This window comes from Variovorax sp. GW821-FHT10D07 (assembly GCF_059415325.1).
The window spans coordinates 1-109251 of sequence record NZ_JBWKMZ010000019.1; the positions used below are offsets into that span (position 1 = coordinate 1).

114 protein-coding genes and 1 tRNA gene (1 of these 115 only partly in view) are annotated in these 109251 nt (G+C 69.8%); 61 read left to right on the top strand and 54 right to left on the bottom strand.

The features are described 5' to 3' along the window. Together AC07PU_RS36590 and pyrF are read left to right on the top strand one after the other, a co-directional pair. On the top strand, positions 1-584 hold a 584-nt coding region (locus AC07PU_RS36590), incomplete at its 5' end, for a uracil-DNA glycosylase family protein (RefSeq protein WP_495322950.1). Between the two features lie 33 nt (positions 585-617). Beyond that, positions 618-1442 (top strand): orotidine-5'-phosphate decarboxylase, encoded by an 825-nt coding sequence (gene pyrF / locus AC07PU_RS36595; protein WP_093351223.1) that lies wholly within the window; start codon positions 618-620, stop codon positions 1440-1442. Positions 1443-1458: 16 nt separating this feature from the next. Here the strand turns inward: pyrF and AC07PU_RS36600 are convergent, their stop codons facing one another. Next, entirely contained in the window at positions 1459-2193 is a 735-nt protein-coding gene (locus AC07PU_RS36600; RefSeq protein WP_057596203.1) for a helix-turn-helix domain-containing protein, read from the bottom strand. 157 nt (positions 2194-2350) lie between these two features. Between AC07PU_RS36600 and AC07PU_RS36605 the strand changes: the two genes are divergently transcribed. The 7 genes from AC07PU_RS36605 (at position 2351) to AC07PU_RS36635 (ending at position 8852) form a co-directional block, all read left to right on the top strand. Beyond that, positions 2351-3208 (top strand): hypothetical protein, encoded by an 858-nt coding sequence (locus AC07PU_RS36605; protein ID WP_296788675.1) that lies wholly within the window; start codon positions 2351-2353, stop codon positions 3206-3208. Between the two features lie 71 nt (positions 3209-3279). Continuing rightward, complete coding sequence (locus AC07PU_RS36610; RefSeq protein ID WP_495322951.1) at positions 3280-5241, top strand: MFS transporter; 1962 nt, start codon at positions 3280-3282, stop codon at positions 5239-5241. A gap of 184 nt (positions 5242-5425) precedes the next feature. Further along, positions 5426-5926 carry a YiaA/YiaB family inner membrane protein gene (locus AC07PU_RS36615; RefSeq protein WP_495322952.1) on the top strand — a complete coding sequence of 167 codons (501 nt, stop codon included), beginning with the start codon at positions 5426-5428 and terminating at the stop codon, positions 5924-5926. Positions 5927-5957: 31 nt separating this feature from the next. Then, complete coding sequence (locus AC07PU_RS36620) at positions 5958-6437, top strand: hypothetical protein (protein ID WP_495322953.1); 480 nt, start codon at positions 5958-5960, stop codon at positions 6435-6437. A gap of 17 nt (positions 6438-6454) precedes the next feature. After that, positions 6455-7231 (top strand): DUF2145 domain-containing protein, encoded by a 777-nt coding sequence (locus tag AC07PU_RS36625; protein WP_495323026.1) that lies wholly within the window; start codon positions 6455-6457, stop codon positions 7229-7231. A 37-nt stretch (positions 7232-7268) separates the two neighbouring features. Beyond that, positions 7269-8360: a serine endopeptidase gene (locus tag AC07PU_RS36630; protein ID WP_495322954.1), complete on the top strand. Its 1092-nt coding sequence runs from the start codon at positions 7269-7271 to the stop codon at positions 8358-8360. A gap of 99 nt (positions 8361-8459) precedes the next feature. Next, positions 8460-8852 (top strand): DUF3597 domain-containing protein, encoded by a 393-nt coding sequence (locus AC07PU_RS36635; RefSeq protein WP_093351205.1) that lies wholly within the window; start codon positions 8460-8462, stop codon positions 8850-8852. Between the two features lie 71 nt (positions 8853-8923). Here the strand turns inward: AC07PU_RS36635 and AC07PU_RS36640 are convergent, their stop codons facing one another. Genes AC07PU_RS36640 through queA form a run of 3 tightly spaced genes read right to left on the bottom strand, consistent with a single transcriptional unit; the run spans position 8924 to position 11989 of the window. Further along, entirely contained in the window at positions 8924-9700 is a 777-nt protein-coding gene (locus AC07PU_RS36640; RefSeq protein ID WP_495322955.1) for an SDR family NAD(P)-dependent oxidoreductase, read from the bottom strand. A 59-nt stretch (positions 9701-9759) separates the two neighbouring features. After that, positions 9760-10932: a tRNA guanosine(34) transglycosylase Tgt gene (gene tgt, locus AC07PU_RS36645; RefSeq protein WP_495322957.1), complete on the bottom strand. Its 1173-nt coding sequence runs from the start codon at positions 10930-10932 to the stop codon at positions 9760-9762. A gap of 4 nt (positions 10933-10936) precedes the next feature. Continuing rightward, on the bottom strand, positions 10937-11989 hold the full coding sequence (gene queA, locus AC07PU_RS36650; protein ID WP_495322958.1) for a tRNA preQ1(34) S-adenosylmethionine ribosyltransferase-isomerase QueA: 1053 nt from the start codon (positions 11987-11989) through the stop codon (positions 10937-10939). Between the two features lie 140 nt (positions 11990-12129). Here queA and AC07PU_RS36655 point away from each other — a divergent pair, with 140 nt between their 5' ends. The 3 genes from AC07PU_RS36655 to recG are packed head-to-tail and all read left to right on the top strand — an operon-like array spanning position 12130 to position 16456. Then, positions 12130-12801, top strand: coding sequence for a DUF4166 domain-containing protein (locus AC07PU_RS36655; protein WP_495322960.1), 672 nt, complete (start codon positions 12130-12132; stop codon positions 12799-12801). After that, positions 12798-14288, top strand: coding sequence for a TIGR01777 family oxidoreductase (locus tag AC07PU_RS36660; RefSeq protein ID WP_495322961.1), 1491 nt, complete (start codon positions 12798-12800; stop codon positions 14286-14288). The genes AC07PU_RS36655 and AC07PU_RS36660 overlap by 4 nt, the downstream gene beginning before the upstream one ends. An 11-nt stretch (positions 14289-14299) precedes the next feature. Then, the gene (recG, locus tag AC07PU_RS36665; protein ID WP_495322962.1) at positions 14300-16456 is read left to right on the top strand and encodes an ATP-dependent DNA helicase RecG; all 2157 of its coding nucleotides are present in this window, start codon (positions 14300-14302) and stop codon (positions 16454-16456) included. Between the two features lie 25 nt (positions 16457-16481). Here recG and AC07PU_RS36670 read toward each other — a convergent pair whose 3' ends face one another. Beyond that, positions 16482-17111 (bottom strand): LysE family translocator, encoded by a 630-nt coding sequence (locus AC07PU_RS36670; protein ID WP_208509744.1) that lies wholly within the window; start codon positions 17109-17111, stop codon positions 16482-16484. Between the two features lie 61 nt (positions 17112-17172). Then, entirely contained in the window at positions 17173-18129 is a 957-nt protein-coding gene (locus AC07PU_RS36675) for an AraC-like ligand-binding domain-containing protein (RefSeq protein WP_208509743.1), read from the bottom strand. Positions 18130-18398: 269 nt separating this feature from the next. Here AC07PU_RS36675 and AC07PU_RS36680 point away from each other — a divergent pair, with 269 nt between their 5' ends. Genes AC07PU_RS36680 through AC07PU_RS36705 form a run of 6 tightly spaced genes read left to right on the top strand, consistent with a single transcriptional unit; the run spans position 18399 to position 24296 of the window. After that, positions 18399-19532 (top strand): amino acid ABC transporter substrate-binding protein, encoded by a 1134-nt coding sequence (locus tag AC07PU_RS36680; protein ID WP_495323027.1) that lies wholly within the window; start codon positions 18399-18401, stop codon positions 19530-19532. 4 nt (positions 19533-19536) lie between these two features. Beyond that, a complete protein-coding gene (locus AC07PU_RS36685; RefSeq protein ID WP_431510739.1) occupies positions 19537-20412 on the top strand; it encodes a branched-chain amino acid ABC transporter permease in 876 nt (291 codons plus the stop codon). Further along, positions 20409-21341 (top strand): branched-chain amino acid ABC transporter permease, encoded by a 933-nt coding sequence (locus AC07PU_RS36690; protein ID WP_208509741.1) that lies wholly within the window; start codon positions 20409-20411, stop codon positions 21339-21341. Before AC07PU_RS36685 ends, AC07PU_RS36690 begins: the two co-directional genes overlap by 4 nt. Next, a complete protein-coding gene (locus tag AC07PU_RS36695) occupies positions 21334-22092 on the top strand; it encodes an ABC transporter ATP-binding protein (RefSeq protein ID WP_495322963.1) in 759 nt (252 codons plus the stop codon). The genes AC07PU_RS36690 and AC07PU_RS36695 overlap by 8 nt, the downstream gene beginning before the upstream one ends. Continuing rightward, entirely contained in the window at positions 22089-22814 is a 726-nt protein-coding gene (locus tag AC07PU_RS36700; protein ID WP_495322964.1) for an ABC transporter ATP-binding protein, read from the top strand. Before AC07PU_RS36695 ends, AC07PU_RS36700 begins: the two co-directional genes overlap by 4 nt. Before the next feature lie 30 nt (positions 22815-22844). Beyond that, entirely contained in the window at positions 22845-24296 is a 1452-nt protein-coding gene (locus AC07PU_RS36705; RefSeq protein WP_495322965.1) for an aldehyde dehydrogenase, read from the top strand. Between the two features lie 15 nt (positions 24297-24311). Here the strand turns inward: AC07PU_RS36705 and AC07PU_RS36710 are convergent, their stop codons facing one another. From AC07PU_RS36710 to AC07PU_RS36720, 3 genes are all read right to left on the bottom strand, one after another. After that, entirely contained in the window at positions 24312-26099 is a 1788-nt protein-coding gene (locus tag AC07PU_RS36710; protein ID WP_495322966.1) for a cytochrome c biogenesis protein DipZ, read from the bottom strand. Between the two features lie 113 nt (positions 26100-26212). After that, entirely contained in the window at positions 26213-27586 is a 1374-nt protein-coding gene (locus AC07PU_RS36715; RefSeq protein WP_495322968.1) for an ATP-binding protein, read from the bottom strand. A gap of 56 nt (positions 27587-27642) precedes the next feature. After that, a complete protein-coding gene (locus AC07PU_RS36720; protein WP_261212908.1) occupies positions 27643-28062 on the bottom strand; it encodes an organic hydroperoxide resistance protein in 420 nt (139 codons plus the stop codon). A 266-nt stretch (positions 28063-28328) separates the two neighbouring features. Between AC07PU_RS36720 and AC07PU_RS36725 the strand changes: the two genes are divergently transcribed. After that, positions 28329-29069 (top strand): response regulator, encoded by a 741-nt coding sequence (locus tag AC07PU_RS36725; RefSeq protein WP_057597879.1) that lies wholly within the window; start codon positions 28329-28331, stop codon positions 29067-29069. Here the strand turns inward: AC07PU_RS36725 and AC07PU_RS36730 are convergent. The 4 genes from AC07PU_RS36730 to AC07PU_RS36745 form a co-directional block, all read right to left on the bottom strand. Continuing rightward, complete coding sequence (locus AC07PU_RS36730) at positions 29066-29194, bottom strand: hypothetical protein (protein ID WP_495322969.1); 129 nt, start codon at positions 29192-29194, stop codon at positions 29066-29068. The genes AC07PU_RS36725 and AC07PU_RS36730 overlap by 4 nt on opposite strands. A gap of 1 nt (position 29195) precedes the next feature. Further along, a complete protein-coding gene (locus AC07PU_RS36735; RefSeq protein ID WP_398498430.1) occupies positions 29196-29753 on the bottom strand; it encodes a thioredoxin family protein in 558 nt (185 codons plus the stop codon). A gap of 135 nt (positions 29754-29888) precedes the next feature. Then, positions 29889-30869, bottom strand: coding sequence for a tripartite tricarboxylate transporter substrate binding protein (locus AC07PU_RS36740; protein ID WP_057597877.1), 981 nt, complete (start codon positions 30867-30869; stop codon positions 29889-29891). Between the two features lie 25 nt (positions 30870-30894). Continuing rightward, a complete protein-coding gene (locus AC07PU_RS36745; protein ID WP_495322970.1) occupies positions 30895-31962 on the bottom strand; it encodes a GntG family PLP-dependent aldolase in 1068 nt (355 codons plus the stop codon). A 70-nt stretch (positions 31963-32032) separates the two neighbouring features. On the opposite strand from AC07PU_RS36745, the gene AC07PU_RS36750 reads away from it, so the two are divergent. Continuing rightward, complete coding sequence (locus AC07PU_RS36750) at positions 32033-32965, top strand: LysR substrate-binding domain-containing protein (RefSeq protein WP_261212917.1); 933 nt, start codon at positions 32033-32035, stop codon at positions 32963-32965. A 9-nt stretch (positions 32966-32974) separates the two neighbouring features. Here the strand turns inward: AC07PU_RS36750 and AC07PU_RS36755 are convergent, their stop codons facing one another. Further along, positions 32975-33919: a GlxA family transcriptional regulator gene (locus AC07PU_RS36755; protein ID WP_495322971.1), complete on the bottom strand. Its 945-nt coding sequence runs from the start codon at positions 33917-33919 to the stop codon at positions 32975-32977. Between the two features lie 190 nt (positions 33920-34109). On the opposite strand from AC07PU_RS36755, the gene AC07PU_RS36760 reads away from it, so the two are divergent. The 6 genes from AC07PU_RS36760 (at position 34110) to AC07PU_RS36785 (ending at position 38559) form a co-directional block, all read left to right on the top strand. Further along, the gene (locus tag AC07PU_RS36760) at positions 34110-34913 is read left to right on the top strand and encodes an SDR family NAD(P)-dependent oxidoreductase (RefSeq protein ID WP_495322972.1); all 804 of its coding nucleotides are present in this window, start codon (positions 34110-34112) and stop codon (positions 34911-34913) included. Between the two features lie 30 nt (positions 34914-34943). Continuing rightward, complete coding sequence (locus AC07PU_RS36765) at positions 34944-35339, top strand: tautomerase family protein (protein ID WP_057593136.1); 396 nt, start codon at positions 34944-34946, stop codon at positions 35337-35339. Positions 35340-35413: 74 nt separating this feature from the next. Next, positions 35414-36379 (top strand): LysR substrate-binding domain-containing protein, encoded by a 966-nt coding sequence (locus AC07PU_RS36770; protein ID WP_057593137.1) that lies wholly within the window; start codon positions 35414-35416, stop codon positions 36377-36379. 157 nt (positions 36380-36536) lie between these two features. Further along, entirely contained in the window at positions 36537-37118 is a 582-nt protein-coding gene (locus tag AC07PU_RS36775; protein WP_281080955.1) for a Dps family protein, read from the top strand. After that, complete coding sequence (ubiA, locus tag AC07PU_RS36780) at positions 37115-38014, top strand: 4-hydroxybenzoate octaprenyltransferase (protein ID WP_495322974.1); 900 nt, start codon at positions 37115-37117, stop codon at positions 38012-38014. Before AC07PU_RS36775 ends, ubiA begins: the two co-directional genes overlap by 4 nt. Before the next feature lie 29 nt (positions 38015-38043). After that, positions 38044-38559, top strand: a complete 516-nt coding sequence (locus AC07PU_RS36785; RefSeq protein ID WP_495322975.1) for a MaoC/PaaZ C-terminal domain-containing protein — start codon at positions 38044-38046, stop codon at positions 38557-38559. 6 nt (positions 38560-38565) lie between these two features. Here AC07PU_RS36785 and proC read toward each other — a convergent pair whose 3' ends face one another. Beyond that, positions 38566-39423 carry a pyrroline-5-carboxylate reductase gene (proC, locus tag AC07PU_RS36790; RefSeq protein ID WP_495322976.1) on the bottom strand — a complete coding sequence of 286 codons (858 nt, stop codon included), beginning with the start codon at positions 39421-39423 and terminating at the stop codon, positions 38566-38568. Further along, positions 39420-40613: an esterase-like activity of phytase family protein gene (locus AC07PU_RS36795; protein ID WP_495322977.1), complete on the bottom strand. Its 1194-nt coding sequence runs from the start codon at positions 40611-40613 to the stop codon at positions 39420-39422. Before AC07PU_RS36795 ends, proC begins: the two co-directional genes overlap by 4 nt. 225 nt (positions 40614-40838) lie before the next feature. Here AC07PU_RS36795 and rplN point away from each other — a divergent pair, with 225 nt between their 5' ends. The 18 genes from rplN to AC07PU_RS36885 all read left to right on the top strand — a co-directional run bounded on the left by rplN (position 40839) and on the right by AC07PU_RS36885 (position 49765). Further along, on the top strand, positions 40839-41207 hold the full coding sequence (gene rplN / locus AC07PU_RS36800; protein WP_093351140.1) for a 50S ribosomal protein L14: 369 nt from the start codon (positions 40839-40841) through the stop codon (positions 41205-41207). A 13-nt stretch (positions 41208-41220) separates the two neighbouring features. Further along, positions 41221-41553 carry a 50S ribosomal protein L24 gene (gene rplX / locus AC07PU_RS36805; protein WP_057593144.1) on the top strand — a complete coding sequence of 111 codons (333 nt, stop codon included), beginning with the start codon at positions 41221-41223 and terminating at the stop codon, positions 41551-41553. A gap of 11 nt (positions 41554-41564) precedes the next feature. Further along, complete coding sequence (gene rplE, locus AC07PU_RS36810) at positions 41565-42104, top strand: 50S ribosomal protein L5 (protein WP_093351137.1); 540 nt, start codon at positions 41565-41567, stop codon at positions 42102-42104. Positions 42105-42112: 8 nt separating this feature from the next. Continuing rightward, the gene (gene rpsN, locus AC07PU_RS36815; RefSeq protein WP_057593146.1) at positions 42113-42418 is read left to right on the top strand and encodes a 30S ribosomal protein S14; all 306 of its coding nucleotides are present in this window, start codon (positions 42113-42115) and stop codon (positions 42416-42418) included. Between the two features lie 20 nt (positions 42419-42438). Then, complete coding sequence (rpsH, locus tag AC07PU_RS36820; protein WP_093351135.1) at positions 42439-42834, top strand: 30S ribosomal protein S8; 396 nt, start codon at positions 42439-42441, stop codon at positions 42832-42834. A 25-nt stretch (positions 42835-42859) separates the two neighbouring features. Then, entirely contained in the window at positions 42860-43393 is a 534-nt protein-coding gene (rplF, locus tag AC07PU_RS36825; RefSeq protein ID WP_093351132.1) for a 50S ribosomal protein L6, read from the top strand. 14 nt (positions 43394-43407) lie between these two features. Then, positions 43408-43773, top strand: coding sequence for a 50S ribosomal protein L18 (rplR, locus tag AC07PU_RS36830; RefSeq protein WP_057593190.1), 366 nt, complete (start codon positions 43408-43410; stop codon positions 43771-43773). Positions 43774-43791: 18 nt separating this feature from the next. Next, a complete protein-coding gene (gene rpsE, locus AC07PU_RS36835; protein ID WP_093351130.1) occupies positions 43792-44310 on the top strand; it encodes a 30S ribosomal protein S5 in 519 nt (172 codons plus the stop codon). Between the two features lie 35 nt (positions 44311-44345). Then, positions 44346-44531, top strand: a complete 186-nt coding sequence (gene rpmD / locus AC07PU_RS36840) for a 50S ribosomal protein L30 (protein WP_009124818.1) — start codon at positions 44346-44348, stop codon at positions 44529-44531. 11 nt (positions 44532-44542) lie between these two features. Beyond that, a complete protein-coding gene (gene rplO, locus AC07PU_RS36845) occupies positions 44543-44974 on the top strand; it encodes a 50S ribosomal protein L15 (protein WP_093351127.1) in 432 nt (143 codons plus the stop codon). Between the two features lie 32 nt (positions 44975-45006). Further along, a complete protein-coding gene (gene secY, locus AC07PU_RS36850) occupies positions 45007-46320 on the top strand; it encodes a preprotein translocase subunit SecY (protein ID WP_057593152.1) in 1314 nt (437 codons plus the stop codon). A gap of 49 nt (positions 46321-46369) precedes the next feature. Then, a complete protein-coding gene (rpmJ, locus tag AC07PU_RS36855; RefSeq protein WP_038201958.1) occupies positions 46370-46483 on the top strand; it encodes a 50S ribosomal protein L36 in 114 nt (37 codons plus the stop codon). 23 nt (positions 46484-46506) lie between these two features. Continuing rightward, positions 46507-46872 (top strand): 30S ribosomal protein S13, encoded by a 366-nt coding sequence (gene rpsM / locus AC07PU_RS36860; protein ID WP_013544105.1) that lies wholly within the window; start codon positions 46507-46509, stop codon positions 46870-46872. A 13-nt stretch (positions 46873-46885) separates the two neighbouring features. After that, positions 46886-47290, top strand: a complete 405-nt coding sequence (gene rpsK / locus AC07PU_RS36865) for a 30S ribosomal protein S11 (RefSeq protein WP_009124825.1) — start codon at positions 46886-46888, stop codon at positions 47288-47290. 130 nt (positions 47291-47420) lie between these two features. Then, entirely contained in the window at positions 47421-48044 is a 624-nt protein-coding gene (rpsD, locus tag AC07PU_RS36870) for a 30S ribosomal protein S4 (protein WP_057593153.1), read from the top strand. A 145-nt stretch (positions 48045-48189) separates the two neighbouring features. Further along, positions 48190-49179, top strand: coding sequence for a DNA-directed RNA polymerase subunit alpha (locus tag AC07PU_RS36875; RefSeq protein ID WP_009124827.1), 990 nt, complete (start codon positions 48190-48192; stop codon positions 49177-49179). A gap of 86 nt (positions 49180-49265) precedes the next feature. Further along, the gene (rplQ, locus tag AC07PU_RS36880) at positions 49266-49667 is read left to right on the top strand and encodes a 50S ribosomal protein L17 (protein WP_093351125.1); all 402 of its coding nucleotides are present in this window, start codon (positions 49266-49268) and stop codon (positions 49665-49667) included. Between the two features lie 21 nt (positions 49668-49688). Then, positions 49689-49765, top strand: a tRNA-Met gene (locus tag AC07PU_RS36885). A 903-nt stretch (positions 49766-50668) separates the two neighbouring features. Here the strand turns inward: AC07PU_RS36885 and AC07PU_RS36890 are convergent. The 7 genes from AC07PU_RS36890 to AC07PU_RS36920 all read right to left on the bottom strand — a co-directional run bounded on the left by AC07PU_RS36890 (position 50669) and on the right by AC07PU_RS36920 (position 60109). After that, positions 50669-52600, bottom strand: coding sequence for a putative phage tail protein (locus AC07PU_RS36890; RefSeq protein ID WP_495322979.1), 1932 nt, complete (start codon positions 52598-52600; stop codon positions 50669-50671). Between the two features lie 577 nt (positions 52601-53177). Next, positions 53178-53576 carry a RidA family protein gene (locus AC07PU_RS36895; protein ID WP_093351655.1) on the bottom strand — a complete coding sequence of 133 codons (399 nt, stop codon included), beginning with the start codon at positions 53574-53576 and terminating at the stop codon, positions 53178-53180. Next, complete coding sequence (locus AC07PU_RS36900) at positions 53570-55222, bottom strand: AMP-binding protein (protein ID WP_495322980.1); 1653 nt, start codon at positions 55220-55222, stop codon at positions 53570-53572. The genes AC07PU_RS36895 and AC07PU_RS36900 overlap by 7 nt, the downstream gene beginning before the upstream one ends. After that, positions 55219-56409: an acyl-CoA dehydrogenase family protein gene (locus AC07PU_RS36905; RefSeq protein WP_495322981.1), complete on the bottom strand. Its 1191-nt coding sequence runs from the start codon at positions 56407-56409 to the stop codon at positions 55219-55221. The genes AC07PU_RS36900 and AC07PU_RS36905 overlap by 4 nt, the downstream gene beginning before the upstream one ends. 4 nt (positions 56410-56413) lie before the next feature. Next, a complete protein-coding gene (locus AC07PU_RS36910; protein WP_057593158.1) occupies positions 56414-57268 on the bottom strand; it encodes an enoyl-CoA hydratase family protein in 855 nt (284 codons plus the stop codon). Continuing rightward, positions 57265-57744, bottom strand: a complete 480-nt coding sequence (locus AC07PU_RS36915; RefSeq protein WP_093351117.1) for a MarR family winged helix-turn-helix transcriptional regulator — start codon at positions 57742-57744, stop codon at positions 57265-57267. Before AC07PU_RS36915 ends, AC07PU_RS36910 begins: the two co-directional genes overlap by 4 nt. A 16-nt stretch (positions 57745-57760) precedes the next feature. Continuing rightward, positions 57761-60109: a bifunctional salicylyl-CoA 5-hydroxylase/oxidoreductase gene (locus tag AC07PU_RS36920; RefSeq protein ID WP_495322983.1), complete on the bottom strand. Its 2349-nt coding sequence runs from the start codon at positions 60107-60109 to the stop codon at positions 57761-57763. Between the two features lie 187 nt (positions 60110-60296). Between AC07PU_RS36920 and AC07PU_RS36925 the strand changes: the two genes are divergently transcribed. Both AC07PU_RS36925 and AC07PU_RS36930 read left to right on the top strand, forming a co-directional pair. After that, complete coding sequence (locus AC07PU_RS36925) at positions 60297-61568, top strand: class I SAM-dependent methyltransferase (RefSeq protein ID WP_296780377.1); 1272 nt, start codon at positions 60297-60299, stop codon at positions 61566-61568. 13 nt (positions 61569-61581) lie between these two features. Then, positions 61582-61905, top strand: coding sequence for a DUF1840 domain-containing protein (locus AC07PU_RS36930; protein WP_057593162.1), 324 nt, complete (start codon positions 61582-61584; stop codon positions 61903-61905). Between the two features lie 91 nt (positions 61906-61996). On the opposite strand, the gene AC07PU_RS36935 is transcribed toward AC07PU_RS36930, so the two are convergent. Then, positions 61997-63019 (bottom strand): Bug family tripartite tricarboxylate transporter substrate binding protein, encoded by a 1023-nt coding sequence (locus AC07PU_RS36935; RefSeq protein WP_296796410.1) that lies wholly within the window; start codon positions 63017-63019, stop codon positions 61997-61999. 123 nt (positions 63020-63142) lie between these two features. Continuing rightward, positions 63143-64081 carry a LysR family transcriptional regulator gene (locus AC07PU_RS36940; protein ID WP_495322984.1) on the bottom strand — a complete coding sequence of 313 codons (939 nt, stop codon included), beginning with the start codon at positions 64079-64081 and terminating at the stop codon, positions 63143-63145. Between the two features lie 112 nt (positions 64082-64193). Between AC07PU_RS36940 and AC07PU_RS36945 the strand changes: the two genes are divergently transcribed. Further along, positions 64194-64961 carry an SDR family oxidoreductase gene (locus AC07PU_RS36945; protein ID WP_495322985.1) on the top strand — a complete coding sequence of 256 codons (768 nt, stop codon included), beginning with the start codon at positions 64194-64196 and terminating at the stop codon, positions 64959-64961. A 9-nt stretch (positions 64962-64970) separates the two neighbouring features. Here the strand turns inward: AC07PU_RS36945 and AC07PU_RS36950 are convergent, their stop codons facing one another. The 4 genes from AC07PU_RS36950 to AC07PU_RS36965 all read right to left on the bottom strand — a co-directional run bounded on the left by AC07PU_RS36950 (position 64971) and on the right by AC07PU_RS36965 (position 68202). Then, positions 64971-65393, bottom strand: coding sequence for a MarR family winged helix-turn-helix transcriptional regulator (locus AC07PU_RS36950; RefSeq protein WP_495322986.1), 423 nt, complete (start codon positions 65391-65393; stop codon positions 64971-64973). 18 nt (positions 65394-65411) lie between these two features. Next, the gene (locus tag AC07PU_RS36955; protein ID WP_495322987.1) at positions 65412-66392 is read right to left on the bottom strand and encodes an alpha-ketoacid dehydrogenase subunit beta; all 981 of its coding nucleotides are present in this window, start codon (positions 66390-66392) and stop codon (positions 65412-65414) included. Then, positions 66383-67405 carry a thiamine pyrophosphate-dependent dehydrogenase E1 component subunit alpha gene (locus AC07PU_RS36960; protein ID WP_395349720.1) on the bottom strand — a complete coding sequence of 341 codons (1023 nt, stop codon included), beginning with the start codon at positions 67403-67405 and terminating at the stop codon, positions 66383-66385. The genes AC07PU_RS36955 and AC07PU_RS36960 overlap by 10 nt, the downstream gene beginning before the upstream one ends. Before the next feature lie 101 nt (positions 67406-67506). Beyond that, on the bottom strand, positions 67507-68202 hold the full coding sequence (locus AC07PU_RS36965; protein ID WP_495322988.1) for a GntR family transcriptional regulator: 696 nt from the start codon (positions 68200-68202) through the stop codon (positions 67507-67509). A 179-nt stretch (positions 68203-68381) separates the two neighbouring features. On the opposite strand from AC07PU_RS36965, the gene AC07PU_RS36970 reads away from it, so the two are divergent. Genes AC07PU_RS36970 through AC07PU_RS36980 form a run of 3 tightly spaced genes read left to right on the top strand, consistent with a single transcriptional unit; the run spans position 68382 to position 71303 of the window. After that, positions 68382-69185 (top strand): maleate cis-trans isomerase family protein, encoded by an 804-nt coding sequence (locus tag AC07PU_RS36970; RefSeq protein ID WP_093351091.1) that lies wholly within the window; start codon positions 68382-68384, stop codon positions 69183-69185. Between the two features lie 31 nt (positions 69186-69216). Continuing rightward, positions 69217-70203, top strand: coding sequence for a tripartite tricarboxylate transporter substrate binding protein (locus AC07PU_RS36975; RefSeq protein ID WP_495322989.1), 987 nt, complete (start codon positions 69217-69219; stop codon positions 70201-70203). A 5-nt stretch (positions 70204-70208) separates the two neighbouring features. Beyond that, complete coding sequence (locus AC07PU_RS36980; protein ID WP_495322990.1) at positions 70209-71303, top strand: TRAP transporter substrate-binding protein; 1095 nt, start codon at positions 70209-70211, stop codon at positions 71301-71303. A gap of 9 nt (positions 71304-71312) precedes the next feature. Here AC07PU_RS36980 and AC07PU_RS36985 read toward each other — a convergent pair whose 3' ends face one another. Both AC07PU_RS36985 and AC07PU_RS36990 read right to left on the bottom strand, forming a co-directional pair. Further along, positions 71313-72473 carry a branched-chain amino acid ABC transporter substrate-binding protein gene (locus AC07PU_RS36985; RefSeq protein ID WP_495322991.1) on the bottom strand — a complete coding sequence of 387 codons (1161 nt, stop codon included), beginning with the start codon at positions 72471-72473 and terminating at the stop codon, positions 71313-71315. Continuing rightward, entirely contained in the window at positions 72470-73378 is a 909-nt protein-coding gene (locus AC07PU_RS36990; protein WP_495322992.1) for a LysR family transcriptional regulator, read from the bottom strand. Before AC07PU_RS36990 ends, AC07PU_RS36985 begins: the two co-directional genes overlap by 4 nt. 105 nt (positions 73379-73483) lie before the next feature. Between AC07PU_RS36990 and ggt the strand changes: the two genes are divergently transcribed. Next, positions 73484-75286: a gamma-glutamyltransferase gene (gene ggt / locus AC07PU_RS36995; protein ID WP_495322993.1), complete on the top strand. Its 1803-nt coding sequence runs from the start codon at positions 73484-73486 to the stop codon at positions 75284-75286. 74 nt (positions 75287-75360) lie between these two features. On the opposite strand, the gene fahA is transcribed toward ggt, so the two are convergent. Genes fahA through AC07PU_RS37025 form a run of 6 tightly spaced genes read right to left on the bottom strand, consistent with a single transcriptional unit; the run spans position 75361 to position 81879 of the window. Beyond that, the gene (gene fahA / locus AC07PU_RS37000; protein ID WP_495322994.1) at positions 75361-76629 is read right to left on the bottom strand and encodes a fumarylacetoacetase; all 1269 of its coding nucleotides are present in this window, start codon (positions 76627-76629) and stop codon (positions 75361-75363) included. A 28-nt stretch (positions 76630-76657) separates the two neighbouring features. Further along, entirely contained in the window at positions 76658-77632 is a 975-nt protein-coding gene (locus tag AC07PU_RS37005; RefSeq protein WP_495322995.1) for a Bug family tripartite tricarboxylate transporter substrate binding protein, read from the bottom strand. Further along, positions 77629-78939: a homogentisate 1,2-dioxygenase gene (gene hmgA, locus AC07PU_RS37010; protein WP_495322996.1), complete on the bottom strand. Its 1311-nt coding sequence runs from the start codon at positions 78937-78939 to the stop codon at positions 77629-77631. The genes AC07PU_RS37005 and hmgA overlap by 4 nt, the downstream gene beginning before the upstream one ends. 21 nt (positions 78940-78960) lie before the next feature. Continuing rightward, positions 78961-79158 carry a DUF2783 domain-containing protein gene (locus tag AC07PU_RS37015; RefSeq protein ID WP_057593179.1) on the bottom strand — a complete coding sequence of 66 codons (198 nt, stop codon included), beginning with the start codon at positions 79156-79158 and terminating at the stop codon, positions 78961-78963. Positions 79159-79183: 25 nt separating this feature from the next. Beyond that, positions 79184-80860, bottom strand: coding sequence for an FAD-dependent oxidoreductase (locus AC07PU_RS37020; RefSeq protein ID WP_495322997.1), 1677 nt, complete (start codon positions 80858-80860; stop codon positions 79184-79186). 59 nt (positions 80861-80919) lie between these two features. Next, the gene (locus tag AC07PU_RS37025) at positions 80920-81879 is read right to left on the bottom strand and encodes an MBL fold metallo-hydrolase (protein ID WP_057593181.1); all 960 of its coding nucleotides are present in this window, start codon (positions 81877-81879) and stop codon (positions 80920-80922) included. A gap of 132 nt (positions 81880-82011) precedes the next feature. Between AC07PU_RS37025 and AC07PU_RS37030 the strand changes: the two genes are divergently transcribed. Genes AC07PU_RS37030 through AC07PU_RS37040 form a run of 3 tightly spaced genes read left to right on the top strand, consistent with a single transcriptional unit; the run spans position 82012 to position 85405 of the window. After that, on the top strand, positions 82012-82845 hold the full coding sequence (locus tag AC07PU_RS37030) for an IclR family transcriptional regulator (protein WP_208507465.1): 834 nt from the start codon (positions 82012-82014) through the stop codon (positions 82843-82845). After that, positions 82842-84380 carry a serine hydrolase domain-containing protein gene (locus tag AC07PU_RS37035; protein ID WP_495322999.1) on the top strand — a complete coding sequence of 513 codons (1539 nt, stop codon included), beginning with the start codon at positions 82842-82844 and terminating at the stop codon, positions 84378-84380. The genes AC07PU_RS37030 and AC07PU_RS37035 overlap by 4 nt, the downstream gene beginning before the upstream one ends. Next, a complete protein-coding gene (locus AC07PU_RS37040; protein ID WP_495323000.1) occupies positions 84377-85405 on the top strand; it encodes an alginate O-acetyltransferase AlgX-related protein in 1029 nt (342 codons plus the stop codon). The genes AC07PU_RS37035 and AC07PU_RS37040 overlap by 4 nt, the downstream gene beginning before the upstream one ends. A 14-nt stretch (positions 85406-85419) precedes the next feature. Here the strand turns inward: AC07PU_RS37040 and AC07PU_RS37045 are convergent, their stop codons facing one another. The 6 genes from AC07PU_RS37045 to AC07PU_RS37070 form a co-directional block, all read right to left on the bottom strand. Next, complete coding sequence (locus tag AC07PU_RS37045) at positions 85420-85641, bottom strand: hypothetical protein (RefSeq protein WP_057593185.1); 222 nt, start codon at positions 85639-85641, stop codon at positions 85420-85422. Between the two features lie 56 nt (positions 85642-85697). Continuing rightward, positions 85698-86360, bottom strand: a complete 663-nt coding sequence (locus AC07PU_RS37050; RefSeq protein ID WP_495323001.1) for an ABC-type transport auxiliary lipoprotein family protein — start codon at positions 86358-86360, stop codon at positions 85698-85700. Positions 86361-86395: 35 nt separating this feature from the next. Then, positions 86396-87367: an MlaD family protein gene (locus AC07PU_RS37055; protein ID WP_495323002.1), complete on the bottom strand. Its 972-nt coding sequence runs from the start codon at positions 87365-87367 to the stop codon at positions 86396-86398. A gap of 3 nt (positions 87368-87370) precedes the next feature. After that, positions 87371-88225: an ABC transporter ATP-binding protein gene (locus AC07PU_RS37060; protein ID WP_296780437.1), complete on the bottom strand. Its 855-nt coding sequence runs from the start codon at positions 88223-88225 to the stop codon at positions 87371-87373. Beyond that, a complete protein-coding gene (locus AC07PU_RS37065) occupies positions 88222-89394 on the bottom strand; it encodes an MlaE family ABC transporter permease (protein ID WP_093351054.1) in 1173 nt (390 codons plus the stop codon). Before AC07PU_RS37065 ends, AC07PU_RS37060 begins: the two co-directional genes overlap by 4 nt. A 211-nt stretch (positions 89395-89605) precedes the next feature. Continuing rightward, positions 89606-90511, bottom strand: a complete 906-nt coding sequence (locus AC07PU_RS37070; protein ID WP_495323003.1) for a LysR family transcriptional regulator — start codon at positions 90509-90511, stop codon at positions 89606-89608. 129 nt (positions 90512-90640) lie between these two features. Here AC07PU_RS37070 and AC07PU_RS37075 point away from each other — a divergent pair, with 129 nt between their 5' ends. Then, positions 90641-92272: a GMC family oxidoreductase gene (locus AC07PU_RS37075; RefSeq protein WP_495323004.1), complete on the top strand. Its 1632-nt coding sequence runs from the start codon at positions 90641-90643 to the stop codon at positions 92270-92272. A gap of 7 nt (positions 92273-92279) precedes the next feature. On the opposite strand, the gene tetR is transcribed toward AC07PU_RS37075, so the two are convergent. Beyond that, on the bottom strand, positions 92280-92936 hold the full coding sequence (tetR, locus tag AC07PU_RS37080) for a tetracycline resistance transcriptional repressor TetR (RefSeq protein ID WP_495323005.1): 657 nt from the start codon (positions 92934-92936) through the stop codon (positions 92280-92282). A 92-nt stretch (positions 92937-93028) separates the two neighbouring features. Between tetR and tet the strand changes: the two genes are divergently transcribed. After that, positions 93029-94231 (top strand): Tet(A)/Tet(B)/Tet(C) family tetracycline efflux MFS transporter, encoded by a 1203-nt coding sequence (gene tet / locus AC07PU_RS37085; protein ID WP_495323006.1) that lies wholly within the window; start codon positions 93029-93031, stop codon positions 94229-94231. A gap of 18 nt (positions 94232-94249) precedes the next feature. On the opposite strand, the gene AC07PU_RS37090 is transcribed toward tet, so the two are convergent. The 7 genes from AC07PU_RS37090 to AC07PU_RS37120 form a co-directional block, all read right to left on the bottom strand. Further along, complete coding sequence (locus tag AC07PU_RS37090; protein WP_495323007.1) at positions 94250-95314, bottom strand: ABC transporter substrate-binding protein; 1065 nt, start codon at positions 95312-95314, stop codon at positions 94250-94252. Between the two features lie 64 nt (positions 95315-95378). Further along, positions 95379-96560: an NAD(P)/FAD-dependent oxidoreductase gene (locus tag AC07PU_RS37095; RefSeq protein WP_495323008.1), complete on the bottom strand. Its 1182-nt coding sequence runs from the start codon at positions 96558-96560 to the stop codon at positions 95379-95381. Beyond that, entirely contained in the window at positions 96557-97966 is a 1410-nt protein-coding gene (locus tag AC07PU_RS37100; RefSeq protein ID WP_495323009.1) for an FAD/NAD(P)-dependent oxidoreductase, read from the bottom strand. Before AC07PU_RS37100 ends, AC07PU_RS37095 begins: the two co-directional genes overlap by 4 nt. Further along, entirely contained in the window at positions 97963-98259 is a 297-nt protein-coding gene (locus tag AC07PU_RS37105; protein ID WP_495323010.1) for a (2Fe-2S)-binding protein, read from the bottom strand. The genes AC07PU_RS37100 and AC07PU_RS37105 overlap by 4 nt, the downstream gene beginning before the upstream one ends. Further along, complete coding sequence (locus AC07PU_RS37110) at positions 98260-99054, bottom strand: ABC transporter permease (protein ID WP_093351031.1); 795 nt, start codon at positions 99052-99054, stop codon at positions 98260-98262. A gap of 4 nt (positions 99055-99058) precedes the next feature. Next, positions 99059-99919: an ABC transporter permease gene (locus AC07PU_RS37115; protein WP_495323011.1), complete on the bottom strand. Its 861-nt coding sequence runs from the start codon at positions 99917-99919 to the stop codon at positions 99059-99061. After that, a complete protein-coding gene (locus AC07PU_RS37120; protein WP_495323012.1) occupies positions 99916-100986 on the bottom strand; it encodes an ABC transporter ATP-binding protein in 1071 nt (356 codons plus the stop codon). The genes AC07PU_RS37115 and AC07PU_RS37120 overlap by 4 nt, the downstream gene beginning before the upstream one ends. 206 nt (positions 100987-101192) lie before the next feature. On the opposite strand from AC07PU_RS37120, the gene AC07PU_RS37125 reads away from it, so the two are divergent. Continuing rightward, positions 101193-102029, top strand: coding sequence for an IclR family transcriptional regulator (locus AC07PU_RS37125; RefSeq protein ID WP_203203229.1), 837 nt, complete (start codon positions 101193-101195; stop codon positions 102027-102029). Here AC07PU_RS37125 and AC07PU_RS37130 read toward each other — a convergent pair. Beyond that, the gene (locus AC07PU_RS37130) at positions 102019-102522 is read right to left on the bottom strand and encodes a hypothetical protein (RefSeq protein WP_057597265.1); all 504 of its coding nucleotides are present in this window, start codon (positions 102520-102522) and stop codon (positions 102019-102021) included. The genes AC07PU_RS37125 and AC07PU_RS37130 overlap by 11 nt on opposite strands. Positions 102523-102782: 260 nt before the next feature. Here AC07PU_RS37130 and amaB point away from each other — a divergent pair, with 260 nt between their 5' ends. The 4 genes from amaB (at position 102783) to AC07PU_RS37150 (ending at position 108298) form a co-directional block, all read left to right on the top strand. Then, a complete protein-coding gene (gene amaB, locus AC07PU_RS37135) occupies positions 102783-104324 on the top strand; it encodes an L-piperidine-6-carboxylate dehydrogenase (RefSeq protein ID WP_398496700.1) in 1542 nt (513 codons plus the stop codon). Positions 104325-104428: 104 nt separating this feature from the next. Next, entirely contained in the window at positions 104429-105340 is a 912-nt protein-coding gene (locus AC07PU_RS37140) for an amino acid ABC transporter substrate-binding protein (protein WP_495323013.1), read from the top strand. After that, positions 105337-106578: a pyridoxal phosphate-dependent aminotransferase gene (locus tag AC07PU_RS37145; RefSeq protein ID WP_495323014.1), complete on the top strand. Its 1242-nt coding sequence runs from the start codon at positions 105337-105339 to the stop codon at positions 106576-106578. Before AC07PU_RS37140 ends, AC07PU_RS37145 begins: the two co-directional genes overlap by 4 nt. Before the next feature lie 40 nt (positions 106579-106618). After that, a complete protein-coding gene (locus AC07PU_RS37150) occupies positions 106619-108298 on the top strand; it encodes a thiamine pyrophosphate-binding protein (protein WP_495323015.1) in 1680 nt (559 codons plus the stop codon). Here the strand turns inward: AC07PU_RS37150 and AC07PU_RS37155 are convergent. Then, complete coding sequence (locus tag AC07PU_RS37155; protein WP_057597260.1) at positions 108295-108609, bottom strand: hypothetical protein; 315 nt, start codon at positions 108607-108609, stop codon at positions 108295-108297. The genes AC07PU_RS37150 and AC07PU_RS37155 overlap by 4 nt on opposite strands. Before the next feature lie 6 nt (positions 108610-108615). Further along, positions 108616-109251 carry the 3' portion of an ammonium transporter gene (locus tag AC07PU_RS37160; protein ID WP_057597259.1) on the bottom strand. 600 nt of this gene lie beyond the right edge of the window, so 636 of the gene's 1236 nt are visible here — the last part of the coding sequence; its start codon lies beyond the right edge, outside the window; its stop codon occupies positions 108616-108618.

Consider the following 109251-nt stretch of genomic DNA (forward strand, 5'->3'; position numbering starts at 1 on the left):
GCATGCTCATGACGATCGCATCCTCGCGGCCGCGCCCGGCGCCGGTCCCGGCCGGCCACGGCGCGGCCGTGCTGGTCGAGGCCCCGTGCCGCCTCTATGCCGACGCCGCCGAGGGCGTTGCGCCGCAGGGCGGCTGGCTGGTGCTGGCCGACATGCCGCCCGAGGTCGACGGCCGCCACGGCGAGCCCTTCGCGGGCGATGCCGGCCGGCTGCTCGACAACATGCTGCGCGCGCTCAAGCTGCACGAGGGCGGCGTGCCGGTGCACCTGATGCGCCTGCACCGCGGCGTGGCCTCGGGCCAGCCCGGCGGCCCGCGCCCGCTCGACGAAGCCTTCGCCGAACACGCCGCGGCGCTCGCGCCCCGGCTGGTGCTGGCCATGGGCCCGCTGGCCGCGCAGGGCCTGATGCAGAGCGGCGAGCCGCTGGGCAAGCTGCGCGGGCGGGTCGGCCAGGCGGCGCAGCTCGAGGGCGTGCCGGTGGTCGCCACCTACCACCCGGCCTACCTGCTGCGCAATCCGGTCGACAAGGGCCGCGCCTGGGCCGACCTGTGCCTGGCGGCCGCGCAGCAGCCCGAGGCGGGCTGAGCCGGGCCGGGGGCCCCCTTTAAAATCGCCCCCATGACTTTCCTCGACAAGCTTGCCGCCGCGCAGCAAACAAACGGTTCGTTGCTCTGCGTGGGGCTCGATCCGGAGCCGGCGAAGTTCCCGGGGCAGTTCAAGGGCGACGCGCGCCGCATCTACGACTTCTGCGCCCGCATCGTCGACGCCACGGCCGACCTCGCCATCGCCTTCAAGCCGCAGATCGCCTACTTCGCGGCCCACCGCGCCGAGGACCAGCTCGAGCAGCTCATGGAGCACATGCGCCGCAACGCGCCCCAGGTGCCCACCATCCTCGACGCCAAGCGCGGCGACATCGGCTCCACGGCCGAGCAGTACGCGATCGAGGCCTTCGAGCGCTACGGCGCCGACGCGGTCACGCTCTCGCCCTTCATGGGTTTCGACTCGGTCGAGCCCTACCTGCGCCACCACGGCAAGGGCGCCTTCCTGCTGTGCCGCACCAGCAACCCCGGCGGTTCCGACCTGCAGGGCCAGCGGCTGGCGAGCGTCGAGGGCCAGCCCTTCCTCTACGAGCACGTGGCGCGACTGGCGCAGGGCCCGTGGAACCTCAACGGCCAGCTCGGCCTCGTGGTCGGCGCCACCTACCCGGCCGAGATCGAGCGCGTGCGCGCACTGGCGCCGACGGTGCCGCTGCTGATCCCGGGCGTCGGCGCCCAGGGCGGCGACGCGGTCGCCACCGTGCGCGCCGGCTGGCGCGCCGACGCGCCGATCGTCGTGAACTCCTCGCGCGCGATCATCTATGCCTCGTCGGGCGACGATTTCGCCGAGGCCGCGCGCGCCGCGGCGCGGACCACGCGCGACACGCTCGAAGCCGCCAAGGCCTGACCCCGGCGGCCCGGGCTCAGGCCCGCCGCAGCCGCGTGAACAGCTCGAACTCCCAGTTGCGCATCCCCAGCAGCAGCGTGTAGCCCTCGCGGTCCTTGGGCGACAGCTTCTGGTCGGTCTGGTGCTGCTGCGCGAAGTCCTGCGCCACGCGCTGCAGCCGCTCGAGGAAGGCCGGCGCCAGCGAACGGCTGATCGAGCCGTGCACCAGCAGCAGGCCCTCGGCCGGGCCGTCGAAGCCGCCGCGGTAGTAGTCGAGCACCACGTTCTCGCGGAAGAACTCCATCACCGGCCCGTGCGGGCGCCAGCGGAAGGTCTTGGCGAGCTTCAGGCGGTACCGGTTCAGCGGCCGCAGCTCGATGATCCCGATCCGGTCGAGCTGGGCCAGGAAGCCGATGCACTCGGCCTCGCTGATCCGGTAGGCCGTCACGATCTGCTCCAGCGTCCACTGGCTCAGCACGCTGATCGCCACCAGCAGCAGCTTCTTGTCCTTGACCACGGCCTTCTCCTGCTCGTGCGTCAGTTCCTTGAGCAGCGGCTGGGCGTCGGCCACGCGCCGCGCCAGCTCGGCGAAATCGATCTTCAGCGCGCGGCAGATGGCGTCCACGCGCGACAGCGGCATGTCGCTCTTGGCCAGCATCCGCTTGACGCTGGACTCGGCCATGTCGAGCGAGCGCGCCAGGTCGGCGTAGGTCATGCGGGCGCTCTTGAGTTCGTTCTTGAGGGCTTGGACGAGATCGACGGTGGTGCTCATGAAGGTGGCAGGGTTCCGGTTGGGTATCGGTTGGAGATACCGATGGGTGTGAAATAGTGCCTCGTATCGATTCTCGATGCCTGGGGAGAGGCTGGCAACTAAATTCCGCCCGCCAACCGATCGGCCATCCCGCCATCACCCAACTTCGAGAACAGACATGCTCCTCCACTCCCTGACACGCCGCGAACGTGGCCTGGCCTTCTTCCTGGGCCTGCTGCTCCTGATCGGCATCGTCGGCCCGGTGCTGCCGGCCGCCGAGGTCGCGATCGCCCTGGTGTTCGCCGACACCCGCGCCTGGCACGGCCTGCCCAACGCCATGGACGTGCTGAGCAACCTGCCCTTCCTGCTCATGGGCTGCTGGGGCCTGTACTGGCTCAACCGCATCGACCGCGCGCACCACGAGGCGCTGTCCGGCTTCCCGCTCGCGCCGCCGGCCAGCGATCCGCCTGACAACACGCTCGACTGCGCCTGGCTGTTCTTCGCCGGCCTGATCGCCACCGCCGCCGGCTCGGCCTTCTATCACCTGGCGCCCGACGCGCCGCGGCTGGCCGCCGACCGTGCCGGCATGGCGGTCGCCTTCGCCGGCCTGATCGGGATGGCGGTCTGCGAGCGCGTGAGCCAGCGCGCCGGCTGGCCGGCCGCCTGGTTCGTGCTCACCACCGGCCTGCTGTCGGCCGAGATCGCGCAGGAGACCGGCAACGTGCTGCCCTGGGCGCTGGTGCAGTTCGGCGGCATGGCGCTGGTGCTCACGCTGGCGCTGTCGCGGCCGATCTCCGGCGCCGTCGGCCTGCGCCTGGGCTGGGTGATCGCGGCCTATGTGCTGGCCAAGGTTTTCGAGCTGGCCGACCAGCCGATCTACGAGGCCACGCAGGGCGTGATCTCGGGCCACACGCTCAAGCACCTGTGCGCCGCCCTGGCCGCGCTGCCGGTGCTCACCGCGCTCCAGCGGCTCGACCGCGGCTGGCGCGCCGCGGCCCTGCGGCACAATCCCGGCGCGGCCGCCCTGACGGCCTGACGACAGCCCCCGGCCCCGCGAGCGTTCCCCGCCGGGGGCCGCGCGGAGCCGCCAAGAGGAGAAGCTTCCGAATGACAACGCCCGCCGCTGCCGCGCCCTCGTCCCCCGCCGACTCGCACGAAGCGAACGCGCACGCCAACCAGTTCGCGCTGCTCGGCCAGCGGCGCTTCGCGCCCTTCTTCTGGACCCAGTTCGCGGGCGCGGCGAACGACAATCTGTTCAAGTTCGCCTTCACCGTGATGGTGACCTACCAGCTGCAGCTGAGCTGGATGCAGCCCTCGATGGCGGGGCTGGTGATCGGCGCGCTGTTCATCCTGCCGTTCCTGCTGTTCTCGGCCACCGCGGGCCAGCTCACCGACAAGTTCGACAAGACGAAGATGATCCGCTTCGTCAAGAACCTCGAGATCGTGATCATGCTGATCGCGGCCTGGGGCTTCGTGCGCGCCGACGCGGTGATCCTGCTGGGCTGCGTGTTCCTCATGGGCCTGCACTCCACCCTGTTCGGCCCGGTCAAGTTCGCCTACCTGCCGCAGGTGCTCGACGCGCGCGAGCTCACGGGCGGCAACGGCATGGTCGAGATGGGCACCTTCGTCGCGATCCTGCTGGGCCAGGTGGCCGGCGGCCTGCTGGTGGCCGTGCCGCAGATCGGCCACCTGAGCGTGGCGATCGCCTGCGTGGCGGTGGCCCTGATCGGACGCGCCGTGGCGCAGGCGATCCCGCCGGCGCCGGCCACCGACCCGGGCCTGGTCGTCAACTGGAACCCGGTCAGCGAGACCTGGCGCAACCTCCAGCTGGCGCACGAGAACATCGTGGTGTTCCGCTCGCTGCTGGGCATCTCGTGGATGTGGTTCTTCGGCGCCGTGTTCCTGAGCCAGTTCCCGAGCTTCGCCAAGGAGGTGCTGCACGGCAACGAGCAGGTCGCCTCGCTGCTGCTGGTGGTGTTCTCGATCGGCATCGGCGTCGGCTCGCTGCTGTGCGAGACGCTGAGCCGGCGCCAGGTCGAGATCGGGCTGGTGCCGCTGGGCGCCATCGGCATGAGCGTGTTCGCGATCGACCTGTACTTCGCCGCGCGCGGCCTGCCCGCGGTGCCCGAGATGGGGCTCGGCGCCTTCCTGCGCCAGAGCGCGCACTGGCGCGTGATGGCCGATCTGGCGCTGCTGTCGCTGTTCGCGGGCCTCTACAGCGTGCCGATGTACGCGCTGATCCAGCTGCGCAGCCAGCCCACGCACCGCGCGCGCATCATCGCGGCCAACAACATCCTCAACGCCCTCTTCATGATCGGCAGCTCGGTCATCGCCGGCGCGCTGCTGGGCGCGGGCTTCACCATCCCGCAGATCTTCCTGTTCACCGGCATCGCCAACGCGGTGGTGGCCTTCTACATCTTCATGCTGGTGCCCGAGTACCTGCTGCGCTTCGTGGCCTGGGTGCTGTCGCGCTTCGTCTACCGCTTCGACATCAAGGGCGACGAGCACATCCCCGTCGAGGGCCCGGCCGTGCTGGTGTGCAACCACGTGAGCTTCATCGACGCGGTGCTGCTGATGGCCGCGAGCCCGCGGCCGATCCGCTTCATCATGGACCACCGCATCTTCAAGGTGCCGGTGCTCGGCTGGCTGTTCAAGCTCGCCAAGGCGATCCCGATTGCGCCGCAGAAGGAGGACCCGGCGGCCTACGAGGCGGCCTTCGCCAAGGCGCTCGGCGTGCTGCGCGAGGGCGACCTGCTGGCCATCTTCCCCGAGGGCGCGATCACGCGCGACGGCGCGTTGCAGCCCTTCAAGGGCGGCGTGATGAAGATCGTGGACAGCGCGCGCGCCGAGGGCCTCGAGCCGCCCGTGATCCCGATGGCGCTGACCAACCTCTGGGGCTCGTTCTTCAGCCGCATCGAGCTGCGCGGCGGCGAACCGGTGGCGATGGTCAAGCCCTTCCGCCGCGGCTTCTTCAGCCGCGTGGGCCTCAACGTCGGCGCCGCGGTGGCGCCGGCCGAGGTGCGGCCCGAGCTGCTGCAGCAGCGCGTGGGCGGGCTGCTCAATCCCTGAGGCCGGGCTGCACGCACGGACCAGGCCGCCTTCGGGCGGCTTTTTCTTTGGGGGCGGGATCCCCCGAAAAGTATCCGTTGGAGATACCGCCGGAGCCGAAACGCTGAACCGGTCGAATCATTCGAGTCCCACGGCGCGGGGGCGGACCATCATCCGCCCACCTTCACTACGCCGCGAGGCACTCATGCAAACCCATATAGCCAACACCATCACCAACGCCCCGGTCCAGCGCGACACGCGGGCCTGGCAGTTCCAGGTCTGGGCGTCCTTCGGGATCGCCGTCTTCCTCTGCGCGACCGGCCTGAGCTGGCTGCCGGGCGAGGCACTGGACCGGGCCTTCATGGTGATGGGCTATGTGTTCTGCCTGAGCACCGCCTTCGTGCTCTCGAAGTTCGTGCGCGACAACCAGCATGCCGCCGGCCGCGACCTGCCGATGTGGAAGCTGGTCGTCTGGGGCAGTTTCTTCGTCGCGATGCTGCTGACCGGCTGGGGCCTGCTGCGCATGGAGGTCAACGACACCTACAAGGCCTTCCTCGGCGTGAGCTGGCTGTTCCTGATCAGCTCGGCCTTCACGCTGGCCAAGACCCTGCGCGACCGCCACGAGGCCGACCTCGCCGAAGCCCGCCTGCAAGGCCGCCACGCCGCCCGCGTCGAAGCCGCCCAGGCCCCGGTCGCCGCCGAGTGACCGCCCGCACCCCCACGCAAGGAGCCCGATCATGAACACCGCTTTCGCCCGCAAGTCCCTGGCCACCGTCCTCGTGGCCGCCTGCACCGCCTTCGCCGCGCTCGCGGCACCCGTGGCCCGCGCCCAGAGCGATGCCTCCATCGCGCTGTCGATGCTGCCCGTGGCCTCGGTGCTGGTCGGCGCCTCCGCGGTCGGTGCCGCCGGCGCCTCGGCCGCCAAGGCCAGCGAAGTGCCGGCCGCGCTCTCGGTCGGCGGCTCGATCCTGACCGTGGTCGCCGTCGAGGCCTCGGCCGACGGCACGGTCTACGTGCTCGAACGCGCCACCGACGGCGCGCGTGCCAGCGTCAAGGTGGCGGGCCGCGTGGCGCAGGGCGCCTCGACCGCGGTCGGCACCGCCATCGTCGTCAGCGTGATCGGCACCGGCGTCGTGCTCTCGGCCGCGGGCGAGGTGCTGGCCTTCGTGCCCAACGCCATCGGCCGCGCGCTGCTGGCCAACGAGAGGCTGTCGTGAAACGCGCCGCCGTCGTCATGGCGCTGGCCCTGCTGACCGCGGCGGCCCTGCCGCTGCAGGCGCAGGCCGGCCGCTCGTGCGAGCAGGTCAAGCCCGGCGCCGCGCTGATCGCCAAGGGCATGGAGCTGGCCGAGCGCACCTCGCAGCAGCTCGATGCCAGCGGCGCGCGCGTCGTCGTGCTGGCGCGCGCCGGCCAGGACCTCAGCAAGTACGGCCTGCGCTACTCGCACTTCGGCCTCGCCTACAAGACCGACGCCGGCCCGTGGCGCGTGGTGCACAAGCTCAACCAGTGCGGCACCGCGGTGGCGGCCGTCTACCGCCAGGGGCTCGGCGAGTTCTTCCTCGACGACCTCTGGCGCTACGAGGCCGCCTGGGTCGTGCCCACGCCGCAGGTGCAGGCGCAGCTGCTGGCCGCGCTCAAGGAGCCGACGCCGCGCCTGGTGCGGCTGCATGCCGCGCCCTACAGCATCGTCAGCTACGCCTGGGGCCAGAAGTACCAGCAGTCGAACCAGTGGGCGCTCGAGACGCTGGCCGCCGCGATGGAGCCCGCCACCATCGCCAACCGCTCGCAGGCGCAGGCCTGGCTGCAGTTCAAGGGCTACGAGCCCACCACGCTGAAGCTCGGTCCGCTGACCCGCCTGGGCGGGCGCATCGGCTCGGCCAACATCGCCTTCGACGACCATCCCAACGACAAGCGCTTCTCGGACCGCATCGAGACCGTGACCGTCGATTCGGTGTTCGAATGGCTGCAGCGCGCGGGCCTGGGCGCGGCGCCGGTGGCGCTCAAGCTGTGAGCGCGGCCCGCACGAGAAGAATGGAAGGAACGACGACATGAGCAAATCCCTGCGCCTCTCCGAGAAATGGTTCCGCCGCGGCCTCTGGCTGGTGGCGCTGGTGTTCGCGGGCTTCCTGATCGGGCTGGGCAGCACCATCGTGGGCGACCTGCCGCAGGTCGAGCGCGTGCGCACCATCGAGGACTTCATCGACCACCGCGCGGCCGATCCGCTGCGCGCCACCGTCAAGGCCTCGGAGGCGGCCGAGCTGCAGGCCTCGCGCGACCTCGACCAGATCCGGCTGCAGCTGCAGGCCGCGCAGCAGGCCGGCGCCAATGCGCGCGAGACCTTCGGCAACTGGATCGCCACGCGCCGCGCCACCGCGCAGCCCGACCAGGACCCCGAGCTGATCGCGCGCACCAAGGCGCTCGATGCCATCAAGCAGAAGGAGGAGGCGGTGCAGCGCCAGGTCAACGCGCAGCAGCAGCGCATGCTCGACGCGCGCCAGGCCGAGCAGCGCGCGCGCACCACGCTGGCCGAGCTGGAGCGCGACGCGCAGGTCAAGCTCGACGCCGAGTACCGCCGCATCGAGCTGCGCGTGTTCGCCTACCGGCTCGCGCTCACGCTGCCGCTCCTGGTAGTCGCGGGCTGGCTGTTCGTGAAGAAGCGCAAGAGCACCTGGTGGCCCTTCGTCTGGGGCTTCATCCTGTTCGCGCTGTTCGCCTTCTTCGTCGAACTCGTGCCCTACCTGCCGAGCTACGGCGGCTACGTGCGCTACGTGGTGGGCATCGTGCTCACGGTGCTGGTGGGGCGCTACGCGATCGTCGCGCTCAACAACTACCTCGCGCGCCAGAAGCTGGCCGAGCAGCAGCCCGACCAGGTGCGGCGCGAGGAGCTGAGCTACGACACCGCGCTGGCGCGGCTCGACAAGGGCGTGTGCCCCGGCTGCGAACGGCCGGTGGACCTGAAGAACACGGCGATCGATTTCTGCCCGCACTGCGGCATCGGCCTGCACGACCACTGCGAGGTCTGCGAGACGCGCAAGAGTGCCTTCTCGCGCTTCTGCCATGCCTGCGGTGCCTCGGCCACATCGTCGGAGGCGGACGCGAAATCTTTCACGCCCCGGATCCCGCCGCAACCCGCGACCTGAGGAGGGCGGTCACGCGCTCGTGCTACAACCGCCCGCTGCGCCGCGTTCGCGGCCGCAGCCCCGGTCCGTTCCATGCCTCACCTCGAAGGAGTACGCGCAATGAGCATCTTCGGCAGCATCCTTTCCAAGATCTTCCCGTCCGCGCAGGCCGCGCAACCGCCGGCCGCAGCACCCGCTGCCCCCGCTGCGCCGGCCCCCGCGGGCGCACCGGCCGCCGCCGCACCGCCGCCGGCCATCACGGTGGTCGACGTCGAGGCCCTGCTCGACGGCATGCCGGGCGCGAAGCAGCTCAACTGGCGCACCTCCATCGTCGACCTGATGAAGCTGCTGGGCCTGGACAGCAGCCTCGACGCGCGCAAGCAGCTCGCGGCCGAACTGAGCTACGGCGCCGACACCAGCGACAGCGCCAAGATGAACATCTGGCTGCACCGCCAGGTCATGACCAAGCTGGCCGCCAACGGCGGCAAGGTGCCGGCGGAACTGCGCGACTGATCCGCGCTGTTTCCACCATGCAAACAGCCCGGCATTGCCGGGCTGTTTGCTTTGGAGGCGCGAAGAAGGCTTCAGGTCCAGCCCGCGTCCACCACGTAGTCCTGCGCCGTGCACATGCGCGAATCGTCGGCACCCAGGAACAGCGCCATCGCCGCGATGTCCTCGCCCATCACGCGGCCCGGCAGGCACTGGGCCGCGTCGATCTCCGCGCCCGACTCGGGCTTGACCCACAGCCGCAGCTGCCGCTCGGTCATCACCCAGCCCGGCACGATCGTGTTGACGCGGATGTTCTGCTTGCCCAGGTCGCGCGCCAGCGAGCGCGTGAGGCCGCGTACGGCCGCCTTGCAGGCCTGGTAGACCGGGTAGCCGCGGCCTTTCATCATCCAGCTGACCGAGCCGAAGTTGACGATCGAGCCGCCGCCCAGCGCGCGCATGTCGGGCGCCACCGCCTGCGCGGCGAAGAACTGGTGCTTGAGGTTCACGGCCACCAGCCGGTCGAAGTCCTCGTCGGTGACGTCGGCCATCTCGTGGCGGCGGTCGTTGGCTGCGTTGTTGAGCAGCACGCCCACCGGCCCGAAGTGCGAGCGCACCGCGTCGATGGTGGCGCCCAGCGCGGCCGTGTCGGTCACGTCGCAGGGCAGGAACAGCGCGGGATGCCCGCCGCGCAGCTGGCCCGCGAGCGCCTGGCCCGCGGCGGTGTCGAGGTCGCAGAAGCCGACCTTCGCGCCCTGCGCATGGAAGGCCCGCACCAGCGCTTCGCCGATGCCGCTCGCGCCGCCCGAGATGAAGACGGTGCGCTCGGCGAGCGAGGGATAGCGCGCGGTGTAGGGCGAGGGTGCGGTGTTCATGGGCGTGGAAGACGACAGCCTGGAAGCCCGCGAGGTTAGCGCGGAACGCCCGTCGCGTCTCAGACGCCGCGCGCGCGCTCCGACTTGAAGCGCGCCCGGAATTCCGTGAACGTGCCCGCGTCGAGCGCCTCGCGGATCTCGCGCATCAGGTTCAGGTAGTAGTGCAGGTTGTGGATGGTCGTGAGCATCGGCCCGAGCATCTCGCCGCAGCGGTCGAGGTGATGCAGGTAGGCGCGGCTGAAGCCCTCGCGCCCGCCGTCGTTCCAGCTCACGCCCGAAGTACCCGCGCAGGCATGGCAGGTGCAGCTCGGGTCGATCGGCTGCGGGTCGCTCTTGTGGCGCGCGTTGCGCATCTTGAGGTCGCCGAAGCGCGTGAACAGCGTGCCGTTGCGCGCATTGCGCGTGGGCATCACGCAGTCGAACATGTCGACGCCGTCGGCCACGCCCTGCACCAGGTCCTCGGGCGTGCCCACGCCCATCAGGTAGCGCGGCTTGTTCGCCGGCAGCCGGTGCGGCGTGTGGCCCATGATGTGCAGCATCTCTTCCTTGGGCTCGCCCACGCTCACGCCGCCGATGGCGTAGCCCGGGAAGTCCAGCTCGACCAGCGCCGCCAGCGACTCCTCGCGCAGGTTCTCGAACATGCCGCCCTGCACGATGCCGAACAGCGCGTTCGGATTTGACAGGCGCTCGAATTCCGTCTGGCAGCGCTTCGCCCAGCGCAGGCTCAGTTCCATCGAGATGCGCGCCTCGGCCTCGGTCGTGATGTGGCCCTTGGTGTCGTAGGGCGTGCACTCGTCGAACTGCATCACGATGTCGCTGTTGAGGATGGTCTGGATCTGCATCGAGACCTCGGGCGTGAGGAACAGCTTGTCGCCGTTGACCGGCGACGCGAACTTCACGCCCTCCTCGCTGATCTTGCGCATCGCGCCCAGCGACCAGACCTGGAAGCCGCCCGAGTCGGTGAGGATCGGCTTGTTCCACTTCTCGAACTGGTGCAGCCCGCCGAAGCTCTGCATCACGTCCAGGCCCGGGCGCATCCACAGGTGGAAGGTGTTGCCCAGGATGATCTGCGCGCCCATCTCCTCGAGGCTGCGCGGCATCACGCCCTTGACGGTGCCGTAGGTGCCCACGGGCATGAAGATCGGCGTCTGCACCACGCCGTGGTTGAGCGTGAGCGTGGCGCGGCGCGCGTGGCTGTCGGGGTCGGTCTTGAGGAGTTCGAAGTTCAGCATGGGGTCAGTCCTCTGTTCTCGGTTGGCGCGCGAGCAGCATCGCATCGCCATAGCTGAAGAAGCGATAGCGCTGCGCGATGGCGTGCGCATAGAGCGCCATCACGCGCTCGTAGCCCGCGAGGGCCGAGACCAGCATCATCAGCGTGCTCTTGGGCAGGTGGAAGTTGGTGACCAGCAGGTCGACGTGCGCGAAGGCGAAGCCCGGCGTGATGAAGATGCGGGTGTCGCCCGCGGCCTCGCCGCTCCTGGCCCACGACTCGAGCGTGCGCACGGTGGTCGTGCCCACGGCCACGATGCGGCCGCCGCGCGCCTTGCACTCGGCGATGGCACGCTGCGTGGCCTCGGGCACCTCGTAGCGCTCGGCGTGCATGGTGTGCTCGGCGATGTTCTCGGTCTTCACCGGCTGGAAGGTGCCGGCGCCCACGTGCAGCGTGACGTTGGCGCGCTGCACGCCGCGCGCCTCGAGCGCGGCCAGCAGGCCCTCGTCGAAGTGCAGCGCGGCGGTGGGCGCGGCCACGGCGCCGGGCACGCGCGCGAACACGGTCTGGTAGCGGCGCTCGTCCTCGGCCGAGTCGTCGTGCGTGATGTAGGGCGGCAGCGGCACGTGGCCGCAGCGCTCCATCAGCAGGTAGGGGTTCTCGCCGCTGTCGCTCTCGAAGGCGAAGCGGAACAGGGCGCCGTCCTCCTCGGGCCAGCGGCCGAGCAGGGTGGCGCGGAAGCCGCCGACCATCTGCAGCGTGGTGCCCACGGGCGGCTTCTTGCTGACCTTCATGTGGGCCACCACCTCCTGCCCCTGCAGCACGCGCTCGACCAGCAGCTCGAGCTTGCCGCCGGTCGGCTTCTCGCCGAACAGGCGCGCCTTGACGACGCGGGTGTCGTTGAAGACCAGCAGGTCGCCCTCGCGCAGCAGCGAGGGCAGGTCCCGGAAGATGCGGTCGGCCGGGGCGGGGCCGGTGCCGTCGAGCAGGCGGGAGGCGGTGCGTTCGGTGGCCGGGTGTTGCGCTACCAGCTCGGGCGGCAGGGCGAAATCGAAATCGGAGAGCGTGAAGGCGCGCATGATGCTTGAGGGCCGGACGGGCCCGTTCCAAGAGGGGGCCGCGAGGGGCCGTTCGGAGAGCGAGGCGGCGATTGTCCCATGGCGCGAAAACCGGGCGCCGCTGCGGGGTCGGGCCAGAGCCGGCGAGGCAAAATCGCCGCATGGTCGATACACATGCAGCGCGCGTTTCGCAGGAGGCCGGGTCCGCGCCCGGACCCTCCGAGGGCGAGCTCTTCAAGAAGATCCTCGGCGCCGCCTGGCAGGGCCTGCATGCCGACATCCGCCGCCGCTTCGACAAGAACCCCTCGCCCGGCAAGGCGCTGCACTACAGCGGCCGGCTCAGTGAGCTGCGCTGCTCGCGCTTCGGTCGGCTGCTGGGCCACCTCACGCAGCCGCTGATCCAGGGCGCGCTGATCCCCTACAGCGACGCCGACTTCCCGGTCGAGATCCAGGTCTACGCGAAGCCCGGCGACCCCGCGATCTACAAGCAACGCATCTACCGGCTGCACGGGCGCCGGCCGATCCAGTTCACCAGCTTCATGCGCGAGAGCGAGCGCGGCGAGGTGCTCGAGTACGTCGGCATGGGACTGGGCATGAAGCTGGTGCTCAGCGTGGAGAACGGCAGCCTGCATTTCCGCAGCGACGGCTACTTCTGGGACCTGTTCGGCTGGCGCATCCCGCTGCCGGGCCTGCTCACGCCGGGCAAGACCTTCCTCTGGCACCACAACGAGACGCCCGAGCGCTTCAACATCCGCATCGAGATCCGCCACCCGCTGATGGGCACCACCTTCACCCAGGTCGGCGTGTTCGAGGAAGTGTCCGCCCCCGCATGATCGACACGCACCTGCTGGCGCTGCAGCTGATGGCGGCCCAGGGCGCGCTCGGCGCCTTCGACACGCTCTACCACCACGAGGGCACCGAGGCGCTGCCGCGGCGCGCCTCGGCCGGGCGCGAACTCGCGATCCACGCCACGCGCTCGTCGATCTATTGCCTGCTGTTCATCGGCCTCTCGTCCTGGGCCTGGCATGGCGCCTGGGCCTGGGTGCTGCTCGCCGTGTTCGGCGTCGAGATCGTGCTCACGCTGTGGGACTTCGTGGTCGAGGACCGCAGCCGCCTGCTGCCGCCCACCGAGCGCGTCACGCACACGGTGCTGGCGATCAACGCGGGCGCCTTCATCGCGCTGCTGGCGCTGGCGGCCGTCGGCTGGGCCGCCGAGCCGACCGCGCTGGCCTGGCAGCCGCAGGGCTGGCTCGGCGCCTTCCTCGCGCTGTGCGGCGTGGGGGTGGGCGTGTCGGGGTTGCGCGATGCCTTCGCGGCGCGCGCGCTGCTGCGGCGCCGGCGCCAGGCGCGGGTGCGCGAGACCGAGGCGCCGGTGCGCTTCGGCGCGCGGCCGCGGCGCGTGCTGGTCACGGGCGGCACCGGCTTCATCGGCCAGATCCTCGTGCGCCAGCTGCTGGCCGACGGCCATGCGGTCACGGTGTGGACGCGCGACGCGCGCGCGGCGGCCTGGAACTTCGGCGGCGCGGTGCGCTGCGTGCAATCGCTGGCCGAGCTGCCCGCGGTCGAGGAGATCGAGGTGGTCGTCAACCTCGCGGGCGCGCGCATCCTCGGCGCGCGCTGGAGCGAGCGGCGCCAGCGCCAGCTGCTGGCCAGCCGCGAGGGCCTGACGCGGCAACTGGTCGAATGGATGGCCGCGCGCCCGCGCAAGCCCTGGCTGCTGCTCTCGGGCTCGGCCATCGGCTACTACGGCGTGCAGCCGCAGGGCGATGCCACCGCGCTCGACGAGGAGGCGCTGCCGCAGGACATCTTCATGTCGCGCCTGTGCCAGCGCTGGGAACATGCGGCGCAGGCCGCGGTCGCGCTGGGCGTGCAGGTGGCCTGCATGCGCTTCGGCTTCGTGCTGGGCCACCAGGGCTCGCTGCCGCAGTTGCTGCTGCCGGTGCGGCTCGGTGTCGGCGGGCGGCTGGGCAGCGGGCGGCAGTGGCTGTCGTGGGTGCATGTGCACGACCTGGTGCGCGCGCTCGCGCATGCCTGGAGCCGGATCGAACGCGAAGGTGGCACGCCGGCCGCGCAGGCCTTCAACGTGACCGCGCCGCGGGCGCTGAGCCAGCACGACTTCACGCGCGTCGCGGCCAGCGTGCTGCATCGCCCCTGCTGGATGCCCACGCCCGCGGCACCCGTGAAGCTGCTGCTCGGCGAGCAGGTCGACCTGCTGCTCGAAGGCCAGCGCGTGGTGCCCGCGCGGCTGCTGCGCGGCGGCTTCCAGTTCATGTTCCCCGATGCGCGCGGCGCCTTGACGGACCTTTGCCGTCCACGCTAGAAGACCTGTCCGTGCCCGCCAAGAAGAAAGCCTCCACACCCGCTGCCGCGCCGAACGCACCGGGCGCCGCCACGCCTGCACCCGCTGCTCCCGCCGGCCCACCGGGCAGCGGCCTCAGCGTCGTGCAGCGCGCGCTGCGCAAGCTCGGCCTGGTGCGCGACATCGACTTCGCGCTCTACCTGCCGATGCGCTACGAGGACGAGACCCGCGTGGTGCGACTGGCCGACACGCGCGACGGCGACACCGCGCAGATCGAGGGCGTGGTGACCGAGGCCGAGGTGGCCTACCGGCCGCGGCGCCAGCTCATCGTGACCATCGACGACGGCGGCGAGACCTGCCAGCTGCGCTTCTTCAACTTCTATCCCTCGCAGCAGAAGCAGCTCGCGGTGGGCGCGCGGGTGCGCGTGCGCGGCGAGGTGCGCGGCGGCTTCGTCGGGCGGCAGATGATGCATCCCACGGTCAAGGCCGCGGGCACCGCGCTGCCCGAGGCGCTCACGCCGGTCTACCCGACCGTGGCCGGCCTCGCGCAGCCGGTGCTGCGGCGCGAGGTGCGCTCGGGCCTCGCGCGCGCGGTGCTCGACGAGACCATCCCGGTGCAGATCGGCCTGCGCGGCGCCTGGGACCTGCGCGCCTCGCTGAGCTTCCTGCACTACCCGACGCCCGACGTGGCGATGGCCACGCTCGAGGACCACAGCCACCCGGCCTGGCAGCGCATCAAGGCCGAGGAGCTGCTGGCGCAGCAGCTGTCGCAGATGCAGGCGCGCATGGAGCGCGCGGCGCAGCGCGCGCCGATGCTCGACATGGCGGCCGCGCCCGTCGGCGGCAAGGGCTCGCTGCACGACGCGCTGCTGGCCGTGCTGCCCTTCGGCCTGACCGGCGCGCAGGCGCGCGTGGGCGAGGAGATCGCGCGCGACCTCGGGCGCGAGCTGCCGATGCACCGGCTGCTGCAGGGCGACGTGGGCTCGGGCAAGACGGTGGTGGCCGCGCTCGCGGCGGCGCGCTGCATCGACGCGGGCTTCCAGTGCGCGCTGATGGCGCCGACCGAGATCCTCGCGGCCCAGCATTTCGGCAAGCTGGTCGGCTGGCTCGATCCGCTGCTGGCCGAGCGCGGCCTGCGCGTGGCCTGGCTCACCGGCAGCCAGAAGAAGAAGGAGCGCGACGCCATGGGCGCGGCGGTCGAGAGCGGCGAGGCCGCGCTGGTGATCGGCACCCATGCCGTGATCTCCGAGAAGGTGCGCTTCCACAACCTCGCGCTGGCGATCATCGACGAGCAGCACCGCTTCGGCGTGGCGCAGCGGCTGGCGCTGCGCGGCAAGGCGCGCGACGAGCTCGAACCGCACCTGCTGATGATGAGCGCCACGCCGATCCCGCGCACGCTGGCGATGAGCTACTACGCCGACCTCGACGTCTCCACGCTCGACGAGCTGCCGCCGGGCCGCACGCCCATCGTCACCCGGCTGGTGGCAGAGCACCGGCGCGACGAGGTGATCGCGCGCATCCAGTCGCAGATCGAGCAGGGCCGGCAGGTCTACTGGGTCTGCCCGCTGATCGAGGAGAGCGAGGCGGTCGACCTGCGCAACGCCACCGCCACGCGCGACGAGCTGGCCGACCTGCTCGGGCCGCAGGTCAACGTCGGCCTGCTGCATTCGCGCATGCCCACGGCCGAGAAGCAGGCGGTGATGGCGGCCTTCACCGCCAACCAGATGCACGTGCTGGTGAGCACCACGGTGATCGAGGTCGGCGTGGACGTGCCCAATGCCTCGCTGATGGTGATCGAGCATGCCGAGCGCTTCGGCCTGTCGCAGCTGCACCAGCTGCGCGGCCGCGTGGGCCGCGGCGCGGCGGCCTCGGCCTGCGTGCTGCTCTATGCGCCCGGCGACAGCGGCCGCGTCGGCGAGGCGGCGCGCGCGCGGCTGCGCGCGATGGCCGAGACCAGCGACGGCTTCGAGATCGCGCGCCGCGACCTCGAGATCCGCGGGCCCGGCGAGTTCCTCGGCGCACGCCAGTCGGGCGCGCCGCTGCTGCGCTTCGCCGACCTCACGACCGACACGCTGCTGCTCGACTGGGCACGCGAACTCGCGCCGCGCATGCTCGAGCAGCATCCCGAGCTGGCGCGGCGGCACATCGACCGCTGGCTCGGCACCAAGGCCGAGTACCTGAAGGCTTGAAGCTGGAAAAGAGGGCGGGCGTCGATCAGCTCGGCCGCCGCGTCAGCGCCAGCAGACAGCCGAAGCCGATCATCATGCTGCCGCTCACGCGGTTGAACCAGCGCATCGCGCGGCTGCCGCCGGCCAGCCGGCGCATGCGCGCGCCGAGCAGCGCATAGAGCGCGATCGCCACCACCTCGAAGACCAGGAAGGTCAGGCCCAGCAGCAGGTAGCTCGAGGCATAGGCGCCCGGCACCACGAACTGCGGGAAGAAGGCGGTGAACACCAGGATCGCCTTCGGGTTGCCCGCGGCGACGGTGAACTCCTGCCGCACCAGCACGCGCATCGGCGGCGGGCCCGCGAGCTCGCGCGCCTGCTGCGCCAGTTCGGGCGCGGGCGCGCGCAGCAGCCGGATGCCGATCCACACGAGGTAGGCGGCGCCGATCCACTTGACGATGTCGAAGGCCAGTTCGGACGCGACCAGCACCGCGCCCATGCCCAGGCCGGCGATCGCGATCATCAGCGCGAAGGCGACCAGGCGGCCGGCCGCGGCGGTCACGGCCTGCGCGATGCCGTAGCGCGCGCCGTTGCTCACCGAGAGCAGGTTGTTGGGGCCGAACGCCATGTTGATGGCGAAGCAGGCCGGCAGGAACAGCAGGTAGGCGGACAGGGTCATGGCGTCTGCGGGGGGGGACAGGGGAGGCGACCATTATCCGCAGCGCCGCGGACCCCCGGCTTCAGCCGAGCGCCTGGCGCCGGAAATCGCTCGGGCTCAGGCCCGTGTGGGCGCGGAACACACGGCTGAAGTGCGAGAGGTTCACGAAGCCGGCCGCGAGCGCAATGGCGGTCACGGGCTCGGCCGCGCGCGCCGGGTCGCGCAGCGCGCGGATGCTGGCGGCCAGCCGCTGCTGCTGGATGTGGCCCGCGAGCGTGTCCTCGCCATCGGCGAAGGCGCCGTGCAGCAGCCGCTTGCTGCAGCGCAGCGCCTGCGCGATGCCCTCGACCGACAGGGCCGGGTCGTGCAGGTTCTGCGCCACGTGGTGGCGGATGCGGTCGGCCAGCGCCTCGCGCTGGGTCTGCTGCGTGTGCTGGCCGGCCAGCTCCATCAGCGACAGCCGCACCAGCTGGATCAGCAGCTCGCCCGCGCCGCGCGCGGCCGCCTCGCTCATCGAGGGCAGCTCCTGGTAGGTGCTGCGCATGGTCTCGAGCGCCACGCGCGAGATGCCGCTGGTGCCGCCGACGCGCCGTGCCACCAGCTGCGCGAGCGGCAGCGAGGGCAGGGCCAGCTGTTCCTTGGGCAGCATCACGATCAGGTGGTCGCTGCGCTCGGGGTTGGCCACCGTGTAGTCGAGCGTGGTGTCGTAGAGCGTCCAGCCGCCCGAGCGCACCGCCGCCGCGCGGCCCTTCTGCACCACCTCGGCCGAGCCCTGCCAGGGCGCCACGATCTTCAGGTAGGCCGCGTCGCTCAGGCGCGCCATCTGCGCGGTGCGCAGCACCCGGTGGCGGTTGGCCTCCAGGCGCGTGAGGATCACGTCGCCCGCGCGCGAGGCCGCCAGGTGGCCGTCGAACGGCACCTCGTCGCCGTAGAGGTCGGAGCCCAAGCCGCCGAAGTGGCGGTACACCCACTCGCACCACGCCGGGCCGCGCTCGCGCGGCGGCACTTCGTCGGTCGACAGCAGTTGCGATGCGGTCATGGCGCGGCGGGAGGCATTGGGGGGTGGATGGGGCGCCCATTGTGGGCCGCGCGGGCGCCGCCTCGCCTTGCGGGTTAACCACTAGCCGGCTGCACGCTGGGACAAGCGCTTTGTGCACCGCCGGCACAGCGAGCGCGCGGGGCCGTTCCTACGATGCCGGCAGGGCCCGCACCGGGCGCCGCACGACCCGAACATCGAAGGAGACCGCCGTGTTCCACACCCCTCGCCGCCGCTGGATCCAGGGCGCCGCCGCGCTCGGCGCCGCTGCCATGGCGCCGCGCCTGTTCGCCCAGCAGGGCGTGCCGGTGCGCATCGGCTATGCCATCGCCCGCACCGGTCCCTGGGCCGCGGGCGCGCAGGTGAGCCAGGAGCCCAACTACCTGCTGTGGGCCGAGCAGGTCAACGCGGCCGGCGGCCTCGCGCTGAAGGGCGGCGCCAGGCGTCCGATCGAGCTGATCGGCTACGACGATCGCAGCGAGACCGAGACCTGCGTGCGCACCTTCGAGAAGCTCATGGGCAGCGACAAGGTCGACCTGGTGCTGCCGCCCTGGGGCTCGGGCGCCAACTTCGCGGTCGCGCCGCTGGCCAACCGCCTCGGCTATCCGCTGCTCGCGCCCACCGCGCTGTCGCGCAAGCTCATCGACATGCGGCTGCCCTACTTCTTCTCGCTGCTGCAGCAGCCCGACAAGATGATGGGCGCGCTGGTCGACCTGCTGGTGGCCCAGGGCGCGAAGACCGTGGCCATCGTCTACATGGACGACCTGTTCGGCCTCGAGAACTTCGCGGCGCTCAACAACGCGCTCAAGAAGACGCAGATCCAGGTGGTGGAGCGCAAGAGCTATCCGCTCGGCGTGAAGGACCTGGCGCCGGTGCTGCGCGGCATCAAGGACCTGAATCCCGATGCCTTCATCGGCATCACCTACCCGCCCGACACCATCCTCGCGAGCCGCCAGGCGCGCGAGGTGGGCTTCAATCCGAAGTTCTTCTATGCCTCGGTCGGCACCGCCTTCCAGCTCTACAAGAACGTGATGGCCGCCAACACCGAGGGCGTGATCGGCATGGGCTCGTGGAACGGCAAGACCAGCCCCGGCGCCAAGGCCTACTTCGACGCCCACACGAAGAAGTTCGGCAAGGAGCCCGACCGCTGGGCCAGCGGCCATGCCTGGGCCGGCCTCGAGATCCTGCAGCAGGCGGTGGCCAGCGTGGGGCTGGACCGCAAGGCGCTGCGCGAGCACATCGCGAAGACCGAGTTCAGGACCATCCTCGGGCCGATCCGCTTCGAGGGCAGCGAGAACGCCTCGGTGCCCGGCACCGTCGCGCAATGGCAGGGCGGCGAGTTCGAGGTCGTGTGGCCGAAGGACCGCGCCACCGCGCAGCTGGCGCCCAAGCCGGCCTGGAAGTAGCCGCATGTCTTTCGGAGGATGGGCCGAGCTGCTGGCCGGCGGATTGATCTCGGGCGGCATCTACGCGCTGGTGGCCATCGGCCTGAACCTGCAGTACGGGCTGATGCGCATCATGAACATCTCGCACGGCGAGTTTCTGATGCTCGGCGCCTTCCTGACCTGGTGGGCCCACACCGCGCTGGGCATCTCGCCGCTGCTGTTCGTTCCGGTGGCCTTCGCGCTGCTGATGGCGCTGGGCATGGCGGTGCACTGGCTGTGCTTTCGCCAGGTGGCGGCGCGCGCGCCCAGCGTCGAGGTGTTCGAGGCGCGCAGCCTGATGGTGGGCTTCGGCCTGATGTTCCTGGTGCAGAACACCGCGCTGCTGGTGTGGGGCGGCGACCTGCGCGGCTACGACTACCTGGCCGAGCCGGTGCAGCTCGGCGCGATGCGCTTCACGGCCAACAAGCTGGTGCTGTTCGGCGTCGCGCTTGCGCTGAGCCTGGTGCTGGTGGCGCTGCTCAAGCGCACCCTGCTGGGCAAGGCGGTGCGCGCGCTGATGCAGTCGCCCACCGGCGCGCAACTGGTCGGCATCAACACCCGGCGGCTGCACCCGCTGATGTTCGGCATCGGCCTGGGCCTCTCGGGCGTGGCCGGCGCGCTGCTGTCGATGACCTACGAGATCTCGCCCTCGATGGGCGAGCCCTACACCGTGACCGCGCTGATCGTCATCACGCTCGGCGGCTTCGGCAGCATCGCCGGCAGCCTGGTCGGCGGCCTGCTGCTCGGCGTGGTCGAGGCGCTGGGCATGTACTTCACCAGCCCCTCGCTCAAGATGCTGCTGTCGTACGCCGTGTTCATCGGCGTGCTGATCTGGCGGCCCAACGGATTGTTCTCGCGATGAGTTCCCTGTCCTCTTCTTCCGCGCGGCCTTGGCTGCTGCTCGGCGCGGCCGCCGCGCTCGCCGCCTGCGTGCCCTGGGTCGCCAGCGAGTTCCTGAGCTCGGTGGCGCTGGGCTGCCTGATGTACATCGCGCTGGCCACGAGCTGGTCGCTGTTCTGCGGCGCCACGCGTTACCTGTCGCTCGCCACCTCGGCCTTCTTCGGCCTCGGCGCCTATGCCAGCGCCGTGCTGCTCGACGTGCTGCCCTGGCCGCTGGTGATCCTCGGCGGTGCCGCCATCGCGAGCGCGGTCGCGCTGCTGATGGGCGCGGCCGTGCTGCACCTGCGCGGCACCTACTTCGCGGTGCTGACCTTCGGCATGACCGAGCTGATCCGGCATGCGCTGACCTTCGTCGAGAAGCAGGTCTCGGGCACGGTGGGCCGGGTGCTGACCGAGGTGCCGTCCAACGAGACCGTCTACCTCACGGTGCTCGCGATCGCCGTGCTGGCGATCGCCACCGCGATGGCCGTGAAGCGCAGCCGCTTCGGCCTCGCGCTCGCGGGCATCGGTGCCGACGAGCAGCGCGCCCAGACCCTGGGCGTGGACACGCGGCGCGTGAAGATCGCCGGCTTCGCGCTCACCGCGGCCTTCGCGGGCGCGGTCGGCGCGGCGATGGCGGTGCGCTGGACCTACATCGAACCGGCCGCCGTCTTCAGCCCCTTCATCGGCTTCCAGACCGTGCTGATCGCGATGATCGGCGGCGCCGCCAGCATCGGCGGGCCGGTGCTCGCGGCCGTGGTGTTCAGCGTGCTGTCCGAGACCCTGCGGCTGCAACTGCCCTATGGCTACATGATGGTGCTCGGGCTGCTGCTGATCCTGTGCGTGATGTACCTGCCCGAGGGGCTGGCGTCGCTGTGGCGGCGCAAGGCGAAGGGGGCGCGCCATGTCTGAGGCCGCGCGGCCCCTGCTGCTCGAGGCGCGCGAGGTCAGCGTGCGCTTCGGCGGCCTCACCGCCGTCGACGCGGTCAGCGTCGCGCTGCATGCCGGCGAGCTGGTCGGCATCATCGGCCCCAACGGCGCGGGCAAGACCACCTTCTTCAACGCCATCTCGGGCGTGGTGATGCCCACCGGCGGGCAGCTGCTGGTGGAGGGCGGCATCGACCTCACGCGCCGCGGCCCGCACCGCTTCGCCGCGCACGGCATCGCGCGCACCTTCCAGACGCCGCGCGTGATGGCCGGCATGAGCCTCGAAGACAACGTGCGCTTCGGCATGCAGTTCGCGGGCCGCCACCGCGCGCCGCAGCCGGGCCTCGCGAGCGTGGGGGAGATCCTCGACATGCTGGGCCTGGGCGCGCTCGCCGAGCGCTTCGCGGCCGAGGTCACGCCCTCGCAGCAGCGGCTGCTCGAGATCGGCATGGCGCTCGGCACGCGGCCGCACGTGCTGCTGCTCGACGAGGTCGCGGCCGGGCTCACCGAGGCCGAGGTCGAGGCCATGGCGCAGCGCATCCGCCGGCTGCGCGACGCGCACGGCCTCACCGTGGTGTGGATCGAGCATGCGGTGACCACCTTGCTGAAGTACGTCGAGCGCGTGCTGGTGCTGCACCAGGGCCGCAAGATCGCCGACGGCACGCCCGCCGAGGTGGTGCGCAACGCGGAGGTGATCGAGGCCTACCTGGGCGACGAGATGGAGGCCACGGCATGAGCGTTGCATCGAACGAAGGCAGCCGCCTCGCCGTGCGCGGCCTGCGCGCCGGCTACCACGGCTTCGAGGTGGTGCAGGGGCTCGATCTCGAGGCCCAGCCCGGCGTGACCGTGGTGCTGGGCCCCAACGGCGCCGGCAAGACCACGCTGCTGAAGGCGCTGGCCGGCCTGCTGCCGCGCCGCGGCGAGGCGCTGCTCGACGGCGTGGCGCTGCCCGCGGGCGATGCCACCGCCTGCGTGCGTCGCGGCATGGCGCTGGTGGCCGAGGGCCGCCAGCTGTTCGCGCAGATGACCGTGACCGAGAACCTCGAGCTCGGCGGCTGGCTGGTGCCCGCCGCGCTGCGCGCCGAGCGGCTGGCGCGCGCCTTCGACGACTTCCCGCGGCTGCGCGAACGCGCGGAGCAGCTGGCCGGCACCATGAGCGGCGGCGAGCAGCAGATGGTGGCGGTGGCGCGCGCCATGATGAGCGGGCCGCGCCTGCTGATGCTCGACGAGCCCTCGCTGGGCCTCGCGCCGCGCATGGTCGACGAACTGCTGGCCATCGTGCGCCGCATCGCGGACCAGGGCGTGACCGTGCTGATGGTCGAGCAGAACGTGCGCAAGGCACTGCAGGCCGCCGACCGCGGCTACGTGCTCGAGCGCGGCCGCATCGTGGCCGCGGGCGAGGCCCGCGCGCTGCTCGATTCCGACGCGGTGCGCCAGGCCTACCTCGGCGTCGCCTGAACCTTCTTTCTTCCAGCCAAGGACTTCCCCATGACCGACATCCTCATGCGCATCGGCGGCGAACGCCGTCCGGCCGAAGGCGGCGCCGTCTTCGAGCGCCGCAACCCGCTCGATGGCGCCGTCGCCACGCGCGCCCCCGCCGCCACCGCGCGCGATGCCGTCGCCGCGGTCGAGGCCGCGCAACAGGCGTTCGGCGCCTGGTCGCAGACCGGCCCCGGCGAGCGGCGCGCGCTGCTGCTGAAGGCCGCGCAGGCGATCGAGGCGCGCCACGACGACTTCGTGCAGGCGATGGCGCGCGAGACCGGCGCCTCGGCGCTGTGGGCCGGCTTCAACGTGCACCTCGCGGCCGGGCTGCTGACCGAGGCGGCCGCGCTCACCACCCAGATCGGCGGCGAGGTGATTCCCTCCGACGTGCCCGGCAGCCTCGCGATGGGCGTGCGCCAGGCGGCCGGCGTGGTGCTCGGCATCGCGCCGTGGAACGCGCCCGTGATCCTCGGCGTGCGCGCGCTCGCCACGCCGCTGGCCTGCGGCAACACGGTGGTGTTCAAGGGCTCGGAGCTGTGCCCGCAGACCCATGCGCTGATCGTCGATGCGCTGCACGATGCCGGCCTGCCGCCGGGCACGGTGAACTTCGTGACCAACGCGCCGGCCGACGCGGCCGAGGTGGTCGACGCGATCGTCGCGCACCCGGCGGTGCGGCGCGTCAACTTCACCGGCTCCACGCGCGTGGGCCGGCTGATCGCGCAGACCTGCGCGCGCCACCTCAAGCCCGCCGTGCTCGAGCTCGGCGGCAAGGCGCCCTTCGTGGTGCTCGACGATGCCGACATCGACGCCGCGGTCGATGCCGCCGTGTTCGGCGCCTTCGCCAACTCGGGCCAGATCTGCATGTCGACCGAGCGCATCGTGCTCGACGAGCGCATCGCCGACGAGTTCGTTTCCAGGTTCGCGGCGCGCGCGAAGAGCCTGCCGCTGGGCGACCCGCGCGAGGGCCCGGTGGTGCTGGGCTCGGTGGTCGACATGGCGACCGTGGAGCGCTGCAACGCGCTGATCGACGATGCGCTGGCCCAGGGCGCGGTGCTGGTGTGCGGCGGCCGCGCCGAAAACACGCTGATGCCGGCCACCGTGCTCGACCGCGTGACGCCCGCGATGCGCGTCTACGGCGAGGAGACCTTCGGTCCGCTCAAGGCCATCGTGCGCGTGGCCGATACCGAGGCCGCGATCGCCACCGCCAACGACAACGCCTTCGGCCTCTCGTCGGCCGTGTTCGGCCGCGACATCGCGCGCGCCTGGAACGTGGCGCGCCGCATCGAGGCCGGCATCTGCCACGTCAACGGGCCCACGGTGCACGACGAGGCGCAGATGCCCTTCGGCGGCGTGAAGGCCTCGGGCTACGGCCGCTTCGGCGGCAAGGCCGGCGTGGAGGCCTTCACCGAGCTGCGCTGGCTCACGGTGCAGACCACGCCGCGGCACTACCCGTTCTGAGGCACCGCCCCGGCTTCAGCCGAAGGTGAAGACATAGGCCTGCGCGCCGGGATCGAGGAACTCGATCTCGAACAGCCGCTCGCGCGCGCCCTGCTGCTGGCGCACCAGCTGGTAGAGCCGCTGCGCGTCGACCGTGCCCACGCCTTGCGCATCGGTGTCGAAGCCGTGGTCGGCCAGCGGCGGCTGACCGTCGATGCGCACGCGGAAGCGCACCGGCTTGCCGTCGGCCGCGGGGCCGAGCACCAGGTGCAGGTCGCGCGCCTGGAAGCGATAGGCGATGCGTCCGCCCGGGCGCGCGAGCACCGCGCGCTCGGCATCGACCGCCCAGTCGCCCGCCAGCGCCCACTGGTTGATGCGCAGCGCGCTGGGCGCCTGGTAGGCATGGGTGCGGCCCGCGACCAGCCCGCCCGGCGAGGCGAAGCCCTCGGCGCGTTCCTGGCCGATGTAGGTCTCGCCCGAGCGCACGGGCTCGGTGCCGGGCGCGGCCTGCGTGCCCAGGCCCTGCGGCGCCACCAGCCCCGTGGCCACGCGCGACGGCCCGGCCTCGGCCAGCAGCTGCTGGATCACCTGCTCGGACTTCGCATACTGGCCCTCGCCGAACAGCTGGTGGCGGATGCGCCCCTGCGCGTCGACGAAGTAGAAGGCCGGCCAGGCCTGGTTGCCGAAGGCGCGCCAGATCGCGTAGTCGCTGTCGACCGCGACCGGGAAGCCGATCTCGAGGTCCTTCACCGCGCGGCGCACGTTGGCCGGGCGCTTCTCGAAGGCGAACTCGGGCGTGTGCACGCCCACCACCACGAGGCCTGCGTCCTTGTACTTCTCGGCCCAGGCGCGCAGGTAGGGCAGGGTGCGCAGGCAGTTGATGCAGGAGTAGGTCCAGAAGTCGACCAGCACCACCTTGCCGCGCAGCGCCTCGGGCGTGAGCGGCGGCGAGTTGATCCATTCGGTGGCGCCGGCCAGCGCGGGGAACGGGCCCTGGTCGCGCAGGGGGCGCGGCGTTAAGGCGGGTGCGGGTGCTTCGGCGCTGACCCGCATCAGGCCGCCGCGGTCTTCGCGCGCGGACTGCGGCACGGCTTGCGTCATGGCAGGCCTCGGCGGCCCGAGGCGATCGAGCAGCGCCTGTTCGAGCGCGTTGGTGCCGCCGCCCGAGAGCTGGCTCAGCAGGCCGGTGTCCAGCCCGAGCGCGATCGCGCCCACGCCCGCGAGCACCGCGGCGCCGGCCGCGCGACGCAGCCATTCGCCGGTGCGCAGCGAGGCCTTCATGCGCGCGAACACGCGGTGGCCGAACAGCAGCGCGCCCGCCAGCGAGGTGCAGGCGCCGGCCGCGTAGGCCAAGAGCAGCAGCGAGGTGCCGACGCTGGCGCCGTTGAGCGCGGCGCCGGTCAGGATCAGGCCCAGGATCGGCCCCGCGCAGGGTGCCCACAGCAGGCCCGTGCCCACGCCCAGCAACAGCGGCGAGAACACCGAGCCACCGGTGGGCGCATCGGCCAGCCGCAAGCCGAGCGCCACCAGCGGTCGGCTCAGCCGGTCGGCCAGCGCGGGCAGCAGCAGCGTGAGGCCGAACAGCGCGAGCAGCGCGATCGCCGCGTAGCGCCCCCACTCGTTGAGCGCCACCACCCAGCCGCCGCCCACGGCCGCGAGGGTGGCGACGGCCGCGAAGGCCAGCGCCATGCCCGCGAGCATCGGCAGGCCGTGCGAGCGGAACGGGCGGTCGGCGCGCGCGAACACGAAGGGCAGCACCGGCAGGATGCAGGGGCTCAGGATGGTGAGCACCCCGCCGAGGTAGGCAACGATGAGAACGAGCATGGTGGCGCTCCTGGTTGGGTCGTGGATGAATCGATGGGAAGGGGCGTGCGCATCCCGCGCGGCCTCGCGTCGCGCGGCCGCCGTCGGATGTCGCCGTGGTGGGTTGTGTGCGCTCAGTCGCCCGGCGCGGGGCGCGTGCCCAGCAGCAGGCTGGCCTCGAGCCCGCCCTCGGGCCGGTTGGCCAGCCGCAGCTGCGCGCCCATCGCGGTCGCGAGCTGCTGCGCGATCGCCAGGCCCAGGCCGGTGCCGCCGGTGTCGCGGTTGCGCGAGCTCTCGACGCGGTAGAAGGGCTTGAGCACCGCGTCGAGCTCGTCGGCCGGTATGCCCGGGCCGTTGTCGACCACCGCGATGCGCAGCTGGCCGCCCGCGGCCTCGGGCTGCACGCGCACGCTGACCTCGGTGCCGAACTTGAGCGCGTTGTCGATCAGGTTGGCGAGGATGCGGCGCAGCGCGTTGGGCCGGGTCACGATCGGCGTGCCGGCGCGGCCCTCGAGCCGCACCGGCTGGCCGGCGTCCTCGTAGTCGGCCAGCATGCTCTGGACCAGCGCGTCGGCATCCACGCGCAGCGGCGGCTCGGTCGCGCCGTGCAGCGTGCGCGCATAGGTCACGCCCTCGCGCACCAGCGACTTCATCGCGTCGAGGTCCTGGCGGAACTTGTCGCGGTCGGGCGTGGCGTCCATCAGCTCGGTGCGCAGCCGCATGCGTGTGATCGGCGTCTGCAGGTCGTGCGAGATCGCGGCCAGGATCTCGACGCGCTCCGACATGTAGCCCGAGATGCGCTGCTGCATCGCATTGAAGGCGCGCGCGGCATGGGCCACCTCGCTCGGGCCGTGCTCGTCGAGCGGCCGGCCCTTGAGGTCGGGCCCGAGCTCGTCGGCCGCGCTCGCCAGCTGCGCCAGCGGCCGCGTGACCAGCCGCACCGCGGCCCAGGCGCACAGCGCCAGCACCAGCAGCTGGATCGCCATGCCCCACATCAGCCAGGGCGACATCGGCATGTCGACCCGGCGCGCATGCACGATCAGCGCCGAGCCGTCGTGCAGCCGCACCTGGATCTCCAGGCCGCCGACGGGGTTGCCCACCTCGCCGATCTTCACGATCTCGAACGGGCGCATGGCCTCCATGATGGCCTCGCCGAACTGGCGCAGCGAGGCCGAGGCCGGCGCGTTGCCACCGGCCTCGCCGCCGAGCGTGAAGTGGTAGTTGCGCCGCTCCAGCCGCGCCAGCCAGTCCGCGCGCTCGCCGGCCGGCAGGCGGTCGAGCAGTGCCACCGAGCTCGCGATGTCGCGCTCGATGCCGATCATCATCAGCTCGCGCATCGCGAGGCCGCGCTCGTAGTTGATCGCGCCGAAGGTCAGGGCCTGCGCGATCGCGAGGCCGACCACGATGATCAGCGTGACGCGCGCGAACAGCGAGCGCGGGACCAGCCGGCGCAGCCCGCGGCGGACGGGTGCGGCCTGGCTGGCGGCGGGGCTGGCGGGGGTGGACATGGACGCCTTTATAGACGGGTGGACGAAGGCGCCGGCGTCGGCCGGCGCGCCGCGGCTCAGACCAGGCGCAGCGTCACGTCGATGTTGCCGCGCGTGGCCTTCGAGTACGGGCAGGTCTGGTGCGCCGCATCGACCAGGCCCTGGGCCACCTCGCGGTCCAGGCCCGGGATGCTCACGTCGAGCCGGGCCTGCAGGAAGTAGCCGCCCGTGCCGCTGCCGAGGTCGACCTCGGCGTTCACGCTCAGGTCGGCCGGCAGCGCGATCTTCTGCTTGGCGGCCGCCAGGCCCATCGCGCCGATGAAGCAGGCCGACCAGCCGGCCGCGAACAGCTGCTCGGGGTTGGTGCCCTGGCCGGCGGAGCCGGGCGAGGACAGCTGGATGTCGAGCCGGCCGTCGCTGCTGCGCGCGCTGCCGTCGCGGCCGCCGGAGGTGGTGTGGGTCTTGCCGGTGTAGAGGACCTTGTCGATCTGGCTCATGGTGGTTCCTTGGATGGATGAAGAAGGGGTTGTTCGTCGAACGGAACGGATTCTTGGGCCGCGACCACCCCCGCGGCGCGCCTTGCGTATGCCTGTGTATCCGCGCGAAAAACGCACACAGTACGTTTCACGTCCCCGGGCGCGGCCAGCCGCGAGTGCAACGGCATGTGGCGCTTCGCCGCGCCGGATACTTGGGCATACAAAAGCCGCTCTCGCGCGCCGGCCGGCGGCTACATTGCGCTGCACGACAACCCAGAGACCGCGCCATGAACACCAGGCCCTCCGACCACATCCTCATCGTCGACGACGACCGGGAGATCCGCGAACTGCTGAGCACCTACCTGGTGAAGAACGGCCTGCGCGTGGTGGCGGTGCCGACCGGGCGCCACATGCGCGCGGCGCTCGAGGACTCGGGGCCCTTCGACCTGATCATCCTCGACCTGATGCTGCCGGGCGAGGACGGCCTGACGCTGTGCCGCGACCTGCGCACCGGCAAGTACAAGGCCACGCCGATCCTGATGCTGACCGCGCGCAGCGAGGAGGCCGACCGCATCCTGGGCCTGGAGATGGGCGCCGACGACTACCTGGCCAAGCCCTTCTCGGCGCGCGAGCTGCTCGCGCGCATCCGCTCGGTGATGCGTCGCACCCGCATGCTGCCGCCCAACATGGGCTCGGCCGAGGCCGCGCGCAAGCTGGTGTTCGGCGAATGGCAGGTCGACACCGTGGAGCGCCACCTGCTCGACGAGAGCGGCACCATGGTCGCGCTCAGCGGCGCCGAGTACCGGCTGCTGCGCGTGTTCCTCGACCATCCGCAGAAGGTGCTGAGCCGCGACCAGCTGCTGAGCCTGACCCAGGGCCGCGAGGCCGAGCTGTTCGAGCGCTCGATCGACCTGCTGGTGAGCCGGCTGCGCCAGCGCCTGCGCGACGATGCGCGCGAGCCGCGCTACCTGAAGACGGTGCGCAGCGAGGGCTATGTGCTGGCCGCGGCGGTCGAGGCGCGCGACTAGGCGCCTTTTCGCTTCGACGGACCCGTCGCCGAGCGGGTCGCGATGCATTGGCAGTTCGTCGGCTGGCGGACTTCGTGCGCGAAGCCGCCCGCGAGGAACAGCAGGGCGAACCAGAGCTTCTTCATCTCAGGACGCCGGTGCGGGTTCGGCCAGCAGCGCCTGGATCTTCTTCTCGGTGGTGCCGTAGCTGCCCTCGCCGAAGTGCGAATAGACGATGCGGCCCTGCTTGTCGATCAGGTAGACGGCCGGCCAGTACTGGTTGCGGAAGGCCTTCCAGGTGCCATAGCTGTTGTCCTGCGCGACCGCGTGGCGGATCTGCAGGCGCTGGATCGCGTCCTTCACGTTCTGCGTCGACTTCTCGTAGGCGAACTCGGGCGTGTGCACGCCGACCACGACCAGCCCCTGGTCCTTGTACTTCGCGTCCCAGTCCTTGACGTAGGGCAGGTGGTTCAGGCAGTTGATGCAGGTGTAGGTCCAGAAGTCGACCAGCACCACCTTGCCGCGCAGCGCCGCCATGTCCAGCGGCGGCGAGTTGAGCCAGGTGTCGATGTGGGTGAAGGCCGGCGCGGGCGCGGCCTGCGCGGCGGGAATGTCGCCGCCGCCGGGCGGCGCGGCGAGGGTGACGAAAGCCACCGAGGCGGCGATGGCGGCGGCGATGGCGAGCGGTGCGGCGGGGAGGCGCATGGCGGTTCCTTCGGGAGAGAAAGAGGCGGTGGAAGAATCGATGCGGCGATTCTTCGATGCCCGCCGCCGCTGCCGCGCGCGCTGCGTATGCCTGTGTATCCGCGGGACGCGGACCGCACAGTACGTTGCATGCGCCTAGCTGTTGAGCGTGAACCCCGTCTGCTTCACCACCGCCTGCCAGCGCGCGATCTCGTCGTTCAGGTGCTTCGCGAAGGCCTGGCTGCCGCGCGGCATCGGGTCGATGAAGGCATCGGCCAGCCGGGCCTTGACCTCGGGCAGGTCGAGCACCTTGGCGAGCGCTGCGTTCAGGCGCTGCTGCACGTCGGCGGGCGTCTTCGCGGGCACCATGAGGCCGTACCAGACGCTGCCGACGATGCCGGGCGCGCTCTCGGCGAAGGTCTGCACCTGCGGCAGCTTGGGATCGCGCGCCGTGCTCGCGATGGCGAGCACCTTGAGCCGCTTCGCCTCGATGTGCGGCATGCAGGCCGGCACCGAGTTGATCACCATCGGCACCTGGCCGCCGATGGCATCGGTCAGCGCGAGCGCGCCGCCCTTGTAGGGCACGTGCACCAGCTCCATCCCGGTCTTGAGCTTGAGCAGCTCGTAGAGCAGGTGCGGCGCCGAGCCCTGGCCCGGCGTGCCGACGCCGTACTGGCGCACCTGCTCGCGCGGCAGCGCCAGCAGCTCCTTGAGCGAGTTGGCGGGGAACGACGGATGTGCCACCAGCAGTTGCGGCGAGGAGCCGATCAGCGTGAGCGGCGCGAAGTCCTTGATCGAATCGAAGGGCAGCCGCGGCTGCACCGCCGCGTTGGTGGCGTGCGCGGCATCGGCGATCAGCAGCGTGTAGCCGTCGGCCGCGCTCTTGGCCACGGCGTCGGTGCCGATCATGGCGGAGGCGCCGGCCTTGTTGTCGACGATGACGTTCCAGCCGCTGGACTCGGTCAGCTTCTGCGCCACCAGGCGCCCGACCACGTCGGAGCCGCCACCGGGCGCATAGGGCACGACCAAGCGGATCGGGCGGCTCGGGTAGTCATTGGCGAAGGCGGGGCGGCCGAGCGACAGGGCCGCGGCCGAGAGGGAGGTGGCGACGAAGTCGCGGCGGGACAGGGTGGGCATGGTGGATCTCCTGGAAGGGGGCGGCTCAGCGGAGCAGGGTGTCGGCGGTGCGGCGGAAGCCGGCGATGGCGGCGTCGACGGCGGCGGTGTCGATGTGGCGGTGCGTCACGAGGCGCAGCCGGTGGCCGCCCCAGGCGCGCACCAGCACGCCGTGCTCGCGCAGCGCGCGGGTCCATGCCGCGCTGTCGGGGCCGTGCGCGGGCAGGTCGGCGAGCACGATGTTGGTGGCGGGCGTGTTGGTGCGCAGCGCGCCGGGCCGGACTGCGCCCAGGCCCTCGGCCAGCCGCCGCGCCTGGCGATGGTCGTCGGCGAGCCGGCCCGCCATGGTCTCGATCGCCTCGAGCCCGGCCGCCGCGACCACGCCGACCTGGCGCTGCGTGCCGCCGAGCATCTTGCGCAGCCGCCGCGCGCGCTCGATCGTCGCCGTGGTGCCGACCAGCACCGCGCCGGCCGGTGCGCTCAGGCCCTTCGAGAGGCAGACGGACACGCTGTCGGCGAAGCGCGCGATGGCGGCGGGCGCCACCTCGAGCGCGACCGCCGCGTTGAACAGCCGCGCGCCGTCGAGGTGCACGCGCGCGCCCGCGCCCCGCGCGGCCTCCAGCACCGCGCGCATGTGCGCGAGCGGCGGCACGGCGCCGCCCGCGTTCGCGTGCGAGGTCTCCATGCCGACGAGTTCGGTGCGCAGGCCGCCGGGGCGGCGCAGCGTGCGCTCGAGGTCGTCGAGGTCCATCGCGCCGGCCGTGCCCGCGATGCCGAGGTAGGCCAGGCCCGCGAGCGTGGCGCCGCCGCGCTCGGTCAGGAACATGTGGGCCGTGGCCTCGAGCAGCACCTGGCCCTGGCGCTCGGTCTGCGCGAGCACGGCCAGCAGGTTGCCCATGGTGGCCGTGGGCACGTAGAGGCCGGCCTCCTTGTCGAGCGTGCGCGCCACCAGCGCCTCGAGTTCGCGCGCGGTCGGGTCGCCGTCGAGGCCGTCGTCGCCCAGCGGCGCGCTGCGCATGCGCTCGTACATCGCGGGCGTGGGCCGCGTGACGGTGTCGCTGCGCAGGTCCACGCCGGGAGGATCGGAGGGTGCGGTCGCGTCGGTGCCAGTCATGGCGGCGAGTATTCGCGTGCCGCCCGGATACGCAAAATTCCTTGTAGAGGGTGCGTCATACAATTTTGATATGACGACCCGTCGCATGACGCTCAAGCACATCGAGGCCTTCCGCATCGTCATGCAGACGGGCTCGATGACCGAGGCCGCGCGCCGGCTCCACACCTCGCAGCCCCAGGTCAGCCGGCTGGTGTCGCAGCTCGAGGCCATCGTCGGCTTCCTGCTGTTCGAGCGCCGCGGCACGCGTCTCCTGCCCTCGCTCGACGGCAAGCGTTTCTTCCAGGACGTGGAGAAGGCCTTCGTCGGGCTCGAGGGCCTGGAGGGCGCGGCCTCGAACATCCGCTCCTTCGGCGGCGACCGGCTCGCGGTGGCCGCCATGCCGCGGATCGCGGGCGGGCTGCTGAGCAAGGCCGTCGCGCAGTTCAAGGCCGAGCATCCCGAGACCCTGCTCACCATCCACTCGGGCGCCGCCGCCACCGTCAACACCTGGGTCAGCTCGGGCCTGTGCGAGCTCGGGCTGGCCATCCTCTACGGCGACGACGTGCCGGGGATGCAGGTTCAGACCCTGCTGACCATGGACTGCGTGGCTGTGCTGCCGATCGGGCATCGGCTCGCGAAGCGCAAGCAGGTCGCGGCGGCCGACCTCGAGGGCGAGGCCTTCGTCTCGTTCCCGCTCGGCAGCGCGCCGCGCGAACGCATCGACCGCGTGCTGGCGGCCGCCGGCGCCCGCACGCGCACGGTGCTGGAGTCGGACCTCGGTGCCTCGGTCTGCGCGCTGGTCGCCGCGGGCCTGGGCGTCAGCGTGCTCAATCCGCTGGCGGCGCTCGAGGAGCGGCGCAACCTCGAACTCGCGGTGCGCGCTTTCGTGCCCGCGATCCCGGTGCGGCTCGCGCTGCTGCTGCCGCCCGATGCGCCGGATTCGCGGCTGGTGAGCGCCTTCGCGGACCAGGTGCGCGCGGTGATCGCGTCGGACCTCGAGGTGATCCGCCCGTACCGGCGCTGAGCCCGCTGGCTACACCAGCTCGGCGTTGGCCGAGATGCGCTGGATCGCCTGCGGCGGCTGCCCGAAGGCACGCAGGAACGCCTGCCGCATGCGCTCGCGGTCGCCGAACCCGGTTTCGCGCGCGATCACCTCGATGGGGTGGCGGCTGGTTTCCATCATCAGGCGCGCGGCCTCCACGCGCAGCCGCTCGACCGCCTTGGCCGGCGGCTGGCCGGTCTCCTCGCGGAACACGCGGCTGAACTGGCGCGGGCTCAGGTGCGCCGCGTTGGCCAGCACCTCCACCGACAGGTCGGCGGCGAGGTTCTCCCTGGCGTAGGCCAGGGCCGTCTGCACGCGGTCGGACCTGGCGTCGAGCTCGAGCAGGGTCGAGAACTGCGACTGGCCGCCGCCCCGGCGCTGGTAGATGACCAGCTTGCGCGCGATCGTCAGCGCCAGCTTGCGCCCGAGGTCCTTCTCGATCACCGCGAGCGCGAGGTCGAGGCCCGCGCTCATGCCGGCCGAGGTCCAGACCGGCCCGTCGATGACGAAGATCCGGTCTTCCTCCATCTGCACGCGCGGATAGCGCTCCCTGAAGGCGCGCGCATGCAGCCAGTGGGTGGTCGCCTTGCGGCCGTCGAGCAGCCCGGCCTCGGCCAGCACGAAGGCGCCGGTGCAGATCGAGGCCATGCGTCGCGAGCGCGCGGCAGAGGTTCGGACGCGCTCGATCAGGCTGCGCGGCGGCAGGCGGCATTCGTTGTCGCCCGCCACGATCAGGGTGTCGAACGTGCGCTCGCCCCAGGCCTCGGTCTGCACCGCGAAGCCCTGCGACGAGGCCACCGCGCCGCCGGGTTCGGACACCACGGCGAAGTCATAGGCGGCCGAGCCGTGCATCAGGTTGGCGTATTCGAAGGCCGTGGCCACCGCCAGGGCCAGGGACTGGAAGCCGGGGTAGACGAGCAATCCGACGCTGTGCATTTCGCGCTCCTCGAGTGACCTGAAAACTTGCATGTCGTGCAAGCGCGCCATTCTGCGGCGCTTTGCGCGGTGCCGCCGGGTCGTGTCCTAAAACATTGCATCTACGACATTGAGGAAATGCGGCGTCATTTTTACGATGACCCTCAGGCGCCGGCAGCCCGTCGGCCCGTTCTCTTCCAAGGTGAATTTCATGACCTCTTCCACGACCTCCCCAGGCACCGCGCTCATCACGGGCGCTTCCACCGGCATCGGCGCCATCTACGCCGACCGCCTGGCCCGGCGCGGCCACGACCTGATCCTGGTGGCCCGCAACGGCGAGCGGCTGCGAACGCTGGCCGACGAGCTACGTGCCGCCACCGGACGCCGGATCACGACCCTCGTCGCCGACCTGACCGACGCGGCGGCGCGCTCGCGCGTCGAAGAGGTGCTGCGCACCGACGAGTCCCTCACGATGCTGGTCAACAACGCCGGCATCGGCTCGGTCGCGTCCATCCTCGCGGACGATGCCGACTCCATGGAGCACATGATCGCGCTCAACGTCACGGCGCTCACGCGCCTGAGCTACGCCGTGGCGCCCGCGTTCGTGCGACGCAAGGCCGGCACGATCGTCAACATCGCCTCGGTGGTCGGCGTCGCGGTCGAGATGCTCAACGGCGTCTACAGCGCGTCGAAGTCCTATGTGATCGGCTTCGGCCACACGCTGCAGCGCGACCTGGGCGACAAGGGCGTGCGCATCCAGACCGTGATGCCGGGCGCCACGGCCACCGAGTTCTGGGACGTCGCGGGCTATGCGCCGCAGAAGGAATCGGCCAGCACCATGTCGGCCGCGGACCTGGTGGACGCCGCGCTGGCGGGCCTCGACGCGGGCGAGCGCGTGACCATCCCGGGCCTGCACGAGGGCGAGCGGTGGACGCAGTGGGAGGCCGATCGCCGCGCGCTGGCGCCGAAGTTCGCCAATGCCGTGCCGGCCGCGCGCTATGGTCTGGCGCGCTGAGTCCTCTTCTCTTCTTTTCAGGAGCCCCGCATGCCGTACCTCCAGCTGGACGTCAACGACCACTACCCGAGCGAGCTCAAGCAGCGCCTGGCCGAGCGCATGAGCCGCACCTACGCCGAGATGATGTCGGTGGACATCCGCCGCATCAGCGTCGCGGTGCGCGAGCTCGGCGAGGGCGGGCTCTGGCGCATTCCCGACCCGGAGGGCCCGCCGGTGCCGGTGTCGCTGATGATGCTGGACATCCGCCAGGGCCGGCCGCCCGAGCTGCGCATGGCGCTCGCCAAGGCGCTGTGCGCCCACTGCATCGAGCTGCTGGGCCTGCGCGAGGACCGGCTCAACGTCGAGTTCACCCAGCACACGGGCGACGAGATGTACCACCCCACGCTCGGCGGCTACAGCCCGGACTGGACGCCCGGGGAGTCCTGACGCGTGCCGCTCCGGCGGCGCCCGACCCCTGACCGCGAGCGGTCACGGTGCCTTGCGCATAATTGACGCAAGCTATGACCCTCACCGAACTCAAATACATCGTTGCCGTGGCCAGGGAGCGCCACTTCGGCAAGGCGGCCGAAGCCTGCTACGTGTCCCAGCCCACGCTCTCGGTGGCCATCAAGAAGCTCGAGGACGAACTCGAAGTCAAGCTCTTCGAGCGCAGCGCCGGCGAAGTCACGGTCACGCCGCTCGGCGAGCAGATCGTGCAGCAGGCCCAGAGCGTGCTCGACCAGGCGGCCAGCATCAAGGAGATCGCCAAGCGCGGCAAGGACCCGCTGGCCGGGCCGCTGAACCTCGGCGTGATCTACACCATCGGGCCCTACCTGCTGCCCGACCTCGTGCGCCAGGTCATCTCGCGCACGCCGCAGATGCCGCTGGTGCTGCAGGAGAACTTCACCGTCAAGCTGCTCGAGATGCTGCGCGCCGGCGAGATCGACTGCGCGATCATGGCCGAGCCCTTTCCCGACACCGGCCTCGCGATGGCGCCGCTGTACGACGAGCCCTTCGTGGCGGCGCTGCCGGTCAAGCACAAGTTCGCCGACCGCGAATCGATCACCTCCGAAGAGCTGCAGAGCGAGACCATGCTGCTGCTGGGCACGGGGCACTGCTTTCGCGACCACGTGCTCGAGGTCTGCCCCGAGTTCGCGCGCTTCTCGAGCAATGCCGAGGGCATTCGCAAGAGCTTCGAGGGCTCGTCGCTCGAGACCATCAAGCACATGGTGGCCTCGGGCATGGGCGTGACGCTGGTGCCGCGGCTGTCGGTGCCGGCCGAGGCGCTCAAGCCCAGGGGCAAGGGCCGCAAGGAATCGGAGCAGATGGTGCGCTACCTGCCGGTGCGCGATGCGCAGGACCGCGATCCGCCCACGCGCCGCGTGGTGCTCGCATGGCGGCGCACCTTCACGCGCTACGAGGCGATCGCTGCGCTGCGCAATGCGATCTATGCCTGCGAACTGCCGGGCGTGAAGCGGCTTTCCTGAGCCGATGCGGCGCGGGAGCGGGCGAATTCGCGACCTCGGCCTACGCCGCCGCAAGCCTGGAATCTCGAACGCTGCGATAGAGTGACGCTGTTGCGAAGCCGCGCGCCGGCTTCGAGAATTCCGGTGTCACTCCCAACTTGAAGAAAGATCTTTTGCCATGGCCAAAGCTCCCAAGAAAACCAAGCCCTCTCCCGCTTCCTCCGCCGGCAAGGTGCCCAAGAAGGGCGGCACGGTGGTTGCGCAGGAGTCCGGCAGCCGCAATGCGCCGATCATCAACATCGGCATCGAGCGCCAGGACCGCGCGGCCATCGCCGAAGGCCTGAGCCGCGTGCTCGCCGACACCTACACGCTCTACCTCACCACGCACAACTTCCACTGGAACGTGACGGGTCCGCACTTCAACTCGCTGCACGCGATGTTCATGGCGCAGTACACCGAGCTGTGGAACTCGACCGACGTGATCGCCGAGCGCATCCGCGCGCTGGGCCACTACGCGCCGGGCTCGTACGCCGAGTTCAGCAAGATCGCCACCGTGCCCGACGTGCCGCAGGACCCGCCCAAGGCGATGGAGATGGTGCGCATCCTCGTGAAGGGCCACGAGACCGTGTCGCGCATCGCGCGCGAATTCATCCCCGTGGCCGAGGAAGCCGGCGACGATCCGACGGCCGACATGCTGACCGCGCGCTGCACGGTGCATGACCAGACCGCCTGGATGCTGCGTTCGCTGCTCGAGGATTGACCTCCCATCCCGCCCCCCACGGCCTCACGCCCGCGTCACGCCGCGGGCGTTTTGCCGTGTACCTCGACCTGATCCGCTGGAACCGTCCCGCGGGCTGGCTGCTGCTGCTGTGGCCCAGCCTCGGCGCGCTCTGGTTCGCGGCCGACGGCTGGCCGGGCTGGCACCTGGTCGCGGTGTTCGTGCTCGGCACGATCCTGATGCGCAGCGCGGGCTGCTGCATCAACGACGTGGCCGACCGCGACTTCGACCGCCACGTGAAGCGCACCGCGCAGCGGCCCGTGACCAGCGGCGAGATCTCGGTGCGCGAGGCGCTGCTGTTCGGCGCCGTGCTCGCGCTGGTGGCCTTCGGGCTGGTGCTCACGACCAATCGGGTCACGGTGTACTGGTCGTTCGCCGCGCTCGCGGTCACGCTGGTCTATCCCTATGCGAAGCGCTTCGTGTCGATCCCGCAGGCGGTGCTCGGCATCGCGTTCAGCTTCGGCATTCCGATGGCCTTCGCGGCCGTGCAGGCGACCGTGCCGGCCTTCGCATGGTGGCTGCTGGCGGGCAACCTGTTCTGGGTGCTGGCCTACGACACCGAGTACGCGATGGTCGACCGCGACGACGACCTCAAGATCGGCATGAAGACCTCGGCCATCACCTTCGGCCGCTTCGACGTGGCGGCGGTGATGGCGAGCTATGCGGTCTTTCTCGCCGTGTGGACCTGGGCCGGCGCGAGCCGCGGGCTCGGCGCCGTGTTCTACCTCGCGATCGCGATCGCGGCGGGGCAGGCGGCCTGGCACTGGCGGTTGATCCGCGAGCGCACGCGCGAAGGCTGCTTCCAGGCCTTCCGGCTCAACCACTGGCTGGGCTTCGCGGTCTTCGCCGGCGTGGTGGCCGGCTACGGCCTGCGCTGATCCACGGCCGGCAACGGAAACGAGACCGAATGCAGCCCACGCCCGACGCCGAGGCCACGCTGGAGAATCTGCGCGGCCGGATCGGCCGCGAGGCCCATTCGGAATGGCACCGCATCACGCAGGACATGGTGGCGCGCTATGCCGAGCTCTCGGGCGACGGCGAGGGCGAATGGATCCATCTCGACCCGCAGCGCGCGGCGCGCGAAGCCGGCTACGGCGGCGCCATCGTGCAGGGCTTCTTCCAGGTCTCGCACCTGATCAAGCTCAGCGGCGAGGCGATGCGCAGCCTGCTGCCCTTCGACACCAACCATGCACTGAACTACGGCTTCGACCGCCTGCGCTTCGTGCGGCCGATGCCGGTGGGCGCGCGCTTCCGGGCGCGCGTGCGCATCGCGGAGGTCACGCCCAAGCCCGGCGACAGCTTCCTGCTGAAGGAAGCGCTGCAGCTCGAGCTGGAGGACGGCACCGTCACGCTGGCGGCCGACTGGCTGTTCTTCCTCGGCCCGCGCGCGCTGGCGGGCACCTTCGACGCGCCGCCGGCCTGAGGGCCCTCAGCCGCGGCCGAATTCCTCGCCGAGCTCGGCCGCGCGCTTCTGCGCCGCGCGGATCGCGGTCTTGAACTGCCCCTTGACGTCGGCCTGCTGCAGCGCGCTGATCGCCGCGTAGGTGGTGCCGCCCTTGGAGGTCACGCGCTCGCGCAGCACCGCAGGCGGCTCGTGCGCGCTGTCGGCCAGCGCCGAGGCGCCGGTGAAGGTGCCGATCGCCAGGCGCTGCGCCTGGTCGGGCGCGAGGCCCATCTCGATGCCGGCCTCGGTCATGGCCTCGATGAAATAGAACACGTAGGCCGGGCCCGAGCCCGACATCGCGGTCACGGCGTCGAGCGCGGGCTCCTCGTCGACCCAGATCAGCTCGCCGGTGGGCGTCAGCAGCTGGCCGACCAGCGCGCGGTCGGCGCCGTCGGCGCCGGCGCGCGCGAACAGGCCCGTCATGCCCTGGCCGACCAGCGCCGGCGTGTTCGGCATGGCCCGCACCACGCGCTCGGTGGCCAGCCAGCGGGCGACGCTGTCGGACGGGATGCCCGCGGCCACGCTCAGGTGCAGGGCGTTCCCGGCGAAGGGGCGCACCGGGCGCGTGGCCTCGGCGAAGGTCTGGGGCTTGACCGCCCAGACCACCACCGCGCAGCGCGACAGCGCCGCGCCGGCCTCCGGCTGGGCCGCGATGCCGAAGGTGTTGGCCAGCCTGGCGCGCGCCTCCTCGAAGGGCTCGACCACCTCGAAGGAGGTGGCGGGCGTGCCTTGCTGGATCAGCCCGCCGATGATGGCGCTGGCCATGTTGCCGCCACCGATGAAGGCGATGGGCGGCAGCGGCGCGGGGGCGTTGCGGGGCAGGAAGGTGGCGGCGATGGTCATGGTCGGTCGAGGAATTCGAAGGCGGCGAACTGCGTGATCTGCAGCGGGTTGAAATTGTCGTCGCTGACGATCATCAGCGTCCGCCCGCCACCGGGCAGCGGCGGGCCCCAGCACATGCCCTCGCTGTTGTCGAGGCGCGAGAGGCCGTTGCCGGGCCCGAGCCGGGAGAAATCGGCGACCAGGGTCTTGGCGACCGGCCGGTGGTTGCCAGGGGCCAGCGCCTCCAGGCCCAGCACGTCGCTGCCGCCGCGGGTGTCTATTTCATAGAGGCGCAGCGAATTCCCGGTGCCCGCGGCGTAGGCGCGCTCGAGCACCAGCATGCGGTGCGCATCGATCATCAGCACCTCGCTCACGCCGTTGTCGGCATAGGTGCCCGGCAGCAGCGGACGCAGGGGGATGGCGTCGGGCACATAGGCGATCTGGCCGGTCGCCCGGCCGCTGGCCAGGTCGATGCGCGTGAAGCGGCAGGGGCCGCCGGCGGCGTCGACCGTGGGCACGGGGCCGTCCTGGATCAGCGCGTTCTCCATCGCCAGCCAGGCCGTGCGGCCGTCGGGCGTCAGCGCGAGGCCCTCGAAGGCGAGGTTGTCGCGCGCGCCGCGGCGCTGGGCCGGATCGGGCTGGAACATGGCGGGCAGCGCGAATTCGCGCAGGAAACGGCCGTCGCGCGCCGATTCGTAGAGCGCGGGGCCGAAGCCGCGCGCCAGGTCGCCCTCGCTGCTCCACAGCAGGGTGCCGGTGTCGGGGCGCAGGCGCAGCGATTCGGGGTCGGGCACCGGCAGGCCGGCGATGGCCTGCCGGCGCGAAGGCCAGGGGCCGCCGCCCGGGCGTTGCAGTTCGACGACACCGGTGGCTTCGGGCGCCGCGCTCCAGGGCGCGGGCCAGCGCGCCATATAGAAGCGAACGGGCGCCAGGTCCGACCGGTCGTCGCTCAGGAGCAGGTACTCACCTGCGCGGGCGTCGAAGTCGATGCCCGAGAGCCCGCCCGCCGGCGTGCCGCCGATGGAGAGCCGGTGCGGCCAGCGCGCTTCCGCGAGGCGGCGCAGCCGGACGGGCGCCGGGGCATCGGGCGCGGCCGCCGGGGCGCCGCAGCCGGCGACGCCCAGCGCCAGGGCGCCGGCGGCCCCCGCGAGGCCGCCCAGCACGAGACGGCGGGTGGTCGAGAACGAGGGGGTGGGGGCAGGAGGGCGCACGGGGCCAGAGTCTAGTGTCTTGGCGGGCGGCGCAAAGAAGGCAGTTGACATCGAAGCAGGCGGGTGCCACAATCGCGGGCTTCGCTTCAAAAAGGCGAAGATTTCAGCCCAAACGGGAAGCGCTTCGAGTGGTTCGAGGCGCGGACGGCGGGCCCAAGACTGACCGATGCGAGACACGCGAATCCCTCCGGGCCGCGCATTGGTACAAGTTGGGAATATCAAGAAATGATCCAAACTGAATCCCGGCTCGAAGTGGCCGACAACACAGGCGCGAAGTCCGTCCTGTGTATCAAGGTGCTCGGTGGCTCCAAGCGGCGTTATGCCAGCGTGGGCGACGTCATCAAGGTCAGCATCAAGGAAGCCGCTCCGCGTGGTCGCGTCAAGAAGGGCGAGATCTACAGCGCAGTGGTCGTGCGCACCGCCAAGGGCATCCGTCGCAGCGACGGCTCGCTCGTCAAGTTCGACGGCAATGCCGCCGTGCTGCTCAACGCCAAGCTGGAGCCGATCGGCACCCGCATCTTCGGACCGGTGACGCGCGAACTGCGCACCGAGAAGTTCATGAAGATTGTGTCGCTGGCACCCGAAGTTCTCTAAGGACAACAACGCCATGAACAAGATTCGCAAAGGCGACCAGGTCATCGTGTTGGCCGGCCGCGACAAGGGCAAGCGCGGCGTCGTGACGCTGCGCAAGGACGACTCGCACGTGCTCGTCGAAGGCATCAACCTCGTCAAGAAGCACACCAAGCCGAACCCGCTCAAGGGCACGACCGGTGGCATCGTCGAGAAGGCCATGCCGATTCACCAATCCAACGTGGCGATCTTCAATGCCGCGACCGGCAAGGCCGATCGCGTGGGCATCAAGGTGAGCCAGGATGCCGAAGGCAAGCGCGTCGCAGTGCGTGTCTTCAAGTCCAGCGGCGAAGAAATCAAGATCGCCTAAGAGGTACTCAGATGGCACGTCTCCAACAACACTATCGCGAAAAGATCGCCAAGGACCTGACCGAGAAGTTCGGTTATGTCTCGCCGATGCAGGTCCCGCGCCTCACCAAGATCACGCTCAACATGGGCGTGGGTGAAGCTGTCGCCGACAAGAAGGTCCTCGACAACGCCGTCGCCGACCTGACCAAGATCGCCGGCCAGAAGCCCGTGGTCACCAAGTCGAAGAAGGCCATCGCCGGTTTCAAGATCCGCGAGAACCAACCCATCGGCTGCATGGTCACGCTGCGCGGCGTCCAGATGTACGAATTCCTGGACCGCTTCGTGACGGTGGCTCTGCCCCGCGTTCGCGACTTCCGTGGTATCTCGGGTCGTGCCTTCGACGGTCGCGGCAACTACAACATCGGTGTGAAAGAGCAGATCATTTTCCCCGAGATCGAGTACGACAAGGTCGACGCCCTGCGTGGTCTGAACATCAGCATCACGACGACGGCCAAGACCGATGAAGAAGCCAAGGCGCTGCTCGCCGGCTTCCGTTTCCCGTTCAAGAACTGAGGTGATTCGTGGCTAAAGCATCTTTGATCCAGCGCGAACTCAAGCGCGACAAGCTGGTTGCCAAGTTCGCCGCCAAGCACGCCGAACTGAAGGCCGCCTCGAACGACCTCAAGAAGACCGAAGAAGAGCGCGCAGCCGCCCGCCTGGCACTGCAAAAGCTCCCGCGCAACGCGAACCCCACGCGTCAACGCAACCGTTGCGAAATCACCGGTCGTCCGCGCGGCACCTTCCGTCAATTCGGTCTGGCCCGCGCCAAGATCCGCGAACTGGCCTTCAACGGTGACATCCCCGGTGTCATCAAGGCCAGCTGGTAAGCCAGGCAGGAGCAAACAACATGAGCATGAGTGATCCCATTGCCGACCTGCTGACGCGTATCCGCAACGCGCAGATGGTGGCGAAGCCCACTGTGTCGGTCCCGTCTTCCAAGGTGAAGATCGCGATCGCGCAGGTCCTGAAGGACGAGGGCTACATCGACGGCTTCCAGGTCAAGACCGAAGCCGGCAAGAGCGAACTCGAGATTTCGCTGAAGTACTACGCTGGTCGCCCGGTCATCGAGCGCATCGAGCGCGTGAGCCGCCCCGGCCTGCGCGTCTACAAGTCCAGCACTGCCATTCCGCAAGTCCAGAACGGCCTCGGCGTTGCGATCGTCACGACCCCCCAGGGCGTGATGACCGACCGCAAGGCACGCGCCTCCGGTGTCGGTGGCGAAGTGCTGTGCTACGTCGCCTGACCGAGACATCGAGGAGAACACTGAAATGTCCCGAGTAGGAAAATCGCCGGTCGCCATCCCCCAAGGCGTGGATGTGTCGATCAAGGAAGACCAGATCAGCGTCAAGGGCACGGGCGGTTCGCTCAGCCTCGCGCGCAACGCACTGGTCAACGTCGTCAGCAAGGACGGCAAGCTGAGCTTCGAGCCGGCCAACGATTCGCGTGAAGCCAACGCGATGAGCGGCACGATTCGTCAGCTCGTGAACAACATGGTGGTCGGCGTGACCAAGGGCTTCGAGAAGAAGCTCAACCTGGTTGGCGTGGGCTACAAGGCCGCCGCCCAGGGTTCCAAGTTGAACCTGCAAGTCGGTTACTCGCACCCGGTCAACATCGACATGCCGCAAGGCATCACGGTGGCCACCGCGACCCCGACCGAAATCGTGATCAAGGGTGCCGACCGCCAGCGCGTCGGCCAAGTGGCCGCTGAGATCCGTGCCGTTCGTCCGCCCGAGCCCTACAAGGGCAAGGGTATCCGTTATGCGGACGAGAAGATCGTGATCAAAGAGACCAAGAAGAAGTAAGGGGCAGCAAAATGATGTTGACCAAAAAAGCACAGCGTCTCCGCCGTTCGCGCCAGACCCGCATCCGCATCGCGACGCAGGGTGTGGCTCGCCTCACGGTGAACCGTACCAACCTGCACATCTACGCGACCGTCATCTCCGGCGACGGCTCGAAGGTGCTGGCCACGGCCTCCACCGCCGAAGCCGAAGTGCGCACCGCGCTCGGCGGCTCGGGCAAGGGTGGCAACACCGCTGCAGCCACCGCCATCGGCAAGCGCATCGCCGAAAAGGCGAAGGCCGCCGGCGTCGAGAAGGTTGCCTTCGACCGCGCAGGTTTTGCGTACCACGGCCGCGTCAAGGCGCTGGCCGATGCCGCCCGCGAAGCCGGCCTGCAGTTCTAACCGGACACGAGATTCAAAATGGCAAAGATTCAGGCAAGAACGCAGAACGAAGGCCCCGAGGACGGTCTGCGCGAGAAGATGATCGCGATCAACCGCGTCACCAAGGTGGTGAAGGGCGGTCGTATCCTCGGTTTCGCAGCACTCACCGTGGTCGGTGACGGCGATGGCCGCGTCGGCATGGGCAAGGGCAAGTCGAAGGAAGTGCCCGCTGCCGTGCAGAAGGCGATGGAAGAAGCCCGTCGCAATCTGTTCAAGGCTCCGATCAAGAACGGCACGCTGCACCACCAGGTGCAGGGCCACCACGGCGCCTCCACGGTCGTGATGTACCCGGCCCCCAAGGGTACCGGCATCATCGCCGGCGGCCCGATGCGCGCCGTGTTCGAAGTCTTGGGCATCACCGACATCGTGGCCAAGAGCCATGGTTCGTCGAATCCCTACAACATGGTTCGCGCCACGCTCGACGGGTTGAAGAATTCGACGACCGCGTCCGCAGTGGCTGCCAAGCGTGGCCTGACCGTCGAAGAAATCTTCGCCTGAGCGCGAGCTCTTGCAAGGCTGAAGGAAGCATTCAAATGACGACGCAACAACAAACCCTGAAGGTGCAATTGGTCAAGAGCCCGATCGGCACCAAGGAATCGCACCGTGCCACCGTTCGTGGCCTGGGCCTGCGCAAGCTCAACAGCGTGAGCGAACTGCAGGACACCCCCGCGGTGCGCGGCATGATCAACAAGATCAGTTATCTGGTCAAAGTTCTGTAAGAGAGACTGATATGGAACTCAATGGCATCAAGCCGGCGGATGGCGCCAAGCACGCCAAGCGCCGCGTTGGCCGCGGTATCGGCTCCGGCATCGGCAAGACCGCGGGTCGCGGTCACAAGGGCCAGAAGTCGCGCGCAGGCGGTTTCCACAAGGTCGGCTTCGAAGGCGGTCAAATGCCGCTGCAGCGTCGCCTGCCGAAGCGTGGCTTCAAGTCGCAGACGCTCAAGTTCAACGCCGAAGTCACGCTAGCTGCTCTCGAGCAGCTCGGCCTGGCCGAAGTCGATGTGCTCGCCCTGAAGCAAGCCGGCCTCGTGGGCCAGCTCGCCAAGGTGGTGAAGATCATCAAGACCGGCGAACTCACCAAGGCCGTCAAGCTGACGGGCGTCGGTGCCACCGCTGGTGCCAAGGCCGCGATCGAAGCGGCCGGCGGCAGCGTCGCCTGATCGACAGACCTTCGGACTGAAAGAAGCTCCTCGTGGCAACTAACGCGGCAACGATCGCAAAGACGGGCAAGTTCGGTGACCTGCGTCGCCGGCTGGTCTTCTTGCTGCTCGCGCTCGTGGTCTACCGGATCGGCGCGCACATTCCCGTGCCCGGCATCAACCCCGACCAGCTCGCGGCGTTGTTCCAGGGGCAGCAGGGCGGCATCCTGAGCCTGTTCAACATGTTCTCGGGTGGCGCGCTGTCGCGTTTCACGGTGTTTGCGCTGGGGATCATGCCGTACATCTCGGCGTCGATCATCATGCAGCTGATGACCTACGTGCTTCCGAGCTTCGAGCAATTGAAGAAGGAAGGCGAGGCCGGTCGCCGCAAGATCACGCAGTACACCCGTTACGGTGCACTGGGTCTGGCGCTGTTCCAGTCGTTCAGCATCGCAGTGGCGCTCGAGTCGTCGGCTGGCCTGGTGATCTCGCCCGGCTTCGGCTTCCGGATCACCGCCATGGTGAGCCTGACGGCAGGTTCGATGTTCCTGATGTGGCTCGGCGAGCAGATCACCGAACGCGGTCTGGGCAACGGCATCTCGATCCTGATCTTCGCGGGTATCGCCGCCGGTCTGCCGAACGCCATCGGCGGTCTGCTGGAGCTGGTTCGTACCGGCGCCATGAACGTGATCATCGCGCTGTTCATCGTCGCGGTGGTGGTGCTGGTCACCTACTTCGTGGTGTTCGTCGAACGCGGCCAACGCAAGATCCTCGTGAACTATGCGCGGCGCCAGGTCGGCAACAAGGTGTATGGCGGTCAGTCGTCGCATCTGCCGCTGAAGCTGAACATGGCCGGTGTGATTCCGCCGATCTTCGCGTCCTCGATCATTCTGCTGCCGGCGACGGTGGTGGGCTGGTTCAGCACCGGCGAAGGCGGTTTCCGCTGGATCAAGGATGTGGCCAGCGCGCTGCGCCCGGGCGAGCCGATCTACGTGCTGCTGTATGCCGCCGCGATCGTGTTCTTCTGCTTCTTCTATACGGCCCTCGTGTTCAACAGCCGCGAGACCGCCGACAACCTGAAGAAAAGCGGTGCGTTCATTCCGGGCATCCGCCCGGGTGACCAGACGGCGCGCTACATCGACAAGATTCTGGTTCGCCTGACGTTGGCCGGCGCGGTGTACATCACCTTCGTCTGCCTGCTGCCCGAGTTCCTGATCCTGAAATACAACGTTCCGTTCTATTTCGGCGGTACCTCCCTGTTGATCATCGTGGTCGTCACGATGGACTTCATGGCTCAGGTCCAAAACTACATGATGTCCCAGCAGTACGAGTCGCTGCTGAAGAAGGCCAATTTCAAGACTTCGTAAGGCACAGGGCACTGGCCCGCCGGGTTGAACAGAGTTTTAGGAGAATGAAATGAGAGTTTCGGCTTCGGTCAAAACCATCTGCCGTAATTGCAAGATCATCCGCCGCAAGGGTGTGGTGCGCGTGATCTGTACCGACCCGCGCCACAAGCAGCGCCAGGGTTGATCAAAGAGTATTAGAGGACGCACATGGCACGTATTGCTGGCATCAACATTCCGCCGCACAAGCACGCTGAGATCGGCCTGACCGCCATCTTCGGTATCGGTCGCACCCGCGCCCGTCAAATCTGCGAAGCGAGCGGCATCGAATATTCGAAGAAGATCAAGGATCTGACGGACGCCGATCTCGAAAAGATCCGCGACCAGATCGCCTTGTTCACGATCGAAGGCGACCTGCGCCGCGAGACGACGATGAACATCAAGCGCTTGATGGACATCGGCTGCTACCGCGGCTTCCGTCATCGTCGCGGCCTGCCGATGCGCGGCCAGCGCACGCGCACCAATGCCCGCACCCGCAAGGGTCCGCGCAAGGCTGCGCAGTCCCTGAAGAAGTAAGGATTGAAACAGCATGGCTAAAGCTCCTGCCAACAACGCCGCACAGCGCGTTCGCAAGAAGGTTCGCAAGAACGTTGCGGACGGCATCGCTCACGTGCACGCCTCGTTCAACAACACCATCATCACGATCACCGATCGCCAGGGCAACGCCCTGTCGTGGGCTTCGTCGGGTGGCCAGGGCTTCAAGGGCTCGCGCAAGTCGACCCCGTTCGCCGCGCAGGTCGCTTCCGAAGTGGCCGGCCGTGCTGCTGTCGAACAAGGCATCAAGAACCTCGACGTCGAGATCAAGGGCCCCGGCCCCGGTCGCGAATCGTCGGTGCGCGCACTGGCTGCGCTCGGCATCCGGATCAATTCCATTGCCGACGTGACGCCCGTTCCGCACAACGGCTGCCGTCCCCAGAAGCGTCGTCGCATCTGAGCGTCAGTCCCCTCAGGCGCAGCCGTTTCAAAGCGGCTGCGCATTTGTTTTTTAACTAAGCCCACCGCCATCGGCACTCTGTTGTCGATGGCTCCCGCAGGCGACTGCGGCAGCAAACAAAGGAAAAGACGTGGCACGCTACCTCGGCCCCAAGGCCAAACTTTCCCGCCGCGAAGGCACCGACCTGTTCCTGAAGAGCGCCCGCCGCTCGATCCAGGACAAGGCCAAGTTCGACTCCAAGCCCGGCCAGCACGGCCGTACCTCGGGTCAGCGCACCTCGGACTACGGTCTGCAGCTGCGTGAGAAGCAGAAGGTCAAGCGCATGTACGGCGTGCTCGAGAAGCAGTTCCGCCGCTACTTCGAAGAAGCCGATCGCCGCCGTGGCAACACTGGCGCCAACCTGCTGTTCCTGCTCGAGTCGCGCCTGGACAACGTCGTCTACCGCATGGGCTTCGGCTCGACCCGCGCCGAAGCGCGCCAGCTCGTGTCGCACAAGGCCATCACGGTGAACGGCCAGTCGGTCAACATCCCGTCGTACCTGGTGAAGACCGGCGACGTAATCGCCGTGCGCGAGAAGTCGAAGAAGCAGAATCGCGTCGTCGAGGCACTGCAACTCGCCCAGCAAGTCGGTATCCCCGGCTGGGTCGACGTCAACGCCGACAAGGCCGAAGGCACCTTCAAGAAGGTCCCGGACCGCGACGAGTTCGCTGCGGACATCAACGAATCGCTGATCGTCGAACTGTATTCGCGTTGATTTCCACTCCCGCACCGCGCAAGCGGCGGCGGGAGTCCTGTTTTTGTTGTTCACGTTCCTGGTTCGTGCCGCACTCGCGCTGCGGGCCAGGCGCTTCACCAGCCTTACCGGTGTAACGAGCCGGGGGTATTGAGAGGAAGTCTGCATGCAAACCACCCTGCTGAAACCCAAGACCATCCAGGTCGAGCAACTCGCGGCCAACAAGGCCAAGGTGACGCTCGAGCCTTTCGAGCGCGGCTACGGCCACACGCTCGGCAACGCGCTGCGTCGCGTGCTGCTGTCGTCCATGGTCGGTTATTCGGCCACCGAAGTCACGATCGCCGGCGTTCTGCACGAGTACTCGTCGATCGATGGCGTGCAGGAAGACGTCGTCAACATCCTGCTGAACCTCAAGGGCGTGGTGTTCAAGCTCCACAACCGCGATGAAGTCACGCTGAGCCTGCGCAAGGACGGCGAAGGCCCGGTCCTGGCCTCGGACATCCAGACCCCGCACGACGTCGAGATCATCAATCCCGACCACGTGATCGCGCACCTGTCGCAAGGCGGCAAGCTCGACATGCAGATCAAGGTCGAGAAGGGCCGCGGCTACGTGCCCGGCACGATGCGCCGCTATGCCGACGAGCCGACCAAGTCGATCGGCCGCATCGTTCTCGATGCTTCGTTCTCGCCCGTGAAGCGCGTGAGCTACACCGTCGAAAGCGCCCGCGTCGAGCAGCGCACCGACCTCGACAAGCTGCTGGTCGAAATCGAGACCAACGGCGCGATCACCGCCGAAGACGCCGTGCGCGCCTCGGCCAAGATCCTGGTCGAGCAGCTCGCCGTGTTCGCGCAGCTCGAAGGTGGCGAACTGGCCGCGTTCGATGCCCCGGCACCGCGCAGCGCACAGCAGTTCGACCCGATCCTGCTGCGCCCGGTCGACGAGCTCGAGCTCACCGTGCGTTCGGCCAACTGCCTGAAGGCCGAAAACATCTACTACATCGGCGACCTGATCCAGCGTACCGAGAACGAGCTGCTCAAGACCCCGAACCTGGGTCGCAAGTCGCTCAACGAAATCAAGGAAGTGCTCGCCTCGCGCGGCCTGACCCTGGGTATGAAGCTCGAAAGCTGGCCGCCGGCCGGCCTCGACAAGCGTTGATTTTTTAACGGCCCTCTGAAAAGGGCCAGTGCACCGGGCAGTACCTGACACGGCTGCCCGTTCTTCAAAAAGCAAAGGAAAGCACCATGCGTCACGGACACGGACTCCGCAAACTCAACCGAACCAGCTCGCACCGCCTCGCGATGCTGCAGAACATGATGAATTCGCTCATCGAGCACGAAGTCATCAAGACCACGGTCCCCAAGGCCAAGGAACTGCGCCGCGTCATCGAGCCGATGATCACGCTCGCCAAGAAGCCCACCGTCGCCAACAAGCGCCTGGCCTTCGACCGCCTGCGCAGCCGCGACTCCGTCGTCAAGCTGTTCGGCGAACTGGGCCCGCGCTTCGCCGCGCGTCCCGGTGGCTACACCCGCATCCTGAAGATGGGTTTCCGCGTGGGCGACAACGCGCCGATGGCGCTGGTCGAACTCGTCGATCGCCCTGAAGTGAGCGAAGTTTCTGCGGCCGACCAGAACGCCGCCGAATAAGTGCTATAATTTATCTCTTGCCGCGCGATGGAGCAGCCTGGTAGCTCGTTGGGCTCATAACCCAAAGGTCGCAAGTTCAAATCTTGCTCGCGCAACCATATTAGAGACTTCCCGCCAGTAGCTGCGACAAGCAGCTACTGGCGGGATTTTTGCATTTTGACGCAGCTCTCGTTGGCGCCGACATTGGGCGGCAGCCCCCGCTGTTATCGGGGGCCTGAAAGACTGGACCGGCATCGCCGCTCAGCGTTTCCTGCCGTTTCATTTTAAGTTGGCAATAACGCTCCGCGATCTCCTTGACGCTGGCCAGCGGCATTACCGCTTGGGCTACCGTGGGTCGGACGCGCTGTGCGCGCTCAAGGGGTAGACGCTGCTGCGTAGCGTGGTGCCGGCCCCGACCTGCTCATAGATCGATCGCATGTCGATCCTATTGGTCAAATTCTTCGCGCTGGTGAACGAGCCGAGCCGATCGGAGCGAAGTGCACATGCCAACGAGGCGGCTCTGTCAACTAGGCGCGCATCTTCGAATGCTTGTGGCTGGCGTGGTTGTCGGCGATGCGGTGCACATCCAGTTCGCTATGCGCAGTCTTGTCGATGGCGCGAAGGAAGGTAAGCGCCTATTGATGACGATGTCGGGGCCGGTGCGACCTAGTTCCGTATAACTGTCGTGAATTGCTGATGACAATCTCGATCAATTCGATCTGCGAACCGGATGCAATGGCGCGCGCGTTCTCGCGCGGCCCACGCGTGGTGCGAATGCGTTGAGAATGCAATGCCCCCTAATACGCCACGACCTTCTTGCGTTTGCGAGGACTCGCGCGCGTTCATCTGGTGAGTACGGAGCGCGGTTATTTGTCCGTCTGTCTAGAAGGCGCTCAATGAATTCAAACACCAAAGAGCGTTCGAAACCGCCGGAAACGTGCTGTAGTTAGAGTGCGCGACGCCAGTCTGCAGCTTCTCGTAGCTTCTAGTCTTCGATGTGATGTCGAGGACGATGTCCCAAATCAGATGCTCATCGTCTCGATGTACAAGCGCCCGAATGCATAAACTCCGTTTGCGTTGGTCATTTCCACGAACACTCCCTCAGTAACAATGGTGTCGACTGGAATGGCCAAGTCGTACATCTTTGGGGCTGTGCTGGCCCCGCCTGTCATGGCGGTAGTAGAGCCGATTTGGGTGGTCTTCGCTGCATCGGCAAATATCTTGATAGTCCCACTCACAACCGCCTGCTGCGAATGAATCAGCACGCGCACTGCGCGCAGAAAAGCCGGTTGTCCGTAGTGGGGCATAGAGAACGTCACTGGAGTTTTACCGTTCAGTAGAGCCCCCCCGATAGATGCCCCCGTGAAGCTGGCCCGGTTGATGACAGACTCTGCGGGCACCGCTGCATTGAAACCCGGACCGTTCGCCATACCTGTAATGCACAGGTTTGGCCGATCTTGGCAACTCTCCCATACGACGCCTGGGTATGATTGATTTGTACCGCCGGCTGCGTCGAAAACAACGTTTGCCGGGCTCGGCGAGAGTGTGCAGTTCTTGAACTTGGTGTAGGTTGCAAATACTTGCCCACCAAAAGCAGAAGTTGGGACCTGTTTGTAGTGGCGCATCTTGATCGTCTGTGCCCAGTTGCCGCCCTCGAACTCGATGGTTCCATTGGAATTTCTATTTTCGATTTGATAGACAGATGGATCTGGCGCGCCACCAGCAAGACCGCCGCCTCTGAAAAGAATCTTGACGTTGGTGGCGTTATTCATGACGGTCAACTGCGTTGTACCAATCGCTCCACCTTGGGGCCAAAATTCGAATTTGCAGTTATCCACCATGTATAAGGACTGCGGACCTCCATTGCCAGATAGATCCAAAAATTTTCCCGACATGGCGATATTACAGGTGTCGAAATGCGTATGGCCGAAGCCAGAAACCTTAAAGGCACTGGTGGTTGTTCCGACAAAACTACATTTTGAAAAATTGTTAATTATGCCTTGATTGTTGGTCGCCTCTAAAAAGGTATTGAAATTGGTGAAATAGCATTCGGAGGCGTAATTGGTGTCTCCATTAAGGGTGCGGTCACCGAAATCGATCTGCTTGTTGAAGCCATGCACTCGCACGCGCTTAAGGATGAAGTTTTGTCCGGCGTGCGTACCGGACAGGTCCCAGCAGGTATTGGTCCAGCTCGATTTTGTGGCAATCGCCCCGGTGTGATTGATGGTCAGGTCCGCAAACTTTAAGTAGGAATAGAGCGTTTGAGTAAATAGTGTCCCCGTATCGATCGTGCGGCGAATCTCTGTCGCGCCGAAGCCCTGTCCTCGAACCGTAAGGCCACGAGCCTCCCCGAGAGGGATGGACCCGTTGCACAGGTAAATACCACGGCCGAAAACGAGAGCCCCTAGCCCAAGTCCGGCGCCGGACCGAGTTGTCAGAAGATACCTTGCGGCGGCAACGACTGCCGAGGTGCAATCCACCTTGCCCGTGTGGTCTGCACCAAACCAGTCCACAAACACATCGCCTCTGAATTGGCGATACCAGCGCCGACCTCGTGCGTCAACGATGATGGTGCCGCCGTTGTCTGCACTTGAACTATCGTCATCGTCGCGCAGGAATGTTCCCTCAATAGCGGTGCCGGTGATCCGTGCTCCCATTGCGCGCCCAGCATAAGCACGCAGTGCGGAGTACTCCCTCATTGGCTTAGAGTAGTCCAGCACGTCCTGTGCGGTGCCTCCGTCAAATCCGACTTCTGCGGCACCGGCGGTTCCGCGAAGCTGTCGGAACCGGCTTCCGATCTCTTCGCCAATCCGCGTAGACATGAGGTCAACTTCTCCTCTCTTGTCTTGGCCGCGCGCGGCCAATGGCATGCTGGCTGCGCCCAGAAGCATTGCTCGCCGAGCGGTGTCGCCGCTGGCGACTTTCTTACTGATTTGTCGAATCCACTGAAACACGCTGTACTCCTGCTGACAAGGAAGCATGCATTCTGCGGAAATGTGGTTTCGCAGGTCGCGGAAAGGTCTCAACCACTTTCATGGCTCCTCCTGGCTACTGGCTGGTGCCAGGTCCCCTAAGTAGCTAGCATTAACTCTGCGTGTCGATGCGGTATCTTGGTAGCGGAGATGCAGCAATGCTTGTGGCAGAGTCGAGAAATGTTCTGGGGAAATCATCATCGGTCGATCCGTCGCAGTTTGATAGGCGAGCCCCAAATATCTTGACTTTAATTGCAGCTATCGAGCGATCTGGCGCGGGGGCATCGAACCGCTTGGCTTCTCTCTCTGCCCGCAGCGCTCCTCCGAGCAGTTCTGGGGCGTTGTTTGCTCGTATTGATGACTTGAACAAGCCTCTCTTGTCTGAATCTCCTAGGGCAAACCACATTGAGAAGAATCTTTCGGCAACAAAGGGCCCTTTTTCTTTGGTTGATCTTTTGGTCGACACGGATTTCTCTGGCCTTTGCCGCGACAGCAAAGCAAGCAAAAGAAAAGCCCTCGCGAGAGGGCTTTGTCGTTGCTGGAGGCAGTGCCTCGTCCTTCAGTCCGGCACCACCGCCGTGACCTCGATCTCGATCTTCGCGCGCGGCTCCACCAGCGCCGCGACCTGCACGCAGGTCATGGCCGGGAAGTTGCGGCCCATCGCATCGCGGTACACCGGGCCGAGCTCGGCGAGCCGGCGGCTGTACTCGTCGCGGTCGACCACGTACCAGGTCATGCGCACCATGTGCTCGGGACCGGCACCGGCCTCGCGCAGCACCTCGACGATGTTGCGCAGCGCAAGGCCGCACTGGTCGATGAAGTCGTCCGACTCGAACTGCTGCTGGGCATTCCAGCCGATCTGTCCGCCGACGAACACCATGGTGCCGCGCGCCGCGACGCCATTCGCATAGCCCTTGGGGGGCAACCAGCCCGGAGGCTGCAAGAGTTTGATCATGATGTGGTGGACCTGTTGTCTTCGGTTTGTCTCAGTTTGAAGCGTTGCAGCTTGCCGGTTTCGGTGCGTGGCAGCACGGACACGAACTCGATCTCGCGCGGGTACTTGAACGGCGCGATCGTGGCCTTCACGTGGTCCTGCAGCGCCTTCACGAGGCCGGCATCGCCGGTCTGTCCGGGCTTGAGCACGCAGAAGGCCTTGACGATCATGCCGCGGTCGGCATCGGGCTTGCCGATCACGCCGCATTCGGCCACGGCCGGATGCTTGAGCAGCGCGTCCTCGACCTCGGGGCCGCCGACGTTGTAGCCGGCGGTGATGATCATGTCGTCGGCGCGCGCCTGATAGAAGAAATAGCCGTCCTCGTCCTGGACGAAGGAGTCGCCTGGATAGTTCCAGCCGTTCTTCACGTAGTCGGCCTGACGCGCATCGTCGAGATAGCGGCAGCCCACCGGGCCCTGCAGTGCCAGCTTGCCGACCGTGCCGCGCGGCACCTCGTTGCCCTCGGCATCGACCACCTTGGCGATGAAGCCCGGCACGGCCTTGCCGACCGCACCGCGGCGCACTTCGTCGCCCGCGGCCGAGATGTAGATGTGGAACACCTCGGTGCCGCCGATGCCGTCGAGCATCTCGAGGCCGGTGGCCTCCTTCCAGAGCTGGCGCGTGGCATCGGGCAAGGCCTCGCCCGCGCTCACGCTGATGCGCAGCGTGGGCGCGCCGAGCTGCTTCACGAACGGCGCCATCTGGCGGTAGAAGGTCGGCGCGGTGTAGCAGATGGTCGCGCCGACCTCGTTGATCAGCTTCACCAGGCCTTCGGGCGTGAAGGGCGCGTCGGGGAAGTAGATCGAGGCACCCGCGTACATCGGGAACACCAGCAGGCCGCCGAGCCCGAAGGTGAAGGCCAGCGGCGGCGAGCCCACCACCACGTCGTCGGGTCGCGCCCGCAGCACGTGGCGCGGCCAGGTCTCGCACATTGCGAGCACGTCGCGGTGCGTGGTCACGGGCGCCTTCGGCTTGCCCGTGGTGCCCGAGGTGAAGGCCAGGAGCGCGATGTCGTCGGCCGCCGTGGGGCAGGCCTCGAAGATGCCGCTCTTGGCGGCCGCGCGCGCCGACAGCGAATCGGGCGCGTCGGGCCGGTTGAAGGCGATGATGTCGGCGAGCACCGGGTGCGCCTGCTGCGCGGCCACCAGCTCGTCGAGCAGCCGGCCGTCGCACAGCGCGGCCACCGGCTGCGACTTCTCGATGATGTCGCCGAGCTCCTTGGCGCGCAGCAGCGGCATGGTCGCGACGGCGATCAGTCCGGCCTTCACCACCGCGAGCCAGGCCAGCGCCATCGCCACCGAGTTGCCGCCGCGCAGCAGCACGCGGTTGCCGGGCACCAGGCCCAGGTCCTCGGTCAGCACCTGCGCGATGCGGTTGACCTCGATGGCGGCCTGCGAATAGCTGAGCGTGCCTTGCGGCGAGCGCAGCAGCGGCCGGTCGCCGAAGCCCTTGGCGGGGGCCTTGTCGAGCAGTTCCTCGACCAGGTTGAGCTGGTCGGGCAGTTGCAGCTCGGGCCGGTCGTAGCGGAAGACCGGCAGCTGCGCCGCCGGCGGCAGCCGGTCGTGCACGAAGCGGTCGACCTGGGCGGATGGAGCGGTCACGGTGTTCATCCCCGCAGTACGGATTTGCCGATGATCAGTTGCTGCACTTCCGTCGCGCCCTCGTAGATGCGCAGCGAACGGATGTCGCGGTAGAGGGCCTCGATCTTGGTGCCGACCTTGACACCGAGGCCGCCATGCATCTGCAGCGCCATGTCGATGACGCGGCTGGCGTTCTCGGTCGCGGCCATCTTGGCCATCGCGGCCGCGGCCGACACGTCGCCCACCGGCGCGCCGCCACGCTGCTCGGCCTCGTCGCGCATCCAGGCCGCGCGGTAGGTCAGGAGCGCCGCGCCGTCGATCAGCGCCGCCATCTCGCCGAGCTTGGCCTGCGTGAGCTGGAAGTCGGCGAGCGTCTGGCCGAACATGCGACGGTTCTTCGCATGCGAGATCGCCTCGGCCAGCGCGCGCCGGCCCATGCCGAGCGCGGCACCGGCCACCGAGGCGCGGAAGATGTCGAGCGTGCGCATCGCGAGCTTGAAGCCGCCGTTCAGTTCGCCGAGCTGGGCGTCGCGCGGCACCACGCAGTCGTCGAAGCGCAGGGTGGCCAGCGGATGCGGCGCCATCACGTCGATGTGCTCGGAGGTGTCGAGGCCGGGTGTGGTCGCATCGACGATGAACACCGTGATGCCGCGCGTGCCGCCCGCGGGATCGGTCTTGGCGAACACGCAGTAGAAGTCGGCGATGCCGCCGTTGCTGATCCAGGTCTTGCTGCCACTGAGGCGCCAGCCGTCGGCCGTGGGTTCGGCGCGCATGGCCATGGCGGCCACGTCGGAGCCGGCCTCGGGCTCGCTCAGCGCGAAGGCCGCGATCTTCTCGCCCTTGCCGACCGCGCCGAGGTAGCGCGACTGCTGCTCGGGCGTGCCCGCGAGCGTGATCGCGCCGCTGCCCAGGCCCTGCATCGCGAACGCGAAGTCGGCCAGCGGCGAGTGGTAGCCGAGGGTTTCGCGCAGCAGCACCAGCGCGCGCGAATCGAGGCGCTCGAGCGCGCCGCCGGCGCTGCCGGGCACCGCGTAGCGCAGCCAGCCGCCGTCGCCGAGGCGGCGCACCCATTCGCGGCAGGCCGCGCGGTCGTCGCGCTCGTCGACCTCCTGCGCGGCGCACCAGGGCAGCAAGTCGCTCGCGAGCGCGCGGTGCGCCTCGTCGAAGAAGGGCAGCGCCAGGTGCGCGGTGGAAGGAGGAGCCGGGATCTTCGCCATGGCCTCAGTCCCCGCCGAACACCGGCTTGCGCTTGGCCGCGAAGGCCTCATAGGCGCGGCGGAAGTCCTCGGTCTGCATGCAGATCGCCTGTGCCTGCGCCTCGGCCTCGATCGCCTGGTCGATGGTCATCGACCATTCCTGCGCCAGCATGGTCTTGGTCATGCCGTGCGCGAAGCTCGGGCCCTCGGCCAGCTCGCGCGCCATCTTGGTCGCGGCCTCGAGCAGCGCGTCGCTTTCGTGCAGCGCGTTGAAGAAGCCCCAGGCATGGCCCTCCTGCGCGGTCATCGCACGGCCGGTGAACAGCAGCTCGGAAGCGCGGCCCTGGCCGATCACGCGCGGCAGCAGCGCGCAGGCGCCCATGTCCGCGCCGGCCAGGCCGACGCGCGTGAACAGGAAGGCGGTGCGCGTGGCGGGCGAGCCGTAGCGCAGGTCGCAGGCCAGCGCGATCATCGCGCCGGCGCCGGCGCACACGCCGTCGATGGCGCCGACGATGGGCTGCGGGCAGGCGCGGATCGCCTTCACCAGGTCGCCCGTCATGCGCGTGAACTCGAGCAGCTCGGGCATGCGCATGCCGGTCAGCGGGCCGATGATCTCGTGCACGTCGCCGCCCGAGCAGAAGTTGCCGCCCGCGCCCGTGACCACGATCACCTTCACGTCGCTCGCGTAGTTGAGCGCGCGGAACAGGTCGCGCAGCTCGGCGTACGAGTCGAAGGTCAGCGGGTTCTTGCGCTCGGGGCGGTTCAGCGTGATGGTGCCCACGCCGTTGTCGTAGTGCCAGGCGAAGTGCTTCGCGGCATAGGCCGCCTTCGCTTCGAATTGCGCGTGCATGGGATTGCCCGCACCGATGTAATGCTTCATTCGGCCTCCGCCAGTGTCTGGCTCTGTGAGTGTTGCTTGACCTTGCCGAGCAGCTTGTGCAGCTGCGCGATCTCCTTGCCCGTGAGGCCCGCGAAGGCCCCGACGATCCAGTCCTCGTGCTGCTGCGCCATCTCGTGGAACAGCTTGCGGCCGCGCGGCGTGAGCCGCACGCGCCAGGCGCGGCGATCGCCCTCGACGTCGACGCGCTCGACCAGGCCCTCGGTCACGAGCTGGTCGGTGATGCCGGTCACGTTGCCGCCGGTCACCATCATCCGGCGCGAGAGCTCGTTCATCTTCAGTCCCTCGGGCGAGCGCTCGAGCTGCGACATCAGGTCGAAGCGCGGCAGCGTGGTGGTGAACTGCGCGCGCAGCCCGTTGCGCACTTCCTTCTCGATCAGCTGCGTGCAGGTCAGCAGGCGCAGCCACAGCCGCAGCGCTTCGGGATGCTCGGCGTGGGCGCGGGCTTCGAGGTCCATGGGGTGCCGCCGGTGATCAGTGCGTTTCTTCGCTCTGCGCCGCGGCCATCGCGGCGGTGGCTGCCGCCGCCATCTGCTGCTGCTTGGCGATCTCGCGGTACATCTGGTCGCGCCCGCTCAGGTACTGCTTCGGCCAGTCGACGGCGCGGCTCTGCAGCTTGGCGGCCTCGTGCAGCGTCCAGGCCGGGTCGGCCAGGTGTGGCCGCGCGATCGCGCAGAGGTCGGCGCGGCCGGCCGCGATGATGCTGTTGGCCTGGTCGGCCTCGGTGATCGCGCCCACGGCGATGGTCGAGATGCCGACCTCGTTGCGGATGCGGTCGGCGAACGGCGTCTGGTACATGCGGCCGTAGACCGGCTTGGCGGCGCGCGTGGTCTGGCCCGAGGAGACGTCGATGAAGTCGGCGCCCGCGTCCTTGAAGAAGCGCGCGATCGCCACCGCGTCGGCATCGGTGTTGCCGCCCGGCGCCCAGTCGTGGGCCGAGATGCGCACGCTCATCGGCCTGTCGGCCGGCCAGGCGGCGCGCATCGCGCGAAACACCTCGAGCGGATAGCGGCAGCGGTTCTCGAGGCTGCCGCCGTACTCGTCCTCGCGCAGGTTGGTCAGCGGGCTGATGAAGGCCGACAGCAGGTAGCCGTGCGCGCAGTGCAGCTCGAGCCAGTCGAAGCCGGCCTCGGCCGTGCGCCGGGTCGATGCCACGAACTGATCGCGCAGCGTGTCCATCTCGGCGCGCGTGATCGCGGCCGGCAGCTGGTTCTGCTCGCCGTAGGGTAGCGCGCTGGCGGCCAGCAGCGGCCAGTTGCCGCTGGGCAGCGGCTCGTCGGTGCCTTCCCAGCCCACCTGCGTCGAGCCCTTGGGGCCGCTGTGGCCGAGCTGCATCGCGATCTTCGCGCTCGACTGCGTGTGCACGAAGTCGACGATGCGCTTGAACGCGGCCTGCTGCTCGTCGTTGTAGAGGCCGGTGCAGCCGGGCGTGATGCGGCCTTCGGGCGTGGGGCTGGTCATCTCGACGAACACCATCGCCGCGCCGCCGAGCGCGCGCGCGCCCAGGTGCACCAGCAGGAAGTCCTGCGGCACGCCGTCGACCGCGCTGTAGGTCGCCATCGGCGACACCAGGATGCGGTTCTTGAGTTCGAGGCCGCGCACCTTGAGCGGCATCAGCATCGGCGCGACGGCCTTGCCGCCGGCCAGCCACTGCTCGTAGCCGCCGAGCCACTTGGTGTCGCGCAGCCGCAGGTTCTCGTGGCTGATGCGTTGCGAGCGCGTGAGCAGCGAATAAGCGAACTGCTCGATCTCCATGCCGGTGTAGCGCGGCACGTTCTCGAACCATTCGGTGGAGTTGCGCGCGGCGTTCTGGATCTTGAGCACCTCGACGCTGCGGCGCGCCTCGTACTGCTCGAGCACCTGGTCGGTGCTGCCGCCGGCCGCGAATTCGTTGGCCAGGTCGATCGCGTCTTCGAGCGCGAGCTTGGTGCCCGAGCCGATCGAGAAGTGCGCCGTGTGCGCGGCATCGCCCATCAACACCACGGGCACCGAGCGGCCGCCGATGTCGACGCGGTGCGTCCAGTGCTCGCACACCACGCGCGGGAAGCGGATCCAGTTGGCCGAGCCGCGCAGGTGCGTGGCGTTGCTGATCAGCGTGTGGCCGCCGAGGTACTTCGCGAACAGCTTCTCGCAGAAGGCGATCGCCTCGGGCTGCTCCATCTTGTCGAGGCCGTGGGCCTGCCACACGGCCTCGGGCGTCTCGACGATGAAGGTCGAGGTGTCCTTGTCGAACTGGTAGGCGTGGGCCTGGAACCAGCCGTGCTCGGTCTGTTCGAAGGCGAAGGTGAAGGCATCGAAGGTCTGGTGCGTGCCGAGCCAGACGAAGCGGCACTGGCGCAGGTCGATGTCGGGCTGGAACACGTCGGCATAGCGCTGGCGGATGCGGCTGTTGAGGCCGTCGCTCGCGATCACCAGGTCGGCCTCGTACTTCGCGGCCAGCGCCTGGTCGTCGGTCACGTCGGTCTCGAACACCAGCTCGACGCCGAGCGCGAGACAGCGCTCCTGCAGGATGTTGAGCAGCCGCTTGCGGCCGATGCCGCAGAAGCCGTGGCCGCCCGAGCGCACCTGGCGGCCCTTGAAGAAGACCTGGATGTCGTCCCAGTGGTGGAAGTCGTCGCCGATCAGCGTGGCGGACTCGGCGTCGGCCGCGCGCAGGTTCGCGAGCGTCTGGTCGCTGAGCACCACGCCCCAGCCGAAGGTGTCGAAGGGCCGGTTGCGCTCCACCACCGTGATCTGGAGGGCCGGGTTGCGCGCCTTCATCAGCAGCGCGAAGTACAGGCCGGCGGGCCCGCCGCCGATGCACAGGATGCGTTGGAGGTCCATGGACGGGGCGTGGGCGATGCTGTTCATGGTTGAATAGTTTAGACATAAACAATCTGGTGTCAAACGGATTTTCCCGAAGCACATCGGGCCCGCCGGTGCCGGCGCCGGCCGGCGTCCCCGCGATGCGATCCGGGCCGCCCGATGCAACCGCATGCAAGAAGCTCGAAAAATCAATACCATGCGGCCCATGCAAAGCTTGATACCCAAGATCGAGTCGCAGCTGGCTTCGCTTCCCGTGCCCGTGGCACTGCAATTGCCCGATGGGCGACGGGTGGCGGCAGCCGGTTCGCGTGTCACGCTGGCTTTCTCGGAATGGTCCGCCCTGGCCAAGCTCGCAGGCCGACAGGTAGGCGCGATCGGCGAGGCCTACGTCGAGGGCAAGGTGCAGATCGAGGGCGCGATGCGCGACCTGATCGACGCCACCGTCGGGCTGCTGCCCGGCAACCCGGCCGAGACCGACACCGGATGGTGGAGCCGCCTGCAGCACCTGGCCAAGTCGCGCGGCTCGCACTCGCTGCGCAAGGACGCCGCCCAGATCGAGTTCCACTACGACGTCTCCGACGACTTCTACGCGCTGTGGCTCGACCCGCGCCGGGTCTACTCGTGCGCCTACTACGCGACGCCCGACCTCACGCTGGCGCAGGCGCAGGAAGCCAAGCTCGACCACATCTGCCGCAAGCTGATGCTCAAGCCCGGCGAGCGCTACCTCGACGTCGGCTCGGGCTGGGGCGGCCTGCTGCTGTGGGCGGCCGAGCACTACGGCGTCGACGCCACCGGCATCACGCTGTCGCGCAACCAGCATGCGCATGTGCAGCGCCTGATCGAGGAGAAGGGCCTCACGGGCCGCGTGCGCGTCGAGCTGCGCGACTACCGCGAGCTGTCGGCCGAGCGGCCGTTCGACAAGATCTCCTCGGTGGGCATGTTCGAGCACGTGGGCGCGGCCAACATGCCGACCTACTTCGCCAAGATCCATTCATTGCTGGCACCCGGCGGCCTGCTGATGAACCACGGCATCACCTCGGGCCAGCTCAACTACCGCCAGCTCGGCAACGGCATGGGCGACTTCATCGAGAAGTACATCTTCCCGGGCGGCGAGCTGCTGCACGTCACGCACGTGCTGCGCGAGACCGCGGCGGCCGGCCTGGAGATCGTCGACGTCGAGAGCCTGCGGCCGCACTACGCACGCACGCTGTGGGCCTGGTCCGACGCGCTCGAGGCGCAGCTCGAGACCGCGCGCGCCGTGCTGCGCAATGGCGGCAGCGAGCGCCAGCACGCCAACGCCGAGCGCATCCTGCGCGCCTACCGGCTCTACCTCGCGGGCTCGGCCATGAGCTTCGAGCAGGGCTGGATCGGCCTGTACCAGATGGTCTCGACCAAGCCCGACGGCAAGGTCGATCACGGCACTTTGCGCGGTGCGCAATCGGTGTACCCTTTCACGCGTGATCATCTCTACAAGTGAAAGGGACACCCCCATGCTCTATCGTTTCCAGTCCAGGGCCTCGTCGGATTTCGTGATGCTCGAGACGCACGCGCGCCAGTTGTTCGACATCGTCGGCAAGTCGCCTTCGGCGCAAGGAATCATCACGGTCGAGCAGATTCCCGGGGCGATCTCGGCCATCGAGGCCGCGCTCGCACGCGAGAAAAGCAACACCCACAACCATGACGAATTCGCGGTCGAGGACCACACCCACGACGCCGAAAAACAGCATGTGGCGCTGCACCAGCGCGCCACGCCGCTGCTGCACATGCTCAAGGAATCGCTGGCCGAAAACAAGGACGTGACCTGGACCACCTGAGTTCGGGTCGGACAACCGGCCGCGCGGCGGCCGGTGTCCGGCGCCAGTCCGCGACGGACGGGCGCTGAATCTTCACTCGGGCGGGACTCCCTCAGTCCACCTTCGCGCCCGACTCCTTCACCACCTTCGCCCACTTCACGTGCTCGCTCGCGATGAGCTTCGTGAAGTCGGCCGGCGTGTTGCCGCTCGGGATCGCGCCCTGCGCCAGCATCTTCTCCTTGATCGCCGCCGTGCCGAGCGACTTGGCGACTTCCTGCTGGATGCGGTTGACGATCTCGGGCGAGGTGCCCGCCGGCGCCAGCAGCCCGAACCACGAGCTGGCCTCGAAGCCCTTGAGCGTCGGGCCGCCGGCCTCTTCCACCGTCGGCACGTCGGGCAGCGCGGGCGAACGCTGCGCGCTGGTCACGGCCAGTGCCGTGAGCTTGCCGGCCTTGATCTGCGCCATCGACGAGGGCAGGTTGTCGAACATCACGTCGGCGTTGCCGGCCACCATGTCGAGCAGGGCCGGGCCCGAGCCCTTGTAGGGGATGTGGGCCATGAAGGTGCCAGTCATGCTCTTGAACAGCTCGCCCGCGAGATGGATCGAGGTGCCGCTGCCGCTCGAGGCCATGTTGAACTTGCCGGGGTTGGCCTTGCTGTACTTGATGAAGTCCTGCACGTTGTGGATGCCGAGCGTCTTCGCCTTCTCGGCGTTCATCTCCATCACGTTCGGCACCGCGGCCACCATGGTGATCGGCGCGAAGTCCTTGATCGGGTCGAAGGGCAGCTTCGGATAGAGCGCGCGGTTGATGCCGTGCGTGCCCACCGTGCCCATCAGCAGCGTGTAGCCGTCGTTCGGTGCGCGCGCGACGATCTCCGCGCCCAGGTTGCCGCCCGCGCCCGCGCGGTTGTCGACGATGAACTGCTGGCCGAAGGCCTTCGAGAGCTCGGGCGCGATCGCGCGCGCGAGGATGTCGGTGGTGCCGCCCGCGGCGAAGGGCACGACGATGCGCACCGGCTTGGTGGGCCAGGTGCCTTGCGCCCACGAGGGGGCGGCGAGCAGCGTCGCGGCGGCGGCGACCGAGGCGGCGAGCAGCGCACGCCGGGACGGGAAGTGGAGAGGGGAAGAAGTCATGCGCGCCTTTGTACAGGCGCGTGCCGCGCCCGTCGCGGGTGAAAACCCCGGGCGCGGTTCATTGAAGTACCTTCGTGCTTCGCACTGCGGTGCGAGCTTGCCTGGGGCGGCCCGGCGCGGCGCTCAGCCCACCTGCATGCGCTGCGCGAACCGCTCCTCGCGAAAGCGTTCGAGCACGAAGTCGACGAAGGCCCGCGTCTTCGGCGGCAGCAGCTTCTTGCTCGGGTAGTAGAGCCAGACCGCGCCCGCGTCGTGGTGCCACTCGGGCAGCAGCCGCAACAGGCTGCCGTCGCGCAGTCCCTGCTCCACGAAGGGCATCGGCAGCATCGCCACGCCCAGCCCCATCAGCGCGGCCTGCGCGATGGCCTCGGGGTCGTTGAAGATCGCGCGCGGGCGCGGCAGCTCGACCGTGACCTCCGCCTCCTTCGCCGTGCCGCGCGCATGCCGCAGCGTCCAGCTGCGCAGCCGGCCCGTGGGCGAGGAGCGGCGCACCAGCGCGTCGAGCGCCGCCAGCTCCGACGGATGGCGCGGCATCCGCCGCTGCGCCATGTAGGCCGGCGCTGCCACCGCCACCACGTGGATGCGCGCCAGCTCGCGCGCCACCAGCCCGGCCGACAGCTCGAAGCCGCCGCCGATGGCCGCGTCGAAGCCCTCGCCGACGAGGTCGGCCTGCAGGTTGTCGAAGTGCCAGTCCGGCACGATCGCCGGGTAGCGCGCGAGGAAGTCGCCCATCATCGGCAGCACGTGCGTGCGGCCGAAGGCCTGGCCCATGCTGACCTTGAGCGTGCCCGAGGGCTGGCCGTCGTCCTTGTCGATGCCGGCCACCGCCTCCTGCAGGGTGGCGAGCGCGCCGCCGATCTGCGCCAGGAAGCGCTCGCCGCCCTCGGTCAGCGTGAGCCGGCGCGTGCTGCGCTGGAACAGCCGCACGCCGAGCCGCGCCTCCAGCCGCGCCACGTTCTTGCTGACCGCGGCCGGCGTCAGGCCGAGGCGGCGCGCGGCGGCCGAGAAGCTGCCGCCCTCGGCGCTCTGCACGAAGGAAGCGAGGTGATTGAGCGGTTCCATCGCGCCATTTTCAACCAATGGTTGAATTTGATGGAACCGATTGATGGCTACCGCAAACGCAATCGAAGGCAGAGACTGGAGGCCTTCCAACCCACTCATCCAGGAAAAAACCATGACCTCCACCACCACCTCCCCGACCCCCGTCCTCGCCGGCAAGGTCGCCTTCGTCACCGGCGGCTCGCGCGGCATCGGCGCGGCCATCGTGCGTCGCCTGGCGCGCGACGGCGCCGCCGTGGCCTTCAGCTACAGCAGCTCGCAGACCGTCGCCGAGGAACTCGCGCGCAGCCTCGAGGCCGAGGGCGGCCGCGCGCTCGCGCTGAAGATCGACAGCGCCGACGCCGAGGCGCTCAAGGCCGGCATCGATCAGGCGGCGCGCCACTTCGGCGGCCGCATCGACATCCTGGTCAACAGCGCCGGCGTGCTGCACCTGGGGCCGGTCGACCAGCTCACGCTGGCCGATTTCGACCGCACCATCGCCGTCAACGTGCGCGCCGTGTTCGTCGCCATCCAGGCCGCGCTGGCGCACATGGGCAGCGGCGGGCGCATCGTCAACATCGGCAGCACCAACGCCGAGCGCATGCCCTTCGCGGGCGGCAGCATCTACGCCATGAGCAAGTCGGCGCTCACGGGCCTGGTGCAGGGCCTGGCGCGCGACCTCGGCCCGCGCGCCATCACGGTCAACAACGTGCAGCCCGGCCCGGTCGATACCGACATGAACCCGGCCAACGGCCCGATGGCCGCGACCATGCACAGCTTCATGGCGCTCGACCGCCACGGCCACGCCGACGAGATCGCGGGCATGGTGGCCTACCTCGCGAGCCCCGAGGCCGCGTTCGTGACCGGCGCCGGGCTCAACATCGACGGCGGTTTCGCGGCCTGAGCCGGGCCCTCAGTCGGCGCGCTGCACGGCCTCGGTGAGCCGGTCCAGCGTCGCGCCCAGCCGTGCGAGTTCGGCGGCGTCGATGCCGGCGAACAGCGCGGCCTCGCGTTCGCGCCCGAGCGCGCCCACCGTCTCGTGCAGCGCCTTGCCCGTGGCCGTGAGGTGCAGCCGGCTCCTGCGCTGGTCGGTCGGATCCTCGCGGCACTGCACGCGCCGGTGGCGCTTGAGGCCGGCCAGCGCGCGGCTCACCGCCATCTTGTCGAGACCGGTCTGGTCGGCCACCTGCGAGGCGGTGAGCCCGGGCTGCGCGCCCAGCACCGCCATCGTGCGCCACTCGTTGAGCGTGAGCTGGTGCTCGCGGCCCACGCGTTCGTGGAACGGCCGCGCCGTGAGGTTGACCACGCGCACCAGCTTGAAGAACAGCGGGTCCATGGGTGCGCGGGGCGCGTGTCAGCCGGCCAGCTTCTTCGCCGCCGCGACGATGGCGTCGACGCCCACGCGCGACTGCGCCTCGAGCACCGGCGCATAGCCGACCGGAATGCGCGGCGCGCCGAGCCGCGCGATGCGGCAGCCCGTGGCCTCGGCCGCGCTGGCCGCGATCTCGGCGCCGAAGCCCGCGGCCTGCACCGCCTCGTGGGCCACCAGCAGCCGGCCGGTGCGCGCGCAAGATTCGAACACCGTCTCGCGGTCCCAGGGCCACAGCGTGCGCAGGTCGATCAGGTCGACCGCGATGCCCTCGGCCGCGAGCCGCTCGCAGGCCTCGGCGCAGACCTGCGCCTGCCGGCTCCAGCTCACCAGCGTGAGCGCGTCGCCCGCGCGCCGCCGCGCCGCCTTGCCCAGCGGCACCGCCAGCGTCTCGTCGACCGGGCCGCGCGCGCCCCACAGCGTCTTGTGCTCGATGTAGACCACCGGGTCGCCGCACTGCAGCGCCGCGCGCAGCAGCGAATGGTTGTCCTGCGGCGTCGACGGGCTCACCACCACCACGCCCGGCAGGTGCGCGAACCAGGCCTCGAGCGATTGCGAGTGCTGCGCCGCCGAGGCGTCCCAGATGCCGCCCGGCATGCGCGCCACCAGCGGCACGCGGCCCTGGCCGCCGAACATGAAGCGGTTCTTGGCGGCCTGGTTCACCAGTTCGTCCATGCCGCACAGCGCGAAGTCGACCACGCGCATCTCGACCACCGGCCGCAGGCCCGCGAGCGCCATGCCCACGCCCGCGCCCATGATCGCGGCCTCGCTGATCGGCGTGTCGATCACGCGCCGCTCGCCGAAGCGCTGCTGCAGCCCCTTGTACTGGCCGAAGATGCCGCCGCGGCCCACGTCCTCGCCGAGCACGACCACGCGCGCGTCGGCCTCCATCTCGCGCGCGATCGCGCGCACGGCGGCTTCGGAGTAGCTGAGTTCTTCCACGGTGTTCGCTGCGTTCAGTGCCATTGCCCGGCTCCCGTGGTCTGCACGTCGGTGAAGGCGGCGCCGGCCTCGGGCCAGGGCGCCGCGTCGGCGGTGGCGAGGGCGGCCTCGACCTCGGCCGTGGCCGCGTTCTCGATCGCATCGAGCGCCGCCGCCTCGAGCCCGGCTTCCAGCAGCCGGCCGCGCGCGCGGGCCAGCGGATCGGTCTCGAGCGCCGCCGCCAGCTCGGCCGGATCGCGGTAGGCCGCGAGGTCGACCGACACGTGGCCCTTCACGCGGTAGGTCAGCGCATGCAGCAGACGCGGTCCGCCGCCTCCGCGCACCTCGGCCACCAGCCGCGCCGCGGCCGCGTGCACCGCGAACACGTCGTTGCCGTCGACCTGCGTGGCCGCGATGCCCAGCGCTTCGGCGCGCGCCGAAGCGCCTTCGCCCGCGGTCATCGGGCCGCTCGCGGTGGTCGCGCTCCAGCGGTTGTCCTCGCAGACGAACAGCACCGGCAGCTCGTACACGCGGGCCCAGTTCAGCGCCTCGAGGAAGGGGCCGCGGTTGATCGCGCCGTCGCCGAAGAAGCAGACCGTGAGGGCGTCGCCCTGGCCCAGCACCTTCTGCGCATGCGCCGCGCCCACCGCGATCGGCAGCCCGGCCGCCACCACGCCGTTGGCGCCCAGCATGCCGACCGAGAAATCGGCGATGTGCATCGAGCCGCCCTTGCCGCCGTTGAAGCCCGTGGCCTTGCCGAACAGCTCGCACATCATGCGTGCGAGGTCGGCGCCCTTGGCCAGCGTGTGGCCGTGGCCGCGATGCGTGGACGTGAGGTAGTCGCTCGCGCGCAGGTGCGCGCAGACGCCGGCCGGCACCGCCTCCTGCCCGGTCGACAGGTGCAGCGGCCCGCGCACCTTGGCCGCGCCGCCGGCCTGCTGCCCATAGGCGCTCACGCCGCCCTGGCTGGCCGTCTCGGCCGCGTTCTCGAACGCGCGGATGCGCACCATGGTGCGGTACAGCGCCTCGGCGGCGCCGCTGGGGATGTCCAGGTCCATCTTGTCTCCGACGCCTGTGGAATGGGCGTTTGCGGAAAAATCGTATCAAGCGTGACGGACTGGGGGCAGGGGGCTTTCCCCGGGGAGGCGGTCCTGCGCGTTCAGGCCGCCTTGCGCCGCGATCCACTCGCAGCCTGCGCCGCGGTCGCGTCGGCCGCGGCCTTCATCCCCTCGAGGATCGCCTCGCACTTGTGCTTCAGGTGCGTCTTGAGGATGCCCGACAGCGAGGCCGCGTCGCGCCGCGCCAGCGCGTTGAGCATGCCCTCGTGTTCCGCCATCGCGCGCGACCAGATCTCGGGCGTCATCGGCGAGTTGAAGCGGATGCGCCGGATGCGCGCGTTGATCAGCGCGTACTGGTCGAGCAGCACCGGGTTGCGCGTGGCCTGCACGATGGTCTCGTGGATGCCGCGGTTCAGCGCGTAGTAGCTCGCCATGTCGCGCGCCGCGAAGGCACTGCGCATGCGCTCGTGCAGCGCGGTGATCTCCGCGAGCTGCGCGTCGGTGACGCGCGCGGCCGCCTGCTCGCCGGCCAGCGCCTCGAGCGCGCCGGCCACCGCGAACAGCCCCTCCACCTCCTCGAGCGACAGCTCGCGCACGCGCGCGCCGCGGTTGGGCAGCAGCTCGACGTGGCCTTCGGCGGCCAGCACCTTGAGCGCCTCGCGCAGCGGCGTGCGCGAGATGCCGAAGCGCTCGCACAGCAGGGCTTCGGGCACCTTGCTGCCCGGCGGGAACTCGCCCTGCACGAACACTTCGCGCAGGTTTCCGAGCAGATCGTTGTGAACGAATTCTTTGGCCATGGGCAATTATGAATTCATTTTTTGATGAAATCGCCTGTTGAGGCCCTTGAAAGGGAGAATTTTCGGCCATTTGAATTCAAAGTGTTGACCGAGCCGGTCGGCCTCCGCTACATTGAACGCATTCATTTGCAGCACTTGAACCCCCGAAACTCTCCCAATCCAGCTTCAAAAGGCAATTTATGAATGCATTCCAGCAAGGCATCGTCGAAATCGCAGGTTCGACCCACGACACCGACCGCTACACCAACGCCCTCGGTCCGCGTGGCGTGATCGGCGTGATGACGCCGGGACCGAACGTGAACGTCGAGAACGAGATGATGGACATGCGTCCGCGCGGCGTGATCAACGCCATCGACCGCTACTACGTGCCGAACCAGAAGATCGCGCAGGACGAGGACTGGTCGGTGATCATGCGCAACGTCACGGCCAACCTCGACGACTCGGTGCGCCGCCTCAAGGAAGCGCTGATCGACCACCTCGTGCTCGGCATGTCCTCGCAGAGCTACATGGGCGGCGAGAAGGGCAGCTTCGCGCTGCTCGAGCACCTCGAGAAGCTCTCGGGCGTGCCGGTGACCATGGGCGCGCAGTCGGCCGAGCAGGCTTTCAAGCTCTGCGGCGCGAAGCGCATCGCGCTGCTCACGCCCTACTACCCGGTGATCGAGACCAACGCCATCAGCTATTTCACGTCGCGCGGCTTCGAGGTGGTGCACGTCGAGGGGCTCAAGTGCAAGAGCATCATCCACGTCGCCTCGCAGACCTACGAGCAGCTCGCCGAGGCCACCCTGCGCTGCGAGGCCGCCAAGCCCGACGCGATCCTGCAGCTGGGCACCAACCTGGCCTATGCGCGCGTGGCCAACGATGCCGAGAAGTGGCTCAGGAAGCCGGTCTTCGCCTCGGGCCCGGTGATCTATTGGTCGGCGCTGCGCAGGATGGGCATCAAGGATCAGTTCCCGGGCTTCGGCAGCCTGACGGAATTCCACTGAGTCGGGCGCGCGCAGAACAAAGGAGACAAGCATGACGACGAGACAACGCATGCGCGCGGCCGGCGCCGCGCTCGCAGCCTGGGTGCTGCTCGGGCTGTTGCCCGCGGCCGCCGAGGAGCATTGGCCGGCCAAGCCGGTCACGCTGCTGGTGGGCTTCGCGCCCGGCGGCGGCACCGACCTGATCGCGCGCCAGGTCGCGCCGCGCCTGTCCGAGCTGCTGAAGCAGCCGGTGATCGTCGAGAACCGCGCCGGCGCCAGCGGCACCATCGCGACCGCCGCGGCGGCGCGCGCGCGGCCCGACGGCTACACGCTGCTGCTGGGTCACGTGAGCTCGAACGCGATGGTGCCGGCGATCATGCCGAAGCTGCCCTACGCGGCGGCGCGCGACTTCACCGCCATCACGCTGATCGGCAGCGTGCCGCAGGTGGTGACCGTGCCCGCGAGCCTGCCCGTGAAGACGCTGCAGGAATTCATCGCCTTCGCGAAGACCAAGCCGGGCGGCGTCAACTACGCCTCCTCGGGCGCGGGCACGCAACAGCACTTCGCGGCCGAGCTGTTCCAGCAGGCCACGCGGACCACCATGACGCACGTGCCCTACAAGGGCAGCGGCGCGGCGCTGGCCGACCTGATCGCGGGCCAGGTCGACGTGAACTTCGACACCGTGCCCACCGTGCTGCAGCAGGTGAAGGCCGGCAAGCTGCGCGCGCTCGCCGTCACATCGCGCCAGCGCGCGGCCAGCCTGCCCGAGGTGCCGACGGTGATCGAGGCCGGCGTGCCCGACTACGAGATCGGCGCCTGGTACATGCTGATGGGCCCGGCCGGCCTGCCCAAGCCGGTGGTCGACGCGCTCGCCGATGCGATGAACCGCACGCTGCAGTCGCCCGAGGTGCGCGACAAGCTCGCGGCGCTGGGCACCGACGTCGCGGGCGGCACGCCGGCCCAGGCGCAGGACTACCTGAAGGCCGAGATCGCGCGCTGGAGCAAGCTGGCCGCGGACAAGCGCATCGTGGCGGAGTGATGGCCATGCCCGGGAACTTCGCTCTCCTGCGCCGCGGCCTGGCCGCGCTCCTGCTGCCGTGCGCGCTCGCGCTGTCGCTCGCCGGCTGCGCGGCACCCGCCGCCGCGCCACCGGCCACCCAACCCATCGTGTGGCGCATGGGCACCTCGTGGCCCACCAGCCTGCCGCTGCTGCACGAAGCCGCGCTCGACTTCGCCGACACCGTGAACGCCGCCTCGGGCGGGCGCCTGCGCATCGAGACCATCGATCCCGCGCGCCATGGCAAGCCCGCGGGCCTGCTGCAGGCGCTGCGCGCTGGCGAGTTCGATCTCGTTCACACCACGGCGCAGTACTACGCCGCCGAAGTGCCCGCGATCGACTTCTTCACCGCCGTGCCCTTCGGTCTGCTGCCGGTCGAGCAGGAAGGCTGGCTCAACGAGGGCGGTGGCCAGGCGCTGTTCGAGGCGGTGCTGGCGCCGCTGGACGTGCTGCCGCTGACGGCGGGCCACACCGGCATCCAGATGGGCGGCTGGTTCGCGAAGCCGTTGCGCATGCCCGAGGACCTGCGCGGCGTGCGCGTGCGCATCGCGGGCTTTCCGGGCCGCGTGCTGGCGCGCGTGGGCGCGGTGCCGGTGAACCTGCCGCTGGGGCAGATCGTGCCGGCCTTCGCCGAGGGCCGCATCGACGCGGCCGACGTGGTCGGTCCCGCGATCGACGCGACGCTGCCGCTCGCGCGCTATGCGCCGCACTACGTCGCGCCCTGGCACGAGCCCGACGTGGCGATGCACCTGTTCATCGGCCGCGCGAAGTTCCTCGCGCTGCCGGCCGACCTGCAGCAGATCGTGCGGCAGTCGGCGCAGGCGGCCGCGCTGCGCTCGATCGCGCGCGCCAACGACCGCAACGCGGTGGCGATGCGCGAACTCGAGGCGCGCGGCACGCGCATCGAGCCGCTGCCGCCAGCCGTCGTCGAGGCCCTGCGCGAGGCCACGCGCGTGGAGCTCGATGCCAGCGCGCGCGCCGACGCCGATGCGCGCCGCGTGATCCAGAGCCTGCTGGCCTACAAGGCGCGCGTCGCGCCCTACAGCCTGCAGGCCGACCAGGCCGTGTTCAAGGTGCGTTGAGCCAACCGCTCAGGGCATCTGGATCGTCGCCAGGTGCGCGCGCACGCCGCGCCTGAAGGTGTAGAGCGCCAGCTGCGGATGCAGCAGGTCGCCCTTGGCATCGAAGGAGATCCTGCCCGTGAGCCCGGCGTAGTCGCGCGTGCGCGCCAGGAAGGGCAGGTAGGTCTCGGGCTTCGCGGAATCGGCGCGGCGCATCGCGTCCGCGAGCACCTTCACCGCATCGTAGGAATACAGCGAGACCAGCTCCGGGTCCATGTCGAAGCGCTGGCGGTAGGCCTTCCTGAAGTCGCGCAGTCGGCCTTCGCGGTCGTCCTCGATCTCGCCCGAGGCCGCGCAGAACACCTGGTCGTCGCGCGCCGCGCCGCCGGCCAGGCGCAGCAGTTCGTTGTCGCAGATGCCGTCGCCGCCGAGCACGCTGGCACCGAGCCCGAGCTGCTTCATCTGGCGCAGCATCGGGCCGGCCATCGCATACATGCCGCCGACGAAGATCGCGTCGGGCTGCTGCGCCTTGATCGCCGTGAGGATGGCCGAGAAGTCGCTACTCTTGTCGCTCGCATGTTCGCGGCCGACGATCGTGCCGCCCGCGCGCACGGCCGCCTTGGCGAACTCCTCGGCGATGCCGTGGCCGTAGGAGCTGCGGTCGTCGACGATCGCGAAGCGCTTCATGCCCAGCCGCTGCACCGCATGGGTGGCGATGGCGTCGCCGATGCTGGCGTCGCCGGCGACGATGCGGAAGGTGGTCTTGAAACCCTGGTCGGTGTACTTGGGCGCAGTGACCGAAGGCGAGACCTGCGGAATGCCGGCCTCGCTGTAGAGCCGCGAGGCGGGAATGGCCGAGCCCGAGGTCTGGTGGCCGACCACGCCGTTGACCCTGGCATCGACCAGCTTCTGCGCGGCCGCGGTGCCCTGCTTCGGGTCGCCCGCGTCGTCCTCGGCCATCAGCTCGAAGCGCGCGCGCTGCCCGCCGATGCGCAACTGCTGGCTATTGAGTTCGTCCACGGCCAGTTGCCCGCCCTTCTGGTTGGCCTTGCCCGAGACGGCCAGCGCGCCGCTCATGGGCGCGACCAGGCCGATGCGGATGGTCTGCTCCTGCGCGAGCGCGCCGAAGGCGAGCCCGGCCAGCGCGCTCGCCAGCACGCGCCTCGCGATGCGTGATGAAGATGGCTTCATGGGGTCTCCCGTTCTTCGAACCAGTGGGCCGCGAAATCGCGCACCACCTGCACCAGCTTCTGTTCGCCCTTGCTGGCCAGGCGCACGAGCGCGACCGGGATCGACACCTCGAGCTGCGACTCGACCGTGATGCGCCGCAATCGGCCCGCGGCGATCTGCTCGCCGGCGGCCGCGAGCGCGCCGAAGAAGATCGCGTCGGAGCGCGCCGTCGCGGCGATCAGGGGCTCGAGCTCCTCCGACTCCACGGTGGTCGAGTGGCGCACGTCGTCGGTCAGGCCGTAGTGCTCCTTCGTCAGCGTGGCCACCTCGTCCGACACGTCGGTGCTGAGGATCGGGTACTGCAGCAGGTCCTGCATCGTGACCGCCGGGCGCGCGGCCAGCGGATGGCCGACGCGGCAGATGGCACCGCCAGCGAGGCCGCCCAGGCGCTCGACCACGAGCTCGTCGGACAGCACCAGCGAGCGCGCGTCGATCAGGATCGCGTCGATCGAGCGGTCGCGCAAGGCGCTCATGAGGAAGCGCGCCGTGCCGCGGCGCACCAGCAGCTTCACGCGTGGATGCGCCTCGAGCACGTGGTTGATGAAGTCCGCGCTCATGCACGCGCCGGGGCCGGCGCCGAAGCCCACGCGTAGCGTGCCTTCGAGCACGGCCTCGTCCCTCACGCCGATCGAGAGGTTGTCGACATCGACCAGCAGCCGGCGCGCGCGCTCGACCACCAGCGAGCCCGCGGCGGTGGTCGTGCAGCGCCGCCCGAGGCGCTCGATCAGCGGCGCGCCGAGTTCCATCTCGAGCGACTGGATGCTCTTGCTCAGTGCCGATTGCGTGAGGTGCAGGTTGGCGGCCGCGCGGCTGAAGGAGCCGGTCATCGCCAATTCGATCAGGTGCGCCAGCTTTCTTGTCTCCATGAGGATCCGGAATAGGTAACTCGAAAATCTTTCGTTAGACGCTGGCTGGACCGGGCACTACAGTCCGCCCCCGGGAGTGCGCACCCCCCAAAAAGCCTGGCGAGCATGCCAGAGATTCACAACTTGAGGAGACTCACAGTGCCCTTCACGCACGCCACGTCGCGCCGCGCATTTCATTCCCTGATCCTGTTCACCACCATCGGTATTTCCGCTTGCGGCGGTGGTGGATCGGGCACTGCCTTCGCACCCATCGTTCCCCCCGCGTCGCCTCCGGCCGAGAGCACCACGCTCAACGCCGGGGCCGTCGCATCGCCCGACCAGTTCGGCGCGGCCGCCGCCAAGCAGATCCTCGACGCGGGCGGCAATGCCGTCGATGCCGGTGTCGCCACGGCCTTCGCGCTCGCCGTGACCCTGCCCGAGGCGGGCAACCTCGGCGGCGGCGGCTTCATGACGACCTGGATGAACGGCAAGCCCTACTTCCTCGACTTCCGCGAGAAGGCACCGGGCGCGGCCACGCCCACCATGTACCTCGACAAGAACGGCGACGTGATCCCGGGCCTGAGCCTCGATGGCTCGCTGGCCGCGGGCGTGCCGGGCTCGGTCGCTGGCATGTGGACCGCGCACCAGCGCTTCGGCAAGCTCAGCTGGGCACAGGTGCTGGCACCGGCCATCGCCTATGCGCGCAACGGCTTCGTCGCGTACTCGACGGCCGAGCTGACCACCGTCAACAGCCGCTCGAACTTCAACAAGTACTTCGGCGGCAAGATGATCAAGGGCCAGCTGTTCAAGCAGTCCGAGCTGGCCGACACGCTGCAGCGCATCAGCGACAACGGCGGCAGCGAGTTCTACACCGGCAAGACGGCCGACCTGCTGGTGGCCGAGATGGGACGTACCGGCGGCCTCATCAGCAAGAACGACCTGAAGAACTACCAGGCGGTGTGGCGCGATCCCGTGGCCATCGACTGGAACGGCCACACGGTCTACACCGCGCCGCCGCCGAGCTCGGGCGGCTTCGGCATCGGGCAGCTGCTCAAGATGAAGAAGGACCTCGAGCCGCAGTTCGCCAAGGCGCCGCTCAACTCGGCGCAGTACGTGCACCTCACGGCGGAGATGGAGAAGCGCGTGTTCGCGGACCGCGCGCAGTACCTCGGCGACTCGGACTTCTACCAGGTGCCGATGCTGAAGCTGCTGGCGGACGACTACCTCAAGGGCCGCGCGGCCGAGGTCAACCCCGCCACGCCGACGCCGCTGGCCAAGGTGAAGCCCGGCCTCGGCACCGACCCCGTGCCGCCGGTCAGCACCGGCGAGAAGCCGCAGACCACGCACTTCTCGGTGGTCGACAAGTGGGGCAACGCACTGGCCATCACCTACACGCTCAACGGCGGCTTCGGCAGCGGCATCGTGGTCGAGGGCGCGGGCTTCCTGCTGAACAACGAGATGGACGACTTCTCCGCCAAGCCCGGCGTGCCGAACCAGTTCGGCGTGGTCGGCGGCGACGTCAACTCGATCCAGCCCAACAAGCGCCCGCTGTCGTCGATGAGCCCGACCATCGCGGTGAAGGACGGCAAGCTCGCGCTGGTGCTCGGCACGCCCGGCGGCTCGCGCATCTTCACGGCGGTCTACCAGGTGCTGGTCAACGTGCTCGACTACAAGCTGCCGCTCGACCAGGCGCAGGCGCAACCGCGCTTCCACCACCAGCTGCTGCCCGACAACGTCATCTACTACGAGGCGGAGCGCTTCCCCGCGGCCACGGCCGACAACCTGCGCGCACGCGGCTGGACCATGCAGGACGGACTGGCCGGCGGCCAGAACATCCAGGCGATCCAGGTCGTGGGCAATGCGCCGGTGCCGGTGTCCGACCCGCGCAATCCCGACGGCCTCGCGCTCGTGATCGCGCCGAAGCCTTGAGGCCCTGACGTGAAAAAGGCGGTGAAGGCGTTGCCGCCTCCACCGCCTTGCGCATGGCGAACGCCGGTGTGGCGTCAGACCACCGTGCCGCTGACCTCGCCGAGCCCGATGCGCACCGCGCCCGCGCGCTCGCACCAGCCGCGCATCACCAGCGTGTCGCCGTTCTCGAGGAAGGTGCGCTTCTCTCCGTTGGGCAAGGTCACCGCCTGCTTGCCGCCGAGCGTGAGCTCCATCAGCGAACCGGCCTGGTCGGGCTTCGGGCCCGAGAGCGTGCCCGAGCCCAGCAGGTCGCCGGGCTGCAGGTTGCAGCCGTTCACCGTGTGGTGCGTCACCAGCTGCGCCGCGGTCCAGTAGGCGGCCTCGGTGGTGTTGCCGAGCGTGAGGCGCACCGGCGCCTCGCCGGCTTCGCGCATCTTCGCGGTCTGCAGCAGCACCTCGAGCGTGATGTCGAGCGCGCCGGCCGCGCGGTTCGACGGCGCGTCGAGGTAGGGCAGCGGCTGCGGATCGCCCTCGGGCCGCTCGAACTTCGCGCGGAAGGGCGCGAGCGCTTCCATGGTCACGATCCACGGCGACAGCGTGCTCGCGAAGTTCTTCGCGAGGAAGGGGCCGAGCGGCTGGTATTCCCAGGCCTGCAGGTCGCGCGCCGACCAGTCGTTGAGCAGGGTCACGCCGAACAGATGCTCCTCGGCCTCGCCGATGGCGATCGGCTCGCCGAGCGCATTGCCGCGGCCGACGAGGAAGCCGAGCTCGAGTTCGTAGTCCAGGCGCTTCGACGGGCCGAAGCTGGGCTCGGCGGCATCGGGGGCCTTGGTCTGGCCCTGCGGGCGCTTGAAGACCTGGCCGCTCACGCCGATCGAGGAGGCGCGGCCGTGGTAGCCGATCGGCACCCACTTGTAGTTGGGCATCAGCGGCTGGTCGGGACGGAACAGCTTGCCGATGGTGGTCGCGTGGTGGATGCCGGTGTAGAAGTCGGTGTAGTCGCCGATGCGGCAAGGCACGGTCATCTCGGCCTGCGCCTGCGCAAGCAGCGCCTTCGACCAGGCGGCCTGCTTGTCGCTGCCTTCGGCGAGGCCGGCCGAGAGCGCGGCGCGCAGCGCCTGGCGCTCCTTGGTGCCCGCGGCCATCAGCGCGTTCATGTCGTCGCTGTCGACCAGGCCCGCGGCGCGCAGGTCGAGCACCTGGTCGCCGATGGCGACGCCGATGCGGAAGGCCTCGGTGCTGCCGGCGGCGCGGAAGCGGCCGAAGGGCAGGTTCTGGATCGGGAAGTCGCTGCCGGCTTCATTGGCCGAGGCGACCCAGCTGCGCAGCTTCGGGTCGTGGGTGGCGTTCAGTGCGGTGGTCATGGATGTGTCTTTCGTTGCGGTGTTCGGTTCACTCGGCCGTCATGCCGGCCTTCTTCGCCACCTCGCCGAGCCGCTGATACTCGGTCTGCGTGAGCGTGGCCAGTTCCTGCGCGCTCGAGCCGCGCGGCGAGAAGCCGGCCTGCGCCAGCTTGGCCTTCACGTCGGGCTGCGCGAGCGCCTCCACGAAGGCCTCGTTGAGCGCCTTCACGATCGGCGCCGGCAGGTTGGCGGGGCCGTAGACGCCGAACCAGGGCTCGAGCGCATAGCCCTTGAGGCCGGCCTCGGCGATGGTCGGCACCTCGGGCAGCGAGGGCGAGCGCGTGGGCCCGGCCACGGCCAGCGCGCGCAGCTTGCCGGCCTGGATGTGCGGCAGCGAGGCCGGCAGGTTGTCGAACATCAGGCCGATGTTGTTGCCCAGCATGTCGGTGATGGCCGGGCCGCTGCCCTTGTAGGCCACGTGCGTCAGCTCGGTGCCGGTCATCTGCGCGAACATCACGCCGGCCAGGTTCATCGAGGTGCCCGCGCCCGCGGTGGCGTAGGGCATGCCGGGGTTCTTCTTCGCGGCCGCGATCAGGTCGGCCACCGACTTGATCGGCGAGGCCGCCGGCACTTCGAGCACGATGGTCGAGGTGCCCAGCAGGCTGATGGCGGTGAAGTCCTTGCGCGGATCGAAGGCCATCGACTTGTAGATGTGCGGGTTCAGCGCATTGGTCGAGATGGCGCCGAAGCCGATGGTGTAGCCGTCGGGCGCGGCCTTGGCCACGGCGTCCATGCCGATGTTGCCGCCCGCGCCGCCGCGGTTGTCGATCAGCACCGGCTGGCCCAGCTTCTCCGACACCTTCTGGCCCACGGTGCGCGCCACCAGATCGGTGGTGCCGCCCGGGGTGTAGGGCACGATGAAGCGGATCGGCTTGGCGGGGAAGTCCGCGGCCTGCGAGAACAGGGGCGCGGCGAGCAGCGCGAGGACCGCAGCGCGGCGTGTCAGGGCGAAGACGGGGCTCATGGCTTGAACTGGTCCTTGAGGCCGGCCCAGCAGTCGGCGTAGTCGGTGTCGAGCGCCTGGCTCTGCAGCGCGAAGCGGGTCGGGATGAAACGGTAGCGGCTCTCGAACATGAAGGCCAGCGTGTTGTCGAGCTTGTGCGGCTTGAGGTCCGCGTGGGTGGCCTTGTCGAAGGCTTCCTCGTCGGGGCCGTGCGGCACCATGCTGTTGTGCAGGCTCGCGCCGCCGGGCTTGAAGCCGCCGGGCTTGGCGTCGTACTCGCCGAGCACCAGGCCCATGAACTCGCTCATCAGGTTGCGGTGGAACCACGGCGGACGGAAGGTGTTCTCCATCACCATCCAGCGCGGCGGAAAGATCACGAAGTCGCAGTTGGCGGTGCCGGGCGTGTCGCTGGGCGAGGTCAGCACGGTGAAGATCGAGGGATCGGGATGGTCGAAGCTGATCGAGCCGATCACCATGAAGTGCGCGGTGTCGTACTTCACGGGCGCGAGGTTGCCGTGCCAGGCGACCACGTTGAAGGGCGTCTGCTTCATCGGCGCGTGCCAGAAGCGGCCGCCGAACTTCTTGACGATCTCGTAGCCGCCGTCTTCAGCTTCGAAGGCCGCCACCGGCGCCTGGAAGTCGCGCGCGTTGGCCAGGCCGTTCGAGCCGATCGGGCCGAGCTCGGGCAGGCGGAAGTGCGCGCCGTAGTTCTCGCAGACGTAGCCGCGCGAGAGGCCGTCGGGCAGCGCCACCTTGAAGGCCATGCCGCGCGGCAGCAGCGCGATCTCGCCGGGCTTCACCTCGAGCACGCCGAGCTCGGTGGTGATGACCAGCCGGCCCTGCTGCGGCACCACCAGCATCTCGCCGTCGGCGTTGACGAAGGCGCGCTTGTCCATCGAGCGGCCCGCCAGGTACATCAGCGAGCCGATGCCGACCTGCGACTCGGCATCGCCGTTGGCCGCGATGGTGTGCATGCCGTCGACGAAGTCGTGCTCGGCCGCGCCGTCCAGCGGCTGCGGATGCCAGCGCAGCGGCTCGGGCGGCAGCGCGATCTCGCGGTCGGCGCCGGTGGTCCAGTGCGCCTGCGCATAGGGCTGGTAGCGGCCCGACACCACCGAGGGCTGGCGGCGGTAGAGCCAGGTGCGGCGGTTCTCGTGGCGCGGCGCGGTGAAGGCGGTGCCCGAGAGCAGCTCGGTGTAGAGGTCGAAGGGCCCGCGCTGCGGGTTGTTGCGGCCCTGCGGCAGCGCGCCGGGCACGGCCTCGGACGCGTATTCGTTGCCGAAGCCGCTCTGGTAGCGGCGCTCGGTGGCGGGAGTTGCGGCGGTCATGGTGTCCTCACTGGATGGTGTTCATTTCGCGGCCGCGAGCGCTTCGCGCAGCACGGGCAGCGAGCCGATGTGGTTGGCCAGCAGCAGCACGAGGCGCGCGTTGTACGCATGGCTCTCCTCGGTGCTCAGGCCCTGGTGCGCCTCGATCAGCGCTTCGTAGAAATCGTCGGGCGCCTCGAGGTGCGCGTCGGTGATCAGCGTAGGGGTGGATGCGGTCATGGGCAATGTCTCGCTGCGTGTCGTCTCAGGCCCGGGCCAGCGCGCGGTCGAAGGCCGCACGGATCTGCGCGGGCGACGGTGCGCGCCAGCGCGCGCTCACATGCTGGTCGGGACGCAGCAGGTAGACGGTGCCGGGCCGCGCATCGTAGCGCCGCACGGCCAGTTCGCTCGCCGCGCCCGCGGGCACGCGCACCGTGCGCAGCGGTAGCGCCGTGGCCTCGATGGCGCGCAGGCTCTGCGCGACCGCTGCGTCGTCGGCATCGCCGAACACCAGCGCCGTGAAGCCGTGCGTGCGGCCGAGCTCGCGCAGCAGCCAGCCGCTGCCGCCCTCGGCGAGCGCCACCGGCGCGTCGGCCGCGGCCGCGCCCGGCACCATCGCGCCCGCGAAGCCGTCGCCATCCGCGTCAGGCGTGTTGAGCGGCGAGCCGCGCAGCACCGAGGGCACCGACAGCCGGCCGCTGTTGACCAGCGTGCGCGCGAAGGCGTGCCGCCGCGTCAGCGCCAGCACCGCGTCGCGGAACAGCCGGCTGACCTCGCTCTTGGGCGTGATGAAGTCGGTGGCGCGCGTGGAGTTGCGGATGTTCTCGTCGGCCGCGTATTCGCGCTCGCCGGCGTAACTGTCGAGCAGCGCATCGGGCGCCTCGCCGCGCACCACGGCGGCCAGCTTCCAGGCCAGGTTGTCGGCGTCCTGCACGCCCGAGTTGGCGCCGCGCGCCCCGAACGGCGACACGCCGTGCGCCGAGTCGCCCGCGAACAGCACGCGGCCGTGGCGGAAGCTGTCCATGCGCTGGCAGGCGAAGGTGTAGACGCTGGCCCAGCCGATCTCGAACTGCACGCCCGCGTGGCCGATGCTGTCGAGCAGCGCGCGCACGCGCGGCACGATGCGCTCGGGCTTGCGCTCCTCCACCGGGTCGGCCTCCCAGCCGAGCTGGAAGTCGATGCGCCACATGCCGTCGGCCTGCTTGTGCAGCAGCACGCTCTGGCCCGGATGGAACGGCGGGTCGAACCAGAAGCGGCGCTCGGTCGGCAGTTGCGCGTCCATCGTGATGTCGGCGATCAGGAAGCGGTCGCGGAACACGCGGCCCTTCGATTCCTGGCCCAGCAGCTGGCGCAGGTTCGAGCGCGAGCCGTCGCAGGCGCTCACGTAGTCGGCGGCCAGCCGGTACTCGCCCTCGGGCGTCTCCACGGTCAGCGTCGCGCCCTCGGCGTCCTGCGCGATGCCGGTGACCTTGTTGTTCCAGCGGATGTCGATCAGCGGCAGCTGCGCCGCGCGCTCGGCCAGGTAGCCCTCGACGTAGTACTGCTGCAGGTTGATGAAGGCCGGGCGCTCGTGGCCGGGCTCGGGCAGCAGGTCGAAGCGGTAGACCTGCTCGTCGTGGAAGTAGACCTTGCCGATGTTCCACGACACGCCCTTGTCGACCATGCGGTCGCCGCAGCCCAGCCGGTCGAAGACCTCGAGCGTGCGCTTGGCGAAGCAGATCGCGCGCGATCCGGTCGACAGCGTGTTGTCGTTGTCGAGCAGCACCACCGGCACCTGGCGCAGCGCGAGGTCGATGGCCAGCGCCAGGCCCACGGGGCCGGCGCCGACCACCACCACCGGGTGGCGCGCGGGCGGGGCCGCGTCCTGGTCGGGGTGGCGGCGGTAGTCGAAGCGCAGGCTCTGGTAGTCGACCTGCGCGGCTTCGGTGGCGAGTGCGTTCACGTCCGTTGTCTCCGTCTCTTCTGTCCTGCCGCTCCCTCGGCGGGGAGGGAGCGCCCGTCTCAGCCTTCGAGCGCCTTCCACATCTCCACGTCGCGCTCGGCCGTCCACACGCGCGGGTCGACATGGCCCGAGGCCTCGTCGTAGGCGCGGCTCACGTCGAAGGGCATGCAGTGGTCGAAGATCACCCACTGGCTGTACTTGGGCTTGAGCTTCTCGTAGGTGTCCTTGTAGACCGCATTCAGGTCGCGCCCGGCCTTCACGCCTTCCTGCACGCTGGCGTAGACGTCGGCGATGAAGTCGCGCGTGCCCGTCAGGCCCTCGGCCACGGCCTCGGGCGTGGTCAGCGCGGCGCCGCGGCCCGGCACCAGCGCGGCGGGCTTGAGGGCGGCGACGTTGTCCAGCGTCTGCGGCCAGTCCTTGAAGTAGGCGTCGCCCGCGTACGGCGTGGCGCCGAACTCGACCAGGTCGCCCGAGAGCAGCGCGCGTTCCTGCGGCAGCCAGACCACGGTGTCGCCCTTGGTGTGGCCGCGGCCGAGCTGCAGCAGCTGCACCTCGAGCTTGCCGAGCCACAGGGTCATCTTGCCGGTGAAGGTCATGGTGGGCCAGGTCAGGCCCGGCGGCACGGTCTCGACGTTCTGGAACAGGCGCGGGAAGCGGCCGATCTCGCTGGCCTTGTCCTGCTCGCCGCGCTCGACGATCAGGTCGCGCGTGTCCTGGCTGGCCAGGATGTGCTCGGCACCGTAGCCGGCCGCGCCCAGCACGCGCACCGCGTGGTAGTGCGTGAGCACCACGTACTTGATCGGCTTGTCGGTCACTTCGCGGATGCGGCGCACCACGTCGGCCGCCATCGCGGGCGTGGCCTGGGTGTCGGCCACCAGCACGCAGTCGTCGCCGATCACGATGCCGGTGTTCGGGTCGCCCTCGGCGGTGTAGGCCCAGGCGTGTTCCGAGATCTGGCTGAAGGTGACCTTCTTCTCTTCCATGTCGGCCTGGCTGGCGAATTTCTTGGCTTGGCTCATCGTGTGTCTCCGGTGGAGTGTTTGGGGGGTGGGGTGGCGGGTGGTTGAAATTCGTTTAGGGCGAACGAATTTGCAGTTAACGAATTTGCGCGAGTGTAAGCCGCGAATCGCTTCATGTCTAATCCCCACTCCATGAACGAAGCACAACCTGACGCCGACCGCGCCCAGCGCGGCATCCAGAGCATCGAGGTCGGCGGCCAGCTGCTGCGCGCGCTGGTGCACCACGGCCGGCCGATGGCGCTCAAGGACCTGGCGCGCGAGGCCGACATGACGCCCGCCAAGGCCCATCCCTACATGGTGAGCTTCGGCCGGCTGGGGCTGATCGAGCAGGACCGCGCGAGCGGCCACTATCTGCTCGGCCCGCTGGCGCTGCAACTGGGCCTGATCAGCCTGCAGCAGGCCGACCCGGTGCACATCGCGACCCCGGCCATCGCCCAGCTCGCGCAGCAGACCGGCCACACCATCGCGCTGGCGGTCTGGGGCGCGCGCGGCGCGACCATCGTGCGCACCGCCGAATCGCCCTCGCCGGTGCACGTCAACATGCGCCACGGCACGGTGTTCTCGCTGACCAACACGGCCTCGGGCCGGGTGTTCGCGGCCTACCTCGATGCGGAGCGCGTGCGCGAACTGCTCGAGGCCGAGCGCCTGCGCCAGAAGCAGCGCAAGGCCGAGCCCGCGCCGCCGGCCGGCATGCCGCCGGTGCAGCCGCTGCCCTCGTGGGCCGATTTCGAGCGCCAGCTGCAGGAGGTGCGCGCGCACGGCATCAGCCGTTCCGACGGCGAGGTGATCGAGGGCGTGAGCGCCATGGCCGCGCCGGTGTTCGACCACACGGGCGCGATCGTGCTCGCGATCACCGCCATCGGCCCGGCCGGCATCTTCGACACCGCCTGGGACGGCGCCATCGGCACCGCGCTCAAGGGCTGCGCGGACGCGGTGTCGCAGCGGCTGGGGGCGAGCCGCCGATGAACGCCTCGCACGCCATGGCCGCGGGCCTCCAGGCCCTCTCGCTGTCCGCTTCGCTCGCCTTCGCCGGCGGTGCCGCCGCGGCCGACGAGGGCCCCTGGCCCACCGCCGGCTGGACCGTCGCCACGCCCGCCTCGCAGGGCATGGACCCGGCCGAGCTCGCGCGGCTGGTCGAGCTCGGCGCCACCCACCAGCTCGACAGCCTGCTGGTGGTGCGCCACGGCCGCATCGTGGTGGAGGCCTACTACGCGCCGTTCCGCGCCGACCTGCGCCACGCGGTCAACTCGGTCACCAAGGCCGTGGTCGGCACGCTCGCGGGCATCGCCATCGAGGACGGCCGGCTGCGCCTCGACGACCCGGCGTTCGACGGCGCCACCGACACCCAGCGCGGCGCGGTCACGGTCGCGCACCTGCTCGACATGACATCGGGCATCGACTGGACCGAGCCGCTCAACGACCGCGGCAAGCCGGTCTCGCTGATCGAGATGGAGCGTGCGCGCGACTGGGCCGCCTACGTGCGCGGCCGCCCGATGGCACAGGCGCCCGGCGCCGGCTTCAACTACAACAGCGGCAACTCGCAGCTGCTGTCGGCCCTGCTCGCGCGGCGCACCGGCGGCGACCTGCAGGCCTATGCCACCGAGCGCCTGTTCAAGCCGCTGGGCATCGCCGACCTGCGCTGGCGCCAGGACCCGCAGGGCGTGCCCGTCGGTGGCTTCGGCCTGGCGCTGCAGCCGCGCGACATGGCGAAGATCGGCCAGCTCTACCTGCGCGGCGGCCGCTGGGAAGACCGCCAGCTGGTGCCGGCCGCCTGGGTCGCGAAGAACCTCGCGGCCACGGTCGAGATGAAGGACCTCGGCACGCCGGGCTTCTTCTACGCCAACGGCTGGTGGACCCTGCCCGCGCGCCGCATCTACATGGCCATGGGCCACAACGGCCAGGGCATCGTGGTGCTGCCCGAGGCCGACGCGGTGGCGGTGTTCACAAGCACGCGCGCGGCGCCGGTGCCTCTGCTGATCGAGCGCATCCTGCGGTCGGTCAAGGCCGGCGGTGTCGTCGCCGACGATGCCGCGGCCCAGGCCGCGCTCGAGGCCGCGGTGGCCAAGGCCACGGCCGAGAAGCCCTCCGAGGTCGGCCCGGTGCCCGACGCGGCGCAGCGCCTCGCGGGCCGCACCTGGCGCTTCGGCACCAATCCGATCGGGCTGCGCAGCCTGCGGCTCGAGCTCGATCCCGCGAACCCGCGCTACGAGGTCGTGACCGCCGCGCGCCGCCCCGGCGGTGCCGACGAGCGCTTCACCGCGCCGATCGGCCTCGACGGCCTGTTCCGCACCAGCCCCGCGGGCGGCCCGATGCCGGTGGTCGCCACCCGGGGCCGCTGGAGCGATGCGCGCAGCTTCGACGTGGAGGCACGCATCCTCGGCGAACCGCTGCGCACCCGCTACCTGCTGCGGCTGCGCGAAGATGGCGCCGAGGGCATCGACCTCGTCTTTTCCAACTCCTATGGCTTCCAGGCCGAGATGCGCGGGGAGACCGCGCCATGACAATGAATTCTTCCTTCGCCAGGCTGTGGCTCTGGATCTTCGGCATCGGCTACGCCGTGTTCGTCGGGCTGCTGCTGCAGACCCTCTTCACGCCCGCGCCCTATGGCGACCTCGCGCGCATCGGGCGCATCTCCGACCATGACTTCGGCTGGCGCATCGACCCGCCGCGCGTCGACCCCGCGCTGCTGCGCGGCGCGCCGGTCGCACAGGCCGACATCCTGGTCATCGGCGACAGCTTCTCGGCCACGCACCGCTGGCAGTCGCAGCTCGCCAAGGCCGGCTACAGCGTCGCCACCACCTACTGGCAGGACATCGACGAGACGCTGTGCGACGACTTCGACCACTGGCTCGAAGCCGGCGGCTTTCGCGGCAAGCTGGTGATCATCGAAAGCGTGGAGCGGATCGTCGATTTCCGCCTCGAGCGCTCGCGGGACTGCCGGCAGATGAAGAAGCCGCTGGTCGCCAAGCCCGAGGTGCCGTCGCCGCCGCTCGACCACGTGCCGGGCTTCGCGCTCAACTGGGAGGGCCAGATCTACGCCGGCTTCCTCACGCAGCGCTGCACGCGCGCGGCCATCGCCGGCAAGAAGCGCAGCGGCTGCGACCAGCAGACGCATGCGCGCGCCGTGGCCGACGGCTGCGCGCTGTTCAGCAACCGGCGCTGCGAGATGGCGCTGTTCCTGGCCCAGGACGAGGCCAGCCGCGAACTCACGGCCGCGCATGCGGCGCAGCTGCAGGCCTTCGGCCAGGCCCGGGGCACGGTGCCGATCCTCTGGATGATGGTGCCCGACAAGACCACCACCTACCTCAAGCCCGCGCATTCGCGGGACTTCGTGAAGGCCTTCGGCGACGCCGGGCTCGGCCCCGACCTGTTCGCGTTCGCGCAGCAGCAGAAGACCGCGATGCGCGACTTCTACATGCCCAACGACACTCACATCTCGATGCAGGGGCAACTGGTGCTGGGCGACCGCATGGTGCAGGCGGTGAAGGAGAAGCTGGCCGCGCCGGCCGCGCCGCGCGGGGGCTGAGGCCGCGAGGCCGTTCAGCCCTTGCGGCCGCCGAACAGCACCAGCACCCCACCCACCACGATCGCGGCGACGCCGGCCCAGGCCGGGAAGTTCACGGTCTGCTTCTCTTTCACCGACAGCTCGATCGGCCCGAGCTTGGCCTGGTGCGTCTCGCGCGTGAAGCTGAAGCCGCCGAGGCCCAGCCCGGCGATGCCGGCGACGATCAGGATGATGCCGACGATGCGGGTGGCGTTCATGGTGCGTGTCCTCCGTCCGTGGGCCGATGCGGGGTGCCGCGGCTGGCGGCAGCTTACTACCGCGGCTGCTGCTGTTGCTGCTGGTCCACCCACTGCACGATCTCGGCGATCGCCGCGTCGCTGGCCGCGGCCAGCGCCTTCACGCCGCCCGGTGCATCGGCGCTCGGCGCGGGCCGGCGCACGGTGATCAGCTTCTGGCCCATCACGCGGTCGCCGCCGGTGCCGCTGCGCACGAGCGTGACGCGCAGCCGCACCAGGCCCACGCTCGCGCCGGGCGAATCGAAGTAGTGGCTGAACTCGTCGAGCGACAGGCGCAGCGTGTCGGGCACGCGGCCCTCGGCGCGCGCGATGGTCGCGCTCTCCTCGGGGCCGAGCACGGTGCGGCGCTCGGCCAGCGTGTCGCGCAGCCGCTGGCGCAGCAGCTGCGCGGGCGACAGGCTCCAGCGCGACTGGCCGTAGGGCTTGAGTTCGTTGGCATCGGCATAGCCGAGCCGGTAGAGGATCTGCGTGCCGTCGAGCCGCGGATTGGCCTCGATCTCGGGCAGCGCGATCATGGCCTGCGCCGCCGGCGCGCTGCTCGCCTGCTGCGCCGCCATCGGCCCGGGACCGAAGTCGTAGAGCGTGGCGCGCTGGGGCTTGTCGGGCAGCGCGCCGCAGCCGGCCAGCAGCAGCGCGAGGCCAAGGCCGAAAGCGAGAAGGGGATGCGTGGCGTTCTTCATGGTCGTTGTCCTGCCATCGTGGATGCAGTGGCCGCTCAGGGCCTGGCGCCGCTGCCCGAGGCGGGCGGCGGCGTGAAGCCCGGCTCGCCCGGTCCGGCCGCCGCGCCGCCGTTGCCGAACAGCAGCGATTGCGGGTTGTCGTTGATGCTGTCGGCCGCGCGGCCCAGCCGGCGCACCGCGTGCGAGGTGTCGTCGGCCACGCGGTTCACGCGCGGCAGCGTGGCGGCATTGAAGGAATCGACCGCCTGCGCCAGCGCCTTGGTGCCGTCGCCCAGCCGCTGCACCGGACCGTCGGGCGCGTTGAGCCGGGTCACGGTGCCGTTGAAGTTGTTCGCCACGCGCGAGACGTCGCCCGCGGCCTTCTTCACCGAATCGAGCGTGTCGGGCAGCCGCTGCAGCACGGGGGCGACGCCGGTCTTCACGGTGCCGTCGAGGCGCAGCATCAGCTGGTTGGCGCTCGAGGTCGCGGCCGCGATGTTCTCGAGCGCATCGGCCACGCGCTTCTGGTTGTCGTCGTTGAGCAGGCGGTTGGCGCGCTTGGTCACCTCCTCGACCTGGTTGATGATCGCCTCGCCGCGGTCCTGCAGCTGGGCCAGCATCGAGGGCTTGAGCGGGATGCGCGGCGGGTCGCCGTTGTCGGGCTTGAGCGCGACGTTCGATTCGCCCTTGTCGTCCAGCGCGATGAAGGCCAGGCCGGTCACGCCCTGGTAGCTCAGCGTGGCGAAGCTCGAGGTGGTCAGCGGCACGCGCTCGTCGACCGTGATGCGCACGCGCACGTTGCCCTTCACCTTGGGGTCGAAGTCGATCAGCGTCACCTTGCCGACCGCGATGCCGCGGTAGCGCACCATCGCCTGCGGCTGCAGGCCGCTGACCGCGTCGCGCGTGGAGAGCTCGTAGATGTTGCGCACGGTGTTGTCGCGCGTGAACCAGACCACCAGCCCCACGAGCACGGCGAGCAGGCCGAGCACGAAGGCACCGGCGGCGAGGGCATGGGCTTTGTTTTCCATGGACTACCTTTCGGCGCCGCCGGCCTCGGGCCGCGGCGCATGTCGTTCGGGGGCGGGTCGGTCGTGCAGCGCCTCCAGGGCGCGTTGGCCGCGCCCACCGAGAAAGTACTCGTGGATGAAGGGATGCGGGTAGGCGATCACCTCGCGCGCGGTGCCGCTGGCGATGACCTTCTGGTCGGCCAGCACCGCGATGCGGGTGCTCAGGTCGAACAGCGTGTCGAGGTCGTGCGTGACCATCACCACCGTGAGGCCGAGCTCGCGGTGCAGCCCGCGCAGCAGGTCGCAGAAGCTGTCCGAGGCCTCGGGATCGAGGCCGGCCGTGGGTTCGTCGAGCAGCAGCAGCGGCGGGTCCATGATCAGCGCGCGCGCCAGCGCCACGCGCTTGATCATGCCGCCCGACAGGTCGGCCGGGCTGCGGTTCGCATGGCGCGGCTCCAGGCCCACCATCTGCAGCTTGACCAGCGCCGCGTTGCGGATCAGCTCGTCGGGCAGCAGCTTGAGCTCGCGCAGCGGAAAGGCGATGTTCTCGAGCACGCTGAAGGCCGAGAACAGCGCGCCGTGCTGGAACAGCATGCCGACGTTGGCCGCGCCCGCCGCGCTGAGTTCGCCGGGCGCCTGGCCCAGCACCTCGACCGTGCCCTTCGAGGGCTTCTCGAGCCCGAGGATCTGGCGCAGCAGCACCGTCTTGCCGGTGCCCGAGCCGCCCACCAGCGACAGCACCTCGCCGCGTGCGATGCGCAGGTCGAGGTCGCGGTGCACCACCTGCTCGCCGTCGGTGTTCTTGAACACGGTCCACAGCCGGCGGATGTCGACCACGGTCTCGGGCGCGGCGGAGGAGGGCGTGGCCTGCGTGTTCATCCGCGGAACCCGATGCCCTTGAACAGCACGGCGAACAGCGCGTCGACCAGGATCACCGCGGTGATCGAGGTCACGACCGACGAGGTGGTGCCGCGCCCCAGGCTCTCGGTGTTGGGCTTGACCTTCATGCCGAAGTAGCAGCCGATCAGCGCGATCAGGATGCCGAACACCGCCGACTTGGCGGTGGCCAGCCAGAGGTTGGCGATCGGCACCGCGCGCGGCAGCGCCGAGAGGAAATAGGCCGGCGAGATGTCGAGCGCCGCGTCGGCCGCGAGCATGCCGCCCAGCAGCGCCGCCATCGAGGTCCACAGACTGATCAGCGGCATCGCGATGGCGAGTGCCAGCACGCGCGGCATCACCAGCCGGAAGCCGTGCGGGATGCCCATCACGCGCATCGCGTCGAGCTCCTCGGTCACGCGCATCACGCCGATCTGCGCCGTGATCGCCGAGCCCGAGCGGCCCGCGATCAGCACCGCCGCCAGCACCGGCCCGAGCTCGCGCACCAGCGACAGGCCGAGGATGTTGACCACGAAGGTCTCGGCGCCGTACTGGCGCAGCTGCTGCGAGATCAGGTAGGCCAGCACCACGCCGATCAGCAGGCCGACCAGTGCCGTGATGTGCAGCGCCGTCGCGCCGAACTGGTAGAGGTGGCCCGAGAAGTCGCGCCAGGGCCCGCGATGCGGCGCCGCCAGCAGCCGGCCGACGTCGATCGTGAGCTGGCCGATCAGGCCGACGAAGTCGCGCGTCACGCCCATCGCGCGCGGGCCGTTGTGCGAGAAGTCGCGCAGCCGCTCGACCAGCGTCTTCGGCGGTTCCTCGGGCGTGCCGACGGTGTATTGCGCCACCTGGTCGAGCACCGCCTTGTGCTGCGGCGCGAGCTCGAGCGTGGCCGGCCAGTCGTGGCGCCAGCGCTCCCACAGCAGCTGCGCGCCGATGTGGTCGAGCTGCGCGATCGGGCGCAGGTCCCAGGCCGCGTCGTCCTGCTTGGGCAGGGCGTCCAGGCTCTTCGCAAGCGCCTGCCAGTCGGAGGCCGAGGACATCGCCAGCGTGGTCCAGCGGCCGCTTGCCACGATCCAGCGCCGGCCGTCCTGTTCGCGCGACTCGATGCGCGGTCTCGCGGCGACGTCGGCTGCAGCGGGGCTGTCGGCAGGCGGCGTGGTGGAGGGCATGGTCCGGGGGAGCGGGTGGGAAGAGGGGAAGGAAGGGCGAGCGGAACGAACCAAAGGTTTCAAAATGCAGCGCGCATCGTAACCGTAGGCCCTGGGGCGTCATGTGCGACCGAACCCTCGATGACGTAGGGAAGCACGCCGTTTTTCCTGAGGCCTTTCTTAACTTTTCGTGAAACCGTTCGGGGCGCGCAGCAGGGTCATTCATACCTTCTCAGGTCCAGGCACGCGTCAGCGCATCCCAGGCGCTCGCGATCACCGGCTCATTGCGCCGCGCCGCCAGCGACACGAAGCGCAGCGCGCAGTCGAGCTGCACCCGGTCGGCCAGCACCAGCCCGTGGGCCTGGCTCTCGCGGATCGCGATCGAGTCGCGCAGCAGGCTCAGGCCCACGCCCGACTTCAGCAGGTCGAGCATCGAGGCCTCCTGGTCGACCAGCGCCACGCGGCGCGGCGCCAGCCCCAGCGGTCCGAACACGCGCTCGAGCAGCCGGTGGTGCGCCGACTCGGGCGGCGTCGCGAGCCAGGGCAGCGCCGCCAGCGCCTTCCAGTCGCGCCCCGTCACCTGCGGCCCCCAGCCGGCCGGCGCCACCACGCGGTAGGTGAAGCGCGTGAGGGTGCGCGCGGCCAGCGCGGCATCGCCGCCGGCCGCATCGCCCTCGGCATCGAGATGAAAGCCCACGTCGAGCTCGCCGCGCAGCACCTGCGCCAGCACCGTGCCGCTCATGCCGTGGCGCAGCTCGGTCTCGATCTGCGGCGCCGACTCGACCAGCTCGCGCAGGAACATGCCCAGGCGCGTGAATTCGGGATCGAGGATGGTGCCGATGCGCAGCGCGCCGCGCACCGTCGACTGCAGGTTGCGCGCCGCCTGCTGCAGATCGCCCACCGCGGCCAGCACACGCTCGGCCTGCGGCAGCAGCGCCGCGCCGTCAGCCGTGAGCGCCAGCCCGTGCGGCGTGCGCGTGAACAGCTGCAGGCCGGTGTCTTCGGCCAGCCGCTTGAGCTGCAGGCTCACGGCCGGCTGCGTGAGGTGCAGCCTGGCGGCGGCGCGCGAGACGCTGCCTTCGCGCGCGGCCAGCACGAAGGCGCGCAGAATTTGCAGGTCCATCGCGGCGGCAGTCATATAAATCGGATTTATACGCCATCTGATTCGATTTCATTGGCATTCCGGGCGTGGATTGGGCCAAATCGGGCGCAGCGGCTTAGCGCCGACCCATGAGTGCGGAAAATATCGATGACGGAGACAAGCCCCTTGAGCAACGACACCACCTTCGACTACATCGTCATCGGCGCCGGCACCGCCGGCGCGCTGCTCGCGAACCGGCTCAGCGCCGACAAGGACAAGCGCGTGCTGCTGGTCGAGGCCGGCCGCAAGGACGACTACCACTGGATCCACATCCCGGTGGGCTACCTCTACTGCATCGGCAATCCGCGCACCGATTGGCTCTACAGCACCGAGCCCGACGCCGGCCTCAACGGGCGCGTGCTGCGCTATCCGCGCGGCAAGACGCTGGGCGGCTGCTCGAGCATCAACGGCATGATCTACATGCGCGGCCAGTCGCGCGACTACGAGCAGTGGGCCGCGCTCACCGGCGACGAGGACTGGCGCTGGCAGAACGTGCTGCCGGCCTTCAAGAAGCACGAGGACTTCTACCTCGGCGCCGACGAGATGCACGGCGCGGGCGGCGAATGGCGGGTCGAGAAGCAGCGGCTGCGCTGGGACATCCTCGACGCCTTCGCGGCCGCCGCGGTCGAGGCCGGCGTGCCGCACACCACCGACTTCAACCGCGGCAGCAACGAGGGCGTGGGCTACTTCCAGGTCAACCAGAAGAACGGCTGGCGCTGGAACACGGCCAAGGCCTTCCTGCGGCCCACCTGCTACGGCCGGCCCAACTTCGAGCTCTGGACCGGCGCGCAGGTCTCGAAGCTGGTGATCGAGCGGCTCGCCGACGGCACGCAGCGCTGCACCGGTGCCCGGATCTGGAACGGCCACGAGATGGTGACGGCGCACGCCACGCGCGAGGTGATCCTGAGCGCGGGCAGCATTGGCTCGCCGCAGATCCTGCAGCTCTCGGGCATCGGCCCGGCCGAGCTGCTGCGCGAGCACGGCATCGAGGTGGTGGTCGACGCGCCCGGCGTCGGCGCCAACCTGCAGGACCACTTGCAGATCCGCGCGGTCTACAAGATCGACGGCGCGCCCACGCTCAATGTGCTGGCCTCGTCGCTGGTCGGCAAGGCGCGCATCGGCCTCGAGTACCTGCTGAGCCGCAGCGGCCCGATGAGCATGGCGCCCTCGCAGCTCGGCGCCTTCACGCGCAGCTCGCCCGACCGCGAGTGGCCGAACATCCAGTACCACGTGCAGCCGCTGTCGCTCGATGCCTTCGGCGAGCCGCTGCACGCCTTCCCGGCCTTCACCGCGAGCGTGTGCAACCTCAACCCGACCAGCCGCGGCACGGTGCGCATCCGCTCGAAGCGCTTCGAGGACGCGCCGGCGATCGCGCCCAACTACCTGAGCACCGATGCCGACCGCAAGGTGGCGGCCGACTCGCTGCGCGTGACGCGCCGCATCGCCGAGCAGCCCGCGCTCGCCAAATACAAGCCGCAGGAATGGAAGCCCGGCGTGCAGTACCAGAGCGACGAGGACCTCGCGCGCCTGGCCGGCGACATCGCGACCACCATCTTCCATCCGGTGGGCACCACCAAGATGGGCGCCGACAACGATCCGATGGCGGTGCTCGACGCGCGGCTGCGCGTGCGCGGCGTGCAGGGCCTGCGCGTGGTCGATGCGGGGGCGATGCCGACGATCACGAGCGGCAACACCAACAGTCCCACCTTGATGATGGCGGAGAAGGCGGCGGGCTGGATTCGCGCCGAGGCGCGCTGAAAGAGCCTCAGCGCCGCGGCGCCGGACCGCGCCGTTTCGCCTGCGGGGCCTGGGCCGCCAGGCGCACCTTCGCCCCCTCGAGCATCAGGTCCACCCCGATCTCGAACAACGCATCGGGCCCCGCCGCGCGGTAGCTCGCGAAAGCCTCCGCCAGCAGCGGCCGCGAGGCCGCGGCCGCATCGAGCGTCTGCTGCTGCATCGCGGCGTCGGCCGGCGTCGCCTGCTGCTCGAGCACGCAGCCCACGGTGTAGCGGCCCAGCGCGATCAGCAGGGTCATCGCCTGCGCGGGCGGCACGCCCAGGCGCACCACGGCCGCGAGCTGGGCCTCCACCATGTCGAGGTCGCCCGGGTCGGGCTCGGAGCCCGCATGCAGGCGCGCGCCGTCGCGCCGCGCCAGCAGCGCGCGCCGGAAGCTGCGCGCGTTCTCGCGCAGGAAGCTCTCCCACGATTCGTCGGGCAGCGGCAGCTTGCGGTGATGGCTGCGGCGCAGGATCTCGCCGTTCATCGCGTCGAGCAGCGCGCGCTTGTTCTTGAAGTGCCAGTAGAGGGCGGGCTGCTGCACGCCGAGCCGCTCGGCCAGCAGCCGGGTGCTGAGCTTGTCCATGCCGACCTCGTCGAGCAGCGCGAGCGCCGCCTGGAGGATCACGTCGCGGTCCAGTTTCATTCAGTTGTCGTGCTTGCCGGTGTCGATCCGGGAGGGTACTTCACGGCCCGGAATTTATCGCTGATAATTCCTTATCAACGATAAATTCCAACATGTCTTCCATCTCCCTCCCATTCGCCGGAAACCGCCACGCGCAGGCAGTGATCCTCGCGATCGTCACGCTCGATGCCATCGGCATCAGCCTGGTCATGCCGATCGTTCCGAGCCTGCTGCGCGAGGTCGGCCACAGCGGCGAGCTCCGCTGGCACTTCGGCGCCTTCCTCTCGCTCTACGCGCTGATGCAGTTCCTCTGCGCGCCCGTGCTCGGCGCGCTCAGCGACCGCTTCGGCCGCCGGCCGGTGCTGCTGATCTCGGTGCTGGGCGCGGCGATCGACGCGCTGTTCATGGCCTTCGCGCCCTCGCTGTGGCTGCTGTTCGTGGGCCGCGCGATCGCCGGCATGACCGGCGCGAGCATGGCCGTGGCCTCGGCCGCCATCGCCGACCTCACGCCCGAGCACCAGCGCGCGCGCTGGTTCGGCCGCATGGGCGCCTGCTTCGGGCTGGGCTTCATCGCCGGGCCGGCGCTCGGCGGCGTGCTCGGCGACCACGGCGTGCGCCTGCCCTTCATCGCGGCGGCCGTGCTCAACGGCCTGACCTTCCTGGTCGGCCTGCTGGTGCTGCGCGAATCGCGGCCGCCGGCGCTCGCCGCGCAGCCCTTCGACCGCGGCGTGCTGCATCCGCTCGCGCCGCTGCGCTGGGCCGCGAGCTTTCCGGCGCTGCTGCCGGTGCTCGGCGTGTTCCTCGTGCTGGTGCTGGTGGGCGAGGTCACGGGCACGACCTGGGTGCTCTACGGCGAGGACCGCTACGCCTGGAACGCCAGCATGGTCGGCATCTCGCTCGCGGTCTTCGGCCTGCTGCAGGCGCTGGTGCAGGGCTTCGTCGCCGGGCCGCTGGTCGAGCGCTGGGGCGAGCGCACGGCGATCGCGGTCGGCACCATCGCCGACGGCACCGGCTATGCGCTGATCGCCTTCGCCTCGCACGGCTGGATGGTGCTGGCGCTGCTGCCCTTCCTGTGCCTGGGCGGCATCTGCGCGCCCGCGCTGCAGTCCACGCTGTCGGCGCGCGTGGGCGAGGCGCAGCAGGGGCGGCTGCAGGGCGTGCTAGCGAGCATCGCCAGCCTGGCCTCGGTGTTCGGCCCGCTGCTGATCAGCCCGCTGTACTTCGCGTTCCGCGCGCGCTTCCCGGGCATCGTGTGGCTGGCCGGCGCGGTGCTCTACCTGCTGTGCCTGCCGGTGCTGCTGCGCCGCACGCGCTGAGCACCCTCGCCAGCGCGGTCACTTCTCGATCGACTTGTTCCAGCGCGCGTTCCAGGCCGGCCGGTTGGCGTTGATGCTCTCCCAGTCGATGGTGACCGCGGTCTTCATCCACTGGTTGATCTCGGCCACCTGCGTCGCGCCCTCGCCCACGGCCGGCGCCTTGGGGTTGGTCGGGATCTGCGCGCCGTACTGCAGTACGTTGGCCTGCGCGAGCGGGCTCAGCAGGAACTCGGCGAGCTTCTGCGACAGCTCGGGCTCGCTGTTGTTGGCGATCACGCACTGGCCGACCATCAGCACCACCGCGCCTTCCTTGGGCGGCGCGTATTCCACCGGAATGCCCTTGACCTTGAGCGCGGCCACGGCCGTCGGCGTGAGCGGGAAGATCGCGGCCTCGCCGGTCTGCACCATCTCCGAGAGCTTGGCCGAGCTCGGGATGTACTCGAGCACGTTCGGGCCGATGGTGGTGGGCCAGGCCTTGAAGCCGGGCTCCACGTTCTTGTCGTTGCCGCCCTGGATGCGGTTGAACATCAGGAAGCCGTGCAGCCCGAAGGACGAGGACGACATCGACTGGAACACCACCTTGCCCTTGAACTTCGGATCGGCCAGGTCCATCCACGAGGTGGGCGCGGCCCAGCCCTTCTCCTTGAACATCTTGGCGTTGTAGGCCAGGCCGGTCATGCCCAGGCTCACGCCGCTGGCCATGTCGTCCTTGAAGCGCGCGGCCGGGTAGATCTCGGCCAGCGAGGGATTGGGCTTCTGCTTCTGGCACAGGCCCATGCCGATGGCGCGGACCATGATCCCGTCGTCGAGAAACATCACGTGCATCTGCGGCCGGTCCTTGTTGGCCTGCGCCTTGGCGAGGATGTCGGAGGAGGTGCCGGGCACCACCACCACCTTCGCGCCGTAGAGCTTCTCGAAGGCCGGGAAGACGTACTGCGTGTACGCCTTCTCCATCGTGCCGCCGTTCATGCCGATGTAGAGCGTCTTCGTCTGCGCGTGGGCCGCGCCGCCGAAGCCTGCGAGGGTGGCCGCCGCGGTGGCGGCGAAGGTGAGGAAAAAGGAAGTGCGGTCGCGTCGTGCCATGGTGGGACTCTCCGTTCAGTGTCGAGGGTGGATCTGCGGTTGCGGTGGGTTGCTCTTGTCGGGTTCAGTGCGAGGCCGATGCGGCGGCTTCGACGGGCCGCTCGGCCTTCGCGTCGGGAAAGAAGCGCTCGATCGCGAAGGCCTCGATCGGCGTGGTGCTGCGGCCGTCGCGCGCCAGCTCGGCCAGCACCTCGCCCGCGGCCGGGCCGATCTGGAAGCCCGCGCCCGCGAAGCCGAAGCCGTGGAACAGGCCGGGCGTGGTGCGGCTCGGTCCCAGCACCGGCTGGCGGTCGGGCAGGTAGCCCTCGGTGCCGCTCCAGGTGCGGATGAAATGCGCATGCGCGAGCCGCGGCAGCAGTTCGATCGCCTGTGCCGACAGCGTGGCGATGGCGTCGCGCTCGGAGCGCGCGCGCTCGGCATCGAGGCCGATGCCGGCGCCGCCGCCGAGCACCAGGTTGCCGCGCGCGACCTGGCGGCAGTAGATGCCGCCACCCTCGACGCCGAGGCTCCAGTCCATGAAGAAGGGCAGGGGCTCGGTCACCGCCATCGCGGGATGGCCCGACTGCAGCGGCACGGCCTCGCCGAAGTGGGTGGCGATCGGACCCGACCAGGCGCCCGCGCAGTTCAGCAGCACCGGTGCCCGCACCTCGAGCGTGCCCTCGGCATGGGTGGCGCGCAGCCGGAACTGCGTGCCGTCGTGCGCGACCTCGTCGACGCGATGGCGCTCGAACACCTGCGCGCCCGCCTGGCGCGCCGCGAGCGCGAAGGCCGGCGACACCAGCCGCGGATTGGCCTGCCCGTCCTCGGCGCACAGCGAGCCGCCGAGCGCGCGCGCGCCGAGCCAGGGGCAGTGCTCGCGCAGCCGCGTGCCCGTCACCAGCTCGAGCCCGAGGTCGAAGCCGGCATCGCGCACGCTCGCGCGGTAGCGCTCGAGCGCGGCCATGTCGTCCTCGCTGCGGCCGATCTTGAAATGGCCCGAGCGCTGGTACTCGCCCTCGGTGCCGATCAGTTCGCCGAGACGGCCCCAGATGCGGTGCGCGCGCTGCGCCAGCGGCAGCTGGCTCAAGGGCCGGCCCTGGCGCCGCACGCCGCCGTAGTTGACGCCGCTGGAGCGCGAGCCGCAGAGGTCGCGCTCGAGCAGCACCACGTCCAGGCCCATGCGCCGCAGCGCGAGCGCGGCCGACGAACCCACGATGCCGCCGCCGACGATCGCTACGTCAGTGCGCAGGGTGCGGGTGGTGCTCATGCCTTCGCTCCCTCGGCGGGGCCCTGTGTGACGAGCCGGATCGGTATCGGCTTGACCGGCGCCTGCCCGCGCAGCCGGCCGACCTGCGCGAGCGGCTGGCCGGTCGCGTGGGCGAGGATCTCGGCCGCGGCCACGCCGCACATGCGGCCCTGGCAGCGGCCCATGCCCACTCGCGACAGCGCCTTGAGGCGGTTGAGTTCGTCGGCGCCGTTGACCGCGACGGTCTGGCGCAGCGTGCCGGCCGTGACGTTCTCGCAGCGGCAGACGACGAGCTCGTCGGGTGCGTGGGCGGCCCAGTCCCGCGGCAGCGGAAACGCGCGTTCGAGCCCGCGGCGAAAGCCTGTCAGCTGGTCGAGCTTGCGTTCGAGCATCGCGGCGCGCGCGCCATCGATCGCCACGCCCTGGTCCGCGAGCAGCGCGAGCGCCGCGCGCTCGCCGGCCCACTCGGCCGCATCGGCGCCCATGATGCCGGCGCCATCGCCCGCGAGGTACACGCCCGCCACGCTCGAGCGGCCCGCCGCGTCGCGCACCGGCAAGTGGGCGCGATGGATCGGCGCGAATTCGAAGCGGCAGCCCAGCAGGTCGGCGAGCTGGGTTTCGGAGCGCAGCGCATAGCCGAAGCCGACGGCATCGCAGTCGATGCGGCGTTCCTCGCGTCCGTCGTGCCAGGCGACGCCGGTGACGCGGCTCGCGCCGTCGTCGCCAATCACGCGCAGCGGCCGCACGCCGCCATGCAGCGGCACGCCATGCGCGCGCAGCCAGGCGACGAAGTAGACGCCCTTCGCGAACACCGCGGGCTGCCGCAGCATCGCGGGCGTGGCCGCGAGCTGGTCCGCGAGGCGCGCGGTGTCGAGCACGGCCGCGACCTGCGCGCCGGCCTTCGCATACTGGTAGGCCACCAGATAGAGCAGCGGCCCCGTGCCCATGAACACCACGCGCTGCCCGATGGCACAGCCCTGGAACTTGAGCGCCACCTGCGCGCCGCCGAGCGTGTAGACGCCGGGCAGGGTCCAGCCCGGCAGCGGCAGCACGCGGTCGGTGGCACCGGTGGCCACGATCAGCGGGCCATGCGGCAGGCGCGCGGTGCTGCGCGTCGGGCCGTGCAGCACGTCGAGCACGCCGCCCTGCGCGTTCCACACCAGGCTGTCGGGCCGGTGGTCGATGCGATCGCGCAGGCCATCGAAGGCCGCGTGCACCGCGTTCGCGCGCGCGGCCTCGAAGCCATAGAGCGTGGCCGCCGCGCGTTCGACGAAGTTGGCGGGCGGGCGGCGGTAGATCTGTCCGCCGGCGCGCGTGGCCTCGTCGATCACGATCGGGCGCAGGCCATGCGCGACCAGTGCCTGCGCGGCGCGCACGCCGGCCGGTCCGGCGCCGACGATCACGGGAGGGTGCGCCGTCGTCGTCATGCCTCGCCCCGCCCGGTGACCAGCGCCATGCCCGGCGCGATGAAGGTGGAGCAGGCGCGCAGCCGCTCGCCCTCGGCGGTCGCGATCCAGCAGTCCTGGCAGGCGCCCATCATGCAGAAGCCCGCGCGCGGCGCGTCGCTGAACTCGTTGCAGCGCAGCTGGGCGGCCTGCGTGAGCACGGCGGTCAGCACCGTGTCGCCGGCCAGCGCCGAGGCGGGCGCGCCGTCGAGCGTGAAGGGCACGGTGGCGCGGCCGGTCTCGGCCACGCGGTGCAGCAATGCATGGGTCGCCATCTACTTGCGTCCCACCAGCACGCGGTCCAGGCCATAGAGCCGGTCGAGCACCACCATCGCGACGGCCGTCACGGCCACCATCAGCGCCGACACCGCGGCCATCAGCGGGTCGATCGACTCGGTGGCGTACATGTACATGCGCACCGGCAGCGTCACCGTGCTCGGCGAGGTGACGAAGATCGACATCGTCACTTCGTCGAAGCTGTTGATGAAGGCCAGCATCCAGCCGCCGGTGACGCCCGGCAGGATCATCGGCAGCGTGATGCGGCGGAACACCGTGGCCTGGCTCGCGCCCAGCGAGAGCGCGGCCTGCTCGGCGCTGCGATCGAAGCCCACCAGCGCCGCCACCACCAGCCGCAGCGTGTAGGGCGTGACGATCAGCGCATGCGCCATCACCAGCCAGCCGAAGCTGCCGGTGCCGCCCACCAGCGCGAACAGCCGCAGCAGCGCGACGCCGAGCACCAGGTGCGGAATGATCAGCGGCGACAGGAACAGGCCGTTGAGGAAGTCGCGGCCCGGGAAGTCGTAGCGCGTGATCGCCATGCCCGCCGGTACCGCGAGCAGCGTCGCGATGGTGGCCGCGCTCAGCGCGAGCCACAGGCTGTTCCAGAACGACTGCATGAAGTCGGGGTGCGCGAACACCGCCTCGAACCAGCGCAGCGAGAAGTGCGTGGTCGGGATGGTCAGCGTGTTCTCGGGCGTGAACGCGACGATGCAGACCACCAGCAGCGGCGCCAGCATGAAGGCGATGACGAGCGCGTTGAACGCGAGGGCGATGGGGCCGTTCCTGCTCATGCGATCACCCCAGCGCCTTCTTGTAGCGGCCTTCGACCAGCCGGTTGTAGCTGAGCATCACCACGAGGTTGGCCACCAGCAGCGTGAGCGCCACGGCCGCGCCCAGCGGCCAGTTGAGCTCGCTCAGGTACTCGTCGTAGACCACGGTCGCGACCATCTTGAGCCGGCGCCCGCCGAGCAGGCCGGGGATCGCGAACGAGCTCGCCGCGAGGCCGAACACGATCAGGCTGCCCGAGAGAATGCCGGGCATCACCTGCGGCAGCACGATGCGGCGCAGCGTGGTGAAGGGCGTGGCATTGAGCGAGAGGGCCGCGTTCTCCACGCCGGGATCGAGCTTCTGCAGCGAGGTCCAGACCGGGATCACCATGAAGGGCAGCATCACGTGCACCAGCGCGATCACCACGGCCGCGCTGGTGTAGAGGATCTTCACCGGGCCGATGCCCACCAGTTGCAGCAGCGCGTTGACCGCGCCCTCGGGGCCCAGCAGCATGCTCCAGCCGAAGGCGCGCACCACCACCGACACCAAAAGCGGCGCCAGCACCACGAGCAGCAGCACCGAGCGCCAGGGGTTGCGCATGCGGCTCAGCACATAGGCCTCGGGCGCGCCGATCAGCACGCAGATCAGCGTGACCAGCGCCGAGATCCAGAAGGTGCGCCAGAAGATGCCGTGGTAGTAGTCGTCGCCGAACACCTGCGCGTAGTGCGCGAGCGTGAACTCGCCGGTGCGCGGGCCGCTGGCCGGGTCGTAGACGTTGAAGGACAGCACGGCCGTGAGCAGCAGCGGCACCACGAGCAGCGCGATGAAGAGCACCAGCGCGGGGCCCGAGAGCCACCAGGGCGTGGCCTTGCGAGAGATGCCGCTCATGCCGCCACCGCTGCTTCGTCGCGCAACAGGCGCGTGCAGTGCGCGGGCCAGTCGATGCCGGCCGCGTCGCCCTCGTCCAGCGCGGCGCGGCCGTCGTTGGGGCTCAGCACCATCAGCTCACCGGCCGGCGTGGCGAGCCGGTAGAGCCACTGGCTGCCGAGGAAGAAGCGCTCCTGCACCGTGCCGTCGAGCCGGCCGCTGCCCGCGGGCACCAGCTGCAGCTTCTCGGGGCGCACGCTCATCAGCACGGCGGCGCCGCTGTCGTAGCCGCCTTCGCCGACTTCGACCGCGAGCGGCCCGACCGCCACGTTGCAGCTGCCGGTGCCGCAAGCCGTGACCCGGCCCGGCAGCAGGTTGGCCTTGCCCACGAAGGTCGAGATGAAGCGCGTGCTCGGATGCTCGTAGACGCGGTGCGGATGGTCGATCTGCGTCGCGCGGCCGCCTTCCATCACCACCACGCGGTCGCTGATCGACATCGCCTCGCTCTGGTCGTGCGTGACCATCACCGTGGTGGTGCCGACCTTGCGCTGGATCTGGCGCAGCTCGAACTGCATCTCCTCGCGCAGCTTGGCGTCGAGATTCGACAGCGGCTCGTCGAGCAGCAGCACCGGCGGCTCGATCACCAGCGCGCGCGCCAGCGCCACGCGCTGCCGCTGGCCGCCCGAGAGCTCGCGCGGGTAGCGCGCGGCATGGGCCTCGAGGTGCACCAGCGCCAGCGCCTGCTGCACGCGCTCGCGGCGTTCGGCCTTGGGCATCTTGCGCATCTCGAGGCCGAAGCTCACGTTGTCGGCCACCGTCATGTGCGGAAACAGCGCATAGCTCTGGAACACGATGCCCAGGCCGCGCGTGTTGGCCTTGGCATGCGTGATGTCCTGGCCCGCGAGCTCGATGCGGCCGCTGGTCACGGCCTCGAAGCCCGCGATCATCTGCAGCGTGGTGGTCTTGCCGCAGCCCGAGGGGCCGAGCAGCGAGACGAACTCGCCCTTCTCGACCGTGAGGTTCATGGCCGTCACCGCGCGGGTGCTGCCATAGGACTTGGACACGTCGCTGAGCCGCAGGAATGACATGGAACGCCTTTCGTCGGAGATCGGAATCCACGGCCGGCGCGCAGGCGCCGGGGCCATGAATGCGTGAGTGCTTTCGGTTCACTCTATTGCAACGATCGCGCCAGATCGCCACGGGTATTCCATTAATCAGAATATTTTTTCAATTTATTCCGTTCAATGGAATATGATGGCTCGAGCAAGATCGACGTATTCCAAGGAAACGGGACATGGAAACCACAACCGCGGCCAGCGGCGGCGTGCCGCGCATCTTTTCGGTGATCCGGGCGCTCGGCGTGGTGCAGGCCGAGGGCGGCCGCGTCACCCAGATCGCGCGCGCCGTCGGCCTCACGCAGGCCACCACGCACCGCCTGCTGCAGTCGCTGATGGCCGAGGGCGTGGTCGAGCAGGACGAGCGCAGCAAGCTGTACCGGCTGAGCATCGAGTTCTTCGCGCTCGCGGCCAACGCCGGCAACCCCGGCGACCTGCGCACGCTGTGCCGGCCCGCGCTGCTTCGCCTGTGCGCGAGCCTGGGCGACAGCATCTTCCTGCTGGTGCGCAGCGGCTTCGACGCCGTGTGCCTCGACCGCAGCGAGGGCCCGTTCCCGATCCGCTCGTTCACCGGCGACATCGGCGGGCGCATCGCGCTCGGCGTGGGGCAGGGCGCGCTCGCGATCCTGGCCTTCCTGCCCGAGGGCGAGCGCGAGGAGGTGATCCGCTTCAACCTCTCGCGCGTGCGCGAGTACGGCGTCTACGACGAGGTCTACCTGCGCACCGAGATCGAGCGCGTGCGCCAGAGCGGCTTCGCGGGCCGCAACACCGGCCTGCTCGAGGGCATGGCCGGCGTGGCCGTGCCCATCCTCGACCGCGAGGGCCGCGCCGTGGCCGCGCTGAGCGTGGGCACCATCGCCGACCGCCTCAACGCCGACCGGCTGCCGACCGTGGTCGACCTGCTGCAGCGCGAAGCGCTGGCGATCGGGCCGAGGATCAACCCCTTCGATGCCTCGCTGCGCCGGCCCGCGCAAAGCCTGGCGGGGTCGCCGGCGGGGCAGAGGATCACTGCTTGAGCTTGCGGTCCTCGTTCTTCGCTTCCTGCATCGCCTCGGGCTCCAGTTCCTCGGCATAGCGGTTGAGCCGGATGAAGAGGCCCCAGCCGGCCATCATCAGGCCGACCGCGCCCAGCATGGCGGCCGCGTGCAGCATCAGCTCCGGCGCCTCGCGCGCCTTGAAGGTGGCGACCAGTCCTTCGACCGCGACGGCCACCACGATCACCACCATGAAGCGCGACAGGAAGCGGCGCACCCGCGTCGGCGCGCCGATGTGGGCGTCGCGCACCACCTCTTCCTCCACCACCGTCTGCGAGATCTGCAGCGCCACCACGGCGGCCGCGAGCAGGCCCACCGCCTCGATGATCGCTTCGGCGGCCGGCAGGTCGAGGTCGTGCACGACCGCGCCCCAGCCGGCGCGTGCTGCGATCACGATCAGAACCAGCGACGCGATGGCGAAGGCGAGCGCCATCAGCGCATGGACCGCGGCATAGAGGGTGTGGATCAGCTTCATGGCAGGGGCGGCGAAGTGAGGGTGCCGCATCGTCGGCGCCGGGCGCGGATCGGTGCGTAGGCGCGCGAGCCGTTTCGAGGAACGCGCGTGGCGGGTGATGCGCAGGCGAGCTCCGGCGGCCGAGTTCCTTCGCCAAACGCATCAGGTCCTTCCATATTTTCACTAGCCAACCCCGCCCACTTCGCAGATATTGGCGCGGTTCCCCCGACCCCGGTCGCCTTCCTTCTTCTTTCTTCCCGACTCCCCCGCGGAGCGCGCCCATGTCCGAAGTCCACACCTCCGTCTCCCTGCCCTCCGAAGTCGAACAACTGCTCCAGCGCCTGGGCGTGCCGCGCGAGTCCCACGTCGGCGGCGCGCTGACGGTGCGCTCGCCGCTCACGGGCGAGGTGATCGCGCAGGTCGCGCAGACCACGCCGGCCGCGGCCACCGACACCATCGCGCGCGCGCATGCCGCCTTCAAGGCCTGGCGCGCGGTGCCGGCGCCGCGGCGCGGCGAGCTGGTGCGGCTGCTCGGCGAGGAACTGCGCGCGGCCAAGCGCGACCTCGGCCGGCTGGTCACGCTCGAGGCCGGCAAGGTGCCGTCCGAGGGCGCGGGCGAGGTGCAGGAAATGATCGACATCTGCGACTTCGCGGTCGGCCTGTCGCGCCAGCTCTACGGCCTCACGCTGGCCACCGAGCGCGCCGAACACCGGATGATGGAAACCTGGCATCCGCTGGGCGTGTGCGGCGTGATCTCGGCCTTCAACTTCCCGGTCGCGGTGTGGTCGTGGAACGCGGCGCTGGCGCTGGTGTGCGGCGACCCGGTGGTGTGGAAGCCGTCCGAGAAGACGCCGCTGACCGCGCTCGCGGTGCATGCGATCGCGGCGCGCGCCATCGAGCGCTTCGGCGCCGACGCGCCCGAGGGCCTGCTCGGCCTGCTGCTGGGCCAGCGTGACATCGGCGAGCTGCTGGTCGACGACCACCGCGTGGCGGTGCTGTCGGCCACCGGCTCCACCGCCATGGGCCGCCAGGTCGGTCCCAAGCTCGCGGCCCGCTTCGCGCGCGCCATCCTCGAGCTCGGCGGCAACAACGCGGCCATCGTCACGCCTTCGGCCGACCTCGATCTCACGCTGCGCGCGATCGCCTTCGCGGCCATGGGCACGGCGGGCCAGCGCTGCACCACGCTGCGCCGGCTGTTCGTGCACGAGAGCGTGTACGACAAGCTGGTGCCGCGCCTGATCAAGGTGTATGGCGGCGTGAAGGTCGGCGATCCGCGCGAGGCCGGCACGCTGGTCGGTCCGCTGATCGACCGCGCGGCCTTCGAGGGCATGCAGAAGGCGCTCGACGAGAGCCGCGATGCCGGCGCGATCGTGCATGGCGGCGGCCGCGTCGAGGGCATCGGCGGCGCTGAGGCCTACTACGCGCGCCCGGCGCTGGTCGAGCTCAAGGCGCATGCCGGCGCGGTGCTGCGCGAGACCTTCGCGCCGATCCTCTACGTGGTGCGCTATGCCTCGCTCGACGAGGCGATCGAGCAGCACAACGCGGTGGGCGCGGGCCTGTCGTCGTCGATCTTCACGCTCGACATGCGCGAGGCCGAGCGCTTCCTCTCTTGCGCCGGTTCCGACTGCGGCATCGCCAACGTCAACATTGGCCCGAGCGGCGCCGAGATCGGCGGTGCCTTCGGCGGCGAGAAGGAAACCGGTGGCGGCCGCGAGGCCGGCTCCGACAGCTGGAAGGCCTACATGCGCCGCGCGACCAACACCATCAACTACTCGACGGCACTGCCCCTGGCGCAAGGCGTGACCTTCGACATCGGCGACTGATTTTCCTGACGGCATACCGGCCGCGGCGGCGCATGAGCGTCACCGCGGGGCGGATGCCTGCGCGCTTGCCTGACCATTCACCACAACGACGAGGAGACGACAACATGAATTTCATTCCACACCCGCTCAAGGCCGCGGCCGCCACGCTGCTGCTGGCCCTGGCCGCCACGGCCGGTGCACAGCAACCGGCGCCCGCGGGCACGCTCGAGAAGATCGCCACCAGCGGCAAGGCGGTGCTCGGCGTGCGCGAGGCCTCGCCGCCCATGGCCTACATGCTGGGCGCGGGCGAGAAGTACGTGGGCTACCACGTGGAGCTGTGCGAGCGCGTGCTCAAGGACATCGTGCCGGCCGCGAAGCTCGAGTACATGGCGGTCACCGCGCAGAACACCATCCCGCTGGTGCAGAACGGCACGCTCGACATCGGCTGCGGCCCCACCACCAACAACCTCGCGCGCCAGCAGCAGGTGGCCTTCGCGCTCACCACCTACGTGAGCGAGGTGCGCATGGCCACGCGCGTCGACTCGGGCATCACCACGCTCGACCAGCTCGCGGGCCGCACCGTGTCGGCCTCCACCGGCACGACGGCGGTGCAGCTGCTGCGCAAGCGCGAGCGCACCAACAACGTGAGCATCAACACCATGCTCGGCAAGGACCACCTCGAGAGCTTCCTGCTGATGGAGTCGGGCCGCGCCGATGCCTTCGTGCTCGACGACAACCTGCTGGCCGGGATCATCGCGAACTCGAAGAACCCGACGGCCTACCGCATCGTCGGCGAGCCGCTGGGCTCGGAGCCGATCGCGCTGCTGTTCCGCAAGGACGACCCGGCCTTCAAGGCGGCGGTCGACGGCGCGCTGCGCCGCCTCATGAAGAGCGGCGAGCTCGAGCGCATCTACACCAAATGGTTCGTGGCGCCGATCCCGCCGAAGAACACCAGCCTGAACCTGCCGATGAGCGCGGTGCTCAAGCAGCTGGTGCTCGAGCCCAACGACAAGCCGCTGGAGAGCTACGCCAAGTGAGTCCCGCTACCGCCGCTTCTTCGTCCTCCTCCTCGGACTTCGTGCCGGCGCAGCGCGTGCGCGCGCTCGGCGTGTCGGAGATCCTGCGCATCACCGACCATGCTAATGCGCTCAAGCGCGCGGGCCGCCCGGTGATCGTGCTGGGCGCGGGCGAGCCCGACTTCGACACGCCCGACAACGTGCGTGCGGCCGCGGTGCGCGCCATCGGGCGCGGCGACACGCGCTACACGGTGCTCGACGGCAGCCCGGCGATGAAGGCGGCGGTGCAGCTCAAGTTCAGGCGCGACAACGCGCTGGACTTCGGCCTCGACGAGATCAGCGTGAGCGCGGGCGCCAAGCAGGTGATCTTCAACGCGCTGATGGCCAGCCTGGATCCGGGCGACGAGGTGATCCTGCCCGCGCCCTACTGGACCTCGTACGCCGACATCGTGCGCATCTGCGGCGGCGTGCCGGTCGGCGTGCCCTGCGGCGACGCGCAGGGCTTCCGGCTCGAGGCCGCGCAGCTCGAGGCGGCGATCACGCCGCGCACGCGCTGGCTGTTCCTCAACTCGCCTTCGAACCCGAGCGGCGCGGCCTACGGCGCCGACCAGCTGAAGCCGCTGTGCGAGGTGCTGCTGCGGCATCCGCGCGTGTGGGTGCTGGCCGACGACATCTACGAGCACATCCTCTACGACGGCCTGGCCTTCGCCACGCCGGCGGCGGTGGAGCCGCGGCTGCGCGAGCGCACGCTGACGATCAACGGCGTGTCGAAGGCCTATGCGATGACCGGCTGGCGCGTGGGCTACGGCGCCGGGCCGCGCGCGCTGATCGCGGCGATGGCCGTGGTGCAGAGCCAGACCACCTCGTGCCCGTCGTCGGTGAGCCAGGCCGCGGCGATCGAGGCGCTGACCGGGCCGCAGCAGATCGTGGCCGAGCGGCGCGACGACTTCCAGCGCCGGCGCGACTTCGTGGTGGCCGCGCTGAACCGCGTCGACGGCCTGCATTGCCCGCGGCCCGAGGGCGCGTTCTATACCTTCGCGCGCTGCGAGGGCCTGCTGGGCCGGCGCACGCGCCGCGGCGCGCTGCTGGCCAGCGACGCGGACTTCTGCCGCTACCTGCTCGAGGACTTCGAGGTGGCGGTGGTGCCGGGCAGCGTGTTCGGGCTCGCGCCTTATTTCCGCATCTCGTACGCGACCTCGATGGCGCAGCTCGAGGAGGCCTGCGCGCGCATCGCGGCGGCCTGCGCGGCGCTCGAATGATTCCGTCCTTCTTTCTTCTCCCTCGCATCGGAGCCCTCTCGTGACCCCCACCTCCCGCACCGGCGGCCAGCTCCTGGTCGACCAGCTCGTCCTGCACGGCGTCGAGCAGTTGTTCTGCGTTCCCGGCGAAAGCTTCCTCGCGGTGCTCGACGCGCTGCACGACGCGGCCATCGCCGTCACCGTCTGTCGCCAGGAAGGCGGCGCCACCATGATGGCCGAGGCCCAGGGCAAGCTCACCGGCCGGCCCGGCGTGTGCTTCGTCACGCGCGGCCCGGGCGCGACCAATGCCTCGGCCGGCGTGCACATCGCGCACCAGGACTCGACGCCGCTGCTGTTGTTCGTGGGCCAGGTGGCGCGCGAGGCGCTGGGGCGCGAGGCCTTCCAGGAGCTCGACTACGGCGCGGTGTTCGGCACCATGGCCAAGTGGGTGGTGCAGATCGACGACCCCGCGCGCGTGCCCGAACTGGTGTCGCGCGCCTTCCACGTGGCGACCTCGGGCCGGCCCGGCCCGGTGGTGATCGCGCTGCCCGAGGACATGCTGACCGAGGCCGCCGCGGTGGCCGATGCGCTGCCCTACGCCGTGACCGAAACCCATCCGGGCGCGGCGCAACTCGCCGAGTTGCAGCAGCGCCTCGCGCAGGCCGAGCGGCCCGTGGTGGTGCTCGGCGGCAGCCGCTGGTCGGCCGAGGCCACGCAGCAGTTCGCGCAGTTCGCCGAGGCCCACTCGCTGCCCGTGTACTGCTCGTTCCGGCGCCAGATGCTGCTGTCGGCCGAGCATCCCTGCTACGCGGGCGACCTGGGGCTGGGCGCCAATCCGCGCATGCTGCAGCGCATCCGCGAGGCCGACCTGGTGCTGCTGGTCGGCGGCCGGCTGTCGGAGGTGCCGTCGCAGGGCTACGAGCTGCTGGCCATTCCGCAGCCCGCGCAGGCGCTGGTGCACGTGCATGCCGATGCCGACGAACTCGGCAAGCTCTATCGGCCCGCGCTGGGCATCCATGCCACGCCGCGTGCCTTCGCCGAGGCGGTGGCCGGGCTGAAGCCGGCGCAGGCGCCGGCCTGGAAGTCGCGCACTGCCGAAGCGCGCGAGGAGTTCCTGCGCTGGAGCGATCCGGCGCCGATCCGCGTGCCGGGTCCGCTGCAGATGGGCGAGGTGATGCAGCACCTGCGCGAGGTGCTGCCGCACGACACCATCTTCTGCAACGGCGCGGGCAACTTCGCGACCTGGGTGCACCGCTTCTGGCCGTTCCGCGCCTTCGCGAGCCAGCTCGCGCCCACCAGCGGCTCGATGGGCTACGGACTGCCGGCCGGGGTCGGCGCGAAGCGGCTGTGGCCGCAGCGCGAGGTGGTGGTGTTCGCGGGCGACGGCGACTTCCTGATGCACGGCCAGGAGTTCGCGACCGCGGTGCAGTACGGGTTGCCGATCCTCGTGGTGCTGCTCGACAACGCCATGTACGGCACCATCCGCATGCACCAGGAGCGCCACTACCCGGGCCGCATCAGCGCCACGCAGCTGAAGAACCCGGACTTCCGCGGCTATGCCGAGGTGTTCGGCGGCCACGGCGAGCGCGTCACGAGCACCGCCGAGTTCGGCCCCGCGCTGGCGCGCGCGCGGGCCAGCGGCAAGCCCGCGATCCTGCACTGCGTGCTCGATCCGGAGGCGATCACGCCGTCGACCACGCTGCAGGCGATCCGCGATACCGCGCTCGCGAAGAGCGCCTAGCGCAGGCCGCCGATGTACTTGGGCGGCGGCTGCCGCCCGCTGCCGTCGGGCAGCCGCGCCGCGGCCTCGAGCCGCGCGGCGCGTGCCAGCGGTTCCATCGCCTGCTCCAGCCGCAGCGCGATGGCGGCGAGCTCGTCGTCGTGGGTCTCGGCCGCATGCGCGCGCGCGAAGCGCACCATCTCGGTGGCGTACTCGGCATTGACGGCCATCCACTCGGTGTCGGTCACGCGGCCGTGCTTGCGGCGCAGGGCCACGTGCAGGCGCGCCGCGAGCGCGATGCGCTCGCTCTCGGACAGGACGTGGCCATCCATCGCGGTTCAGCCTCCGATGTGTTCGCGGTGCTGGGCCAGGTCGAGCCCCTGCACCTCGCTGTCGGGATCGACGCGCAGCCCCACCAGCACGCGCACCAGGAACAGCACGATCGCGGTGCCGGCCGCGCTGTAGACCGCCACGCCGCCGACCGCGATCGCCTGCGTCAGCACGTTGCCGCTGGCGCCCGAGATGGCCTTGTCGGCGAACACGCCCGTGAGCAGCGCGCCCACGATGCCGCCGATGCCGTGCACGCCGAACACGTCGAGCGAATCGTCCGCGCCCAGCAGGCGCTTGAGGCCGGTGGCGCCCCAGTAGCAGGCCAGGCCGGCGATGGCGCCGATGGCCAGCGCCGAGGGCGGCGTGACGAAGCCCGCGGCCGGCGTGATCGCCACCAGCCCCGCGACCAGGCCCGAGCACAGGCCCAGCAGCGAGGGGCTGCGGCGCACCGTCCACTCGGCGATCATCCAGCTCGCGGCGCCCGCGGCGGCCGCCACGTGCGTGACCAGCATCGCGAGGCCCGCGCGTCCGTCGGCCGCCACTGCCGAGCCCGCATTGAAGCCGAACCAGCCCACCCACAGCAGGCTGGCGCCGGCCATGGTGAAGGCCAGGTTGTAGGGCTCGAAGGGCTCGCGGCCATAGCC

Coding starts and splice junctions, on each gene's coding strand:
- pyrF (WP_093351223.1), top strand. CDS start 618: ATGACTTTCCTCGACAAGCTTGCCGCCGCGCAGCAAACAAACGGTTCG.
- AC07PU_RS36600 (WP_057596203.1), bottom strand. CDS start 2,193: ATGAGCACCACCGTCGATCTCGTCCAAGCCCTCAAGAACGAACTCAAG.
- AC07PU_RS36605 (WP_296788675.1), top strand. CDS start 2,351: ATGCTCCTCCACTCCCTGACACGCCGCGAACGTGGCCTGGCCTTCTTC.
- AC07PU_RS36610 (WP_495322951.1), top strand. CDS start 3,280: ATGACAACGCCCGCCGCTGCCGCGCCCTCGTCCCCCGCCGACTCGCAC.
- AC07PU_RS36615 (WP_495322952.1), top strand. CDS start 5,426: ATGCAAACCCATATAGCCAACACCATCACCAACGCCCCGGTCCAGCGC.
- AC07PU_RS36620 (WP_495322953.1), top strand. CDS start 5,958: ATGAACACCGCTTTCGCCCGCAAGTCCCTGGCCACCGTCCTCGTGGCC.
- AC07PU_RS36625 (WP_495323026.1), top strand. CDS start 6,455: ATGGCGCTGGCCCTGCTGACCGCGGCGGCCCTGCCGCTGCAGGCGCAG.
- AC07PU_RS36630 (WP_495322954.1), top strand. CDS start 7,269: ATGAGCAAATCCCTGCGCCTCTCCGAGAAATGGTTCCGCCGCGGCCTC.
- AC07PU_RS36635 (WP_093351205.1), top strand. CDS start 8,460: ATGAGCATCTTCGGCAGCATCCTTTCCAAGATCTTCCCGTCCGCGCAG.
- AC07PU_RS36640 (WP_495322955.1), bottom strand. CDS start 9,700: ATGAACACCGCACCCTCGCCCTACACCGCGCGCTATCCCTCGCTCGCC.
- tgt (WP_495322957.1), bottom strand. CDS start 10,932: ATGCTGAACTTCGAACTCCTCAAGACCGACCCCGACAGCCACGCGCGC.
- queA (WP_495322958.1), bottom strand. CDS start 11,989: ATGCGCGCCTTCACGCTCTCCGATTTCGATTTCGCCCTGCCGCCCGAG.
- AC07PU_RS36655 (WP_495322960.1), top strand. CDS start 12,130: ATGGTCGATACACATGCAGCGCGCGTTTCGCAGGAGGCCGGGTCCGCG.
- AC07PU_RS36660 (WP_495322961.1), top strand. CDS start 12,798: ATGATCGACACGCACCTGCTGGCGCTGCAGCTGATGGCGGCCCAGGGC.
- AC07PU_RS36670 (WP_208509744.1), bottom strand. CDS start 17,111: ATGACCCTGTCCGCCTACCTGCTGTTCCTGCCGGCCTGCTTCGCCATC.
- AC07PU_RS36675 (WP_208509743.1), bottom strand. CDS start 18,129: ATGACCGCATCGCAACTGCTGTCGACCGACGAAGTGCCGCCGCGCGAG.
- AC07PU_RS36680 (WP_495323027.1), top strand. CDS start 18,399: ATGGCGCCGCGCCTGTTCGCCCAGCAGGGCGTGCCGGTGCGCATCGGC.
- AC07PU_RS36685 (WP_431510739.1), top strand. CDS start 19,537: ATGTCTTTCGGAGGATGGGCCGAGCTGCTGGCCGGCGGATTGATCTCG.
- AC07PU_RS36690 (WP_208509741.1), top strand. CDS start 20,409: ATGAGTTCCCTGTCCTCTTCTTCCGCGCGGCCTTGGCTGCTGCTCGGC.
- AC07PU_RS36695 (WP_495322963.1), top strand. CDS start 21,334: ATGTCTGAGGCCGCGCGGCCCCTGCTGCTCGAGGCGCGCGAGGTCAGC.
- AC07PU_RS36700 (WP_495322964.1), top strand. CDS start 22,089: ATGAGCGTTGCATCGAACGAAGGCAGCCGCCTCGCCGTGCGCGGCCTG.
- AC07PU_RS36705 (WP_495322965.1), top strand. CDS start 22,845: ATGACCGACATCCTCATGCGCATCGGCGGCGAACGCCGTCCGGCCGAA.
- AC07PU_RS36710 (WP_495322966.1), bottom strand. CDS start 26,099: ATGCTCGTTCTCATCGTTGCCTACCTCGGCGGGGTGCTCACCATCCTG.
- AC07PU_RS36715 (WP_495322968.1), bottom strand. CDS start 27,586: ATGTCCACCCCCGCCAGCCCCGCCGCCAGCCAGGCCGCACCCGTCCGC.
- AC07PU_RS36720 (WP_261212908.1), bottom strand. CDS start 28,062: ATGAGCCAGATCGACAAGGTCCTCTACACCGGCAAGACCCACACCACC.
- AC07PU_RS36725 (WP_057597879.1), top strand. CDS start 28,329: ATGAACACCAGGCCCTCCGACCACATCCTCATCGTCGACGACGACCGG.
- AC07PU_RS36730 (WP_495322969.1), bottom strand. CDS start 29,194: ATGAAGAAGCTCTGGTTCGCCCTGCTGTTCCTCGCGGGCGGCTTCGCG.
- AC07PU_RS36735 (WP_398498430.1), bottom strand. CDS start 29,753: ATGCGCCTCCCCGCCGCACCGCTCGCCATCGCCGCCGCCATCGCCGCC.
- AC07PU_RS36740 (WP_057597877.1), bottom strand. CDS start 30,869: ATGCCCACCCTGTCCCGCCGCGACTTCGTCGCCACCTCCCTCTCGGCC.
- AC07PU_RS36745 (WP_495322970.1), bottom strand. CDS start 31,962: ATGACTGGCACCGACGCGACCGCACCCTCCGATCCTCCCGGCGTGGAC.
- AC07PU_RS36750 (WP_261212917.1), top strand. CDS start 32,033: ATGACGACCCGTCGCATGACGCTCAAGCACATCGAGGCCTTCCGCATC.
- AC07PU_RS36755 (WP_495322971.1), bottom strand. CDS start 33,919: ATGCACAGCGTCGGATTGCTCGTCTACCCCGGCTTCCAGTCCCTGGCC.
- AC07PU_RS36760 (WP_495322972.1), top strand. CDS start 34,110: ATGACCTCTTCCACGACCTCCCCAGGCACCGCGCTCATCACGGGCGCT.
- AC07PU_RS36765 (WP_057593136.1), top strand. CDS start 34,944: ATGCCGTACCTCCAGCTGGACGTCAACGACCACTACCCGAGCGAGCTC.
- AC07PU_RS36770 (WP_057593137.1), top strand. CDS start 35,414: ATGACCCTCACCGAACTCAAATACATCGTTGCCGTGGCCAGGGAGCGC.
- AC07PU_RS36775 (WP_281080955.1), top strand. CDS start 36,537: ATGGCCAAAGCTCCCAAGAAAACCAAGCCCTCTCCCGCTTCCTCCGCC.
- AC07PU_RS36785 (WP_495322975.1), top strand. CDS start 38,044: ATGCAGCCCACGCCCGACGCCGAGGCCACGCTGGAGAATCTGCGCGGC.
- proC (WP_495322976.1), bottom strand. CDS start 39,423: ATGACCATCGCCGCCACCTTCCTGCCCCGCAACGCCCCCGCGCCGCTG.
- rplN (WP_093351140.1), top strand. CDS start 40,839: ATGATCCAAACTGAATCCCGGCTCGAAGTGGCCGACAACACAGGCGCG.
- rplX (WP_057593144.1), top strand. CDS start 41,221: ATGAACAAGATTCGCAAAGGCGACCAGGTCATCGTGTTGGCCGGCCGC.
- rplE (WP_093351137.1), top strand. CDS start 41,565: ATGGCACGTCTCCAACAACACTATCGCGAAAAGATCGCCAAGGACCTG.
- rpsH (WP_093351135.1), top strand. CDS start 42,439: ATGAGCATGAGTGATCCCATTGCCGACCTGCTGACGCGTATCCGCAAC.
- rplF (WP_093351132.1), top strand. CDS start 42,860: ATGTCCCGAGTAGGAAAATCGCCGGTCGCCATCCCCCAAGGCGTGGAT.
- rplR (WP_057593190.1), top strand. CDS start 43,408: ATGTTGACCAAAAAAGCACAGCGTCTCCGCCGTTCGCGCCAGACCCGC.
- rpsE (WP_093351130.1), top strand. CDS start 43,792: ATGGCAAAGATTCAGGCAAGAACGCAGAACGAAGGCCCCGAGGACGGT.
- rpmD (WP_009124818.1), top strand. CDS start 44,346: ATGACGACGCAACAACAAACCCTGAAGGTGCAATTGGTCAAGAGCCCG.
- rplO (WP_093351127.1), top strand. CDS start 44,543: ATGGAACTCAATGGCATCAAGCCGGCGGATGGCGCCAAGCACGCCAAG.
- rpmJ (WP_038201958.1), top strand. CDS start 46,370: ATGAGAGTTTCGGCTTCGGTCAAAACCATCTGCCGTAATTGCAAGATC.
- rpsM (WP_013544105.1), top strand. CDS start 46,507: ATGGCACGTATTGCTGGCATCAACATTCCGCCGCACAAGCACGCTGAG.
- rpsK (WP_009124825.1), top strand. CDS start 46,886: ATGGCTAAAGCTCCTGCCAACAACGCCGCACAGCGCGTTCGCAAGAAG.
- AC07PU_RS36875 (WP_009124827.1), top strand. CDS start 48,190: ATGCAAACCACCCTGCTGAAACCCAAGACCATCCAGGTCGAGCAACTC.
- rplQ (WP_093351125.1), top strand. CDS start 49,266: ATGCGTCACGGACACGGACTCCGCAAACTCAACCGAACCAGCTCGCAC.
- AC07PU_RS36900 (WP_495322980.1), bottom strand. CDS start 55,222: ATGAACACCGTGACCGCTCCATCCGCCCAGGTCGACCGCTTCGTGCAC.
- AC07PU_RS36905 (WP_495322981.1), bottom strand. CDS start 56,409: ATGGCGAAGATCCCGGCTCCTCCTTCCACCGCGCACCTGGCGCTGCCC.
- AC07PU_RS36910 (WP_057593158.1), bottom strand. CDS start 57,268: ATGAAGCATTACATCGGTGCGGGCAATCCCATGCACGCGCAATTCGAA.
- AC07PU_RS36915 (WP_093351117.1), bottom strand. CDS start 57,744: ATGGACCTCGAAGCCCGCGCCCACGCCGAGCATCCCGAAGCGCTGCGG.
- AC07PU_RS36920 (WP_495322983.1), bottom strand. CDS start 60,109: ATGGACCTCCAACGCATCCTGTGCATCGGCGGCGGGCCCGCCGGCCTG.
- AC07PU_RS36925 (WP_296780377.1), top strand. CDS start 60,297: ATGCAAAGCTTGATACCCAAGATCGAGTCGCAGCTGGCTTCGCTTCCC.
- AC07PU_RS36930 (WP_057593162.1), top strand. CDS start 61,582: ATGCTCTATCGTTTCCAGTCCAGGGCCTCGTCGGATTTCGTGATGCTC.
- AC07PU_RS36935 (WP_296796410.1), bottom strand. CDS start 63,019: ATGACTTCTTCCCCTCTCCACTTCCCGTCCCGGCGTGCGCTGCTCGCC.
- AC07PU_RS36940 (WP_495322984.1), bottom strand. CDS start 64,081: ATGGAACCGCTCAATCACCTCGCTTCCTTCGTGCAGAGCGCCGAGGGC.
- AC07PU_RS36945 (WP_495322985.1), top strand. CDS start 64,194: ATGACCTCCACCACCACCTCCCCGACCCCCGTCCTCGCCGGCAAGGTC.
- AC07PU_RS36950 (WP_495322986.1), bottom strand. CDS start 65,393: ATGGACCCGCTGTTCTTCAAGCTGGTGCGCGTGGTCAACCTCACGGCG.
- AC07PU_RS36955 (WP_495322987.1), bottom strand. CDS start 66,392: ATGGCACTGAACGCAGCGAACACCGTGGAAGAACTCAGCTACTCCGAA.
- AC07PU_RS36960 (WP_395349720.1), bottom strand. CDS start 67,405: ATGGACCTGGACATCCCCAGCGGCGCCGCCGAGGCGCTGTACCGCACC.
- AC07PU_RS36965 (WP_495322988.1), bottom strand. CDS start 68,202: ATGGCCAAAGAATTCGTTCACAACGATCTGCTCGGAAACCTGCGCGAA.
- AC07PU_RS36970 (WP_093351091.1), top strand. CDS start 68,382: ATGAATGCATTCCAGCAAGGCATCGTCGAAATCGCAGGTTCGACCCAC.
- AC07PU_RS36975 (WP_495322989.1), top strand. CDS start 69,217: ATGACGACGAGACAACGCATGCGCGCGGCCGGCGCCGCGCTCGCAGCC.
- AC07PU_RS36980 (WP_495322990.1), top strand. CDS start 70,209: ATGCCCGGGAACTTCGCTCTCCTGCGCCGCGGCCTGGCCGCGCTCCTG.
- AC07PU_RS36985 (WP_495322991.1), bottom strand. CDS start 72,473: ATGAAGCCATCTTCATCACGCATCGCGAGGCGCGTGCTGGCGAGCGCG.
- AC07PU_RS36990 (WP_495322992.1), bottom strand. CDS start 73,378: ATGGAGACAAGAAAGCTGGCGCACCTGATCGAATTGGCGATGACCGGC.
- ggt (WP_495322993.1), top strand. CDS start 73,484: ATGCCAGAGATTCACAACTTGAGGAGACTCACAGTGCCCTTCACGCAC.
- fahA (WP_495322994.1), bottom strand. CDS start 76,629: ATGACCACCGCACTGAACGCCACCCACGACCCGAAGCTGCGCAGCTGG.
- AC07PU_RS37005 (WP_495322995.1), bottom strand. CDS start 77,632: ATGAGCCCCGTCTTCGCCCTGACACGCCGCGCTGCGGTCCTCGCGCTG.
- hmgA (WP_495322996.1), bottom strand. CDS start 78,939: ATGACCGCCGCAACTCCCGCCACCGAGCGCCGCTACCAGAGCGGCTTC.
- AC07PU_RS37015 (WP_057593179.1), bottom strand. CDS start 79,158: ATGACCGCATCCACCCCTACGCTGATCACCGACGCGCACCTCGAGGCG.
- AC07PU_RS37025 (WP_057593181.1), bottom strand. CDS start 81,879: ATGAGCCAAGCCAAGAAATTCGCCAGCCAGGCCGACATGGAAGAGAAG.
- AC07PU_RS37030 (WP_208507465.1), top strand. CDS start 82,012: ATGAACGAAGCACAACCTGACGCCGACCGCGCCCAGCGCGGCATCCAG.
- AC07PU_RS37035 (WP_495322999.1), top strand. CDS start 82,842: ATGAACGCCTCGCACGCCATGGCCGCGGGCCTCCAGGCCCTCTCGCTG.
- AC07PU_RS37040 (WP_495323000.1), top strand. CDS start 84,377: ATGACAATGAATTCTTCCTTCGCCAGGCTGTGGCTCTGGATCTTCGGC.
- AC07PU_RS37045 (WP_057593185.1), bottom strand. CDS start 85,641: ATGAACGCCACCCGCATCGTCGGCATCATCCTGATCGTCGCCGGCATC.
- AC07PU_RS37050 (WP_495323001.1), bottom strand. CDS start 86,360: ATGAAGAACGCCACGCATCCCCTTCTCGCTTTCGGCCTTGGCCTCGCG.
- AC07PU_RS37055 (WP_495323002.1), bottom strand. CDS start 87,367: ATGGAAAACAAAGCCCATGCCCTCGCCGCCGGTGCCTTCGTGCTCGGC.
- AC07PU_RS37060 (WP_296780437.1), bottom strand. CDS start 88,225: ATGAACACGCAGGCCACGCCCTCCTCCGCCGCGCCCGAGACCGTGGTC.
- AC07PU_RS37065 (WP_093351054.1), bottom strand. CDS start 89,394: ATGCCCTCCACCACGCCGCCTGCCGACAGCCCCGCTGCAGCCGACGTC.
- AC07PU_RS37070 (WP_495323003.1), bottom strand. CDS start 90,511: ATGACTGCCGCCGCGATGGACCTGCAAATTCTGCGCGCCTTCGTGCTG.
- tetR (WP_495323005.1), bottom strand. CDS start 92,936: ATGAAACTGGACCGCGACGTGATCCTCCAGGCGGCGCTCGCGCTGCTC.
- tet (WP_495323006.1), top strand. CDS start 93,029: ATGTCTTCCATCTCCCTCCCATTCGCCGGAAACCGCCACGCGCAGGCA.
- AC07PU_RS37090 (WP_495323007.1), bottom strand. CDS start 95,314: ATGGCACGACGCGACCGCACTTCCTTTTTCCTCACCTTCGCCGCCACC.
- AC07PU_RS37095 (WP_495323008.1), bottom strand. CDS start 96,560: ATGAGCACCACCCGCACCCTGCGCACTGACGTAGCGATCGTCGGCGGC.
- AC07PU_RS37100 (WP_495323009.1), bottom strand. CDS start 97,966: ATGACGACGACGGCGCACCCTCCCGTGATCGTCGGCGCCGGACCGGCC.
- AC07PU_RS37105 (WP_495323010.1), bottom strand. CDS start 98,259: ATGGCGACCCATGCATTGCTGCACCGCGTGGCCGAGACCGGCCGCGCC.
- AC07PU_RS37110 (WP_093351031.1), bottom strand. CDS start 99,054: ATGAGCAGGAACGGCCCCATCGCCCTCGCGTTCAACGCGCTCGTCATC.
- AC07PU_RS37115 (WP_495323011.1), bottom strand. CDS start 99,919: ATGAGCGGCATCTCTCGCAAGGCCACGCCCTGGTGGCTCTCGGGCCCC.
- AC07PU_RS37120 (WP_495323012.1), bottom strand. CDS start 100,986: ATGTCATTCCTGCGGCTCAGCGACGTGTCCAAGTCCTATGGCAGCACC.
- AC07PU_RS37125 (WP_203203229.1), top strand. CDS start 101,193: ATGGAAACCACAACCGCGGCCAGCGGCGGCGTGCCGCGCATCTTTTCG.
- AC07PU_RS37130 (WP_057597265.1), bottom strand. CDS start 102,522: ATGAAGCTGATCCACACCCTCTATGCCGCGGTCCATGCGCTGATGGCG.
- amaB (WP_398496700.1), top strand. CDS start 102,783: ATGTCCGAAGTCCACACCTCCGTCTCCCTGCCCTCCGAAGTCGAACAA.
- AC07PU_RS37140 (WP_495323013.1), top strand. CDS start 104,429: ATGAATTTCATTCCACACCCGCTCAAGGCCGCGGCCGCCACGCTGCTG.
- AC07PU_RS37155 (WP_057597260.1), bottom strand. CDS start 108,609: ATGGATGGCCACGTCCTGTCCGAGAGCGAGCGCATCGCGCTCGCGGCG.